The sequence below is a fragment of the Pseudomonas sp. DE0157 genome, assembly GCF_007678615.1.
Taxonomy (GTDB): Bacteria; Pseudomonadota; Gammaproteobacteria; order Pseudomonadales; family Pseudomonadaceae; genus Aquipseudomonas; species Aquipseudomonas parafulva_B.
Genome location: NZ_VEJN01000016.1, coordinates 1 through 107,204, shown reverse-complemented (window position 1 = coordinate 107,204; position 107,204 = coordinate 1). Strand labels below are relative to the sequence as shown.

83 protein-coding genes, 1 other RNA gene and 4 pseudogenes are annotated in these 107,204 nt (G+C 62.7%); 32 read left to right on the top strand and 56 right to left on the bottom strand.

From position 1 onward, the window contains the following. Positions 1-391 precede the first annotated feature (391 nt). From FS777_RS17925 to FS777_RS17905, 5 genes are all read left to right on the top strand, one after another. Positions 392-1,330, top strand: coding sequence for a 2-hydroxyacid dehydrogenase (locus FS777_RS17925; protein WP_145256758.1), 939 nt, complete (start codon positions 392-394; stop codon positions 1,328-1,330). A 51-nt stretch (positions 1,331-1,381) separates the two neighbouring features. Next, positions 1,382-2,170 carry a PhzF family phenazine biosynthesis protein gene (locus FS777_RS17920; protein ID WP_145256756.1) on the top strand — a complete coding sequence of 263 codons (789 nt, stop codon included), beginning with the start codon at positions 1,382-1,384 and terminating at the stop codon, positions 2,168-2,170. Between the two features lie 105 nt (positions 2,171-2,275). Then, positions 2,276-2,614, top strand: a complete 339-nt coding sequence (locus FS777_RS17915) for an FKBP-type peptidyl-prolyl cis-trans isomerase (protein ID WP_027915980.1) — start codon at positions 2,276-2,278, stop codon at positions 2,612-2,614. A 176-nt stretch (positions 2,615-2,790) separates the two neighbouring features. Then, the gene (locus FS777_RS17910) at positions 2,791-3,453 is read left to right on the top strand and encodes a histidine phosphatase family protein (RefSeq protein ID WP_078478871.1); all 663 of its coding nucleotides are present in this window, start codon (positions 2,791-2,793) and stop codon (positions 3,451-3,453) included. 43 nt (positions 3,454-3,496) lie between these two features. Continuing rightward, positions 3,497-4,690 carry a D-amino acid dehydrogenase gene (locus FS777_RS17905; protein WP_145256753.1) on the top strand — a complete coding sequence of 398 codons (1,194 nt, stop codon included), beginning with the start codon at positions 3,497-3,499 and terminating at the stop codon, positions 4,688-4,690. A 54-nt stretch (positions 4,691-4,744) separates the two neighbouring features. Here FS777_RS17905 and FS777_RS17900 read toward each other — a convergent pair whose 3' ends face one another. After that, positions 4,745-5,473, bottom strand: coding sequence for an aspartate/glutamate racemase family protein (locus FS777_RS17900; protein WP_058605966.1), 729 nt, complete (start codon positions 5,471-5,473; stop codon positions 4,745-4,747). A gap of 16 nt (positions 5,474-5,489) precedes the next feature. Further along, positions 5,490-7,022: an NCS1 family nucleobase:cation symporter-1 gene (locus FS777_RS17895; protein WP_058639838.1), complete on the bottom strand. Its 1,533-nt coding sequence runs from the start codon at positions 7,020-7,022 to the stop codon at positions 5,490-5,492. Positions 7,023-7,522: 500 nt separating this feature from the next. Between FS777_RS17895 and FS777_RS17890 the strand changes: the two genes are divergently transcribed. Then, entirely contained in the window at positions 7,523-8,449 is a 927-nt protein-coding gene (locus FS777_RS17890) for a class I SAM-dependent methyltransferase (protein WP_145256751.1), read from the top strand. A 68-nt stretch (positions 8,450-8,517) separates the two neighbouring features. On the opposite strand, the gene FS777_RS17885 is transcribed toward FS777_RS17890, so the two are convergent. From FS777_RS17885 to gcl, 8 genes are all read right to left on the bottom strand, one after another. Beyond that, a complete protein-coding gene (locus FS777_RS17885; protein ID WP_058605969.1) occupies positions 8,518-9,516 on the bottom strand; it encodes a sulfate ABC transporter substrate-binding protein in 999 nt (332 codons plus the stop codon). Between the two features lie 205 nt (positions 9,517-9,721). Then, positions 9,722-10,546, bottom strand: a complete 825-nt coding sequence (locus FS777_RS17880; protein ID WP_058605970.1) for an ion transporter — start codon at positions 10,544-10,546, stop codon at positions 9,722-9,724. 44 nt (positions 10,547-10,590) lie between these two features. Next, on the bottom strand, positions 10,591-11,466 hold the full coding sequence (locus FS777_RS17875; RefSeq protein ID WP_078478868.1) for an urea transporter: 876 nt from the start codon (positions 11,464-11,466) through the stop codon (positions 10,591-10,593). A gap of 210 nt (positions 11,467-11,676) precedes the next feature. Continuing rightward, a complete protein-coding gene (pyk, locus tag FS777_RS17870) occupies positions 11,677-13,092 on the bottom strand; it encodes a pyruvate kinase (protein ID WP_058639841.1) in 1,416 nt (471 codons plus the stop codon). Continuing rightward, positions 13,089-14,363 (bottom strand): glycerate kinase, encoded by a 1,275-nt coding sequence (locus tag FS777_RS17865; RefSeq protein WP_145256748.1) that lies wholly within the window; start codon positions 14,361-14,363, stop codon positions 13,089-13,091. The genes pyk and FS777_RS17865 overlap by 4 nt, the downstream gene beginning before the upstream one ends. 177 nt (positions 14,364-14,540) lie before the next feature. Continuing rightward, entirely contained in the window at positions 14,541-15,434 is an 894-nt protein-coding gene (locus tag FS777_RS17860; protein ID WP_058639843.1) for a 2-hydroxy-3-oxopropionate reductase, read from the bottom strand. 43 nt (positions 15,435-15,477) lie between these two features. Continuing rightward, on the bottom strand, positions 15,478-16,260 hold the full coding sequence (gene hyi / locus FS777_RS17855) for a hydroxypyruvate isomerase (RefSeq protein WP_058639844.1): 783 nt from the start codon (positions 16,258-16,260) through the stop codon (positions 15,478-15,480). 49 nt (positions 16,261-16,309) lie between these two features. Then, complete coding sequence (gcl, locus tag FS777_RS17850) at positions 16,310-18,085, bottom strand: glyoxylate carboligase (protein ID WP_078478867.1); 1,776 nt, start codon at positions 18,083-18,085, stop codon at positions 16,310-16,312. Positions 18,086-18,331: 246 nt separating this feature from the next. On the opposite strand from gcl, the gene FS777_RS17845 reads away from it, so the two are divergent. Next, a complete protein-coding gene (locus FS777_RS17845) occupies positions 18,332-18,772 on the top strand; it encodes a heme-binding protein (protein ID WP_078478866.1) in 441 nt (146 codons plus the stop codon). Between the two features lie 81 nt (positions 18,773-18,853). Here the strand turns inward: FS777_RS17845 and FS777_RS17840 are convergent, their stop codons facing one another. Continuing rightward, complete coding sequence (locus FS777_RS17840) at positions 18,854-19,465, bottom strand: TetR/AcrR family transcriptional regulator (protein WP_078478865.1); 612 nt, start codon at positions 19,463-19,465, stop codon at positions 18,854-18,856. Between the two features lie 268 nt (positions 19,466-19,733). Next, entirely contained in the window at positions 19,734-21,458 is a 1,725-nt protein-coding gene (gene poxB, locus FS777_RS17835) for a ubiquinone-dependent pyruvate dehydrogenase (protein WP_145256745.1), read from the bottom strand. 283 nt (positions 21,459-21,741) lie between these two features. Here poxB and FS777_RS17830 point away from each other — a divergent pair, with 283 nt between their 5' ends. After that, positions 21,742-22,662, top strand: coding sequence for a DUF808 domain-containing protein (locus FS777_RS17830; RefSeq protein ID WP_145256742.1), 921 nt, complete (start codon positions 21,742-21,744; stop codon positions 22,660-22,662). Positions 22,663-22,715: 53 nt separating this feature from the next. Here the strand turns inward: FS777_RS17830 and FS777_RS17825 are convergent, their stop codons facing one another. The 7 genes from FS777_RS17825 to puuE all read right to left on the bottom strand — a co-directional run bounded on the left by FS777_RS17825 (position 22,716) and on the right by puuE (position 29,654). Beyond that, positions 22,716-23,498: an outer membrane protein OmpK gene (locus FS777_RS17825; RefSeq protein WP_023535873.1), complete on the bottom strand. Its 783-nt coding sequence runs from the start codon at positions 23,496-23,498 to the stop codon at positions 22,716-22,718. Between the two features lie 354 nt (positions 23,499-23,852). Beyond that, a complete protein-coding gene (locus tag FS777_RS17820) occupies positions 23,853-24,638 on the bottom strand; it encodes an outer membrane protein OmpK (protein ID WP_058638546.1) in 786 nt (261 codons plus the stop codon). 133 nt (positions 24,639-24,771) lie between these two features. Next, entirely contained in the window at positions 24,772-26,127 is a 1,356-nt protein-coding gene (locus tag FS777_RS17815) for a nucleobase:cation symporter-2 family protein (protein WP_145256739.1), read from the bottom strand. A 159-nt stretch (positions 26,128-26,286) separates the two neighbouring features. After that, a complete protein-coding gene (locus FS777_RS17810; protein WP_145256736.1) occupies positions 26,287-27,600 on the bottom strand; it encodes a urate hydroxylase PuuD in 1,314 nt (437 codons plus the stop codon). A 59-nt stretch (positions 27,601-27,659) separates the two neighbouring features. Then, positions 27,660-28,163: an ureidoglycolate lyase gene (locus tag FS777_RS17805; RefSeq protein ID WP_023535901.1), complete on the bottom strand. Its 504-nt coding sequence runs from the start codon at positions 28,161-28,163 to the stop codon at positions 27,660-27,662. A 49-nt stretch (positions 28,164-28,212) separates the two neighbouring features. Further along, positions 28,213-28,728, bottom strand: coding sequence for a 2-oxo-4-hydroxy-4-carboxy-5-ureidoimidazoline decarboxylase (uraD, locus tag FS777_RS17800; protein WP_058638547.1), 516 nt, complete (start codon positions 28,726-28,728; stop codon positions 28,213-28,215). Then, a complete protein-coding gene (gene puuE / locus FS777_RS17795; RefSeq protein WP_058638548.1) occupies positions 28,728-29,654 on the bottom strand; it encodes an allantoinase PuuE in 927 nt (308 codons plus the stop codon). Before puuE ends, uraD begins: the two co-directional genes overlap by 1 nt. Before the next feature lie 371 nt (positions 29,655-30,025). Here puuE and uraH point away from each other — a divergent pair, with 371 nt between their 5' ends. Further along, positions 30,026-30,379 carry a hydroxyisourate hydrolase gene (gene uraH / locus FS777_RS17790; RefSeq protein ID WP_058604793.1) on the top strand — a complete coding sequence of 118 codons (354 nt, stop codon included), beginning with the start codon at positions 30,026-30,028 and terminating at the stop codon, positions 30,377-30,379. A 71-nt stretch (positions 30,380-30,450) separates the two neighbouring features. Here uraH and FS777_RS21750 read toward each other — a convergent pair whose 3' ends face one another. From FS777_RS21750 to FS777_RS17780, 3 genes and pseudogenes are all read right to left on the bottom strand, one after another. After that, positions 30,451-30,798, bottom strand: coding sequence for a hypothetical protein (locus tag FS777_RS21750; protein WP_196127058.1), 348 nt, complete (start codon positions 30,796-30,798; stop codon positions 30,451-30,453). 150 nt (positions 30,799-30,948) lie between these two features. Next, a pseudogene (locus FS777_RS21745) lies at positions 30,949-31,194 on the bottom strand (RHS repeat-associated core domain-containing protein); the annotation flags it as partial. 145 nt (positions 31,195-31,339) lie between these two features. Then, the gene (locus FS777_RS17780) at positions 31,340-32,689 is read right to left on the bottom strand and encodes an NCS2 family permease (protein ID WP_145256733.1); all 1,350 of its coding nucleotides are present in this window, start codon (positions 32,687-32,689) and stop codon (positions 31,340-31,342) included. 299 nt (positions 32,690-32,988) lie between these two features. Here FS777_RS17780 and FS777_RS17775 point away from each other — a divergent pair, with 299 nt between their 5' ends. Continuing rightward, a complete protein-coding gene (locus tag FS777_RS17775) occupies positions 32,989-33,744 on the top strand; it encodes a GntR family transcriptional regulator (RefSeq protein WP_058638551.1) in 756 nt (251 codons plus the stop codon). Between the two features lie 31 nt (positions 33,745-33,775). On the opposite strand, the gene guaD is transcribed toward FS777_RS17775, so the two are convergent. The 4 genes from guaD to xdhA form a co-directional block, all read right to left on the bottom strand. Then, complete coding sequence (gene guaD / locus FS777_RS17770; RefSeq protein WP_058638552.1) at positions 33,776-35,086, bottom strand: guanine deaminase; 1,311 nt, start codon at positions 35,084-35,086, stop codon at positions 33,776-33,778. A gap of 10 nt (positions 35,087-35,096) precedes the next feature. Continuing rightward, entirely contained in the window at positions 35,097-35,942 is an 846-nt protein-coding gene (xdhC, locus tag FS777_RS17765; protein WP_058638553.1) for a xanthine dehydrogenase accessory protein XdhC, read from the bottom strand. 82 nt (positions 35,943-36,024) lie between these two features. Then, positions 36,025-38,421: a xanthine dehydrogenase molybdopterin binding subunit gene (gene xdhB, locus FS777_RS17760; RefSeq protein WP_145256729.1), complete on the bottom strand. Its 2,397-nt coding sequence runs from the start codon at positions 38,419-38,421 to the stop codon at positions 36,025-36,027. Beyond that, the gene (xdhA, locus tag FS777_RS17755) at positions 38,414-39,868 is read right to left on the bottom strand and encodes a xanthine dehydrogenase small subunit (protein WP_078478858.1); all 1,455 of its coding nucleotides are present in this window, start codon (positions 39,866-39,868) and stop codon (positions 38,414-38,416) included. The genes xdhB and xdhA overlap by 8 nt, the downstream gene beginning before the upstream one ends. A gap of 268 nt (positions 39,869-40,136) precedes the next feature. On the opposite strand from xdhA, the gene FS777_RS17750 reads away from it, so the two are divergent. The 5 genes from FS777_RS17750 (at position 40,137) to ffs (ending at position 48,252) form a co-directional block, all read left to right on the top strand. Next, positions 40,137-40,796 (top strand): GntR family transcriptional regulator, encoded by a 660-nt coding sequence (locus FS777_RS17750; protein ID WP_058638556.1) that lies wholly within the window; start codon positions 40,137-40,139, stop codon positions 40,794-40,796. A 3-nt stretch (positions 40,797-40,799) separates the two neighbouring features. Continuing rightward, positions 40,800-44,291 (top strand): chromosome segregation protein SMC, encoded by a 3,492-nt coding sequence (gene smc / locus FS777_RS17745; protein WP_145256726.1) that lies wholly within the window; start codon positions 40,800-40,802, stop codon positions 44,289-44,291. Between the two features lie 204 nt (positions 44,292-44,495). Continuing rightward, positions 44,496-45,386, top strand: coding sequence for a cell division protein ZipA (gene zipA / locus FS777_RS17740; protein WP_145256723.1), 891 nt, complete (start codon positions 44,496-44,498; stop codon positions 45,384-45,386). Between the two features lie 224 nt (positions 45,387-45,610). Then, complete coding sequence (ligA, locus tag FS777_RS17735) at positions 45,611-47,941, top strand: NAD-dependent DNA ligase LigA (RefSeq protein ID WP_145256720.1); 2,331 nt, start codon at positions 45,611-45,613, stop codon at positions 47,939-47,941. 214 nt (positions 47,942-48,155) lie between these two features. Beyond that, positions 48,156-48,252: signal recognition particle sRNA small type (gene ffs / locus FS777_RS17730), an RNA gene on the top strand. Positions 48,253-48,429: 177 nt separating this feature from the next. On the opposite strand, the gene FS777_RS17725 is transcribed toward ffs, so the two are convergent. Continuing rightward, entirely contained in the window at positions 48,430-48,846 is a 417-nt protein-coding gene (locus FS777_RS17725; RefSeq protein ID WP_058638560.1) for a helix-turn-helix domain-containing protein, read from the bottom strand. Positions 48,847-48,926: 80 nt separating this feature from the next. Here FS777_RS17725 and FS777_RS17720 point away from each other — a divergent pair, with 80 nt between their 5' ends. Then, positions 48,927-49,406 carry a DUF2938 domain-containing protein gene (locus FS777_RS17720; RefSeq protein WP_058638561.1) on the top strand — a complete coding sequence of 160 codons (480 nt, stop codon included), beginning with the start codon at positions 48,927-48,929 and terminating at the stop codon, positions 49,404-49,406. A gap of 3 nt (positions 49,407-49,409) precedes the next feature. On the opposite strand, the gene FS777_RS17715 is transcribed toward FS777_RS17720, so the two are convergent. Then, positions 49,410-50,168 carry an ABC transporter substrate-binding protein gene (locus FS777_RS17715; RefSeq protein ID WP_078478854.1) on the bottom strand — a complete coding sequence of 253 codons (759 nt, stop codon included), beginning with the start codon at positions 50,166-50,168 and terminating at the stop codon, positions 49,410-49,412. A 119-nt stretch (positions 50,169-50,287) separates the two neighbouring features. Here FS777_RS17715 and dnaX point away from each other — a divergent pair, with 119 nt between their 5' ends. The 3 genes from dnaX (at position 50,288) to recR (ending at position 53,463) form a co-directional block, all read left to right on the top strand. Further along, positions 50,288-52,336, top strand: coding sequence for a DNA polymerase III subunit gamma/tau (gene dnaX, locus FS777_RS17710; RefSeq protein WP_078478853.1), 2,049 nt, complete (start codon positions 50,288-50,290; stop codon positions 52,334-52,336). 63 nt (positions 52,337-52,399) lie between these two features. Further along, a complete protein-coding gene (locus tag FS777_RS17705; RefSeq protein ID WP_023535908.1) occupies positions 52,400-52,735 on the top strand; it encodes a YbaB/EbfC family nucleoid-associated protein in 336 nt (111 codons plus the stop codon). Between the two features lie 125 nt (positions 52,736-52,860). Beyond that, positions 52,861-53,463, top strand: a complete 603-nt coding sequence (gene recR / locus FS777_RS17700; RefSeq protein ID WP_058638564.1) for a recombination mediator RecR — start codon at positions 52,861-52,863, stop codon at positions 53,461-53,463. A 92-nt stretch (positions 53,464-53,555) separates the two neighbouring features. On the opposite strand, the gene FS777_RS17695 is transcribed toward recR, so the two are convergent. The 16 genes from FS777_RS17695 to ccoN (FS777_RS17615) form a co-directional block, all read right to left on the bottom strand. Then, positions 53,556-54,104: an adenine phosphoribosyltransferase gene (locus tag FS777_RS17695; RefSeq protein WP_023535921.1), complete on the bottom strand. Its 549-nt coding sequence runs from the start codon at positions 54,102-54,104 to the stop codon at positions 53,556-53,558. Positions 54,105-54,158: 54 nt separating this feature from the next. After that, on the bottom strand, positions 54,159-54,893 hold the full coding sequence (fnrA, locus tag FS777_RS17690; protein WP_058604807.1) for a Crp/Fnr family transcriptional regulator FnrA: 735 nt from the start codon (positions 54,891-54,893) through the stop codon (positions 54,159-54,161). Positions 54,894-55,071: 178 nt separating this feature from the next. Beyond that, positions 55,072-56,454 (bottom strand): oxygen-independent coproporphyrinogen III oxidase, encoded by a 1,383-nt coding sequence (gene hemN / locus FS777_RS17685; protein WP_058604808.1) that lies wholly within the window; start codon positions 56,452-56,454, stop codon positions 55,072-55,074. Between the two features lie 175 nt (positions 56,455-56,629). Continuing rightward, positions 56,630-57,313 (bottom strand): sulfite exporter TauE/SafE family protein, encoded by a 684-nt coding sequence (locus tag FS777_RS17680; RefSeq protein ID WP_145256717.1) that lies wholly within the window; start codon positions 57,311-57,313, stop codon positions 56,630-56,632. Next, positions 57,306-57,518, bottom strand: a complete 213-nt coding sequence (ccoS, locus tag FS777_RS17675; RefSeq protein WP_145256714.1) for a cbb3-type cytochrome oxidase assembly protein CcoS — start codon at positions 57,516-57,518, stop codon at positions 57,306-57,308. The genes FS777_RS17680 and ccoS overlap by 8 nt, the downstream gene beginning before the upstream one ends. Next, positions 57,500-59,971 (bottom strand): heavy metal translocating P-type ATPase, encoded by a 2,472-nt coding sequence (locus tag FS777_RS17670; protein WP_058638566.1) that lies wholly within the window; start codon positions 59,969-59,971, stop codon positions 57,500-57,502. The genes ccoS and FS777_RS17670 overlap by 19 nt, the downstream gene beginning before the upstream one ends. 37 nt (positions 59,972-60,008) lie before the next feature. Continuing rightward, positions 60,009-60,533 (bottom strand): FixH family protein, encoded by a 525-nt coding sequence (locus FS777_RS17665; RefSeq protein WP_058604812.1) that lies wholly within the window; start codon positions 60,531-60,533, stop codon positions 60,009-60,011. A 14-nt stretch (positions 60,534-60,547) separates the two neighbouring features. Next, entirely contained in the window at positions 60,548-61,963 is a 1,416-nt protein-coding gene (gene ccoG / locus FS777_RS17660; protein ID WP_058638576.1) for a cytochrome c oxidase accessory protein CcoG, read from the bottom strand. Positions 61,964-62,420: 457 nt separating this feature from the next. Beyond that, positions 62,421-63,401, bottom strand: a complete 981-nt coding sequence (ccoP, locus tag FS777_RS17655) for a cytochrome-c oxidase, cbb3-type subunit III (RefSeq protein WP_078478851.1) — start codon at positions 63,399-63,401, stop codon at positions 62,421-62,423. Next, a complete protein-coding gene (locus FS777_RS17650; protein WP_058604841.1) occupies positions 63,398-63,595 on the bottom strand; it encodes a CcoQ/FixQ family Cbb3-type cytochrome c oxidase assembly chaperone in 198 nt (65 codons plus the stop codon). The genes ccoP (FS777_RS17655) and FS777_RS17650 overlap by 4 nt, the downstream gene beginning before the upstream one ends. Positions 63,596-63,600: 5 nt before the next feature. Then, entirely contained in the window at positions 63,601-64,209 is a 609-nt protein-coding gene (gene ccoO / locus FS777_RS17645) for a cytochrome-c oxidase, cbb3-type subunit II (protein ID WP_023535925.1), read from the bottom strand. After that, a complete protein-coding gene (ccoN, locus tag FS777_RS17640) occupies positions 64,209-65,651 on the bottom strand; it encodes a cytochrome-c oxidase, cbb3-type subunit I (RefSeq protein ID WP_145256711.1) in 1,443 nt (480 codons plus the stop codon). Before ccoN (FS777_RS17640) ends, ccoO (FS777_RS17645) begins: the two co-directional genes overlap by 1 nt. Positions 65,652-66,019: 368 nt before the next feature. After that, on the bottom strand, positions 66,020-66,961 hold the full coding sequence (gene ccoP, locus FS777_RS17630; protein WP_058638570.1) for a cytochrome-c oxidase, cbb3-type subunit III: 942 nt from the start codon (positions 66,959-66,961) through the stop codon (positions 66,020-66,022). Beyond that, positions 66,958-67,161, bottom strand: a complete 204-nt coding sequence (locus tag FS777_RS17625) for a cbb3-type cytochrome c oxidase subunit 3 (RefSeq protein WP_058638571.1) — start codon at positions 67,159-67,161, stop codon at positions 66,958-66,960. Before FS777_RS17625 ends, ccoP (FS777_RS17630) begins: the two co-directional genes overlap by 4 nt. A 5-nt stretch (positions 67,162-67,166) precedes the next feature. Next, entirely contained in the window at positions 67,167-67,775 is a 609-nt protein-coding gene (ccoO, locus tag FS777_RS17620; protein ID WP_058604818.1) for a cytochrome-c oxidase, cbb3-type subunit II, read from the bottom strand. 13 nt (positions 67,776-67,788) lie between these two features. Next, a complete protein-coding gene (ccoN, locus tag FS777_RS17615; RefSeq protein ID WP_058604819.1) occupies positions 67,789-69,213 on the bottom strand; it encodes a cytochrome-c oxidase, cbb3-type subunit I in 1,425 nt (474 codons plus the stop codon). A 49-nt stretch (positions 69,214-69,262) separates the two neighbouring features. On the opposite strand from ccoN (FS777_RS17615), the gene FS777_RS17610 reads away from it, so the two are divergent. Continuing rightward, a complete protein-coding gene (locus tag FS777_RS17610) occupies positions 69,263-69,958 on the top strand; it encodes an alpha/beta fold hydrolase (protein WP_145256708.1) in 696 nt (231 codons plus the stop codon). Positions 69,959-70,029: 71 nt separating this feature from the next. On the opposite strand, the gene FS777_RS17605 is transcribed toward FS777_RS17610, so the two are convergent. Together FS777_RS17605 and FS777_RS17600 are read right to left on the bottom strand one after the other, a co-directional pair. Continuing rightward, positions 70,030-70,314 carry a pyrimidine/purine nucleoside phosphorylase gene (locus tag FS777_RS17605; RefSeq protein ID WP_058604821.1) on the bottom strand — a complete coding sequence of 95 codons (285 nt, stop codon included), beginning with the start codon at positions 70,312-70,314 and terminating at the stop codon, positions 70,030-70,032. A 90-nt stretch (positions 70,315-70,404) separates the two neighbouring features. Next, complete coding sequence (locus tag FS777_RS17600; protein ID WP_058638573.1) at positions 70,405-70,950, bottom strand: exonuclease domain-containing protein; 546 nt, start codon at positions 70,948-70,950, stop codon at positions 70,405-70,407. Positions 70,951-71,120: 170 nt separating this feature from the next. Here FS777_RS17600 and FS777_RS17595 point away from each other — a divergent pair, with 170 nt between their 5' ends. Continuing rightward, positions 71,121-71,921: an ABC transporter substrate-binding protein gene (locus FS777_RS17595; RefSeq protein WP_058638574.1), complete on the top strand. Its 801-nt coding sequence runs from the start codon at positions 71,121-71,123 to the stop codon at positions 71,919-71,921. A gap of 85 nt (positions 71,922-72,006) precedes the next feature. Then, positions 72,007-73,020, top strand: coding sequence for a GNAT family N-acetyltransferase (locus FS777_RS17590; protein WP_145256705.1), 1,014 nt, complete (start codon positions 72,007-72,009; stop codon positions 73,018-73,020). A 406-nt stretch (positions 73,021-73,426) separates the two neighbouring features. Here FS777_RS17590 and FS777_RS17585 read toward each other — a convergent pair whose 3' ends face one another. Then, positions 73,427-73,948 (bottom strand): RNA polymerase factor sigma-70, encoded by a 522-nt coding sequence (locus tag FS777_RS17585; RefSeq protein WP_145256702.1) that lies wholly within the window; start codon positions 73,946-73,948, stop codon positions 73,427-73,429. Positions 73,949-74,300: 352 nt separating this feature from the next. On the opposite strand from FS777_RS17585, the gene FS777_RS17575 reads away from it, so the two are divergent. Next, positions 74,301-87,251, top strand: coding sequence for a non-ribosomal peptide synthetase (locus FS777_RS17575; protein WP_145256696.1), 12,951 nt, complete (start codon positions 74,301-74,303; stop codon positions 87,249-87,251). Between the two features lie 208 nt (positions 87,252-87,459). Here the strand turns inward: FS777_RS17575 and FS777_RS17570 are convergent, their stop codons facing one another. From FS777_RS17570 to FS777_RS21455, 3 genes are all read right to left on the bottom strand, one after another. Beyond that, positions 87,460-88,164 carry an ATP-binding cassette domain-containing protein gene (locus FS777_RS17570; protein ID WP_145256693.1) on the bottom strand — a complete coding sequence of 235 codons (705 nt, stop codon included), beginning with the start codon at positions 88,162-88,164 and terminating at the stop codon, positions 87,460-87,462. Positions 88,165-88,899: 735 nt separating this feature from the next. Beyond that, positions 88,900-90,105 carry a YcaO-like family protein gene (locus tag FS777_RS17560; protein ID WP_145256690.1) on the bottom strand — a complete coding sequence of 402 codons (1,206 nt, stop codon included), beginning with the start codon at positions 90,103-90,105 and terminating at the stop codon, positions 88,900-88,902. A 65-nt stretch (positions 90,106-90,170) separates the two neighbouring features. Further along, positions 90,171-90,320, bottom strand: coding sequence for a hypothetical protein (locus FS777_RS21455; RefSeq protein WP_178091283.1), 150 nt, complete (start codon positions 90,318-90,320; stop codon positions 90,171-90,173). Between the two features lie 505 nt (positions 90,321-90,825). On the opposite strand from FS777_RS21455, the pseudogene tnpB reads away from it, so the two are divergent. Continuing rightward, positions 90,826-91,185, top strand: a pseudogene (gene tnpB, locus FS777_RS21740) (IS66 family insertion sequence element accessory protein TnpB). 18 nt (positions 91,186-91,203) lie between these two features. Beyond that, positions 91,204-92,735 (top strand): annotated as a pseudogene (locus FS777_RS17545) (IS66 family transposase). Positions 92,736-92,904: 169 nt separating this feature from the next. On the opposite strand, the pseudogene FS777_RS21735 reads toward FS777_RS17545, so the two are convergent. The 6 genes and pseudogenes from FS777_RS21735 to dsbD form a co-directional block, all read right to left on the bottom strand. After that, positions 92,905-93,156, bottom strand: a pseudogene (locus FS777_RS21735) (transposase); the annotation flags it as partial. Positions 93,157-93,189: 33 nt separating this feature from the next. Continuing rightward, the gene (locus FS777_RS21730) at positions 93,190-93,459 is read right to left on the bottom strand and encodes an IS66 family transposase zinc-finger binding domain-containing protein (RefSeq protein ID WP_256675192.1); all 270 of its coding nucleotides are present in this window, start codon (positions 93,457-93,459) and stop codon (positions 93,190-93,192) included. 15 nt (positions 93,460-93,474) lie between these two features. Then, positions 93,475-94,419 carry an RHS repeat-associated core domain-containing protein gene (locus tag FS777_RS17535; protein WP_256675193.1) on the bottom strand — a complete coding sequence of 315 codons (945 nt, stop codon included), beginning with the start codon at positions 94,417-94,419 and terminating at the stop codon, positions 93,475-93,477. 423 nt (positions 94,420-94,842) lie between these two features. Next, on the bottom strand, positions 94,843-95,601 hold the full coding sequence (gene dsbG / locus FS777_RS17530) for a thiol:disulfide interchange protein DsbG (protein ID WP_145256684.1): 759 nt from the start codon (positions 95,599-95,601) through the stop codon (positions 94,843-94,845). Positions 95,602-95,603: 2 nt separating this feature from the next. Beyond that, positions 95,604-96,440: a TlpA disulfide reductase family protein gene (locus FS777_RS17525; RefSeq protein WP_058638438.1), complete on the bottom strand. Its 837-nt coding sequence runs from the start codon at positions 96,438-96,440 to the stop codon at positions 95,604-95,606. Next, positions 96,440-98,161 carry a protein-disulfide reductase DsbD gene (dsbD, locus tag FS777_RS17520; RefSeq protein WP_145256681.1) on the bottom strand — a complete coding sequence of 574 codons (1,722 nt, stop codon included), beginning with the start codon at positions 98,159-98,161 and terminating at the stop codon, positions 96,440-96,442. Before dsbD ends, FS777_RS17525 begins: the two co-directional genes overlap by 1 nt. A 281-nt stretch (positions 98,162-98,442) precedes the next feature. On the opposite strand from dsbD, the gene FS777_RS17515 reads away from it, so the two are divergent. The 7 genes from FS777_RS17515 to FS777_RS17485 all read left to right on the top strand — a co-directional run bounded on the left by FS777_RS17515 (position 98,443) and on the right by FS777_RS17485 (position 106,956). Continuing rightward, the gene (locus tag FS777_RS17515) at positions 98,443-101,274 is read left to right on the top strand and encodes a xanthine dehydrogenase family protein molybdopterin-binding subunit (RefSeq protein ID WP_145256678.1); all 2,832 of its coding nucleotides are present in this window, start codon (positions 98,443-98,445) and stop codon (positions 101,272-101,274) included. Continuing rightward, a complete protein-coding gene (locus FS777_RS17510; protein WP_023535868.1) occupies positions 101,267-101,803 on the top strand; it encodes a (2Fe-2S)-binding protein in 537 nt (178 codons plus the stop codon). The genes FS777_RS17515 and FS777_RS17510 overlap by 8 nt, the downstream gene beginning before the upstream one ends. 2 nt (positions 101,804-101,805) lie before the next feature. Continuing rightward, complete coding sequence (locus FS777_RS17505; protein WP_078478839.1) at positions 101,806-103,017, top strand: cytochrome c; 1,212 nt, start codon at positions 101,806-101,808, stop codon at positions 103,015-103,017. A 3-nt stretch (positions 103,018-103,020) separates the two neighbouring features. Continuing rightward, on the top strand, positions 103,021-103,992 hold the full coding sequence (locus FS777_RS17500; protein ID WP_145256674.1) for an XdhC family protein: 972 nt from the start codon (positions 103,021-103,023) through the stop codon (positions 103,990-103,992). Then, positions 103,989-104,564: an NTP transferase domain-containing protein gene (locus FS777_RS17495; RefSeq protein WP_058638444.1), complete on the top strand. Its 576-nt coding sequence runs from the start codon at positions 103,989-103,991 to the stop codon at positions 104,562-104,564. The genes FS777_RS17500 and FS777_RS17495 overlap by 4 nt, the downstream gene beginning before the upstream one ends. A gap of 389 nt (positions 104,565-104,953) precedes the next feature. Then, positions 104,954-105,637, top strand: coding sequence for a response regulator transcription factor (locus FS777_RS17490; protein ID WP_058604839.1), 684 nt, complete (start codon positions 104,954-104,956; stop codon positions 105,635-105,637). Continuing rightward, complete coding sequence (locus FS777_RS17485; RefSeq protein ID WP_145256671.1) at positions 105,634-106,956, top strand: ATP-binding protein; 1,323 nt, start codon at positions 105,634-105,636, stop codon at positions 106,954-106,956. The genes FS777_RS17490 and FS777_RS17485 overlap by 4 nt, the downstream gene beginning before the upstream one ends. Positions 106,957-107,204: the final 248 nt, after the last annotated feature.

Genomic DNA, 107,204 nt, shown 5'->3' with positions numbered 1-107,204 from the left:
CGGATGATAGGAGCAGGCGGTTTTTGCTCACTTTTTGACAAGACAAAAAGTGAGCCGCCGTAAGGGCGGAAAGGTGATCATGCGCCACCCTAACTATTGAATACCAACTCAATATAAATGCCCACACTGATACTCAGAACTCAGAACTCAGAACTCAGAACTCAGAACTCAGAACTCAGAACTCAGAACTCAGAACTCAGAACTCAGAACTCAAAGTTCAAAGTTCAAAGTTCAAAGTTCAAATCCCGCCGAGTTTGATTCAAAATCCGGGTAACTACTAAGCGCCCGCCCACAAACCCCACCCCCACCTCCCATAAAGTCCCCACCGACAATACCCATTGACTGTACCACCCACCCCCTCCGCATAATCCCCAACCCACCCGGAGGCCCCATGCACAAGACAATCCTGGTCCTGGTCGAAACCGTGGACACCTACCTACCCCTGTTGACCAACGCTGGCTACCACCTGATCCTCGCCCAAACCCCCGACCTGCGCGCCCAAGCCATCGAGCACAACGGCCCCCGCATCGACGCCGTCCTCACCCGCGGCCCCCTCGGCCTGACCGCCCAGGAAATCGACGCACTGCCCAACCTGCAGATCATCTGCGTCATCGGTGCCGGCTATGAGCAGGTCGACCTGCAAGCCGCCCATGCCCGCCACATCACCGTCACCAACGGCGCCGGCGCCAACGCTGACGCTGTGGCCGATCACGCCATGGCTATGCTCCTGGCCCTGCTGCGCAACATCCCACAAGCCGACGCCAGTACCCGGCGCGGCCAATGGCAGCGCGTGATCAGCCCATCGGTCACTGGCAAACGCCTGGGCATTCTGGGCATGGGCGCCGTTGGCCGAGCCAACGCCAAGCGCGCGCATCAAGGGTTCGACATGCCCGTAAGCTACTACAACCGTACACCACGTCCGGCATTGCCCTACACCGGCTACGACAGCGTCCTGGCCCTGGCCGGGGCAGTCGATATTCTCGTGGTCGCCACACCCGGCGGCGCCGATACACGCCACCTGGTGGATGCACAGGTGCTGCACGCACTCGGCCCCCAGGGCTACCTGGTCAACATCGCGCGGGCCAGCGTCGTCGATACCCAGGCGCTGACCCAGGCACTGCAGGGCGGGCAATTGGCCGGTGCGGCCCTGGACGTGTTCGATGAGGAACCTGACGTTCCCGACACCCTCAAGTCGCTGCCGAACACGGTATTGACGCCCCATGTCGCCGGACAATCGCCAGAAGCGGCAGAAGCCACGGTGACGTTGGTCCTGCGTAACCTCGATGCTTTTTTCGCCGGCAAGCCAGTGCTGACACCTGTGCTTCATTAAGCCCCATACTGCCAAATGCCTGCACAAGGGCAGGCAACAAGGAGCGTATCCATGCAACTTGAAATCTTCCAGGTCGACGCCTTCAGTGCCGAACCCTTCGGCGGCAACCCGGCTGCGGTCATCCCGCTCGATCACTGGCTACCCGATGCCGTGCTGCAGCGCATCGCCGAGGAAAATAACCTTTCCGAAACGGCGTATTTCGTACGCAACGGCGAGGCGTTCGACCTGCGCTGGTTCACGCCCACCGTGGAAGTGGACTTGTGCGGCCACGCCACGCTGGCCTCGGCCTACGTGTTGTTCGAACACCTCAATGAACCGGCGCAGGTGCTGCGCTTCAATACCCGCAGCGGTGAACTGCGGGTAACTCGTCAAGCGGACGGCCTGCTGGCCATGGATTTCCCCGCTCGCCAACCAGAGGTCCAGCCCGTGCCAGCCGGTCTGTTGCAGGCGTTGGGCCTGCAACAGGCGCTGGCGGTATATCGCAGCGACGACTACGTGGTGGTGGTCGATGACCCTGGGTTGCTCGACACCCTCACGCCAGATTTTGTCGCGCTGGCCGGCTTTGACGTGCGCGGCATCGCCGTGACGGCGGCGGGGCGTGGGTTCGATTTCGTGACGCGCTGGTTCGGGCCACGCGTGGGGGTCAATGAAGACCCGGTGACCGGTTCGGCCCATACCTCGCTCGCACCGATCTGGGCACAACGGCTGGGCAAGCAGTCGCTTGAGTGCGAGCAGGGCGGTGCGCGCAAGGGCCAGCTGCGCTGCGTGCTGCCGGGCAATGGCCGGGTGATCATCAGTGGGCGGGCGGCGTTGTTCATGCGCGGTACCGTCTACCTATAGGACGGCCCTGTCGTCACGGACAATGCGCGAGCCGACACCAAGGCTTGCCAAATCCGGGCAATGCTGCGAAAAGGACGGCATTTTCGTAGCGGCTGGAGCCTGCGCATGAACCAAGAACTGCAGATCATCGACCTGGTCGAGGGCGACGGCAAAGCGGCCGTCAAAGGTGCCCTGATCACTACCCAATACACCGGATGGCTGGCCGATGGCACCGAGTTCGACTCCTCCTGGTCACGCGGCAAGCCGTTTCAATGCGTGATCGGTACCGGGCGCGTTATCAAGGGGTGGGACCAGGGCATCATGGGCATGCGCGTTGGCGGCAAGCGCAAGCTGTTGGTGCCGGCGCACCTGGGCTACGGGGCGCGTAGCGTCGGATCTATTCCACCTGATTCGGACCTTGCGTTCGAAATCGAGCTGCTTGAAGTGCTGACGCGCGACGACTGACAGGATGGCCCCGTAATGCCCGTGCCAGACGCCTGGAACCCGGGCAGCGGGGAACAAATCGGGTTTTTGGCACTCTGAACCGAACCCGTCGTCAAGGAAGGCACTCACTGCAAAAGGCGCCCTGTGCCCGTCCGGGCGATGCGCGGGTGACCCGTTTGTCACACGAGCCTGCATTGATGAAGTTGATTCCACACCTGCATCGTCGCCGTCATTGGTTGCTGGGCCTGACCCTGACCGCCGTAGGCGTACCGCTGGCGCTGGACGCCGTCGAGAGCCGCGCGCAACCGGTCGATGGCACCCAGACCCTGGTGTTTCTGCGCCATGCCGAAAAACCCGGTGAAGGCTTAGGCCAATTGAACTGCCAGGGCCTGAACCGTGCACTGGACCTGGCCACGGTTTTACCCGAACGTTTCGGCAAGGCCGATTACGTGTTTGCCGCCAACCCGTCCCGGCACGTGGAGGAGGGCGCCGATGATCAAAGCTACAGCTACCTGCGTCCGCTCATGACCATCAGCCCCAGTGCCATTCGCCTTGGCCTGCCGGTCAACATCGACTACAGCGCCAACGACACCGATGACCTGGCCGATGAGCTGCTCAGCAACAAGTACCGTAACGCGACCATCTATACCGCGTGGTCACACGGCTACCTGCCGGACCTGATCAATACCGTCGCGGAAAAAGCTGTCGGCAAGGAGCACGTCATCACCGAGGATTGGCAGGATGGTGATTTCGACACCCTCTATGTTCTGACCCTGAACTGGCACGATGGCAAGGCCAGCCTGCGCAGCCGTAACGTGCGTCAGGGGCTCGATGACGGTAAGCATAGCTGCCCGACCTGATCCGCTGGTACTGTTGAGCCAGGATGCTGAACAGGGATGAACGATGAAGCGGCAGGTGACGGTGATAGGGGGCGGCGTGGTCGGGCTGGCGACGGCCTATGCGCTGGTGCAGGAAGGCCATTGCGTAGAATTGATCGAGGCCCACGACACCTTGGGGGCAGCCACCAGCTTTGCCAATGGCGGTCAATTGTCCTACCGCTACGTCGCGCCACTGGCTGATGCGGGCGTGCCGTGGCAGGCGCTGGGATGGTTGCTGCAGGGCGATTCCCCGCTGCGTCTGCGCCTGCGTCTGGACCCGGCGCAGTGGCGCTGGCTGTTGGCCTTTACCCTGGCATGTCGACGCAGCGTCAACCGGCGCAACGCCGCCGTCTTGCTTGACCTTGCCCTGCACAGCCAGGCGGTGTTGGCCCAGTGGCGCCAAGCCCAGGACCTCGGCGACTTTGCCTGGCGCCGCAATGGCAAGCTTGTAGCGTTTCGCAGCGAGTCCCAGTTCAAGCGCAGCCGTCTGCAACTGACCGATCCTGATCACCAGCAGGTACTGGGCGCTGCTGAGCTGCGGACACTGGAACCTGCGCTGCAAGAGTCGTCCTTCGTGGGTGGCATATTCACCCCGGACGAAGAGGTAGGCGACTGCCATGCCTTCTGCCTGGGCCTGGCCGCCGCGCTGCAAGCCTCTGGCCAATGCCGGTTCCGGCTCGGTCAGCCGGTGACCCAGCTGCTTCACCGTGGGCATCAGGTGGTAGCGCTGCGCCTTGGCCACGAAGAACTGGCAGTCGATCAGTTGGTGCTGTGCGCCGGTTACCGCAGCGCTGCGCTGAAGTTGCCAGGGGTGAACATTCCGATCTATCCACTCAAAGGGTACAGCCTGACTGCGCCGCTAGCATCAGGGCAGCGTGCGCCTGAAATCAGCCTGACGGACTACGAGCGCAAGATCGTCTATGCCCGGCTGGATCGGCAACTGCGCGTTGCGGCCATGGTGGACATCGTGGGGCAGGACGAGGCGCTGGACAAACGCCGGTTGCAGGGCATGCGACGCCTGGCGCTGGAGACACTGCCCCACGCCGCCGATTACGCCCACGCGGTGGAGTGGGCCGGCATGCGACCGGCGACGCCCACCGGTGTGCCGATCATCGGCGCAACGCCTTATCGCAACCTTTGGCTCAACCTTGGCCATGGCGCGCTGGGCTTCACCCTGGCCTGCGGCAGTGGCCAGCGGCTGGCCAGAATGATCGGTTAAGCAGGCCCTGCGCAGGGTCGGTTGCCGATCCCGCGCAGGTTGCGCCGTGGTGCCCTAGCGGCCGAGCCGCATCGGCCAGCCTATGACCTTCTTTACCCGAGGGGTCGCGTAGGTGCGGACCTTGGACGTACTCAGACCCAGGCGCACCAGCGACTCGGCGATGGTCACCGCCGCGCTGACCCCATCGACCACCGGTACCCCGGTGCGTTGGCGGATCTGCTCGTCCAGCCCGGCCATGCCTCCGCATCCCAGGCAGATGACCTCGGCCTTGTCATCGCGTACGGCCCGTTCGGCCTGCTCGACGATGGCCTCGACGGCGCGCTGCGGATCGGCCTCGAGCTCCAGCACCGCCAGGCCGCTGGCGCGGACCGAGGCGCACCGATCGTAGAGCCCGGAAAGTTTGAGGCGGTCTTCGATCAAGGGCACGGTACGGTCCAGGGTGGTGACCACCGAGTAAGCGTGGCCCAGGTACATGGCGGTACTGGCGGCGGCATCGGTGATGTCCACCACTGGCACGTTCAGCAGCTCCTGCAAGCCTTCACGGCCGTGCTCGCCATAGCCGGCCTGGATCACGGCATCATAGGGGCCCTCATAGGCCAGTACCCGATCCATCACGGCGATGGCGGCCAGGTAACTCTCGAAGTTGCCCTCCACCGATTCTGCGCCGAACCACGGCGTCAGGCCGATGATCTCGGTGCCCGGCGCCGCCACGGCGCGGGCCTGCTCGGCGATGGCCTCGGTGATGGCTTCGGTGGTGTTGACGTTGGCAATCAGGATTCGCATGCGCAGTCCTCCTTGTTCAGTGGCTGCTGTGGTCGACGGCGATGCATTCGCCGCTGACGTCGTGGTAATGACGGTTGCGCGGCGCGATCAACAGGTACAGGGCGGCGGCGATGCCAGCCCCGATCAGCCACGAGAACGGCGCGACGCTGTGGAAGTTGGGGACCAGGGCCAGCACGATGGCCAGCAGGGCCGCCGGCACGAACGCCGCGACCGCGCGCAGGTTGATGCCCTTGGTGTAGTGATAAGCGCCGGCCGGGTCTTCGCTGTAGAGCTGCGGGACGTTGATGCAGCCTTTGCGCAGCAGCCAGTAGTCGGACATGATCACCCCGTACAACGGGCCCAGCAATGCACCCAGGCCGGAGAGGAAGTAGACGATCACCAAGGGGCTGTTGTACAGGTTCCACGGCAGGATCAGCACCGCCAGCGTGGCGCTGATCAGCCCCGCGCGGCGGAAGTTGAGGTGACGCGGTGCCAGGTTGCTGAGCACGAAGGCCGGCGCCACGAAGTTGGCCATGATATTGACCGCGACCGTGACGATCAGGAACGACAGACAGCCCAGCACCAGGAAGGTGGTGTTTGGAATGGCTGCCACGATCTGGGTGGGGCTATCGATGATCTGGCCGTTGATCTTGAATTGAGCGCCGCACAGCACGACGGTGATCACGGCAAACACCAGGATGTTCACCGGCAGGCCCCAGAAATTGCCGACGCGAATGGTCTTGCGGCACGGCGAGGAGCGGGCGAAGTCGCAGAAGTTGAGCACCAGCGTGCCGTAGATGGCCAGCCACAAGGCACCGCCGGCAAAAATGTTGCGCCACATCTCGTAACCACTCAGGGGCTCTGCCACCGACCATGCGATGCGGGTGTCGGCCTTGAAGTACATGAATACCGCCAGCGCCGCGACCGTTACCAGGATGACAGGGCCTGCGAAGGCTTCGTAGCGACGCACCATCTCCATGCCGTAGGCGAGGATCACCAGTTGCACCAGCCAGATGGCCACGAAACAGGCCCAGCCCAGGCTGGAAAGGCCAAGGATGCTGTCGTGGTCATAGGCTGCCATTTGCGGCCAGATGGCGCTGAGCAGCACGCGCAGGACCACCGAGGCCAGGTAGGTCTGGATGCCAAACCAGGCGATGGCGATGACCGCACGTATCAGCGCCGGGATCTGCGCGCCGTGAATGCCGAAGGCGATGCGGCTGATGACCGGGAAGGGTACGCCGGTTTTCTGCCCCATGTAGCCCGACAGGTTCATGAAGAAGTACACCAGGGCCGCGCCAATGGCCAACGACAGAAGTATCTGCCAGCCGCCCAGGCCCAAGGCGAACAGGCCCATGGCAAATGAATAGTTGGCGATGTTGTGCACATCGTTGGTCCACAGCGCGAAGATGCTGTAACGGCCCCAGCGGCGTCCGGCGATGCGCGTGGGGGCCAGGTCTCGGTTGTGCAGGCGAGGGCTCAGTGCCATGTCCGGCATTGTGTCGGCCGGGGTTGGGTGGGTCTGGGTGCTGGCGACGGATAGTTCAGGGGCAAGGTTGAGGCTGCTACTCATTCCGGCGGGCTCCTGATGCACGTTGACTGCGATGAGCGGGCAGCGCACGGGCTCGCCATCTCGTCGGTGCAGCGTTGGCATCTCGGGTTCTGGGCGCGGCGGCCGACGGTCAATCGGCGTCGCGGGTTCTTGTGTATTTATGTTCGTTGAAACTTGTATACAAAACACAAGCACAGTAAAGCCATTTCCATGCCAGCTTGAGTAATCGATCACCAAGGTGTTCATTCGGAAAGCGGGTATATTGCGGTAACAAGCTGAAAAATCAGGTTTTTAAACTGACCATACAGTCAATAATTGTTTGAATTCATGGGCTTAGTTGATCAGTTAGTCAGCATTCAATGAGCGCTTCATGTAACACATCGGGGCTTAATCGGTGCAAGTGCACACAAAAATGGCACTTAAGGTGACATTAGTGTGTACAAAAAATAGACAATCCGAGATGGCGCCCCTTCGTGGCCTTGCCATGTAAAATACGACTCCGCTTACCGATGTGACCTGACATGACCTCTCCGATTGCCGCCCTCGAGCAGCATCTGCTTGCCGCCCTGAACCCCGCCCCTGAAGAAACCCGTCGTCTTTTCCACGGTCGTGGCCGTTGCTGGCCTGGTCTTGAGCAAATCACGGTGGACTGGCTTCAAGGCGTGTTGTCGGTCGCCTTGTTCCGTGAGCCCCCGGAAGGACAATTGGCAGAGCTTGAGGCCATGCTGTTGCGGCTGTCGCGCCTTGAGCAGTGGACAGGCCAGGCGATCCTGCTGCAACACCGTTACCTGCCCGACAGCCCGGGTCAATGGCTGGTGGGCGAGCCGTGTCAGCAACGTGAAGTGATCGAGGACGGTCTGACCTACCTGCTGGACCTGGGGGTACGCCAGAACAATGGCCTGTTCCTGGACATGCGCCTTGGTCGCCAGTGGGTGCGTGCCCAGGCCAAGGGGCAGCGCGTGCTGAACCTGTTTGCCTACACCTGTGGTTTTTCGGTGGCGGCGATTGCAGGTGGCGCCGAGCAGGTGGTGAACCTGGACATGGCCAAATCGGCACTGTCCCGAGGGCGCGATAACCACCGCCTTAACCAGCACGACCCGTCCCGGGTGGCCTACCTGGGCCATGAGCTGTTCAAGTCGTGGGGCAAGGTGCGCAAATACGGGCCTTACGATCTGATCATCATCGATCCGCCTACCTTCCAACGCGGTAGCTTCGTGCTGACCCAGGACTACGCGAAGATCCTGCGGCGCTTGCCTGAGCTGTTGAATGAAGGTGGGACGGTGTTGGCCTGTGTGAACGACCCGGGCATCGGGCCTGAGTTCTTGATCGAGGGCATGGCCGAGCACGCGCCCGGCCTTGCCTTCGTCGAACGCCTGCAGAACCCGCCCGAGTTTCCGGATGTGGATCCGGCTGGGGGATTGAAGGCGTTGGTGTTTCGGTTGGGTTGATGGGGCGGGCCCACGCGGCGAAGCTCAAGCCCCCAGGCGCGTGCGCGGCTGACCCAGCTCAGCCCGCTTCACTGACCGGTATAAATCTGATCGAACACGCCCCCATCGTTGAAATGCGTTTTCTGCACGGTGCGCCAGTCACCAAAGGTCTTCTCGACCGAGAGGAATTCAACCTTGGGGAAACGGTCGGTGTACTTGGCCAACACAGTCGCATCGCGTGGGCGCAGGTAGTTCTGGGCGGCGAGTTCCTGGGCGGCCGGGGACCACAGGTATTTCAGGTATTCCTCGGCCACCGCCTGAGTGCCTTTGCGGGCGACGACTTTATCGACCACGCTCACCGGCGGCTCGGCTTCGGCCGACACGCTTGGGTAAACCACCTCGAACTGATCGCGACCGAATTCGCGGGCGATCATTTCGGCTTCGTTCTCGAACGTCACCAGCACATCGCCAATCTGGTTGGTCATGAACGTGGTGGTGGCGGCGCGACCACCGGTGTCGAGCACCGGCGCCTGCTTGAACAGCTTGCCGACGAACGCGCGCGCCTTGTTCTCGTCACCGCCTTGCTTGAGCACATAGCCCCACGCCGACAGGTAGGTGTAGCGGCCGTTACCCGAGGTCTTGGGGTTGGGTACGATGACCTGTACGCCATCCTTGAGCAGGTCGGGCCAGTCTTTCAATGCCTTGGGGTTGCCTTTACGGACGATGAACACCGTGGCAGAGGTGAACGGTGCACTGTTGTTCGGCAGGCGCGTGACCCAGTTGTCAGGGATCAATTTGCCGTTGTCGACCAAGGCATTGATGTCGGTGGCCATGTTCATGGTGATCACGTCGGCCGGCAGGCCATCGATCACCGCGCGCGCCTGTTTGCTCGAGCCACCGAAGGACATCTGCACATTGACCTTCTCGTTATGCTCGGCCTCCCAGTGCTTCTGGAAGGCGGGGTTGTAATCCTTGTAGAAGTCACGCATCACGTCGTAGGAAACGTTCAGCAAGGTCGGGGCAGCGTGGGCCAGGGTGCCGAAGGCCAGGCTGGCGGCGGCCAGCGAGACGGTGAAGAACTTTTTCACGACGCATTCCTTATGGGTATGAATGTTGGGCAATGTGCCAGCGACTATAGCGTCTTGTTCTTCAGGTATTAAAGAATCAATGCGTCTTTGCTTATATGCGCTGGCCGATTGGCAGTTCTGGCAGTTGTCCAGGGGCTTTGCCCACTTAATGACTCGCTCAGCCGTCAAGGTGAGCGAGCCCTTCAGATCGTCAGGGGCGCCTTAGTCAACCGGATTTCGGGAACAACGCATTGCCACACCGGGCACAAAACGCCGCGCCACTTTCATGGGATTTCTTGCTGCAGGTCGGGCAGGCGTGCTGCAGTTGTTCTCCACGCATGGCATTGGCGAGCTCGGCCGTAAAGATCCCGGTCGGCACCGCGATGATCGAGTAGCCGATGATCATCACCAGTGAAGAGAGCACCTGGCCCAATGGCGTTCTGGGCACGATATCGCCGAACCCGACCGTGGTCAGCGTGACGATGGCCCAGTAGATCCCCTTGGGAATGCTCGTGAAGCCATGTTCCGGGCCTTCGATCACATACATGAGGGTGCCGAACACGGTAACCAGCGTCGAGACGCTGACCAGAAACACGATGATCTTCTGCTTGCTGCCGCGCAGGGCATCGAGCAGGTAATTGGCCTGCTTGAGGTACGGGCTGAGCTTGAGCACACGGAAGATCCGCAACATGCGGATGACCCTCACGATCAGCAGGTACTGCGCGTCGCTGTAGTACAGCGCGATGATGCCCGGCACGATCGCCAGCAGATCCACCAGGCCGTAGAAGCTGAATGCGTAGCGCAAGGGCCGGGGCGAGCAGTACAACCGTGTCAGGTATTCGCACAGGAAAATGGCGGTAAAGCCCCATTCGATCGCGGCCAGCAGGCCCCCGTACCCGCGATGCACCTCGTCGATGCTGTCCAGGATGACCGTGACCAGGCTGGCCAGGATGATCAGCAACAGGGTCTTGTCGAAGCGTCTTCCGGCCACGGTATCGCTCTGGAAGACGATCACGTAAAGCCGCTCGCGCAGGCTTGCAGGTTTGTTCATTGGCTCTGTCCATCGTGAAGTCGGCTGAGCCTATGGGGTGCCTTTCAGCTATGCAAGCGCCCCGGGGTCTGGCGTTTGCCAAGCTTCAGGTGACGACCGAAGTGGATGAGCCAGCAGGCGGCGACGAAGGGTGCCGTGAGCGCCGGGACCGGCAGCCTGCTCAAAAGCGGCTGCAACGCCAGCGCCAGGCCAATGGCCAACAGCGTGACCCAGGGTTTTTCCCCTTGTCGGCTGAAGGCCAGGGCTGCCAGGGCCGCGTTGAATCCATACAGCCCCATCCATGCTGACTGCGCATCACCCACGAGCAGTGCCAGGCCTGCACCCGCGGCAGAGCCTATGACCGCCCAGAGACAGGCATACGGGTTGGCGATCAATAGGCCGACGATGATCAGCAGCCCGGCCAGGGGTTGATCGAGCAGGAAAATCTGCCCGACCCCTCTTGCCAGGGCACTCGCCAGGTCGGCCTCGACCACCACGGGTGCGCTAGCCGTCTGCACGAATAGCAACGTGCCCCAGCCCAGCAGTACGAAGGGCGCCGTGTAGGCGACCAGCAGCTTGCCCCCCCGCTTGCGCCATTGGTGGGTGATGATGCTGGACAGGCCGGCGGCAGCGATTACCAGCGGTGGCTGGATGATCGACCAAGGCAGCACAGCGCTGATCAACAAACCGATGAGCACGCCGTTGTAGCTGTACAGCCCAGCCTGTCGATCGGCGCGGTCGTAGCCGCGGGCCTGTGCCGTCAGCAGGCCTGCCAGCGCGCCAAGCAGCGCGCCGCCCAGCAGCGCCGGTGCGGTCAACAAGATCGCCAGCAGGCAGCATAGCCCGCACAAGGGGTTACGCAGCAACAGCACCTGGCTGAAGCCGTTTAGCAGCGCCGTGGCCCAGTCGGGGCACGGGTTTACGAAATTTTTGGTGTACATGGGGCAGTCAGTGAGGTGGATGGGAGGGCGGTGGGCCTCTTTGGGCCTCGATTGACCGCAGGTCTGGTACATCGGTGTTCGGGGAGGGCTCCGCCCTCCATTCCCGGTGCAAGCCCGTTCCCACAAGGTCTGCGCTGTGCCATGGAGCGGCGCGCATCCTGTGGGAGTGGGCTTGGCCCGCGACTGGGGCGCAGGGCGCCCCCGGGGATCTCAGTTCAACGTCTCGATGCGCAGCGTGTTGGTCGAGCCTGGCTTGCCGAAAGGCACACCGGCAGTGATCAGAAGCGTGTCGCCACGGTTAGCCATGCCTTGGGCCTGGGCAATTTCCAGCGCAGTGGAAACCACTTCGTCCACCTGGCGCAGGCGGTCATTCACTACCGAATGCACGCCCCAGGCCACGCTAAGGCGGCGAGCGGTGTTCAGGTTCGGCGTCAGGTTGAGGATCGGTGCCCGTGGGCGCTCGCGCGCAGTACGCAGGGTCGAGGCGCCCGACTCGCTGTAGTTGACCAGCACCGCCACCGGCAGGATGCCGCTGATGCGACGGATGGCGCAGCTGATGGCGTCCGATACGGTGGCCTCGGCCTTCGGCCGGCCAACGTCGAGCTGGGCCTGGTAGTCCGGGCCGTTCTCCACCTGGCGGATAATCTTGCTCATCATCTGCACGGCTTCGAGCGGGTAGTCACCCGAGGCCGTCTCCGCCGACAACATCACAGCGTCCGCACCTTCGGCCACGGCGTTGGCCACGTCGGTGACTTCGGCACGAGTCGGTGCTGGCGAGAAACGCATCGATTCGAGCATCTGCGTAGCCACTACCACCGGTTTACCCAGCTGCCGGCAGGTGCCGATGATGCGCTTCTGAATCTGCGGCACGCTCTCGGCCGGCACTTCCACGCCCAGGTCGCCACGGGCCACCATGATCGCGTCCGCCAGTTCGGCAATGGCTGGCAGTTGTTCGACCGCCGAAGGTTTCTCGATCTTGGCCATCAGGAAGGCGCGGTCACCAATCAGCTGGCGCGCTTCAAGGATGTCCTCGGGGCGCTGTACAAACGACAGGGCCACCCAGTCCACACCCAGCTCCAGGCCGAAAGCCAGGTCGCGGCGGTCTTTTTCGGTGAGCGGGGAGAGGTCGAGCACCGCTTGCGGCACGTTGACGCCCTTGCGGTCGGACAGCTCGCCACCGTTCAGCACTTCGGTGTCGATCGCATCGCTGTGTTTGGCGGTCACCTGCAGGCGCAGCTTGCCGTCGTCCAGCAGCAGGTCCATGCCGGGCTCAAGGGCTGCGATGATTTCAGGGTGTGGCAGGTTGACCCGGCGGCTGTCGCCAGGGGCCTCGTCCAGGTCCAGGCGCAGGGCCTGACCGCGTTGCAACTGCACCTTGCCTTCAGCGAAACGGCCCACACGCAGCTTCGGCCCTTGCAGGTCCATGAGGATGCCTAGCGGGTAGTGCAGCTGCTGCTCCACCTCGCGGATCCACTGATAGCGCAGCGCATGGTCGGCATGCTCGCCATGGCTGAAGTTGAGGCGAAAAATGTTCACGCCTGCTTCCACCAGTTGCCGCACATCGTCGATGCCACCCGTAGCCGGGCCCAGGGTGGCGAGGATTTTCACTTTCTTGTCAGGCGTCATGAGGGGTCGGTCTCGAGAATCAGGATGGCGCGAAAGTCATTGACGTTGGTGCGCGTGGGTTCGGTGACGATCAGCGCATCGAGTGCGGCGAAGTAGCCGTAGCCGTTGTTGTCGTCCAGCTCGTCGCTGGCCGACAGGCCCAACGCTTGGGCGCGTGCGTAGCTGTTAGGCGTCATGACAGCGCCGGCGTTTTCTTCCGAGCCGTCGATGCCGTCGGTGTCGCCTGCCAGTGCGTAGACGCCCGGCAGGCCCTTGAGACTTTCGGTGAGGCTGAGCAGAAATTCCGCATTGCGCCCGCCGCGGCCATTACCGCGCACGGTGACAGTGGTCTCGCCGCCGGACAGAATCACGCAAGGGGCCTTGAGCGGCTGGCCATGCTGAACGATCTGTCGGGCAATGCCTGCATGCACCTTGGCCACTTCCCGTGACTCACCTTCCAGGTCGCCCAATATCAACGGGCTGAAACCTGCCTGGCGCGCCTTGACCGCCGCAGCTTCGAGCGACTGTTGAGGCTTGGCGATCAGCTGGAAATGGCTGCGGGCCAGGGCTGGGTCGCCAGCCTTGAGGGTTTCCGAGGCCGGGTCGTTGAGCCAGTCGATGACGGCCTGTGGAGCGTCAATGGCGTAGCGCTTGAGGATCGCCAGTGCCTCGGCCGAGGTGCTCGGGTCGGCCACGGTGGGGCCTGAAGCGATGACCGTGGCCAGGTCGCCCGGCACGTCCGAGATCGCGTAGGTGTAGACCGTGGCCGGCCAGCAGGCCTTGGCCAGGCGCCCACCCTTGATCGCCGAGAGGTGCTTGCGCACGCAGTTCATCTCGCCGATGGTGGCGCCGGATTTGAGCAGGGCCTTGTTGATGTGCTGTTTGTCCGCCAGGGTCAGGTTGGCGGCGGGCAGCGCCAGCAAGGCAGAGCCGCCGCCGGACAGCAGGAATATCACCCGATCCTGCTCGCTGAGGTTGCCGATCAGTTCCAGCACGCGCCTGGCAACCGCCAGGCCGGCCGCATCAGGCACCGGGTGGGCGGCTTCGACCACTTCGATGTGTTGGCAGTTGGCACCATGGCCGTAGCGGGTCACGACCAGGCCGCTGACCTCGCCTTGCCAGTGCTTCTCAACCACCTCGGCCATGGCGGCGGCCGCCTTGCCTGCGCCGATGACGATCACCCGACCGCTGCGGTCGGCGGGCAGGTAGGGTTCGAGCACTTGGCTGGGATGGGCCGCGGCGATGGCTGTGTCGAACAGCTCACGCAGCAGTTTGTGTGGATCGACCGACATGGCAGGCTCCCTTTATTGTTGTTCTGCACAATCGAGAACGCCCCTGGAACAGCCTCCGTGCAGGCCGAACCAGGGGCGGTGTTGCTCGGGTTCACCCCTGGCTGTGCTCAGCCAAGGGGCGTAACAGGTGTGCCGGGTTACCGGCAGCAGGGCTGCAAGGCAGGCCCTGCGCTCGGATCAGCGGTCGTCGCGGATCGAGAAATTGGCCATGTGCTCCAGGCCCTTGATCAGCGCCGAGTGGTCCCAGTTGCCGCCACCCAGGGCCTGGCAGGTGTTGAACACTTGCTGGGCATTGGAAGTGTTAGGCAGGTTGATGCCCAGTTCCTTGGCGCCTTGCAGGGCCAGGTTAAGGTCCTTCTGGTGCAGGTTGATGCGGAAGCCTGGGTCGAAGGTGCCTTTGATCATGCGCTCGGCGTGCACTTCCAGAATTTTCGACGATGCGAAGCCGCCCATCAGTGCCTCGCGCACCTTGGCCGGGTCGGCGCCGTTCTTCGCGGCAAACAGCAACGCCTCGCTGACGGCCTGGATGTTCAGGGCGACGATGATCTGGTTGGCCACCTTCGCGGTCTGACCGTCACCATTGCCGCCTACCAGGGTGATGTTCTTGCCCATGCTCTGGAACAGCGGCAGGGCGCGCTCGAAGGCTTTTGGGCAGCCGCCGACCATGATGCTCAGGGTCGCGGCCTTGGCGCCCACTTCACCCCCGGACACCGGGGCATCAAGGTAGGTAGCGCCGGTGGCGTTGATCTTCTCGGCAAAGGCTTTGGTGGCAGTAGGGGAAATCGAACTCATGTCGATCACCACCTTGTTCGGGCCCACGCCCTGGGCAACGCCGTTGTCCCCGAACAGTACGCTGTCGACCTGTGGGGTGTCCGGGACCATGACGATGATGAACTCGGCTTCCTGGGCCACCTCCTTGGGGTTGGCCAGGGCCACGGCGCCGTCGGCGATCAGGTCGGCTGGAGCTGCATCGTGGTGGGTGGAGACGAACAGGCTGTGCCCTGCTTTTTGCAGGTTCTGGGCCATGGGCTTGCCCATGATGCCGGTGCCGATGAAACCGATTTTAGCCATCAGAAATTACCTCTTTTATCGTTGTTCGCGTTCCCGGTGGGATTCAGATCGCGTTGTGCGTTTTCAGCCAGCCCAAGCCCGCTTCGGTGGTGGTCTTGGGCTTGTATTCCGCGCCCACCCAGCCCTGGTAGCCGATGCGGTCCAGGTGCTCGAACAGGAAGCGGTAGTTGATCTCGCCAGTACCCGGCTCGTGACGGCCCGGGTTGTCGGCCAGCTGGATGTGGTTGATCGACTGCAGATTGGTTTCCATGGTGCGCGCCAGGTCACCTTCCATGATCTGCATGTGGTAGATGTCGTATTGCAGGAACAGGTTGTCGCTGCCCACTTCGGCCTGAATGGCCAATGCCTGCTCGGTGGTGTTGAGGTAGAAGCCCGGAATGTCGCGGGTGTTGATCATTTCCATGACCAGGCGAATACCGGCGGCCTGGAGCTTGTCGGCGGCATAGCGCAGGTTTTCCACGAAGGTCTTGCGCACGGTGGCGCAGTCCGGGCCGTCTGGGCGAATCCCAGCCAGGGCGTTGACCTGGGTGTTGCCCAGCACCTTGGCGTACTCGATGGCCTTGTCGACACCTGCACGGAATTCTTCGACGCGATCGGGGTGGCAGGTGATGCCACGCTCACCCTTGGACCAATCCCCCGCGGGAAGATTGAACAGCACCTGGGTCAGGCTGTGAGCCTTGAGCTGCGCCTGGATTTCGGCAGCGCTGAAATCGTAGGGGAACAGGTATTCGACACCACTGAAACCGGCGTCGGCGGCGGCCTTGAAGCGGGCCAGGAAGTCCTGCTCGGTGAACAGCATGGACAGGTTGGCAGCGAAGCGAGGCATGGTTGTCTCCTTGCGTTGAGAGCCCCGGGCCAGCCGGGGCGTCAGGCGATCAGTCCAGCAGCGAGATGGCGGTCGGCGCATCGTTGCCGACCAGGGCGAGGTCTTCGAACTCGTTGACCGCGTTGATCTCGGTGCCCATGGAAATGTTGGTAACCCGTTCAAGAATGATCTCGACCACGACCGGCACGCGGAACTGCTCGGCCATTTGCCGTGCTTTTAGCAGGGCAGGGGCGATGTCGGCCGGCTCGAATACCCGCAGGGCCTTGCAGCCCAGGCCTTCGACCACGGCGACGTGATCGACGCCATAGCTGGCAGCGTCGGTGGCGTTGATGTTCTCGAACGCCAGTTGTACACAGTAGTCCATGTCGAAACCACGCTGGGCCTGGCGAATCAGCCCCAGATAGGCGTTGTTCACCAGCACGTGGACGTAGGGCAGGTTGAACTGCGCCCCGACGGCCAGTTCCTCGATCATGAACTGGAAGTCGTAGTCGCCCGACAAGGCCACGACCTGGCGCGTGGGGTCGGCCTTGACCACACCCAGTGCCGCAGGGATGGTCCAGCCCAGTGGGCCGGCCTGGCCGCAGTTGATCCAGTGCCGTGGCTTGTACACGTGCAGGAACTGCGCACCGGCGATCTGCGACAGACCAATGGTGCTGACATAGCAGGTGTCCTTGCCGAACACCTGGTTCATCTCCTGGTACACGCGCTGGGGCTTGACCGGCACGTTGTCGAAATGGGTCTTGCGCTGCAGGCTGGCCTTGCGCTGCTGGCAGTCTTCAAGCCAGGCCTGGCGGCACTTGAGTTTGCCAGCGGCCTGCCATTCCCTGGCGACTTCCAGGAACACCTCCAGGGCCTTGCCGGCATCGGAAACGATCCCCAGGTCTGGGGTGAACACGCGACCGATCTGGGTCGGCTCGATATCCACATGCACGAATTTACGGCCTTCGGTGTACACGTCCACGGAACCGGTGTGGCGGTTGGCCCAGCGGTTGCCGATGCCCAGTACCAGGTCGGACTTGAGCAGGGTGGCGTTGCCATAGCGGTGGGAGGTTTGCAGGCCGACCATCCCGACCATCAGCGGGTGGTCATCCGGGATGGTGCCCCAGCCCATGAGCGTCGGGATCACTGGCACACCGGTCAATTCGGCGAATTCGACCAGTTTGTCGCTGGCGTCGGCGTTGATGATGCCGCCGCCTGCCACCAGCAAGGGCCGTTCGGCCTCGTTGAGCATGGCAAGGGCCTTTTCCGCCTGGACGCGCGTGGCGGAAGGCTTGTGCACGGGCAGCGGTTCATAGGCGTCGATGTCGAACTCGATTTCAGCCATCTGCACGTCGAATGGCAGGTCGATCAGTACCGGGCCGGGCCGGCCGCTGCGCATTTCGAAGAACGCTTTCTGGAACGCATACGGCACCTGGCCAGGCTCCAGCACGGTGGTTGCCCACTTGGTGACGGGCTTGACAATGCTGGTGATGTCCACGGCCTGGAAGTCCTCCTTATGCAGGCGGGAGCGTGGCGCCTGGCCAGTGATGCACAGGATCGGAATGGAGTCGGCACTGGCGCTGTAAAGGCCGGTGACCATGTCCGTGCCCGCCGGGCCGGAGGTGCCGATGCACACACCGATGTTGCCGGGGTTGGCACGGGTGTAGCCCTCTGCCATGTGCGAGGCGCCTTCGACGTGGCGAGCGAGGACGTGATCGATGCCACCCACTTTCTTCAGGGCTGAATACAACGGGTTGATGGCAGCCCCTGGGATGCCGAACGCAGTCACCACGCCTTCACGGCGCATGACCAGTACGGCTGCATCGATTGCTCTCATTTTGCTCATGATTTGTGCCTCATCGATTTTGTAATTGTATACAACCTGCGTTGCGATTCAGTGTATTCATGCTCAGGTGATCCGGTCAATGGGTTTTGATCGGGCAAGTCGATGCGGCCGTGAAATAGGGTGCTTGCGCTATCGAATACGATTGAATCTAAATATTGTATACAAAAATATTTTCAGTTGTGTTCTATTGCGGTATCGGTTTTCAACTGCCCTCAGGGCTTCTCACAATAAAAAGAGGACCTTCCCATGAATGCTTTGAACCTGAACCTGGCGCTGAGCCTGGTAAACGCCGCATTGGCTGCCGGGCGTACCATCCAGGCGGCGCCGCTGACGGTGGCGGTGCTCGATGCCGGTGGGCACTTGCTTGCCTTGCAGCGTGAAGACGGGGCGAGCCTGATCCGACCCGAGGTCGCCACGGGCAAAGCCTGGGGTGCGATAGCACTGGGCAAGGGCTCGCGTCTGCTGGCGCTGGATGCGCAGCAACGGCCGGCCTTCTTCGCCGCGCTCAACGGGTTGGGCGAACGGGCGGTCGTGCCGGCGCCAGGCGGTGTGCTGGTGCGTGATCAGGATGGGCGGGTGCTGGGGGCGGTGGGGATCAGCGGGGACACATCGGATATCGACGAGCAGTGTGCGATCAGTGCCATCGAGGCGCTGGGGCTGCGCGCCGATGCGGGCGCGGTGGCCTGACCCGCATCAACTGCCGTTGCTCGATGCCCCAGCCCCCAGAGGACCTGGGACGGGGCAGGGCAAACGGCAAGGCGGTACTGCTCAGGCCGGCTCGGGTTCGCAGCCTTTGAGCACCATGCGGATGATGGTTTCGGCCGCCGCGTCGTAGTCGCTGTCGGCCAGCTTGGCCTTGCCGGTCACTGCCGAGATCTGCCAGTCGAAATCAGCGTACGTCTGGGTTGCCGCCCAGATGCTGAACATCAGGTGATGCGCATCGACGTGGGCGATCTGGCCGCGGTCTATCCAGTGCTGGATGCACTCGATGTTGTGCCGCGCCTGCTCGTTGAGCTGTTCGACCTGGCTGGGCGACAAATGCGGGGCGCCGTGCATGATTTCGCTGGCGAACACCTTCGACGCATGGGGCAGGTCGCGGGAGATGCGGATCTTGGAACGAATGTAGGCGCTCAGCACCTCGCGAGGATCGCCATCGGCGTTGAACGGGGTGGAGGCCTGCATGATCGGCGCGATGATGCTTTCCAGCACCTCGCGGTACAGGTTGTCTTTGGACTTGAAGTAGTAGTAGACGTTGGGTTTGGGCAGGCCAGCCTTGGCGGCAATATCGCTGGTTTTGGTGGCTGCGAAGCCCTTGTCGGCGAATTCCTCGCTGGCCGCGCGCAGGATCAATTCCTTGTTGCGCTCGCGAATGGTGCTCATGGTCAGGGATTTTCCTCGTGTCAGGCCACCTCTAGGCTCTGTGTGAAAAGCCTTGATACTCGGTGATGCTGCGTTGAAAACAGCCTCGGAATGCTCATTTACAACCCGTAAACTCCGCTTCCTCGGCTGTTTTCGCCTTGCCTGACCTTCGTCTCAAGACTTTTCACACAGAGCCTAGGAGGCAGCCGGCATGGTAGCACCGTGCCCAAGGGCGGCTCAAGGCAGCGGCTTTGGGCAGGGCCTTTGCATCTAGTCGCGCGCGTGGGCGCTAGCGCAGCAGGTTGGTCTTCGCCAGGTCCAGCACTTCGTCGCCGCGCCCGCTCATCACGGCCTTGAGCATGTACAGGCTAAAGCCCTTGGCCTGCTCCAGCTTGATCGCCGGCGGCATGACCAGCTCTTGCGTGGCGGTGACCACATCGACCAGTACGGGGCCGTCGTGGGCCAGGGCACGGCGCAGGGCCTGCTCCAGGTCTTCGGAGCGCTCGACGCGAATGCCCAGAATGCCCATGGCATTGGACATGGCGGCGAAGTCGGGGTTGTGCAGGTCGGTGCCGGTATCCAGGTAACCGGCAGCCTTCATTTCCATGGCGACGAAGCCCAGTGACGCGTTATTGAACACCACCACCTTCACGGGCAGCTTGAGCTGGGCGAGCGAGATGAAGTCACCCATCAGCATGCTGAACCCACCGTCGCCACTCATCGAGATCACCTGGCGCCCCGGGAAGGCCGCCTGTGCGCCCATGGCCTGTGGCATGGCGTTGGCCATCGAGCCGTGGTTGAACGAGCCGACCAGGCGACGCTGGCCATTCATCTTCAGGTAACGCGCCGCCCAGACCGTGGGCGAACCGACGTCGGCGGTGAAGATCGCGTCTTCGCTGGCCAGTTCGCTGAGCAGGCGCGTGACGTATTGTGGGTGAATCGGCCGGTCACCCTTGGAGGGTACCGCCAGATCGTCCAGCCCCTGCCGCGCCTTGCTGTAGGCGTTGAGTGCATCATCCAGGAAGCGCCGATCGGTCTTGCGCGTCAGGCGTGGCAGCAAGGCGTTGAGGGTTTCGCCGACATCGGCAGCGATGCCCAGCGATAACGTGGCGCGTCGTCCCAGCGCTTGCGGATCACGGTCGACCTGCACGATCTTGGCGTCGTTTGGGAAAAACTGCCGGTAGGGGAAGTCGGTGCCCAGCATCACCAGCGTGTCGCAGCCGAGCATCGCGTGGTAACCGGAACTGAAGCCGATCAAGCCCGTCATGCCGACATCGAAGGGGTTGTCCCATTCCACATGCTCCTTGCCGCGCAACGCATGGACCACCGGTGCGCCGAGTGCATCGGCCAGGGCCACGACTTGGTCATGCGCACCGGCGCAGCCGCTGCCGCACAGCAGGGTCACCTTGTGGCTGTCCTGCAACAACTCGGTCAGGCGCTGCAGATCGACTTCCGTAGGCAGGATGCGTGGCTGCTGCAGGGAAGGCCAGGCCGCCGGTTTCTGCTCGACCTCTAGCAGCGATACGTCACCGGGAATCACCACCACCGCCACACCGCGATTGAGAATGGCCGAGCGCATGGCCCGGTGCAGCACCTGCGGCATCTGCGCAGGGTTGCTGACCAGTTCGATGAAATGGCTGCATTCCTTGAACAGTTCTTGCGGATGGGTTTCCTGGAAGTAGTTCAGGCCAATCTCCGAGGAGGGGATCTGCGCGGCGATGGCCAGCACGGGCACCCGGTTGCGGTGGCAGTCGAACAGGCCATTGATCAAGTGCAGGTTGCCCGGCCCGCAACTGCCAGCGCACACCGTCAACTCACCGGTGACCGCCGCCTCGGCACCGGCGGCGAAGGCGGCGACTTCCTCATGGCGCACGTGCATCCATTCGATGCTGTCCATGCTGCGCAGGGCGTCGGTCAGGCCATTGAGGCTGTCGCCGGTCAGGCCCCAGATACGTTTGATACCGGCCTGTTCGAGGGTCGAGGCCAACTGCTGGGCCATGTTGAGCTTTGCCATGAATACTCCTGGTGCGAATGAAAGGGTGTGATCGATGGGATAGAGACAGGCGCTTGGCCATGACTGTTCGTTTGCGTCCATGAACGAATCGTCATGCGCGCTGCCCCGTGCCTGACGCTGCCCTGAACCCCCTCTGCTGCCGACAGGCCACGGCACACACGCCCGGCAGAACTGTTCAGCCACCGGCCGGTCTGTATGCCATCGTGATTGCCCTGGGAGCACGTCTGGCTATTCAGGCGTTTCAGGATGATGAAATCGCACGCGTCTACTAAGGGTGAATGGAATGGCTGGCAGCAGTTTTTTTGCGTTGTTGGATGACATCGCGGCCCTGTTGGATGACATCTCGTTGATGACCAAGGTCGCGGCCAAGAAGTCGGCCAGCGTGCTGAGCGATGACTTGGCCGTTAACGCCGAGCAAGTGACGGGCATGAAGGCCGATCGCGAACTGCCGGTGGTATGGGCGGTATTCAAGGGCTCTCTGAAGAACAAGGCCATCCTGGTGCCCTGCGCCCTGATCCTCAGTGCGGTCCTGCCGGCAGCGGTCAAATGGCTGCTCATGGCCGGCGGCCTGTATCTGTGCTACGAGGGCTTCGAGGCGATCAAGGACAAGTTTTCTCGCAGCGAGCATGGCGCCAAGGCGCAAGGAAAAAATGCGCTTCCCAAAACCCCCGAGGAACTGGCCGCGTATGAGCAACGCAAGATCAAAGGGGCGATCAAGACCGACTTCATTTTGAGCGCGGAGATCATCGTCATCACCCTCAACGTGGTGGCTGAGGCTGCGCTGTACCAGCAGATCCTGACCTTGGTTCTGATCGCCCTGGTCATGACGATGGGCGTCTATGGGCTGGTCGCTGGCATCGTGCGACTGGACGACGCAGGGTTCGCCTTGGCGAAATCCAAGGCCCAGGGTATGTGGGGCCGTGCGGTCAGAAAGTTGGGTGAAGTGCTGGTGTCGGCCGCGCCTTTCCTGATGAAGGCGCTGTCCTGGATCGGAACGGTCGCGATGTTCTTGGTCGGCGGAACATTCATTGCCGAAGGCATTGCACCCCTGGAGCATGTCATCGAAGGCTGGATTGCGCACAGCGGAAGCTGGGAAGCGGTTGCCAAGCACGTCGTGTTCGGGGTTGTCGGGGCTGTCGCCGGAGGCCTGGCGGCACTGGTGGTCGGCGGATTCTCTTGGGTTCGCGCACGCGCGACCGGTTGAGCGACGACGCCTCGGCAAAGGGGCCGGCTCGCGGCCCCGCGATCATGCCGTGATCAGAACAGCACCTTGACCAGGAAGCTCATGGTGTTCTGGTCGGTGGTGAAGGCGCCGGAGTCCTTGATGCCGTACTTGTTCTTCCAATAGTCGTACTCAACACCCACGTACAGCTGCTTCTCGCCCAGGTGCATGGCTTTGCCCAGGTCATACTTGATCTGCGGGTTGAAGTGCAGGTTGGCGTGGTAGGTGCCACGGCGGTTTTCATCGTTGTCCACCACCCAGTCCATGAAGCCATCGATCAACACGTCGGAGGAGCCGACCGGGATGGTGTAGGCCCACACCGGGGTGATCTGCCAGACATTGTCGCCAGGGCGGCTGCCATCGGTGGTGCGCTGGTAGAAGTTCAGCTGGAAGTAGTCAAAGCCTGGGATGTCCAGGTCGAAGCCGGGGCCGATCAGGTAGGCTTCCGTGTCGCCCTCGCCAAACTCATAGGTCATGGCCAGCAGCACGTCCTTGACCGGGCCGAAGGACAGCTTCTGGTCGAAGATCTTGTTGAAAGACAGGCGCGGGCTGATCTCGCCGTAGTAGGTGTTGGGACCGTTGCCGGCGTCCTTCTGGCCTTGGTAGAAGATCTTGTCGACGAACAGGAAGTTATCGCCGTACTTCCAGCCGTCGGCGTGCTCGAAGGTCAGGGTCTGTTGGGTCGACGGGTTGACCTTGAAGTTCTTGCCCCACAGGTAGGTCAGGCTGTTGCTCTGCCACTGCAGCAGGTCGCCGGCGAAGGTGGTGCCACAGGCCAGCAGGCCGCCGGCGAGGATCAGGCTGTTGATGGTACGCATTGCGGATGTCGCTCCCTTGGTTGATCTGTTGTCAGCGCTCGGTGTTGGCGCTTTTTCTGTCTTTTTAGTCAGCTTTTTTCGATGGGCCACAGCTGTCTGGCAAGGGTTGAGCCAACTTTCTCCCGGTTGGCGAAACCGTCCTGCTCGACGTCGTTCTGAACGGATGAAAAGGGTCTTTCAGGCTGGCAACACGTTGGCCAACCGCCCGAATTCATTGACTGAGCGGTCAGTAAACGCAGGCAGAATCCGTTCTGCCCTGATCGAGGGGGCGCGCAGATTACTGGCTTGCGCGCCTGGCCTCAAGTGCTCCGTCGTGGAGCATGGTGGAGCAAACCTGTGCATGTGGTCAGGTTGTCAGAAGTGTACCTTGATCAAGGCACTGGCCACGCTCTGATTGCTGTCCAGGGCGCCCCGGCTGTCGATGCCGTATTTGTCCTTCCAGTAGCTGTACTCCAAGCCCACGTACAGCTGCTTGTCACCCAGGCTAAGCGCCTTGCCCAGGTCGTATTTCACCTGCGGGTTGAAGTGCAGGTTGGCGTGGTAGGTGCCCCGTCGGTTCTGGTCGTTGTCAGTCACCCAGTCCATATAGCCGTCTATCAGAATGTCGGACTTGCCCAGTGGCACCGTGTAGGACCAAGCGGGTGTGATCTGCCATACGTTGTCGCCGGGGCGGCTGCCTTCGGTATTGCGCACGTAGAAATTGAGCACGAAATAGTTGAAGCCTGGCACGTCGAGGTCAAAGCCTGGGCCGATCAGGTAGGCTTGATTGTCACCTTCGCCACGCTCGTAGGTCATGGCCAGCAGCACGTCCTTGACCGGGCCGAACGCGAGCTTGCGGTCGAGGATCTTGCCCAGCGAGAAACGAGGGCTGAACTCGCCGTAGTAGGTGGTCACCCCTTTGCCGGGGTCGGCCTTGCCGTTGTAGAAAATCTTGTCGACGAACAGGAAGGTGTCGCCGTATTTCCACTTGTTGGCGTGCTCGAACGTGAGCGTCTGCTGGATGCCAGGGTTGATCTTGAAATCCTTGCCGTACAGGTAGGTCAGGCTCTCGCCGTGCCATTGCAGCCATTGGCCGGCCTGGCTCGGTACGCTGGCCAGCAGGCTGGTGCCCAGCAACAAGGCTGTGGGGATGTGGTTCATGTGACAGCTCCCGGATGTTGTTCTTGTGGGTTGTCAGGCGCGTGCGCGCCCCGGGCGGCCCACGCGGGGTGGGCCGACGGCACAGCAGTGATTCAGGCGTAAAGCACGGGCGGGCAGGGCGCCGCCCGTTGGCTCAGTGGGGGTGGCAGGGCGCGTTGTGCGCCGCGCGGTCCGCGCCGCCGAGAATGTTGAACAGCACGTTGAGCACCAGTGCACTGACCGTGGCCATGGCGATGCCGCTATGGGTGATGGGCTCCATCCACTGGGGCATCTGAGCGAAGAATTCCGGCCGTACCACCGGGATCAGGCCGAAACCGACGCTGACCGCCACCAGCAACTGGTTGCGCCGATCCCCGATGTCCGCTTCCTGAAGGATCTTGATGCCAGTGGCAGTGACCATGCCGAACATGGCAATGGACGCGCCGCCGAGCACCGCTGGCGGAATCGAGGCGATCAGGTAGGCCGCCTTGGGCAGCAAGCTGAGCACCACCAGCAAGCCGCCGGCCACCACCGTGACGAAACGGCAGCGTACGCCGGTCATCTGCACCAGGCCGATGTTCTGGGCGAACGAGGAATGGGTGAAGGTGTTGAAAAAACCTGCGATGAAGGAAGCGCCAGCGTCGCACAGCAGCCCGCGGCGCAGCATGCCTGGGGTGACTTCGCGGTCGGTGACCTTGCCCAAGGCCAGGAACATGCCGGTGGACTCGACGAAGATGATCACCACCACCAGGCACATCGACAGGATCGGGGCCAGGCTGAAGGTGGGCATGCCAAAGTGCAGCGGGGTGACCACCTGCAACCAGGGCGTGGCCCCCAGGCCCGAGAGGTCGACCATGCCGATCGATCCCGCCAGCAGGTAACCCAGGCCCATCCCCACCAGCACCGACACGTTGACCCAGAAGCCCCGCATGAAGCGGTTGATCAACAGAATCACTGCCAGCACCAGGCCGGCGACCAGCAGGTAGATCGGTGAGCCGAAGGTGGTCGCTTGCTGGCCGCCTCCGGCCCAGTTCACCGCCACGGGGAACAGCGACAGGCCGATGGACGTGATCACCGTGCCGGTCACCAGCGGCGGGAAAAACCTCACCACCTTGGACATGAAGGGCGCGACCAGCATGCCGAAGAAGCCTGCGGCAATGGTGGCCCCGAAGATACCCTGCAGGCCCACGCCGGGCATGCCGGCCATGGCCACCATGCTGCCAACGGCGGCAAAACTGGCCCCCATCATCACGGGCATGCGAATGCCCACCGGGCCGATGCCCAGCGATTGCACCAGGGTGGCGACCCCAGCGACCAGCAGGTCGGCGTTGATCAGAAAGGCGACTTCTTCGCGGGACAGGCCTGCGGCCTGGCCGATGATCAGCGGTACCGCGATGGCGCCACCGTACATCAGAAGCACATGTTGCAGGCCAACCAGAAAGAGCTGGAACAGGGGCAGGGGCTGTCGCGGCGGCGCTACCGGGATAGACGCCTTGAATGACTCGGACATGCAGCACCTCGAGTTTTGTTTTTATTCTCGGATCCAAGCGGCGGGCGAGCCCAAGGTTCAAGCGGCGATCTTCGATTTGAAGATCGCGTTGCTTTAAGCCTAGGCCAGCGCCTGCGCTCGATGCTTGCGTACGACGTTATGCGGTGTAGCCAATTGCGGTCAGTTGACAGGCGCGCCCTTGGCGATCCAGTCGCCTACCAGCTTGCGCTCTTCGGTGGTCATCTGGGTGATGTTGCCCAGCGGCATGATCTGGCTGGCAACCGCTTGCGCTTGGATGCGCGCGGCCTGGGCCTGGATCTGTTGCGGGGTGTCGAACATCACGCCACCTGGGGCGGCACTGAACAGTGGGCTGGTCGGCTTGGAGGAGTGGCACACGGTGCAGCGTTCCTGGATGACGTGGTGGATCTTCTCGAAGCTGTCACCGCCGGCCTGCGCCGTCGCCTCGCCCGGCACTGCCGGTTCGGCGGGCTTGGCCGCGTCTTCGGCGCGGCGTTCGGCCGCCGTCTTGCCGCCCACGGCCGTGGCTGGCAACGGCTGGTACTCGATCTTGGCAGCGGCCTGTTCCGGGCTGACCGGCATCGGCTTGGGACCTGTGACATAGGCCAGGCAGATCATGGCCAGGGCGCCGACCGGCAGCGTCCAGGCGTACTTGTTGCTGTCGTGGCGGGTGTTGAAGTAGTGACGGATCAACACCGCCGCCACTGCGATCCCCGCCAGGATCAGCCAGTTGTACTGGCTGCCGTAGGTGCTGGGGAAGTGGTTGCTGATCATGATGAACAGCACCGGCAGCGTGAAGTAGTTGTTGTGGCGTGAACGCAGCAGGCCCTTGGCCGGCAACACCGGGTCCGGGGTCTGGTTGTTCTCGATGGCAGCCACCAGCTGGCGCTGGGCCGGCATGATGATGCGGAACACGTTGCCGACCATGATGGTGCCGATGATCGCGCCCGTGTGCAGGTAGGCCCCACGGCCGCTGAACACCAGGCTGAAGCCCCAGCAGGCGGCAATGATCAGCACGAACAGCACCGCACCCAGCAGGGCAGGGCGCTTGCCCAGGGGCGAGTCGCAGAGGAAGTCGTAGACGAACCAGCCCACGACCAGCGACCCGATACCGATCGCCACGCCCTCGGCGCCGCTGAGGGTGCTGCCCGGTGCCAGCAGGTACAAGGTGGGGTTCCAGTAGAACACCACACACAGCAGGGCAATGCCGGACATCCAGGTGAAGTAGGCTTCCCATTTGAACCAGTGCAGGTTCTCGGGCATTTTCGGCGGGGCGAGCTTGTATTTTTCCAGGTGGTAAATACCACCGCCATGGATGGCCCAGAGGTCACCTGACAACCCATCGCGCGGGTTGCTTCGATTCAGGTGGTTCTCCAGCCAGACAAAGTAGAACGATGCACCGATCCAGGCCACGCCGGTGATCATGTGAACCCAGCGAATGCTCAGGTTCAGCCACTCGTGAAGGTGTGCTTCCACAGTATGTACCTCTTGCCGGTCACAGGCGCGGGCAGTGCCCTGGCATGACCGACCTTTTCTTATTGGTGGGGGTTGAGGATCAGCATCTGTTCCTCGCTGAAGTAATGCTCATCGCAGTTGTTGCCAGAACCACTGCGATCAACCACCAGGAAGTCATCCCGCTTTTCGATCGTCAGCACCGGATGGTGCCAGACGCCGCGATGGTAATTGACGCCCTGCCTGCCGTTGCTGCGGAAGGCGCGGACCAAGCCTGATACAGGTGCATCGCCAAGTGGCGCGACCACGATCAGAAAGGGGTTGCCGAGCAGCGGAATGAAAGCCTGGCTGCCCAGCGGATGGCGTTCGAGCATGCGCACGGTCAGCGGCATTTCCAACGCGTCGGCGCGGAAAATACTGATGATCGCCTTGTCTTCGGGCTCGGCGGTCTCGACCGTGGCGAGCTTGTGAAAGCGCATGGTCGAGCCGTTGTTGATCATGAAGTGGTCGCTGCCGTCGGTTTCGATCACGTCACCGAAAGGGGCGAAGGCTTCTTTGGTCAGGGGCTCGATCATCAGGGTGCGCATGCGGTTATCTCTTCTATTGTGCTTTGTTCTGTAAAGAATCGTCGGTCGCTTACAGCTGTTGCAGGCGGAACAGGGCGATCTGGTTGATCTGCTTGAGCGCCTCGGCGAATTCGGCCTTGGCATCGTTGTGGATGCGCTGTTCGAACGAGGCCAGGATCTGGTGCCGGTCGCTGCCCTTCACGGCCATGATGAACGGGAACTGGAACTTGGCCTTGTACGCCTCATTGAGCGAGGTGAAGCGCGCAAATTCCTCGGCGGTGCATTGGTGAATACCAGCTCCGGCCTGTTCGTTGGTGCTCGAGGCGGTCAGTTCACCCTGCACGGCAGCCTTGCCGGCCAGGTCCGGGTGGGCGTTGATCAAGGCCAGTTGGTCGGCTTGGGGTGCGCTCAGCAGGATGTCGCTCATACGCTGGTGCAGTGTTTGCACGTTGTCCAGTTCGTCCAGTTGACCGAGGTCGTAGGCCTTCTCGGCGACCCACGGCGAGTGCTCGTAGATGTCGGCGAAGGCGTGGACGAACGCGTCACGGTCAAGGGTGGACGGCTTGAGGGTCTTGAAGGTGGTCATCAGACGGTCTCTTTCTGGTACGGGTGGGTGGCTTGCCAGTGGCGGGCGATGTCGACGCGGCGGGCGAACCATACCTGCTCGTGGCTTTTGGCGTAGTCGACAAAACGCTTGAGCGCTGCCAGGCGTGCCGGCCGACCGACCAGGCGGCAGTGCAGGCCGATGGAGAGCATCTTCGGCGCCTCGGCGCCTTCGGCGTACAGCACGTCGAAAGCGTCCTTGAGGTACTGATAGAACTGCTCGCCACAGTTGAAGCCCTGCACTTGGGTGAAGCGCATGTCATTGGTGTCCAGGGTGTAGGGAATGACCAGGTGCGGCTTGCCGGTGGGGTTGTTCGGCTCCCAGTAGGGCAAGTCGTCGTCATAGGTGTCGCTGTCGTAGAGAAAGCCGCCTTCTTCCATGACCAGTCGGCGGGTGTTGGGGCCGGTGCGGCCGGTGTACCAGCCCAGCGGGCGTTCGCCGGTGATTTCGGTGAGGATGCGGATGGCTTCGAGCATGTGCTCGCGCTCCTGGGCCTCGTCCATGTACTGGTAGTCGATCCAGCGGTAGCCGTGGCTGCAGATTTCATGGCCGGCCTGGACCATGGCGCGGATCACGTCGGGGTGGCGCTGGGCGGCCATGGCCACGGCGAAGATGGTCAAGGGAATGCCGCTGTCCTTGAACAGTTTGAGCAGGCGCCACACGCCTGCGCGGCTGCCGTATTCGTAGAGCGACTCCATGCTCTGGTTGCGCACGCCCTGCAACGGCTGGGCAGCGACCATCTCGGAGAGAAAGGCTTCGGACTCCTTGTCGCCGTGCAGGATGTTGCGCTCGCCGCCTTCTTCGTAGTTGAGCACGAATGACAGGGCAATGCGGGCGTTGCCTGGCCATTGCGGGTGAGGAGGGTTATTGCCGTAACCGATCATGTCGCGAGGGTAGTCAGCGCTCACTGCAGTCTTCCTTCTTGTACGTGTGGGCAGGGTGGCGGGCCGCGTCGCTGTGTCGCACCACCGGATGCGATGATTGTATACAACTTATGAATTCTTTTGTAAGTCTGAATTTCCGTATTTCTGCCCAGGTGTCGTGTCTGGATACCTTGCAAGAAACCTGCCCACTTGGTCAGCTAAGCGCGATGAAGACGCTATGCCCTGCATTGTTGCCGCTGAAGCCATGGTCTGTTGGCTAATTGGCTGGGCAAGCAAAAAATTGTGTACAATTTTTTTTGAGAATGTCTTAATTATGCGAATTCAAGCCGCACGTTGCCCCGCTTCGGGTCACTGGCGTGCGTACTTGCCCCTGGCAAACAAGAGGCGACAAGCAGATGGGACGTTTGACCACTCACGTACTGGACGCAGCCCATGGCTGCCCAGGCAGCGCAATCAAGGTGGAGTTGTACCGTGTCGAAGGCAGCCAGTTGACGTTGGTCACCTCGGCGCTCACCAACAGCGATGGCCGCGTCGACGCGCCATTGTTGCAAGGCGATGACTACCGTTCGGGTGTTTACCAGCTGCAGTTCAATGCCGGTGACTACTACCGTGGGCGTGGCGTGGCGCTGCCTGAGCAGCCGTTTCTGGATGTGGTGGTATTGCGCTTTGGCATCGATGCGCAGCAGGAGCACTACCATGTGCCGCTGCTGATATCGCCGTACAGTTATTCGACCTACCGTGGAAGCTAGTTGGTCGCTAGAAGAATCTTCGTAGGTCCTTTCGCCCGCTCTCACACTGGCGGGCTTTTTTTCGCCTAAGCCTAGGTGGTTTCGGTACGAATGCTCTGTTGCATATATGCCAGCGACTTGCCGGTCCTGAACAATGCGTGGTCTTCTGCGCCTGCGGCCAACGCACCTAGCAGGTTGAAACTCGTGCCGACCAGGCGCGGTGCTCCCCGTTCCTTCATCCATTCCTGACTGGCCAGTAAATGCGCAGATGTGTTGGAAATGCTAGCGCGTCTAGTGCGATCGGCGATGTCTACATAGACTTGCGCGTGCTCGATGCTCAGGGAATTATCACCGTGGCTGGCCAGGTTGCTGTTGACCACGCCAAGCTTGTGGATGAAAGGCGTACTGGTTGAGAGTTTCCTCGTGTATTCATGGATCACGGCCCGTCCCCCATTAAAACTAGGTATGGACTGCGGGTTTGGCGATAGCGACTTTCGGGTAAGACCCAAGCTTTCGGCCGCGAGCTCATGATTTGACCTCCACCACTTCTTGATTGCGCTGAACGTCACGGGCGCTCGACCCGACGGGTCGGCCATGTTCACCGGATCGTTCTGGCAGTAGGCGTATGGATTGAGCCCACCCTGAGCAAATGGACTCCAGTGGTCAGGGCTCTGCAACCTCATCAGTGTCGGGTCGTAGAGCCGGTGGCCTTTGCCTAGAGGGTACAGGCGGGAAATCGGATCACTGAACTCGCCGTTGAAGCCCAATGAGCTCTTGCTCCATAGGCTATGACCATATGGGGTATAGGTGGATAAGGCAGAGGTAGGTATGTGCATCGGCAGGCCTCCGTAAAGGCTTTCACTTGTAACAAGCACCGATTCGGTTTGCACCTGGCAAAAATCCTAGTTTGATCGATTTGCACGCCAATCGCGCCGGTAATGACAAATGGGCGCCGAAGCGCCCTTGGCTGTTGCGAAAGTTTCAGAGGAAGATGAACTTGGCAATAAAGATCGCACACAGCACCCACAGGCTGGCAGAGATCTCCTTGTGTTTACCCGTACCGGCTTTAAGCGCCACGTAGCTGATGAAACCCAGCGCAATGCCATCGGCTACCGAGAACGTCAGTGGCATCATGATCACGGTGACGATTGCCGGAATGCTGTCGGTCGCCTCGTCCCAGTTGATGTGCGCCATGCTGCCCATCATCAGCATCGCGACGTAGATCAAGGCGCCAGCGGTTGCATAGGCGGGGATCATGCCAGCCAGCGGTGCAAAGAACATGGCAGCAATGAATAGGACGCCCACCACCACAGCCGTCAGGCCGGAGCGCCCCCCGGCGGCCACCCCCGCGGCACTTTCCACATAGCTGGTGACCGGCGGCACGCCGACTACGGCGCCGAACACGCTCGAAGCACTGTCGGCCTTGAGGGCTCTGGACAGGTTCTCGATACGGCCGTCGGGGGCCACCAGGTTCGCCCGCTGTGCCACGCCCATCAGCGTCCCGGCGGTGTCGAACATGTGCACGAACAGAAAGGCCAGGACCACGCTAATCATGCTCACGTTGAACACGCCCGCCACGTCCATGGCCATCCAGGTCGGCGCCAGGCTGGGCGGCATCGACACCACGCCGCCGAACTTCACCAGTCCCAGACCCCAGCCCGCCAGCGTTACGCCGATGATGCTGATCAGGATCGCCCCGAATACCCGCTTGTAGCTGAGGATGGCGATCATCAAAAAGCACATCGCCGCCAGCAGCGGGCCTGGCTCATGCAGCGAACCGAGTTTGATCAGGGTGGCGGGGCTGTCGACGATGATACCTGCGGTCTTCAGGCCGATCAGGCCGAGGAACAGGCCCACCCCGGCGCCCATGGCATGGCGCAGGCTGACGGGGATGCTGTTGAGCAGCCACTCGCGCACCTTGGACAGCGTCAGGAACATGAACAGCACGCCGGAGATGAAGACCGCGCCCAGTGCCGTTTCCCAGTTGTAGCCCATGGTGCCGACCACGGTGTAGGTAAAGAACGCATTGAGGCCCATGCCGGGTGCCAGGCCCACTGGCCAGTTGGCATACAGCCCCATGAGCAGGCAGCCGAGGGCGGCGGCGATGCAAGTCGCCACGAAGGCTGCGCCATGATCAATGCCGGCATCGGCCATGATGTTGGGGTTGACGAAAATGATGTAGGCCATGGTGATGAAGGTGGTCACCCCGGCGATCAGCTCGGTTTTAACGGTACTGCCGTGTTGCCTGAGTTTGAAAATGCGCTCCAGCCAACCCGTGGCGGGCGGTGAAGCGATGTCCAGCGTAGGGACTTCGGTTTTGCGGCTTTCCACAGCGAGTACTCCTCAAGTCTTTCTTGTTGTTATGGAGCCCGTGGTCCTGAGCAATGCACTTGGCGGCTCCGCGAGGGCGGCAACTGGCCAGCAGCATGCAGTGCCGTGGCGCATTGTTGACCGTAAGGTCAGGAAGTTGCCTGAGCGATTATGCTTTTGTGTACAAAGAAAGCAAATACTGTTTTATGTTTTGTATGCTAGGTGAGGTGAACAATCGCTATATGCGTTAAAGCACGCCTGCAGAAACGGCTCAGCCTGTGTACAATGACGCCATACTTTCCTTCGTGCCTCGAGAGCCCATGAACGAACAGCTGCAACCCCTGAAAAAACCCGCGCGTGCTGGCAAGGCCGGTCGCAGTGGTACCCAGGACGACATTGTCTATGCGCACATCTTCGAGGCCATCCTGGAGCAACGTCTGGCGCCGGGCACCAAGCTCAGCGAAGAGGCGCTGGGCGAGATTTTCGGCGTCAGCCGCACCATCATCCGCCGGGCCCTGTCACGGTTGGCCCACGAGAGCGTGGTGCTGCTGCGGCCCAATCGGGGCGCCGTGGTCGCCAGCCCAACCGTGGAGGAGGCGCGCCAGGTGTTCTTCTCGCGGCGCATGGTCGAGCGTGCCATCACCGAGCTTGCCGTGGAGCACGCCACCGCCGAGCAGCTGGCCGAGCTTCGGCAGATGGTCCGCGAAGAGCGCGACAGTTTTTCCCGAGGGGATCGCGGCGCCGGCATCCGGCTGTCCGGCGAGTTTCACCTCAAGCTTGCCGAAGCGGCGGGGAATGCGCCGCTGGTGAGCTTCCAGCGCAGCCTGGTATCGCAGACCTCGCTGATCATCGCCCAGTACGAGAGCGGCAATCGTTCCCACTGCTCGTACGACGAGCATCTGCAGCTGATCGATGCCATCGAGGCGCGTGACGCCGCCCAGGCAGTCAGCCTGATGATGCATCACATGGACCACATCGACAGCAAGCTGAACCTGGACGAGGAGAGCGCCTCGGACGATCTGCATGCGGTGTTCTCCCATCTGCTGAAAAAGCCCAAGCTCACGGTCAAGAACTGACCGTTCGCCTGGGCTCGCATCAGCGCGACCCTTACCTTTCGCGCTGATGCACGCAACGCCCGGCCGCATAGGTTTCACGAACCGTGCGGTCGTCGCCTAGGGTGGTCAGCACGAACAACGTCTCCTCGATGCTTCTGGACTGCTGCAGGCGATAGTCCAGCAGCGGCGTTGCCTTGTAGTCCAGCACCACAAAGTCCGCGTCATTGCCCGGGCGCAGGCTGCCGATCCGGTCATCCAGGCGCAGCGCGCGCGCACCGCCCAGGGTCGCCAGGTAGAGCGACTTGAAAGGGTGCAGGCGTGCGCCTTGCAGCTGCATCACCTTGTATGCCTCATTGAGCGTGTTGAGCAGCGAGAAGCTGGTACCGGCGCCTACGTCGGTGCCCAGGCCGACATTGACCTTGAAGCGCTCCGCCTGAGGCAGATTGAACAGCCCGCTGCCCAGGAACAGGTTGGAGGTGGGGCAGAACGCGACCGCCGAGCCCGTCTCGGCCAGGCGCTGGCATTCTTCGTCGCACAGGTGCACGCCATGGGCGAAGACCGAGCGCTCGCCCAGCAGTTCGAAATGGTCGTACACATCCAGGTAGCCCTTCTGTTCCGGGAACAGCGACTTGACCCAGTCGATTTCCTGAAGGTTCTCCGACAGGTGCGTGTGCAGGTAAACGCCTGGGTGTTCCTTGAGCAGTTGGCCCGCCCGTGCCAGCTGCTCAGGCGTGCTGGTCGGTGCGAAACGCGGGGTGACGGCATAGTGCAGGCGGCCTTTGCCATGCCAGCGCTCGATCAGCGCTTTGCTTTGGGCGTAACCGGACTCGGCGGTGTCGGTCAGGTAATCGGGGGCGTTGCGGTCCATCATCACCTTGCCAGCGATCAGACGCAGGTCCAGGCGCTCGGCTGCTTCGAACAAGGCGTTGACCGATTCGGAGTGCACACTGCCGAACACCAGGGCGGTGGTGGTGCCGTTACGCAGCAGCTCCTTGAGGAAGATCTGCGCCACCTGGTCGGCATGGTCCTTGTCGGCAAATTGCTTCTCGCAAGGGAAGGTGTAGGTGTTCAACCAGTCCAGCAACTGCTCCCCGTAGGAGCCGATCATGCCGGTCTGGGGGAAGTGGATGTGGGTGTCGATGAACCCTGGGGTGATCAATGCGTCCTGGTAGTGCTCTACCGGTATGTCGGCGTCCAGGGTCGGCAACAAGTCGCTGGCATGGCCCACGGCCTGGATGCGTCCGTCGTCGATCACAAGCACGCCGTCTTCGAAATACTCATGGGAAGCGTCCAGGCCTACCTCGGCCGGGTCGGCGATGCTGTGCAGGATGGCGGCTCGGTAGGCTTTGCGGGTAACGGTCATATCTCACTCGTCAAATGGCTTGGCTGCGCCGTGAAGGCGGCAGCAACTGGGCAATGGGGCCGGCGTTGGCGGCAGCGTCGTGCTGGCCGAAGCGGGCGTTGTAGGTGGCGATGATTTCGCCGGCGATGGACACGGCGATTTCGATGGGCAGCTTGCCCTTGACCTCGGTCAGGCCCATCGGGCACCGCATGCGCGCCACCAGGGCGGGGTCGAACCCGCGCTCGCGCAGGCGATGCTCGAACTTGACTCGCTTGGTCTTCGAGCCGATCAGGCCGAACCAGGTGAAATCGTTGCGCTTGAGGATGGCAGCGGTCAGCTCCAGGTCGAGCTGATGGTTATGGGTCATGACGATGCAGTAGCTGCCCGGCGGCAGGTCTGCCACTTCATCGACCGGTTCCTCGCTGACCACGCGCGTCACGCCGGCGGGAATCTGGGCAGGGAATTCCTGCTCGCGCGAATCGATCCAGCGCACCCGGCAGGGCAGCGCGGCGAGCAAGGGTACCAGAGCCCGGCCGACATGGCCCGCGCCGAACACGGCGATCTGCGCCTGCACGGCGGCCATGGGTTCGAACAACAACACCGTCATACCCCCGCAGCACTGGCCGAGGCTGGCGCCAAGACTGAAGCGTTCCAGGTGCGGGGTACCGCGGTGCTCGCCGAGCATCTGCCGGGCGATGTGCAGCGCCTTGTATTCCAGATGGCCGCCGCCGATGGTGTCGTATGATCCGCAGGCGCTGACCACCATTTTCGAACCGGCATTGCGCGGGGTGGAGCCGCGTTCTTCGATGATGGTCACCAGTACGCAGGCCTCGCCGCGGGCTTGGTGTTCGGCCAGGGCGTTGATCCATTGGTGCATGATGCAAGATCCTCATCTATGGGTGCCTGTTCGGGCCTTCTCGCCGACTTGCCGGCAATGGGCCCGAACAGGCAACGCACCTTCAATTGTTCACTGCGTCCAGTTCCTGCACCGCAGGTTGCAGGGTGGCCGCCTTGCGCATCTGCTCACAGCCCCACAACACCCGCTCCGGCGTGGCAGGGGCATCTATGTTCGGTTGCACGCGGTAGTCGGCAAGGCTGGCCACCGCATCCTTGATCGCGCACCAGGCGGCGATCCCGAGCATGAACGGCGGCTCGCCCACGGCCTTGGAATGGAACACCGTGTCCTCCGGGTTCTTGCGGTTCTCCACCAGCTTGACCCGCATGTCCAGCGGCATGTCGGCCACCGCTGGAATCTTGTAGCTGGCCGGGCCGTTGGTCACGAGTTTGCCCTTGGCGTTCCACACCAGCTCCTCGGTGGTGAGCCAGCCCATGCCTTGAATGAATCCTCCCTCGACCTGTCCGATGTCGATGGCCGGGTTCAGCGAGTCGCCCACATCGTGCAGGATGTCGGCGCGCAACATCTTGTATTCGCCGGTCAGGGTGTCGACGATCACTTCCACGCAGGCCGCGCCAAAGGCGTAGTAGTAGAAGGGGCGCCCCCGTGCCTGGCTGCGGTCATAGAAGATCTTTGGCGTGCGGTAGAACCCGGTGCTCGATAGCGACACCTGACCGAAATAAGCCTGCTGCACCAACTGCTCGAAGCTGACGATCTGGTCGCGCACACGCACGTGGCCATTACGGAACTCTACGTCCTCCTCGGTGACCTGGTAGTGCCTGGCAGCGAATTCGGTCAAACGTTTCTTGAGAATCTCGGCAGCATGCTGTGCGGCCTTGCCGTTCAAGTCAGCCCCACTGGAAGCAGCGGTAGGGGAGGTGTTGGGTACCTTGTCGGTGTTGGTGGCGGTGATCTGGATCCGGTCGATATCGACCTGGAAGACCTGGGCCACCACCTGCGCCACCTTGGTGTTCAGGCCCTGGCCCATTTCAGTGCCGCCGTGGTTCAGGTGGATGCTGCCATCGGTGTAGATATGGATCAGCGCCCCTGCCTGGTTGAGGAAGGTGGCGGTGAACGAGATGCCGAACTTGACCGGGGTCAGCGCCAGGCCTTTTTTCAGGATCGGGCTGCCGGCATTGAAGCGGCCGATGGCCGCCCGCCGTTCGGCGTAGTCACTGCTGGCTTCAAGCTCGGCGGTCATCTCCTCGAGCATGTTGTGCTCGATGGTCTGGTAATAATGGGTGACGTTGCGCTCTTCCTTGCCATAGTAGTTGGCCTTGCGCACGGCCAGCGGGTCGCGGCCAAGGTGCCTGGCGATGTGGTCCATCACCTGCTCGATGGCGACCATGCCTTGCGGCCCGCCAAAGCCCCGGTAGGCCGTGTTCGACGCGGTGTTGGTCTTGCAGCGGTGCCCGTGGACGGTGGCATCGCCCAGGTAGTAGGCGTTGTCGGAATGGAACATGGCGCGGTCGACGATCGAGCCGGACAGGTCCGGGGAGTAGCCACAGTTGCCGGCCAGGTCCAGGTTGATGCCGTGCAGGCGACCCTGGTCGTCGAAGCCCACGTCGTACTCGACGTAGAAGGGGTGTCGCTTGCCGGTCATGGTCATGTCCTCGACTCGTGGCAAGCGCATCTTCGTCGGTTGCCCGGTCAGGCGGGCGATGACGGCGCACAGGCAAGCCGGGCTCGCGGCCTGGGTTTCCTTGCCGCCAAATCCGCCGCCCATGCGGCGCATGTCCAGCACCACCTTGTTCATGGGCACATCGAGCACTTCGGCCACCAGTTTCTGCACCTCAGTGGGGTTCTGGGTCGAGCAGTAGACGATCATGCCGCCGTCTTCGGTGGGCATCACCGAGGAAATCTGGGTCTCCAGGTAGAAGTGTTCCTGGCCGCCGATGTGCAGGGTGCCTTGCAGGCGATGCGGGGCGCTGGCCAGGGCTGCAGCGCTGTCGCCGCGCTGATGGGTGTGGCTGTCGAGCACGAAGTGCCGCTTGCGCAGCGCCTCGACCACATCGAGCACCGGTTCGAGGTCTTCGTATTCGATGACGGCGGCCATGGCGGCGCGGCGTGCGGTGTCCAGGTCACGTGCGGCCACGGCCAGGACCGGCTGACCGAAGAACTCGACCTTGTCGATGGCCAGCAAGGGATCGCCTGCCACCACCGGGCCGATGTCCTTGAGCCCGGGAATGTCCTGATGGGTGATCGCGATGCGCACCCCTTCGAAGGCGTAGCAGGGCGTGGTGTCGATGCGCAGGATGCGCGCATGGGCACGGTCTGCGGTACGTGCGTAGACGTGCAGCTGGTTGGGGAATTCCAGTCGGTCGTCGATGTACAACGCTTCGCCGGACACGTGCTTGTCGGCGCTATCGTGCTTGACGCTGCGCCCGACCCCGGTGGTCAGGTCCTGGCGGAACAGGTCGGCCATTTCGGCCTGGCTTTTGGGCACATGATGGTTAGACATAAGCGGTCACCCGGGTTTCGATGTGCGGCGTTTGCAGTTCGATAAAGTACTTGCGCAGCAGGTTCTGCGCGGTCAGCAGGCGGTATTGCTGGCTGGCGCGGAAGTCGCTGAGCGGGGTGAAGTCTTCGGCCAGGGCCTGGCAGGCGCGCTCCACGCTGGCCTTGTTCCAGGGTTGGCCCAGCAACGCCGCCTCGCAGGCACGGGCGCGCTTGGGGATGGCCGCCATGCCGCCGAAGGCGATGCGTGCGCCGCTGACCACCCCGTGCTCGATGCTCAGGTTGAACGCTGCGCACACCGCCGAAATGTCATCGTCCAGGCGCTTGGAAACCTTGTAGGCGCGGAACGTCCAGTCGTGCCGGGCGAGGGGTACCAGGATCTTCTCGATGAACTCGCTGTCCTGCCGGGCGGTGATGCGGTAGTCGATGAAATAGGCTTCCAGCGGCATCGTGCGCTGGCGCTCGCCCTGGCGCAGGACCACCTGGGCGTCCAGCGCGATCAACAAGGGCGGTGAGTCGCCGATGGGCGAAGCGTTGCCGATGTTGCCGCCCAGGGTGCCCTGGTTGCGGATCTGCAGCGAAGCGAAGCGATGCAGCAGCGCGCCGAAGTCCGGGTATTGGGCGTTCAACGCCTGGTAGCAGTCAGTGAGCGGGGTAGCGGCACCGATTTCAAGATGGGTGGCGGTCTGCTCGATCCGCTTGAGCTCGGCTACATGCCCCACGTAGATCATCACTGGCAGGGTCTTGTGCATTTGCGTGACTTCCAGCGCCAGGTCGGTACCGCCTGCCAGCAACCGGGCTTCGGGGTGCGAACTGTACAGCTCGGCCAGGTCGGCGACGGTCAGCGGGACCAGGCAACGTTTGTCGCCACTGTTCAGCTCGCCGGTCTGCGACGGTGCAATGGCCTTGAGGCGGGCGATGGTCTGCGCTTGCTGGGCATCGAACTGGTCAGGGCAGGGCTGCCGGCAGCTCTGCTGGGCGGCGTCGAGGATGGGCCGGTAACCCGTGCAGCGGCACAGGTTGCCGGCCAGTGCTTCCTGGGCCTGATGCACGTCGGCACCTTGACTGTTCTTTTGCAGGGCGAACAACGACATCACAAAGCCTGGCGTACAGAAACCGCATTGCGATCCATGGCAGTCCGCCATGGCTTGTTGCACGCTGTGCAGCTGGCCTTGGTGCTTGAGGCCTTCGACGCTGATCAGTTGCTTGCCGTGCAGGCTGGACACGAACGTCAGGCATGAGTTGAGGCTGCGATAGCGCAAGGCATCGTTGCCGGCGTCGTCCTGGGTCAGTTCACCGATCACCACGGTGCAGGCGCCGCAGTCACCGCTGGCGCAGCCCTCTTTGGTGCCGGGTTTGCCCAACTGCTCGCGCAGGTATTGCAGCACGGTCATGTTCGGGTCCAGGGCGTGCTCGCTGCGCAGCTCCTGGTTGACGAGAAACTGGATCACGGGGATGGCCTCGCAATGGTTTTATTGTTGTTGGGCCGACTCTAAGCAACACCTGTCGCGCGGGTCAATGTTTTTCTGACTCAAAGGTCAGGAAATCGTCCGGCGGCCGGCCCACCCTGGTTGATGATGCTTACACCAAGCATAGATCGCGCCGGCCCGGCAGCTGTCCGGGTGGTCAAATAAACCCCGATAGCCCGCTGCGCTTCCCGGGGGCAAGTAGGCTACAATCCGCCCCCTTGTGTCCCGTTCAGTGATTTGAAGGAAAACCATGACGTTCAAGGCCCCGGACAGCCTCGCCGAGCAGATTGCCGATTACCTGGCCGAGCGCATCATCCGCGGCGAACTGGCGCCTGCAGAGCGTATCCAGGAACAGAAGGTGACCCAGGCGCTCAACGTCAGCCGGGGTTCGGTGCGCGAAGCGCTGCTGATCCTTGAACGTCGCCACCTGGTGGCGATATTGCCGCGCCGGGGCGCCCACGTCACCGAGCTGGATGAGCGCAGCGTGCGCAGCCTATGCACGCTCATGAGCGAGTTTTACATCCTGCTGGGCAACGCGGTTGCACAACGCTGGCGCAATGAAGACGAACTGCGCCCGTTTCTGGACATTCAGCAGCGTCTTCAGGTGGCGCATGCCGCACGTGACATTGAGGCGTTCGTGGCCGAGAGCTTCGAGGTGATGCGTGCTGCCTACCCCTTCGCCGACAACCCGTTCCTGCAGGAAACCGTCGAGAACCTGCAGCCAGCCATGAGCCGCGCCTATTACCTGTCCCTGGACCAGCGCCAGGCGAACATGGTCGATTACCTGGGCCTGTTCGGTCACTTGCTCGAGGCGGTGGTGCTGCGCGACTTGCCGCGCATTCGTGAAGTACTTACCGCCTATGGCCAGCGCAGTTGCGAACTGGTACTGGCGGCGCTGGCCCGGCCCTGACCGATGCGCCTCAAATGCATCCGCCTGGCGGGGTTCAAGTCCTTCGTCGACCCCACCACCGTCAACTTCCCAAGCAACATGGCGGCGGTCGTAGGCCCCAATGGCTGTGGCAAGTCCAACATCATCGACGCCGTACGCTGGGTGATGGGCGAAAGTTCGGCAAAGAACCTGCGCGGCGAGTCGATGACCGACGTCATCTTCAACGGCTCCAGCGGCCGCAAGCCGGTCAGCCAGGCCAGCATCGAACTGGTGTTCGACAACAGCGAGACTACCCTTGTGGGCGAGTATGCCGCCTACGCCGAGATCTCGATTCGGCGCAAGGTCACCCGCGACAGCCAGAACAGCTATTACCTCAACGGCACCAAGTGCAGGCGTCGGGACATCACCGATATCTTCCTGGGCACAGGCCTTGGGCCTCGCAGCTACTCGATCATCGAACAGGGCATGATCTCCAAGCTGATCGAAGCCAAGCCCGAGGAACTGCGCAATTTCATCGAGGAAGCGGCGGGTATCTCCAAGTACAAGGAGCGTCGCCGCGAAACTGAAAACCGCATCCGCCGAACCCAGGAGAACCTGGCGCGCCTGACCGACCTGCGCGAGGAGCTGGAACGCCAGCTTGAGCGCCTGCACCGCCAGGCCCAGGCGGCCGAGAAATACCGTGAATACAAGGCGCAGGAACGCCAGCTCAAGGCGCGCCTGGCGGCGTTGCGCTGGCGCGAGCTGGACGAACGGGTTCGTCAGCGTCAGTCGGTGATCGGTAACCAGGATGTGTCCTTCGAGGCGCTGGTGGCCGAGCAGCGCAATGCCGATGCCAGCATCGAGCGGCTGCGTGACGGTCATCATGAGCTGTCCGAGCGCTTCAACCAGGTGCAGGCCCGGTTCTACTCGGTGGCCGGCGACATCGCCCGGGTCGAGCAAAGCATCCAGCACGGCCAGCAACGTTTGCGCCAGTTGCAGGACGATTTCAAGGAAGCCGAACGCACGCGCCAGGAAACCGAATCGCACCTGGGGCATGACCGTACGCTGCTGGCAACTTTGGCAGAAGAACTGGCCATGCTCGAGCCCGAGCAGGCGCTGACCCTGGCGGCTGCCGAAGAAAGCGCTGCCGTGCTGGAAGAGGCCGAATCAGGCATGCACGGTTGGCAGGAGCAGTGGGACACCTTCAACAGTCGCTCGGCTGAACCGCGTCGCCAGGCCGAAGTGCAGCAGGCGCGCTTGCAGCAGTTGGAAAGCGGCTTGGAGCGCCTGGCCGAGCGTCAGCGCAAACTCACCGACGAACAGGTGCAGTTGGGCGAAGACCCGCAAGACGCGGCGATGCTGGAGCAGGTTGAGCAGTTGGCCAGCAGCGAGTTGTCGCTCGAAGCACTGCAACTGGAGGAAGAGGAGGTTATCGAGCGCCTGGAAACGGTGCGCCAGGCGCTGCAGGAGGCCGGGCTGGCTCAGCAACAGGCCCAGGGTGATGTGCAACGCCTGGGCGGGCGCCTGGCATCGCTGGAAGCCCTGCAGCAGGCAGCCCTGGACCCAGGTGCTGGTGTGGGCCAATGGTTGCAGGGGCAGGGGTTGGCAGACTGCCCTCGCCTGGCACAAGCGTTGCGCGTTGAGCCCGGGTGGGAGCTTGCGGTGGAAACCGTGTTGGGCGCCGACTTGCAAGCCGTGCTGGTGGACGACTTCGCACCGTTGGATCTGGCGGGCTTGCAGCAGGGCGATGTGAGCCTGCTGCTCGCGGCTTGCGCCAGCCAGGCGGTGCCTTCCGGCAGCCTGCTGGACAAGGTACAGGGCCCCGTCGACCTGGCGCCATGGCTGGGCCAGGTCAGGCCCGTGGAAGACCTGGCCGAGGCCTTGGCCTTGCGTGCTGCGTTGGGCGAAGGGCAGAGCCTGGTCAGCCGCGATGGCTACTGGGTCGCCCGCCACAGCCTTCGTGTGCGCCGCGGTGGCAGCGGTGAAGGCGGGGTGCTGGCGCGCGGTCAGGAGATCGAGCGGCTCGAGCACAGTCAGCGTGAGCAGCACATCGCCCTGCAGCAGCTTGACCAGCAGCTGCACACCCTGCGTGAACAGCAGCAGCACCTGGAAGCGCAGCGCGAGCAGGTACGCCGTCGCGCCCAGGAAGAAAGCCGCCTGCAAGCCGAACTCAAGGCCAGCTTGTCAGCCAACCGTGCCCGTGCCGAACAGGTCGCGCTGCGCCGCCGCCGTTTGGACGAAGAGCTGGCTGAGCTCGACGAGCAGCGCGCCCTCGAGCATGAGCAACTGGGCGAAGCCCGTTTGCTGTTGCAGGATGCCCTCGAACTCATGGCCCAGGACACCGATCGGCGCGAAGTGCTGCTGGCCCAGCGCGACCGGCTGCGTGAGGGCCTGGACCGCATTCGTCAGGAAGCCAGGCAGCACAAGGACCATGCCCACCAGCTGGCCGTGCGCCTGGGGTCGCTGCGCGCCCAGCATGACTCCACGCGTCAGGCCCTGGAACGCCTGGAACTGCAAGCGGCCCGTCTGAGCGAGCGACAGGAGCAGCTGAGTCTGAACCTGGAGGAAGGGGAGGCGCCGTTGGAGGAGCTGCGGCTCAAGCTCGAAGAGTTGCTGGAACGGCGCATGGGTGTCGACGAAGAAATGCGCCAGGCACGCCTGCAAATGGACGAGGCCGACCGCGAACTGCGCGATGCCGAAAAGCGCCGCACCCAGGCCGAGCAGCAGGCTCAGTTGCTGCGTGGTCAACTCGAACAACTGCGCCTGGAGTGTCAGGGCCTGGAAGTGCGGCGTACTACATTGCAGGAGCAGTTGCTCGCCGACGGTTACGACTTGCAGGGCGTTCTCGCCACGGTCGAGCCCGACGCTACCGAGGCCGGCACCGAGCAGGCCTTGGAGCAACTCGATGCCCGTATCCACCGGCTGGGCGCGATCAACCTGGCCGCCATCGAGGAGTACGAACAGCAGTCCGAGCGCAAGCGCTACCTCGATGCCCAGGATGCTGACCTGGTCGAAGCGCTGGACACGCTTGAAAATGTCATTCGCAAGATCGACAAGGAAACCCGCCACCGCTTCAAAGATACCTTTGATCAGATAAATGCCGGATTGCAGGCACTTTTCCCAAAAGTTTTCGGTGGCGGCAGCGCTTATCTGGAACTGACGGGCGAAGATCTACTCGATACAGGGGTGACGATCATGGCGCGACCACCGGGCAAGAAGAACAGCACCATTCATCTGCTGTCCGGTGGCGAAAAAGCACTGACCGCCTTGGCGTTGGTGTTTGCCATCTTCAAGTTGAACCCCGCACCGTTCTGCATGCTCGATGAAGTCGACGCACCGCTGGACGATGCCAACGTCGGGCGGTATGCCCGGCTGGTAAAGGAAATGAGTGAGAGCGTGCAGTTCATTTACATCACGCACAACAAGATCGCCATGGAAATGGCCGACCAGCTGATGGGGGTCACCATGCACGAGCCGGGCTGTTCGCGCCTGGTGGCCGTGGATGTGGAGGCGGCCATGGCGATGGTCGATGCGTGAAACCTGTGGTCGAACGGCACAATCTTCATTGAAATGCCCCTGTCATGTGAGACAGACGGTGTAAAGTTGTCTTTGGTCGTGCTAGCTTTATGTCACTCGTTTTCTGCGTGGGTAAAACGCCTGTCAGAACATAGGCTTGGCGCCACGTGTTAAAGGCCTTTGAAGCCTTTGTTTTCAGCATATTTATTAGAGGCACGGGATTACATGGAAATCGGTCTGCGCGAGTGGCTGATCCTTATCGGCATCATTGTCATTGCCGGCATTCTTTTCGATGGCTGGCGCCGTATGCGCGGCGGCAAGGGTAAGTTGAAATTCCGTCTGGACCGCAGTTATGCCAATGCGGCGGACGATGAAGGCGGTGGTGCCGAAGTGCTCGGCCCACCCCGCGTGCTCGACACCCACAGGGAGCCTGAGCTGGACGAAAGTGATCTTCCGTCGCTCAGTGCCTCGGACCGGGACCGTGAGCGCGAACCCAAACCTACCAAGGTCAGCAAGTGGCCAAAACGCCCGGCGGCTGCAGAAGCGCCGCGCGTTGACGCAGGCTTCAGCGCGCCCTCCCGTGAAGCGGATATCGTGATCGACGACGAGGACGACTTCGCGGCGGACAGGGGGCGTAGCTCATCCCCTGCAGCGGCCAACAACAGCGTCAAGGAGCTGCCGCCGGCTGAGGAAGTGCTGGTGATCAGCGTTATTTCCCGTGACGAGGGTGGGTTCAAGGGCCCGGCGTTGCTGCAGAACATTCTGGAAAGTGGCCTGCGGTTCGGCGAGATGGACATCTTCCACCGTCACGAGAGCATGGCCGGTCACGGCGAAGTGCTGTTCTCCATGGCCAATGCCGTCAAGCCTGGCATCTTCGACCTGGATGACATCGACCATTTCAGCACGCGTGCGGTGAGCTTCTTCCTCGGCCTGCCCGGCCCGCGCCATCCGAAGCAGGCCTTCGACGTCATGGTGGCGGCAGCGCGCAAGCTGGCCCATGAGCTCAACGGTGAACTCAAGGATGACCAGCGCAGCGTTTTAACGGCGCAGACCATCGAACACTACCGCCAGCGCATCGTGGAATTCGAGCGCCGTGCCCTGACCCAGAAGCGCTGATAAATCCAGACGAAGAGCAGCCTCGGGGCGTGCTGGTCGGTTCAGGCCTCTTGCTCATCGACTCGGCTTTCGGCAAGCGAGCCCGCTTCACGGTTTCACCGCAGCCTTTGAAGGCTGTGGCGAACCTGTGGAGCGGGCTCGCTGCCTAAGGCACAAGGCGATGACGAGACCTGGCTCTCCAGAGGCTGCCAGGCTGCTCTTTCGTTTTGCAAGAGAAGCTCAAAATGACCGCTGAAACCCGCATTCACGAACTGCGTGCCGAACTCGACCAGCACAACTACCGCTACTATGTGCTGGACGAACCCAGCGTGCCCGACGCCGAGTACGACCGGCTGTTCAACGAACTCAAGGCGCTGGAGGCCGAGCATCCCCACCTGGTCACGCCCGACTCGCCCACCCAGCGGGTAGGTGGGGCGGCCCTTGCCGCATTCAGCCAGGTTCGTCATGAGGTTCCCATGCTCAGCTTGGGTAATGCCTTCGAAGAGGCTGACCTGCGTGAGTTCGGTCGCCGTGTGACGGAAGGGCTGGACCAGCCAGGCGCGGTGGATTTCAGCTGCGAGCCCAAGCTCGATGGCCTGGCGGTCAGCCTGCTCTACCGTGACGGTCACCTGGTGCAGGGTGCCACGCGAGGCGACGGCACCACGGGTGAAGACATCAGCGCCAACGTGCGTACCGTGCGCAACATTCCCTTGAAGCTGCACGGGCAAGGCTGGCCTGCGGTGCTGGAAGTGCGGGGCGAGGTGTTCATGAGCAAGGCCGGCTTCGACCGGCTCAATGCGTCCCAGGCCGACCTCGGCGGCAAGACCTTCGCCAACCCGCGCAATGCCGCGGCAGGCAGCCTGCGTCAGCTGGACTCCAAGATCACTGCCAGTCGCCCGCTGGAATTCTGCTGCTACGGCGTCGGACAGGTGTCCGCACCTGTGGCCGACAGCCATATCGCCACGCTGGAGCAGCTCAAGACATGGGGGTTGCCGATCAGTCGCGAGCTCAAGCAAGCGGCCGGTATCGAGCAATGCCTGGACTATTACCGCGACATCGGCGAGCGGCGTAACAGCCTGCCTTACGAGATCGATGGCGTGGTGTTCAAGGTCAACAGCCTGGCCGCACAGCGGGAGCTGGGTTTCCGTGCCCGGGAGCCGCGCTGGGCCATCGCCCATAAATTCCCGGCGATGGAGGAGCTCACCGAGGTGCTGGACGTGGAGTTCCAGGTGGGGCGTACGGGCGCGGTCACCCCAGTCGCCCGCCTGAAGCCGGTCAAGGTCGCCGGTGTGACGGTGTCCAATGCCACCTTGCACAACATGGACGAGATCGCCCGCCTGGGCTTGCGCATTGGCGATACGGTCATCATCCGCCGCGCAGGCGACGTGATCCCGCAGGTGATGCAGGTGGTGCTGGAACGTCGCCCGGAAGGGGCCCGTGAAGTGCGGGTGCCCAGCCAGTGCCCGGTGTGCGGCTCGCATGTGGAGCGCACCCAGCTGGTCAAGCGCAGCAAGGGCAGGGAAGTGACCAGCGAGGGGGCCGTGTACCGCTGTGTCGGTCGCCTGGCCTGTGGGGCGCAGCTCAAGCAGGCGATCATCCACTACGTGTCGCGCCGGGCCATGGACATCGACGGGCTGGGTGAGAAAAGCGTGGAGCAGTTGGTGGACGAGGGCCTGATTGCCTCACCCGCCGACCTTTACACGCTCACGTTCGACCAAATCGTCGGCCTCGAAGGTTTTGCCGAAGTGTCCAGCCGCAAGCTGCTCGATGCCATCGCCGCCAGCAAGCAGCCGACCCTTGCCCGCTTCATCTATGCCTTGGGCATTCCCGATGTCGGTGAAGAAACCGCCAAGGTGCTGGCCCGCTCACTGGGCAGCCTGTCGCGCGTGCAACAGGCATTGCCGCAGGTGCTCACCTATCTGCCGGACATTGGCCTGGAAGTGGCCCATGAGATCCACAACTTCTTTGAAGACGAACACAACCAGAAGGTCATCCGCCAGTTGCTGGACAGCGGCATGCAGTTGCAGGACGAAGGCGAACTGGCCGCGGAGTTCGCCGCCAGTACCACCCTGGCTGACATGCTCGCCAAGCTCGACATCCCCTCGGTAGGGCCTACCGGCGCGCAAAAGCTGGTGGCGCGCCTGGACAGCCTGGACAAGATCATCGCCGCCGACGGCATTGACCTGCGCCAGGCGCTCAATACGCGCCAGGCAGAGGCTGTACGTGCGTTCTTCAGGGATGAAGCCAACCAGCGTCTGGCCCATGCCATCGAGGCGCAGCTGCTGGCCTTCGGCATGCACTGGCGCAGCGAGAAGAAGGTGGCCGAGGGGCTGCCTCTGGCGGGCCAGACGTGGGTGCTGACCGGCTCCCTGGAACGCATGAGCCGCGACATCGCCAAGGAGAAGCTCGAAGGCCTGGGGGCGAAAGTGGCGGGGTCCGTTTCTGGCAAGACCCACTGCGTGGTGGCAGGGCCGGGTGCCGGGTCGAAGCTGGCCAAGGCCAGCGAGCTGGGCGTGAAGGTGCTCGATGAAGAGACGTTCGTGGCGTTTCTTGCCCAGCAGGGCATCGAGGTCTGATAACCCTGGAGCCGTGTTGGCCCGGTGCGTGATTGTCGGCACTTGGCCATCTTGGCGTGCGGGGGTGGCTGGCGAGGTGTTTGACCGCGTGGCGCGCGCTAGCCAGACAAGCCATTGAGAAATGATGACTTTTTCTGCTGCAGAGGTTGTATCTGGGCTCAGGACCGGTACAATGGCGCCACTCGCTGTTCAGCGAGACATGTAGTGGTGGCCCTGTCGGTCCTCCCGCATTGATTACCCGTTAACCTGGTCAGGCCCGGAAGGGAGCAGCCATAGCGGGAACATCGAGTGCCGGGGTGTGGCTGGCGGGGCCGCCTCCATTTCAGGCCTTGAATTCTAAAAGGCCAAGCGCTTGGTCACTCAGACTGCACACGAAAATCTGTCGGCCTTTGCCACAATGCGCCAAGGCGTTTCGGTTTTTGTTGTAAGCGCAGCCCGTTCACGCCCCTGAGGCAATTGGCTATGGCGCTGCGCACACTACCGCGTTTCTACCCGGCCTTCACAGAGCGGCTCGATACTTTCATGCGTGCTGACCTCGCTGAGGCCACTGCCATCAACCGGCGAAACCTCGGGCAAGCCAGATGATCGTCGGCAGGGCACTCAGCCGCGTGGCGCAAGCCTTTGCTCATGGCCTGCAACGTCTTGATCCGGCTGTCGAGCTCATCGGCCTTCGCCAGCAGCTGCGCCCGGTCGACCTTCATGTCCACCAGCAGGGTGCTGATTTCGTCCAGCGAAAAACCGGCGGACTGGCCCAGCGCTATCAATGCGAGCCTTTGCGCCACGTCAGCCGAAAACTGCCGGCGTTGGCCGGGCTCGCCACGCGCCGTGAGCAGTCCCTTCTTCTGGTAATAACGCAGCGTCGAAGACGGCACGCCCGTGCGTCTCGCCACATCGGCAATGTCCATGTACAAGCCCTTGACTTGAAGTTGACTTCAACTTGCATGCTGACCGGCGAATCCGACAACGTCAAATCAGAGGGAGTGTCATGGGCATCAGCGAACAGTGGATTGCAGCAATAGGCATCGGCGTCGGGGCCACACTGGTCATGGACGGCTGGTCGGCGGTCTCCAGGCGCCTGGGCGTTAGCACGCTCGATTACGCCTTGGTGGGTCGCTGGGCGGGGCATGCACTGCGAGGGCGCTGGCGCCACCAGGCAATCCGTCAGGCCCCGCCCATCAAGCATGAGCGGATCTTGGGCTGGACGCTGCACTACGTCATTGGCGTGGCGTTCGCGATGTTGCTGGTCATCACGGCGGGCACCCCCTGGCTGAGCGCCCCGACCCTGTGGCCGGCATTGGCCGTGGGCGCAGGTACGGTACTGGCGCCCCTGTGCCTGATGCAGCCTGCCATGGGCATGGGCTTTTTTGCTTCACGCACGCCCAGCCCCTGGCGCGCGCGGTTCAAGAGCCTGGTGAATCACCTGGTATTCGGTATCGGGATGTACGTGACGGCCTTGGCGCTGTAGGCGTCAGGTGCCCGTCCCGGCGGGTTGGGGCTCTTCGGTGCTGCCGTAGCGTTGCAGCAAGCGCTCCATCTCCCCGCTCTGCTTGAGGCGCACCAATGCGCGCAGAAGCGCTTGGGCGGGTATGTCAGGGTCGTTGCGTACCAGGCAGCCCAGGTCCTGTTCGTCCAGCACCGCCAGTGGCTGCAGTTGCGCATGGCGCTGGTGATTGAACCACCGCAGTGACAGTTGGTTGCTGACGGCATAGCGGTACCGTCCCGCTTGCAGCTTCTGCAGGGCCAGCTCCTGGCTGCGGCTATCCTCCCGGTAAAGGCGGTGTGCCGCCAGCAGGGGTTCAAGCGTGGTGTAGGTGTAGCCCAGGACGGTGCCGATGGGCTGGGGTGACAACCGTTGCGGCGAAATCGGGCCGCCTTCGCCTATGCGGCCTACCAGCACATCGCGCTGGTGAATCAGCGGCACGCTCCAGATGAAGTCCTTCGGCCGCGCCATCAGCCACTGATCGCTGACATAGCAACGTACATCGATATCACCCTGGTTCATCGCCTCCTCGAGGCGCATTCGAGCCATCACATGATATTCGGCGCGTACACCGGCTTGCTCGGCGGCCGCCTGCATCACATCGAACAACAGGCCCTCGACCGGCTGGCCGTTCTCGATGCGAATCAGCGGCATGCTCCAGCTCTCGGCCACCGAAAAACGCAGTACCGGCTGTTCAGCCAGGCTGTGAGCCGACCAGAAAAGAAGCAAAGTCAGCAGGGTCCGCACCGCAGGTCCTCCATGATCCGCTGTCCATCGTCGCGCCCGGCCAGTCAGGCAGTGCAATTTTGCCCCCGCTCCGCTAGCATTAGCGCTCTTCCGCTCGATCAGGCTACGATGGTTTTTCGATGAGTTATCAGGTTCTTGCACGTAAATGGCGTCCGCGCTCGTTTCGCGAAATGGTCGGCCAGGCCCATGTGCTCAAGGCCTTGATCAACGCGCTGGACAACCAGCGCCTGCACCATGCCTACCTGTTCACCGGCACGCGCGGCGTAGGCAAGACTACCATCGCGCGCATCATCGCCAAATGCCTGAACTGCGAAACCGGCATTACCTCCACGCCCTGCGGTACCTGCTCGGTCTGCCGGGAAATCGATGAAGGACGTTTCGTCGACCTGATCGAGATCGACGCCGCCAGCCGTACCAAGGTCGAGGATACCCGCGAGCTGCTGGACAATGTCCAGTACGCGCCGAGCCGTGGTCGCTTCAAGGTCTACCTGATCGACGAAGTGCACATGCTCTCGACCCATTCCTTCAACGCGTTGCTCAAGACGCTGGAAGAACCACCGCCCTACGTCAAGTTCATCCTCGCCACCACCGACCCGCAGAAACTGCCGGCTACCATTCTTTCGCGCTGCCTTCAGTTCTCCTTGAAGAACATGAGCCCGGAGCGTGTGGTCGAGCACCTGAGCCACGTGCTCGAGGCCGAGAACGTGCCGTTCGAAGCCGATGCGCTGTGGTTGCTCGGCCGTGCGGCCGACGGCTCGATGCGCGATGCCATGAGCCTGACCGACCAGGCCATTGCCTTCGGTGAAGGCAAGGTGCTGGCTGCCGATGTGCGCGCCATGCTCGGCAGCCTGGACCACGGCCAGGTGTACGGGGTGCTGCAGGCATTGCTCGAAGGGGATGCACGCGCACTGCTCGAAGCCGTGCGCAACCTGGCCGAGCAGGGCCCGGACTGGGCCGGGGTGCTGGCCGAAATGCTCAACGTGCTGCACCGCGTGGCCATCGCCCAGGCCTTGCCCGAGGCGGTGGACAACGGCCAGGGTGACCGGGAGCGCGTGCTGGCCCTGGCTGCTGCCTTGCCGGCCGAAGACGTACAGTTCTATTACCAGATGGGCCTGATAGGGCGGCGTGACCTGCCCTTGGCGCCCGACCCGCGTGGTGGCTTCGAAATGGTACTGCTGCGCATGCTGGCGTTCCGCCCGGCCGATGCGGACGGGGCCCCGAGGCCGGTGCTAAAGCCAGTGGGGATCAGCCAGGCCACAGCTGATTCCGTCGAGCCGGTGGCGCCCCCGGCAGCGGTTGCCCAACCGGTAAGCGAACCGGTTGCGTCGGCGCCGTCAGCGCCCGTGATCGAGGTGCCTGCACCAGCAACGGCCGACCATGAACCCGAAGCTGAGCGTGACCGCGAACTCGAGGCGGAAATCTCCGCCATCTCGGTGCCTGAGCCCATTGCGCCGGTTGTCGATCTGCCATGGGAAGAGCCTGCCGCACCGGCCGTGCCGGAGCCCCAGCCGGCCCCAGCACCCGTTGCTGCAAAACCTGCGCCTGCCCAACAGGCGCCAGCCCACGATGACGTACCCCCGTTCGATCCAGGTGCGTACGCGTCGGTGGGCATGGACCGCGACGATGAGCCGCCGCTCGACGAAGACTACTATGCTGGCGAAAGCGATCCGGTGGGCTTCAGCTACCTCGATGAGCTGGCCGAGCACGTCCAGGAACAACCCCAGGCCGCCGCCGAGCCGCTGCCCGCTGCCAAGCCGGCGACCGGGCTAGCCTTGCAGTGGCTGGAATTGTTCCCGCAGTTGCCTGTCTCTGGTATGACAGGCAACATCGCGGCCAACTGCACGTTGATCGCCGCCGACGGTGATGACTGGCTCCTGCACCTGGACCCGGGGCAAGGCGCGTTGTTCAACGCCACCCAGCAAAGGCGCCTGAACGAGGCGCTCAACCAGCACCTGGGGCGTACGTTGAACCTGCGCATCGAGCTGATTCGGCCCGAACAGGAAACGCCAGCCCAGGCCGCGGCCCGCAAGCGCCTTGAACGCCAGCATGAAGCCGAGGCGTCAATCGAGCACGACCCGCTGATCCAGCAGATGATCAAGCTGTTTGGCGCCAAGGTGCGGCACGATACTATTGAGCCTGTAGAGGCCCTGGCCAGTCAGGGCCAGTAACGGATAACCATGCGGCCAGCCTAGCGCCAGGCCGCATCACATGACCCAATCGAGGTATTCCCCATGATGAAAGGTGGCATGGCCGGCCTGATGAAGCAGGCCCAGCAGATGCAGGAAAAGATGCAGAAAATGCAGGAAGAGCTGGCCAACGCAGAAGTCACCGGCCAGTCCGGCGGTGGTCTGGTCAGCGTGGTGATGACCGGCCGCCACGACGTCAAGCGCGTGAGCATCGACCAGAGCCTGATGTCGACCGAAGAAGACGACAAGGAAGTGCTCGAAGACCTGATCGCTGCAGCCCTGAACGATGCCGTGCGCAAGATCGAACAGAGCAGCCAGGAAAAGATGGGCGGCATGACCGCTGGCATGCAACTGCCGCCAGGCTTCAAGATGCCGTTCTGAGCATTTGCGTGCCGACGAACCGTCGCTGGTAACAGCGGCGGTTTTTTTATGGCCGCCGTGCCGATTTGACGCCACTCCCCATGGTGGGTATAAACCGCCTCTTAATGACTTGTCAGGCGTTTCCCATGAGCTTCAGTCCTCTCATCCGCCAGCTGATCGACGGCTTGCGCATTCTGCCCGGCGTTGGCCAGAAAACGGCACAGCGCATGGCCCTGCAATTGCTGGAGCGTGACCGCAGCGGGGGGCTGCGGCTCGCCCAGGCGCTGACCCAGGCCATGGAAGGGGTAGGACATTGCCGTCAATGCCGCACCCTGACCGAACAGGACCTCTGCCCCCAGTGTGCCGACCCACGGCGTGACGACACGCAACTGTGCGTGGTCGAAGGCCCGACGGATGTCTATGCCGTCGAGCAGGCTGGCTATCGCGGGCGTTATTTCGTGCTCAAGGGGCATCTGTCGCCGCTCGACGGACTGGGCCCGGAGGCGATCGGCATTCCCCAGTTGATAGCGCGCATCCAGGAGCAGGGCACCTTCACCGAAGTCATTCTTGCCACCAACCCCACGGTGGAAGGTGAAGCCACGGCGCACTACATTGCCCAGTTGCTGGCTGAAAAGGGTCTGGTCGCCTCGCGTATCGCCCATGGCGTGCCCTTGGGCGGCGAGCTGGAGCTGGTGGACGGCGGCACGCTGGCCCATGCCTTTGCAGGGCGTCGTCCTATTTCGCTCTGAGGCAGCGATCGGGTTCGACTGGCAGTGCCGTGACATAGGGGCTCCAGCGGCGAAGTTGATCCTGAACCCCATCGCCGCCCATCCGTCCCCCCTCAGCGCTCGCTGAGGGAAAACTCGGTCAGGCAGAAGGTCGGTACGCCCGCCGCCTGCAAGCGGCGCGAGCCGTCCAGTTCGGGGAGGTCGATGATGGCTGCCGCCTCGAACACCTGCGCACCCGTACGGCGCACCAGGTTGGCGGCGGCCAGGAGCGTACCGCCGGTGGCGATCAGGTCGTCGAAGATCAGAACCGAGTCGCCCTCGCACAGGCTGTCGGCGTGCACTTCCAGGAAGGCTTCGCCGTACTCGGTCTGGTACCCCTCGCTGAGCACGTCAGCGGGCAACTTGCCTTGCTTGCGGAACAGGATCAGGGGTTTGTTCAGCTGGTGGGCGATGATCGAACCGATCAGAAAACCACGCGCGTCCATGGCGCCGATGTGGCTGAACTCGGCCTCGACATAGCGCTCGATGAACTGATCGGCTACATAGCGCAGCCCGCGCGGCGACTGGAACAGTGGGGTGATGTCGCGGAAGATCACGCCCGGCTTGGGGAAGTCCACTACCGGACGGATCAGGGCTTTGAGGTCGAAGGCGTCGCTGTGCATTGTTGCAGGTATCCTGGGAAAACGAATGGCCCAGTATACCTGCTAATGCAGCCCTCAGGCCTCCATTGCCCCACCGGCCAGCGCGCAAAGCTGGATCGGGTCGAGGATATGCACTTCCTTGCCTTCGGCGCGCAGCAGGCCATTGTGCTGGAAGCGGGTGAACACGCGCGACACGGTTTCCACCGCCAGACCCAGGTAGTTGCCCATCTCGTTGCGCGACATGCTCAGGCGGAACTGGTTGGCCGAATAACCACGGGCGCGAAAGCGCGCCGACAGGTTGACCAGGAACGTCGCGATGCGCTCATCGGCGGTCTTCTTCGACAGCAGCAGCATCATCTGCTGATCGTCGCGAATTTCGCGGCTCATCACGCGCATCAGCTGGCGACGCAGCTGCGGCAACTGCACCGACAGCTCATCCAGGCGCTCGAACGGAATCTCGCAAACGGATGTGGTTTCCTGGGCCTGGGCCGACACCGGGTACGCCTCGGTGTCCATGCCGGACAGGCCCACCAGCTCGCTGGGCAGGTGGAAACCGGTGATCTGCTCTTCACCGCTGTCGCTCAGGCTGAACGTTTTCAGGGCGCCGGAGCGTACGGCATAGACCGAGCCAAAATTATCCCCCTGGCGGAACAGGAACTCGCCTTTCTTGAGAGGGCGACCTCGCTTGACGATTTCGTCCAGTGCGTCCATGTCTTCCAGGTTGAGTGAAAGGGGCAGGCACAGGGGGGCCAGGCTGCAATCCTTGCAATGGGCCTGGCTGTGTGGGCGCAGTTTGACTGGCTCGGACATTTGACTCGATCCTTGTGGGAAAGCACACATAAGTCGTAAGGGTAACCCACGACATAGGGTGTAGGCCAGTGGCCGCGACCAGCAGGATGACCTGTCAGACCGGCCAGCGCATTGCCCGATCGCCTGTGTGCCAAGGGCCACATGGCCGGAGCGTGGTGAGTGCGGCCAAATGTCTCGCTCAGATCACACGGGAGAACCGTTGGCGATTGTGCATGGCCAGGTAGGCATCGAAGACCATGCACACCGCGCGGGCCAGCAGTCGCCCAGCCGGCAGGATCCGAATGCCCTTGTCGTCCAGGCGAATCAGGCCGTCGCGCTGCAAGGTCAGAAGCTCCGGCCACAGGTCGTTGAAATAGCCACGAAAATCGACGGCGAATGCTTGTTCGATCGGCTCGAAGTCCAGCTCGAAGTGGCAGATCAGCTGCTGGATGACCGCCCGGCGCAGGCGGTCGTCGGGGGTGCACAGCAGGCCACGCTGGGTGGCGAGCTGGGCGTTGGACAGGCTGTCCTGGTAGGTGGCCAGGTCGCTGCTGTTCTGGCAGTACAAATCGCCGATCTGGCTGATCGCCGACACGCCCAGGCCGATCAGGTCGCAGTGCCCATGGGTGGTGTAGCCCTGGAAGTTACGCTGGAGCGTGCCTTCCTCCTGGGCGACGGCCAGTTCGTCATCGGGCAGGGCGAAGTGGTCCATGCCGATGTAGCGGTAGCCGGCAGCGGTCAGTTGCTCGATGGTGGCGTGCAGCATGTCCAGCTTGGCCGCTGCGCTGGGCAGCTCCCCGGCTTCGATGCGCCGTTGCGGCATGAACCGTTCAGGCAGGTGGGCGTAGTTGAAGACCGACAGGCGATCGGGCTGCAGGCGGATCACTTCCTCAACGGTGCGGGCGAACCCTTCGGGCGTCTGGCGCGGCAGTCCGTAGATCAGGTCCAGGTTCACCGAGCGGAACTGCAAGGTACGAGCCGCCTCGATCAAGGTCCGCGTCTGCTCCAGGCTCTGCAGGCGGTTGACGGCGCGTTGCACGGCCGGGTCCAGGTCCTGCACGCCGAGGCTGACGCGATTGAAGCCCAGCTCACGCAGCAGGCCCATGGTCGACCAGTCCGCCTCGCGCGGGTCGATTTCGATGCCATAGTCGCCGGAATCGTCATCGAGCAGGCTGAAGTGCTGGCGCAGCGTGGCCATCAGCTGACGCAGCTCTACGTGGCTCAGGAAGGTTGGGGTGCCGCCGCCAAAGTGCAGCTGCTCCACACGTTGCCTGCTGTCCATGTGGCAAGCCACCAGCTGGATCTCCTGTTCCAGGCGTTGCAGGTAGGGGGCAGCGCGTGCCCGGTCCTTGGTGATGACCTTGTTGCATGCGCAGTAGTAGCAGATGTTGGCGCAGAACGGCACATGCACGTACAGCGACAACGGGCGCACGGCCCGCCGGCTTTCGCGCAGGGCGTGCAGCAGGTCGAACGAGCCCACTTCGCTGTGCAGTTGCACGGCGGTTGGGTAGGAGGTGTAGCGTGGGCCGGCCAGATCGTAGCGGCGGATCAGGTCGGTGTCCCAACGTAGGTCGTCGAGCATGAGGGCGGTCCCCGGAAAGAGCAGCAATGTTCCGGAGTCTAGGGATGTCTGTAGGAATCTGTGTTGATTTGTATCAAGCGCTAAACGGCCTGAGGGCGCTGCGTCTAGCTCAGGCGATGCGCGGTCGTCACGGCTGGTTAGTGGCCATAAGCCATGTGCTGCGCCACCTGGCGCTTCAGTGGCCCATCAGCCAGTGTTGATGAGGCCCGGGCAGTGTCCACAGGCCGAATAGCACCACGAGCATGCCACCGGCCACCCGCACGCTGCGTCGTCTCAACACCCTGTTTACCCGCCCGGCCGCCAACCCGGTGACCAGCAGCACGGGCCAGGTCCCCAGCCCGAATGCCGCCATCAGGGCTGCGCTGTGCAAGGCGTTCCCCTGGCTCGCAGCCCACAACAAGGTGCTGTACACCAACCCGCACGGCAGCCACCCCCACAAGGCACCCAGCAGCAATGCACGAGACAGGCTAGAAACCGGAAGCAGGCGCGACGCCACCGGCTGGATGTGCCGCCACAGCCCGCGACCCATGGCCTCGATGCGGGTCAGTCCGCTCCACCAACCGGCCAGGTACAGGCCCATGGCGATCAGCAGCAAGGCGGCCATGGTGCGCAAAACCAGCACTGCAGGGCTGTTGGCCACCGCCCAGCCCGCCACACCGAGCATCAGGCCCGCGACGGTATAGCTGAGCACACGCCCGACGTTGTAAGCCACCAGCAGCCGCAGGCGACGGCCGCGCTGGGCTGGGGGAATGGCCAGGGTCAGGGCACCCATCAGGCCGCCGCACATGCCCAGGCAGTGACCCCCTCCGAGTAGGCCGAGAACCAGCGCCGAGCCCAGCAAGGGCAGCAGGTCAGCCACGCGTCGGGGGCCCGGGATGGGAATCAGGCGTTTGGTCGGGCGTGACGGCGGCCTGGTGACGGGGATCCTGATCGTCGAAGAGGATGCTGTGAGCGGGGCTTTCGAGGTCGTCGTACTGACCGCTGTCCACCGCCCAGAAGAAGATGTAGACGGCCACGCCGACCAGCAGCAGCGCTGCGGGGATCATCACATAGAGGGCGGGCATGGCAGGTTCCTCGCAGGGGTAGGTGCTGACGCGGCCAGGGCAGGCGCAGCAGCAGGCATACGGGTCAGGCGTAGGGCATTGAGCACCACCACCAGTGAACTGACCGACATGCCGACCGCTGCCCACACCGGGGTGATCCAGCCAAGGGCCGCGAACGGCAGCATGAGGCCATTGTACAGGCTGGCCCACAGCAGGTTCTCGATGATGATGCGCCGAGTGCGCCGCGCCAGCGAGACCGTCTGCACCAGCGCCTGGAGCCGGTTGGAAAGCAGCACCGCGTCGGCGCAGGTCTTGGCCAGGTCAGTGGCACTGCCCATGGCGATGCTGATGTCTGCCGCTGCCAGCACCGGCACGTCATTGACCCCGTCCCCCAGCATCAGCACCTTGTGCCCGGCCTGTTGCAGGGCCTTGAGCCGCGCCAGCTTGTCATCGGGCCTGAGGCCGCCAGCGGCCTCGTCGATGCCCAGTTGCGCGGCCACCTCGCCGACCATCGGCGAGCTGTCTCCGGACAACAGCACCGTACGCCAGCCAAACGCCTTGCAGGCGGCGAGCAGGGCAGGGGCATCCTCGCGCAGGCGATCGTCCAGCCCGAACCAGGCCAGCGGGCCGCGGCGGTCGCCCAGCAGCAGCCACTGCCCCCGTGGCTCGGGTATCGCCGGCGGCGGTGTGCCGCTCAAAGCGCAGACGAAGCTCGCCTGGCCTATGCGCAGGCGTTGGCATTCAACCTCGCCCTCAAGGCCCAGACCGGGCACGGCCAGCACACCATCGGCCGGCGTGGCCACCTGACCGAAGGCCCGTGCGATGGGATGCTCGGAGCGGTTTTCCAGGGCTGCGGCCCAGGCCAGGCAGGTGTCGGCCGTTGCACGGCCCAGCGGCCTGATGCTGCGCAAGGTCAGGCGCCCCTCGGTCAATGTGCCGGTCTTGTCGAAAATCACCGTGTCGATCTGGTTCAGGCCCTCCAGCACATGACCGCGTGTGACCAGCAGGCCCAGCTTGTGCAACGTGCCTGTCGCCGCCGTCAGCGCGGTCGGGGTGGCCAGCGACAGCGCGCAGGGGCAGGTCGCGACCAGCATGGCCAGGACGATCCAGAACGCCCGCTGCGGCTCCACTTGCCACCACCACACGCCAATCGCGACGGCCGCCAGCAGTGAACACAACAGGAACACCTGGGAGGCGCGGTCGGCGATCTGGGCCAGGCGCGGCTTTTCGGTCTGGGCGCGTTCCAGCAAGCGCACGATGGCGGACAACCGCGAATCCTGGCCCAGGGCTTGCACCTGCACATGCAGGGCACTTTCCACGTTCAGCGTCCCACCTGTGACCCGATCACCCACCTGGCGAGGTTGGGGCAGGTATTCGCCGGTCAGCAGCGATTCATCGACACTCGAGCGCCCTTGCACGATGCGCCCGTCAGCCGGGATCACCGACCCTGGCAACACCTGCACGCTGTCCCCGCAGCGCAGTTCACTGAGCAGGATGCGCTCGCTGCGGCCCTGTGCGTCGACACGCAGGCAGGATGCCGGCAACAGGTTGACCAGCTGCGCCGTCGCGGCGGCCGTACGTTCGCGGGCGCGCCGTTCCAGGTAGCGCCCGGTCAGGAGAAACAGGGCGAACATGCCGACCGTGTCGAAATACAGCTCGCCGCTGCCGGTCACCGCCGTCCAGATCCCGGCACCGAACGCCAGGGCAATAGCCAGCGAGACGGACAGGTCCATGGTCAGGTGGCGGGTGCGCAGATCACGCGCCGCGCCCTTGAAAAAGGGCGCGCAGCTGTAGAAAACGATGGGAATGGTGAGGAACAAGGCCACCCAGCGCAGGATGGTGTGCAGCTCGGCGGACAGGTCCATGTTGAATTCCGGCCACGTGGCCATGGTTGCCATCATCGCCTGGAACCACAGCAACCCGGCCACCCCCAGCCTGCGCAACGCGCTGCGGTTTTCCCGGCTCAATTGCTCGGCCGCCTGGTCCGGCTGATAGGGGTGGGCGACGTAGCCAATCCGGCGCAGCGCCGCCAGCACCTGCGACAGCGGCAATTGCCGATCGTCCCAGCTCAGCAGCAGCCGATGATTGGACAGGTTCAGGCGCGCTTCGGCCACCCCCGGCAGGTTGCGCAGGTGCTTGTCGATCAGCCAGCCGCAGGCCGCGCAACTGACGCCTTCGACCAACAGCGTGGCTTCGGCCAGCTCGCCCTCGTGCCGCACGAATCGCTGCTGCACATCGCTGCGGTCGTATAGCGCCAACTCGTCTTGCAACTGCCGAGGCAGGGCTTGCGGGTTGGCGCTGTTGTCGCTGCGGTGCTGGTAGTAGTGCTCAAGGCCCCCGGCCACGATCGACTCGGCCACCGCCTGGCAGCCGGGGCAGCAGAAGGCCCGGGGCTGCCCGAGAACCACGGCGGTGAACGCGCGACCGGCGGGGACGGGCAGTGCGCAGTGGTAGCAGGGGGTGGGTTGGGTCATCGCATCATTGCCTTGCACAGGTCGACCGCGAGCACGATCACAGGTGTTGAGCGCCTTGCAGCGCCTCGTCACCCAGCTCTAGGGTCACGCCATGCTCAACCTTCTCTTCTTCGAACAGGCGCCACACCTGATCGCCTTCGCTGCCCAGCAGCTCGACGAAGCGGCGGCCATCGACCTTGTCTTCCAGCTGGCCGACATAGCGCCCCTGTTCGACACGGCTGAGCAGCACCCGGCGGTCCATGGCCGGTTGGGTGGGGGAGATGAGGTTCAGCTCAAGCTTCTGCGGGTCGCTGCTGCCGGTCAGGCGCACGTCTACTTCACCGGTCAGGTCGTCCAGGTGAACGCTGGCCTTGAGCGCCAGTTGCTGGGCCAGCAGCTCCCTGTCCAGGGAGCGGTTGATGCCCTTGCCGGCCTCGTAGTAGTTGTCGTTCACCAGGTTGTCCGGGTTGCGCACGGCGATGCTGACCATGGTCAGGCTAAGGCACACCGAGGTGGTCAGGATGCCGATGATGATCCAGGGCCAGAGGTGCTTGTACCAGGGGCTGGCGGCGGTGGCAGGCATGGTGTTCATCCTTCTTAGCGAATCTGCGGGCCGATGAAACGGCTCTTGGCTTCAACCTGGGCGTCGCTGTCATCGGCGCTCTTGAGGATGAAGGTGATTTCGTTGGTGGTCGAGGGCAGTTTTTCCGGGGCCACCGACAGTTGCACGGGCAGGCTGACGATGTCGCCAGCGGCCACGCGGATTTCCCGTAAGCCATCAAGCATCAAGTCGGGCAGGCCGGTGGCATCGAGCACGTAGACGTGGTCGCGCTGGTCCTTGTTCATGACCTTGAGGCTATACACGTTTTCGATGCGCCCCTGCGCATTCTCCCGGTACAGGACGCGGTCCTTGCTCACGTCCAGGCCTACCAGCGAACGGGTGGCAAAGGCGCTGGCCAGGGCGATGATCATGACCAGCAGCACCACGGCATAGCCGATCAGGCGAGGGCGCAGCAGGTGGGTCTTCTGTCCGGACAGGTTGTGCTCGGTGGTATAGCTGATCAGCCCTTTGGGGTAGTGCATCTTGTCCATGATGCTGTCGCAGGCGTCGATGCACGCGGCGCAGCCGATGCACTCGATCTGCAGGCCATCGCGGATGTCGATGCCCGTGGGGCATACCTGCACGCACAGGGTGCAGTCGACGCAATCGCCCAGGCCCTTAGCCTTGTAGTCCACGTCTTTTTTGCGCGGCCCGCGGGTCTCGCCACGGCGCGGGTCGTAGGACACGATCAGCGTGTCCTTGTCGAACATCACGCTCTGGAAGCGCGCGTAGGGGCACATGTACACGCACACCTGCTCACGCAGCCAGCCGGCATTGCCATAGGTGGCCAGGGTGAAGAAACCGACCCAGAAGTAAGCCCAGCCGTCTGCCTGGCCCGTGAAGAACTCGACCACCAGTTCGCGGATGGGGGCGAAATAGCCGACGAAGGTCATGCCGGTGACGAAGCCGATCAGTAGCCACAGGCTGTGCTTGGCGAACTTGCGGGCGAACTTGTTGGCGCTCATGGGCGCTTTGTCCAGCTTCATTCGCTGGTTGCGATCACCTTCGGTGACCTTCTCGCACCACATGTAGATCCACGTCCACACGCTCTGCGGGCAGGTATAGCCGCACCAGACCCGGCCTGCGAACACGGTGATGAAGAACAGGCCGAAGGCCGCCACGATCAGAATGCCCGACAGCAGGATGAAGTCCTGGGGCCAGATGGTTGCGCCGAAAATGTAGAACTTGCGTTCCGGCAGGTTCCACCACACCGCCTGATGCCCGCCCCAGTTCAGCCAGACGGTACCGAAGTACAGCAAGAACAAGACCGCACCACCCACCATGCGCAGGCGTCTGAACAGGCCGGTGAAGGCACGGGTGTAGATTTTTTCGCGCGAGGCGTAGAGGTCAACGGAATCCTTTCCTGTGCTGGCAGGCGGGGTTACATCATGTACCGGAATATGCTTGCTCATCATCATGTCCCACGGCAGTGGAGAAATGCCGCGGCCAGTGCATGCCGGCCGCAGTCTCGCGCAATCTGCTAGGCCCTGTGTGAAAAGCCTTGATACTCGGTGATGCTGCGTTGAAAACAGCCTCGGAATGCTCATTTACAACCCGTAAACTCCGCTTCCTCGGCTGTTTTCGCCTTGCCTGACCTTCGTCTCAAGACTCTTCACACAGAGCCTAGCGCTGCGCGGCCATGATACGCCCCTGGCAGACGTTCAGACCGAGGTGCGACCTTTGGCCGCATTGGGTTGATCTTGTGAAACGTGATATGGGAAGTGTCAATTGATCCAGGTCAGGCGGTGACGCATTTGTTGCCCACCTGTTGAACAATCCGGTTGCGCAGAGGGTCAGCGCAACCGGGTCACGAACCCGGTTGCTGAGTTCACGCCTCGCCTGGCTGCCAGCTGCCCATCCAAAATCCCCTCACTCGCTTTTATCGCCTGCCTCTGGCGTGTGCGACAGGCTGTACACGTAAGCGGCCAGCAGATGCACCCGGTCGTTGCCCTGCAACTGCGCCTGCGCCGGCATCTGCCCCTGGCGGCCGTAGCGGATGGTCTGCTGCAACTGGGCAAAGCTCGACCCGTAGATGAACGCCTGCGGGTGCGTCAGGTTCGGTGCGCCCATGGCCGGGGTGCCCTTGCCCTCCGGCCCGTGGCAGGCCACGCAGCTGCTGGCGAAGATCGCCTTGCCCTTGGCTGGGTCGGCATTGATGCCCTCCGGCAGGCGGCGACCGTCCATGTTGGTGAGCACGAAGGCGGCCACATCGGCCACGCCCTGTTCGCCCAGCACCTCGGCCCACGCCGGCATGACCCCGTGGCGCCCGTTCATGATCGAGGCCTTGATGGTTTCCGGCTCGCCGCCCCAGCGCCAGTCATTGTCGGTCAGATTGGGAAAACCATAGGCACCCTTGGCATCGGAGCCGTGGCAGACCGAGCAGTTGGAGGCGAACAGGCGACCGCCCATCTTCAGGGCCTGCGGGTCCTTGGCCACCTCTTCGATGGGCATGGCTGCGAACTTGGCGAAGATCGGCCCGAACCGGGCGTCGGCCTTGGCCATTTCCTTCTCCCATTCGTGCACACCGCTCCAGCCGGCCTGACCGTCCGAGAACTCGGCCTGCTTGTCGTTATCCAGGTACGCATAGCCGGGCAGGATGCCTTTCCAGTTGCCCAGGCCCGGGTACAAGGCCAGGTAGCCCAGGGCGAAGAAGATAGTGCCGACGAACAGCCAGAACCACCACTTGGGCAGCGGGTTGTCGTACTCCTCGATGCCGTCGAACGCATGGCCTACGGTCTCGCTGGTGGTTTCCTCGCGCTGGCCCTTGCGGGTGGACAGCAGCAGCCAGGTCAGGGCGAAGATGGTGCCCAGGGTCAGAACGGTGACGTACACACTCCAGAACGTTGTCATGGTTTCTTGCTCCTGGATGCCTTTTCTTGTGCGTGCTCGACGTGTTGGCGGGCCTGGGGGTCATCGGCAAAGGGGAGTTGGGTCGCTTCGTCGAAATCTTTCTTGCGTCTCGGGCTGAACACCCACAGGGCCAGGCCGATGAAGGCCACCAGCACCACCACGGTGCCCAGGCCGCGAATCATTCCAATATCCATCGCCGTCACCGTTTGCTCTTGATGAGGGTGCCAAGGCCTTGCAGGTACGCCACCAGGGCGTCCATTTCGGTCTTGCCCTTGACCGCATCCCGGGCGCCGGCGATGTCGGCATCGGTGTAGGGCACCCCGAGCGTGCGCAGCACCTGGAGCTTGCGCGCCGTGTCCTTGCCATCGAGGGTGTTTTCCACCAGCCACGGGTAGGCCGGCATCTTCGACTCCGGCACCACGTTGCGCGGGTTGTACAGGTGGGCGCGGTGCCAGTCATCGGAGTAGCGCCCACCGACCCGGGCCAAGTCCGGGCCGGTGCGCTTCGAGCCCCACAGGAACGGGTGGTCCCAGACGCTTTCGCCGGCGACCGAGTAATGGCCGTAGCGCTCGGTTTCTGCCCGGAACGGGCGGATCATCTGTGAATGACAACCCACGCACCCTTCGCGGATGTAGATGTCCCGGCCTTCGAGCTCCAGTGCGGTGCGCGGCTTCATGCCTTCGACCGGCTGGTTGGTCACGTCCTGGAAGAACAAGGGGACGATCTGGGTGAGCCCGCCAATGCTGACGGCGATCACCATGAAGAAGGCCAGCAGGCCGATGTTCTTCTCTACGGCTTCGTGCTTCATCAGTGCGCTCCCACGACAGCGATCTTGGCGGCTTCTTCAGCCTGAATCGGGTTGGCCGCGCGCACGGTGCGCCACACGTTGTAGGCCATCAGCAGCATGCCGCTGGCGAAGAACGCGCCGCCCAGCGCGCGAACGATGTAGCCCGGATGGCTGGCCTGCAGGGCTTCGACGAACGAGTAGGTGAGGGTGCCGTCGTCGTTGATGGCGCGCCACATCAAGCCCTGGGTAATGCCATTGACCCACATCGAGGCGATGTACAACACGGTGCCGATGGTCGCCAGCCAGAAGTGAGCATTGATCAGGCCGATGCTGTGCATCTGCTCACGCCCGTACAGGCGCGGGATCATGTGGTACACGGCGCCGATGGAGATCATCGCTACCCAGCCCAAGGCCCCGGCATGCACATGGCCGATGGTCCAGTCGGTGTAGTGCGACAGCGAGTTCACGGTCTTGATGGCCATCATCGGGCCTTCGAAGGTGGACATGCCGTAGAAGGCCAGTGACACCACCAGAAAGCGCAGGATCGGGTCGGTGCGCAGTTTGTGCCAGGCTCCGGAGAGGGTCATCATGCCGTTGATCATGCCGCCCCAGCTTGGGGCCAGCAGGATAATCGACATCACCATGCCCAGCGACTGCGCCCAGTCCGGCAGGGCGGTGTAGTGCAAATGGTGCGGGCCTGCCCAGATGTACAGGGTGATCAGCGCCCAGAAATGCACGATGGACAGGCGGTACGAATAGATCGGCCGCTCGGCCTGCTTGGGTACGAAGTAGTACATCATGCCCAGAAAGCCCGTGGTCAGGAAGAAGCCGACGGCATTGTGGCCGTACCACCACTGGATCATGGCATCGGTCGCGCCCGAATAGGCCGAATACGACTTGAACAGGCTGACCGGCAACGAGATGTGGTTGACGATGTGCAGCATCGCGGTGACCACGATGAACGCCCCATAGAACCAGTTGCCGACATAGATGTGCTTGGTCTTGCGCTTGACGATGGTGCCGAAGAACACCGCGCCGTAGGCCACCCAGACAACGGTCAGCAGGATCGCCAGCGGCCATTCCAGTTCGGCGTATTCCTTGGTGGTGGTGTAGCCCATGGGCAGCGTGACCAAGGCCCCGGTGATCACGGCCTGCCAACCCCAGAAGGTGAAGGCCGCCAGGCGATCGGAGATCAGCCTGGCCTGGCAGGTGCGCTGCACCACGTAGTAGCTGGTGCCGAACAATGCACAACCGCCGAAGGCGAAGATCACCAGGTTGGTGTGCAGCGGGCGCAGGCGGCCGAAGCTGGTCCAGGGCAAGTCCAGGTTGAGCTGCGGCCACACGAGCTGCGAGGCGATGAAGACGCCCAGGCCCATGCCGATGATCCCCCACACCACCGTCATGATGGCGAACTGGCGGACGACCTTGTAGTTATAAGCAGTCGAACTGATTGCAGTGCTCATTCTAAGGTTCCACGGTTTTATGTTCTTGTTGGTCGAAATCGGCATCAGTATCGGAAACCCCCTGGGTTACCGCAACGCAACTTTGGTACGCCGACCCGTGTCCAGCCCTGTTCGACAGTGGCACGCAGTGAACGGGGGATGCCATGGATTGTACACAAATAAATATTTGTAATGTGTACCGTTTCTCGGTTTTTTCTGATCGAACGGTCAGGCTTTTTCGGGCGCCCCCAAAGTTGGCGACAGGGCACCGGGAGGGCGTGTCTTGAGTGAAGTGGGGTGTCGCAAACCGGCTGAGGTGCTAGAGGCGCACAAATGAAAAGCGCCGCTAAAGCGGCGCTGTAGGGCGGGGCTGGAAGACGAAGAGCGCGTTACTTGACCGTTACGCCTTGGGCTGCATCGCCCTGCGAGAGGCTGTAGACGTAGGCCGCCAGCAGGTGCACCTTGTCATTGCCCTGGATCTCGGCTTGCGCAGGCATCTGGCCCTGGCGACCATAACGAATGGTCTGTTGCAGCTGGGCGAAGCTCGATCCATAGATGAAGGCCTGCGGGTGGGTCAGGTCCGGCGCACCCATGGCAGGGGTGCCCTTGCCCTCAGGTCCGTGGCAGGCCACGCAGTTGCTCGCGAACAGCTCCTTGCCCTTGACCGGGTCGGCCTTGACGCCTTCGGGCAGCTTGCGCCCATCGAGGTTGGTCAGCACGAACGCTGCCACATCCGATACGCCCTGTTCACCGATCACCTCGGCCCAGGCCGGCATCACGCCGTGACGGCCGTTCATGATCGACGCCTTGATCGTTTCAGGCTCACCGCCCCAGCGCCAGTCGTTGTCGGTCAGGTTGGGAAAGCCATAGGCGCCCTTGGCATCGGACCCGTGGCAAACCGAGCAGTTGGAGGCGAACAGGCGGCTGCCCATCTTCAGTGCCTGCGGATCCTTGGCCACTTCTTCCACGGGCATGGCGGCGTACTTGGCGAAGATTGGGCCGAACTTGGCGTCAGCCTTGTCCATCTCCTTCTGCCATTCGTTGACACCGGTCCAGCCATCCTCGTAGCCCGGCAGGATGCCTTTCCAGTTGCCAAGGCCCGGATACAGCACAAGGTAGCCTGCGCTGAAGACCAGGGTGCCGACGAATAGCCAGAACCACCACTTGGGCAGCGGATTGTCGTATTCCTCGATGCCATCGAAGCTGTGCCCCATGGTCTGGTCGGTCGTGCTGTTGCTCTGGCCCTTGCGGGTGCCGAGCAACAGCCAGGTCAGGCCGATCAGGCTGCCGATGGTCAGTACGCTGATGTAGGTACTCCAGAAGGCGGTCATTGTGCTTTGCTCCTCGCAGCTGCACGGGTTTCAGGTGCCTGCTCGACAGAAGGCAGGCGGTCGTCGACGAAGGGCAGCAGGCGCGCTTCGGCGAAGTCCCGGTCGCGGCGCCGGTTGAATACCCACAGGCTCAAGCCGATGAAGGCGATCAACACCACCAGGGTGCCCAGGCCGCGGATCATGCCGATGTCCATTTCCATCGCATTCACCTCTTGTTCTTGATCGAGGTGCCCAGCACCTGCAGGTAGGCAACCAGGGCGTCCATCTCGGTCTTGTTCTTGACCGCCTCGCGCGCGCCGGCAATGTCTTCGTCGGTGTAGGGCACGCCCAGGGTGCGCAGCACGCGCATCTTGGTGTCGGTGTGGCTGTTGTCGACCTGGTCGGCCACCAGCCACGGATACGATGGCATCTTCGACTCCGGTACCACGTTGCGCGGGTTGTACAGGTGCGCCCGGTGCCAGTCGTCCGAATAGCGCCCGCCGACCCGCGCCAGGTCTGGCCCGGTGCGCTTGGAGCCCCACAGGAACGGGTGGTCCCATACGCTTTCACCGGCAACCGAATAATGACCGTAGCGCTCGGTCTCGGCGCGGAACGGGCGGATCATCTGCGAGTGGCAGCCCACGCAGCCTTCGCGAATGTAGATGTCACGGCCTTCGAGTTGCAGCGCGGTGTAGGGCTTCATCCCCTCGACCGGCGTATTGGCTACGTCCTGGAAGAACAACGGGACGATCTGGGTAAGGCCGCCGATGCTGACGGCGAAGACCATCAGCAAGGCCAGCAGGCCGACGTTTTTCTCGATGACTTCATGTTTCATCAGGCAGGTCTCCTCAAGCCAGCTGGGCGTTCGCAGGGACGGTATCCAGCGCTGGCGAACGCACCGTGCGCCAGGTGTTCCAGGCCATCAGGAACATGCCGCTGAGGAAGATCGCGCCACCGACGAAGCGCACGACGAAGCCTGGATGGCTGGCCACCAGGGTTTCGACGAACGAGTAGGTGAGCGTGCCGTCGCTGTTGACAGCGCGCCACATCAGGCCCTGGGCGATGCCGTTGACCCACATCGAAGCGATGTAGAGCACGGTGCCGATGGTGGCCAGCCAGAAGTGCGCGTTGATCAGCCCGATGCTGTACATGCGCTCTTTGCCGAAGACCTTGGGGATGGTGTGGTACAGGGCGCCGATGGAAATCATCGCTACCCAGCCCAGGGCGCCGGCATGCACGTGGCCGATGGTCCAGTCGGTATAGTGGGACAAGGCGTTGACAGTCTTGATGGCCATCATCGGGCCTTCGAAGGTGGACATGCCGTAGAAGGCCAGGGAAACCACCAGGAAGCGCAGGATGGGGTCGCTGCGCAGTTTGTGCCAGGCGCCGGACAGGGTCATCATGCCGTTGATCATGCCGCCCCAGCTTGGAGCCAGCAGCACCAGCGACATCACCATGCCCAGCGATTGAGCCCAATCAGGCAGGGCGGTGTAGTGCAGGTGGTGAGGGCCTGCCCAGATGTACAGGGTGATCAGCGCCCAGAAGTGCACGATCGACAGGCGATAGGAGTACACCGGGCGTTCGGCTTGTTTGGGCACGTAGTAGTACATCATGCCCAGGAAGCCTGCAGTCAGGAAGAAGCCCACGGCGTTGTGGCCGTACCACCACTGCACCATGGCATCGGTGGCCCCGGCGTAGACCGAGTAGGACTTGGTCAGGCTGACAGGCAGCTCCAGGTTGTTGACGATGTGCAGCATCGCCACGGTCAGGATGAAACCGCCGAAGAACCAGTTGCCCACATAGATGTGCTTGGTGTTGCGTTTCATCAGGGTGCCGAAGAACACCACGGCATACGCCACCCACACGATGGTGATCAGGATATCGATCGGCCATTCCAGTTCGGCGTATTCCTTGGAGCTGGTGTAACCCAGCGGCAGGCTGATGGCAGCCAGCAGAATCACCAGTTGCCAGCCCCAGAAGGTGAACGCGGCCAGGCGTGGCGCGAACAGGGTGGTCTGGCAGGTGCGTTGCACCGAATAATAGGAGGTGGCGAACAGCGCACAGCCGCCAAACGCGAAAATCACCGCATTGGTATGCAGTGGGCGCAGGCGGCCGAAGCTGGTCCAGGGGAGATCGAGGTTCAGGAAAGGCCAAGCAAGCTGGGCGGCGATGAAGACGCCGAGCCCCATCCCGACGATTCCCCACACCACCGTCATGATGGCGAATTGGCGGACCACCTTGTAGTTATAGGCGGTACTGCTGGTTGTGTTCATGTATGGGTTCCCATCCACGGTTATTGGCAGGCTATAGAGCGAGGCAAGCATGAGTAATGGGCAAAATGCCTGCATTGACGGGGATCAATGGGCCAAGGTCGGAAATGTCCCAGGCTTGCGCTGCACACCTGAACACGAGGTGTACGGTGAGCCGTATCGGACCTGCCTGATCCTGGCCCATGGCGCCGGAGCGCCGATGGACAGCGGGTTCATGGAGCAAATGGCGCAAAGGCTCGCGTCCCGTGGCGTAGCCGTGGTGCGCTTCGAGTTCCCGTACATGGCCCAGCGTCGGCAAGGCGGCAGCAAAAGGCCACCCAATCCGCAGCCTGCCTTGCTGCAATGCTGGCGCGAGGTGTACCAACAGGTGCGACCCTTGGTCGCGGGCAAATTGGCGATCGGCGGCAAGTCGATGGGCGGGCGCATGGCCAGCTTGGTGGCCGACGAGCTGGGAGCCGATGCACTGGTGTGCCTGGGCTATCCGTTCTATGCAGCAGGCAAGCCGGAAAAGCCACGGGTCGAACACCTGGCAGGGTTGCAGACCCCGACCTTGGTCGTACAGGGTGAGCGCGATGTCTTGGGCAATCGGGAGGCGGTCGAGCGGTACACCTTGTCACCTGCGATCGAGGTGCAGTGGCTGGCGACGGGCGATCATGACCTAAAGCCCCTGAAGGCTTCCGGGTTCAGTCATGAACAGCACCTGCAGGCAGCGGCCGACAAGGTGGCGCGATTTCTGAATGGGCAATGACGATGCGCGGTGAGCGGGCCCGCGTTCATCAAGGGTGGCGGCCGAGTGAAGGTACTCGGCCTGCGGCAGGCTTAGTCGCGGTACTCGCAGAGGTAGGCCGTTTCGACCTTGACTTGCAGCTGGAACTTACTGTCGGCCGGCACGTTGAACTGGGTACCAGCAGCGAAGGTTTCCCAGGCGTCGCTGCCTGGCAGCTTCACGATCAGCGCGCCCGAGACCACGTGCATGATTTCACGCTTGGCCGTGCCGAACTCGTATTCACCAGGGGCCATCACACCGACGGTGGCCGGGCCTTCTTCGCCAGTGAAAGCGATCGACTTGACGGTGCCGTTGAAGTACTCGTTGACCTTGAACATGGGCGACTCCAGTAACAGAAGAGGGCAAAAAGGCTGGCCAGTATGCCCAAGGCCACTAGCGCCGTCATCCGCTTTGAAAGGCGCCGCCCGTCAACCGTTAGGCAGGCTCAACGGCAGCAGGCGCGCAGTGTTGCGCGCGTCTTCCAAGGCCCGGTGCTGCTGGCCGCAAAAGTGCATGCCGGCCATGTGCAGGGCACTGTTGAGCCCGGTGGGACGCTGCAGGTGACGGGCCTTGGCAAAACGCTGCTTGAGGTTGATGTGCGGCAGAGCCCGCAGCGCGCTGTCCAGGCCATGTTGCCGCCATTCCTGGAGCAATTGCACACGGTCGTAGTCGCCCCAGCTCACCCAGGCCTGCAACTGCGCATGATGGTGCGCCAGCCACCGTTCGAAACTGGGCCAGACCTCGGTAAAAGGGGCGGCCGAGTCCACGTTCGCCTGGCTGATGTGGGTCAGCTCGCGGCAGAACGGCGTCAGCTGAGGCCGCCTGCGTGGCCGCACGAAACGCTGAAAATGGTCGACCTCGCGGCCTTCGCCAGTCACCAGGCTCGCGCCGATTTCAATCACTTCCATGTCTGCGACCGGCCATCCGCCGTCGTCTGTCGTCGCTTCCAGGTCGATCACCAACCAATGGCCCATGTCAGGCTCCCTTCCAAATCTTGCTTGAGCGTAGCCAAAGTCCTGCCACTCGACACCCCTGGCATTTTGCCGCCTGCTTTGGCATAAAGAGCGCGGCCCGGCGGTTGTGCCGGGTCCGGAAAGCGCCTAGCGTAAGCGGATTCCGTTCTTGCATGTGATGAGTGTTCGTTTTGACCCTAGCGCCCGGCCTCAAGGTCCTGTCCGCACTGTTTATTTCTGCCGCCTGCTGGCTGGCGCCGTCGGCACGGGCCGTGGAGCGGGTGGAGGTCAGGGTTGGGGCTGCTCATTTTCCGCCGTACACCGTGCGTCCCGAGCAAGGTGCGGGCACTGGCCTGCTGGCGCAGTTGATCGACGCGCTGAACCTGTCGCAACCCCGTTATCGCTTTGTGCTGGTGCCCACCTCGGTGCAACGACGCTTTGGCGACCTGCTGCAAGGCCGCACCGACATGGCGGTGTTCGAGAACCCGCAATGGGGTTGGGCGCAGGTGCCGCACGAGGCGGTGGACATGGGCCTTGAAGATGCCGAAGTGTTCGTGGGGCGTACCAGCAGCCTGGCCGACCCGCACTATGTGGATGACCTGCAGGGCAAGCGCCTGGCCATGTTCAACGGCTACCACTATGCCTTTGCAGGGTTCAATCCCGACCCCAGCTACCTGCGCAAAGCCTTCAACGCTACCTTGACCTACTCCCACGACAGCAACCTGCTGATGGTGCAGGCCGGTCGTGCCGACATCGCGCTGGTGACGCGCTCGTACCTCACCGACTTTCTGGCCCGTAACCCCTCCAGTCAGGGCCGGCTGGCGGCATCGGGGCGTATCGATCAGGTCTACCACCACTATGCCGTGCTGCGTGCAGGTGGGCCGTTGTCAGCCACTGCTTTCACCGGGTTGCTGCAGGCGCTGCGCGAGAAGGGCGAGCTGGCGCGCATTTTCGAACCCTATGGCATCACGGTCACTGCCGGGCGCCCGTAGCCCCGTCAACGGCAGCGGCTAAATCCGGGGGAGCTGGCATCGTCTTGCAGAGTGAGCCTTCCTTTCACGTCACCGAGTATCGCCCATGCCCTCAGATGCCGCCTTGCAGACAACCCACACGCCACGCTGGCGCAGCCTGAGCGCCGAGCAGCGCGACGGTTTGCTGTGCCTGTCGCTCGAAGCTCGACCCTTGATCACCTTGCGTGTGCACACCCACGGCACTCCAGTGGTGCAGGTGAAATACGTCTGCTCGCAGCGGCCCTACCAGGCGCTGTGGGCGGCGTGCTACTGGCTGTTGTCCCAGGACGCCACCTGCCAGACGTTGACCTGGCAGCTGCATGAAGTGCCCGCCCAGGCGTTGGCTTCTGGCTTGTTGGTGAGCAGCGAGCAACCGGGGCAGTACTTGTGCGAGCGGGCTTTATTCTGGCAGTTGCCTCAGCCGTGGCTGGGTGATGTGCAGGCCGCGGTGTACCCGCAACAGATGCGCATCACCGCTGGTAAACGACACCCGCTGCGAGCACCCAAGCCACGAGGCGAAGTGTACCGGCGCTTCGATACGCGGCTGGGCAGCTGGGTATCGCTGCGCACCCTGGACATCGAGCACGACCTTGAGCGCTTCAACCGCTGGCAGAACGAGCCGCGGGTAGAGGCGTTCTGGCAGGAAGGGGGGAGCCTGGCGCAGCACCGCGAGTACCTGGCCAAGCTCGAAGCGGACCCCCATACCCTCACGCTGATCGGCTGCTTCGATGATCAGCCGTTTGCCTACTTCGAGGCCTATTGGGCCAAGGAAGACCGCATCGCCCCGTTCTACCAGGCCGACGATTATGACCGAGGCATCCACATGCTGGTGGGCGAACAGCAGCACCGCGGCCCGCATAAGGTCGCCAGTTGGCTCTGCGCGCTGGTGCACTACCTGTTCCTGGACGACCCGCGCACCCAGCGCGTTGTCGCCGAGCCGCGTGCCGACAATGCGCGGATGATCGGCTACATGCAGGACCAGTGCTTTCACTGCGACAAGGAATTCGACTTCCCGCACAAGCGGGCTGCGCTGATGATTCTGGGGCGGGAGCGGTTTTTTGATCGTTGTGCTTTGATTTGAGTGTGGTACTGAAGGCGGTCAAACGACTACCTGGCCTCGCACTTGAAACCCGTGATTTTGCGGATGCGCCCCGGCAAGGCCGCTCCCTGGCATTTACCTATAATGCTCACATCTCTGGGGCTGCTGCGCAGCCCATCGCGGCACTAGGCCGCTCCTACCGTGATCGTGGTATGGCCGAAGTAGTGCGATTGCGGGAGCAACTGCCTTTGACCGCATCTGAGGGCCAGCGAACCCCCGTGTGGGAGCGGCCTAGCCGGAGCGCCGGACCGGCCGCGATGGGCCGCGCAGCGGCCCCGGCAATATCAGCCGCGGAGCTGAAATCCTGGGGCTGCTGCGCAGCTCATCGCGGCCGGTCCGGCGCCCCAGCAGTACCGCACCGAGTCATCCAATCACCTTCCCGCCGTTCCTACCGCGTCATCTTCCTGCAATGCACCATCGCATCGCGAATCATGAAGTTGACCAGGGTAGGGGAGACGCCCAGCTCCTTGGCGATGTCTTTCTGCGGTACCCCATGCAGGCGGTACATTTCGAACGCATAACGCGTGCGTGGCGGCAGCTCGTTCAGCGCGCGGGCGATGTCGTCCAGGGCCGCAAGGTTGATGTGGGTGGCTTCGGGCGAGGCGTTCTGCAGGACGACGTTCAGCCCTTCTTCCTCGCTGCCGGCGTATTTCAACTCCATCGCCTGCTTGCGGTAATGGTCGATGGCCAGATTGCGCACGATCTGGAACAGATAGCTCAGCTGCGCCTTGAACGAAGAGGTGATCTGCGGAGCGCTGCCGAGCCTGAAGAAGGCATCCTGCACCACATCTTCGGCCCGCGAGCGGCAGCCGGTGATGCGAGCGGCAATCTTGAGCAAGATGCTGCGGTTTTCTACGAAAGCTTGGAGCAGTGGTGAATCGCACTTACTTGTGGACAGTTGTTCCGCCATGGAAATCACCTGGATGCAAAGGGTAAAGAGCGCGTTGAGGTGTAGGACGCGTCCTAGGACGAGCGACAAGCTATTCAGAATGATAATGATTGTCAAATACGAAACTAAATTAGTATCTGTATCTTTCAGTTCTAAGTCTCGCCTCGACCCGCTTGCGTACCCGCAGGATGGCGCCACGGCTATAGCTGCGCCTGGCTAACTCGCCATGGCCGTCTTTTTCCACCTGACCCGCGCTTCGTTAATTTCTGCCCCCCGCCATCCGTTCCCCTCTGTACATCCCCGGCCGCTGATGCTGTCCGCCCCTGCAGGTGGCCACACCGGCCCGCCCAACCCGACACCGGCAGGAACACCCATGACGCATGCCTTCGAACTCCCGACTTCGCTGGTCCAGGCCCTGATGCAACGCGCCGTACAGAGCCCGGACAAGATCGCCTTGCGCTTTCTGGCCGATGCGCCCGGCGAACAGGCCGTGCTCACCTACCAGGCGCTTGACCAGCGCGCCCGCGCCATCGCCGCCGCGCTGCAGGCGCGGGCTACATTCGGGGACCGTGCCGTGCTGTTGTTTCCCAGCGGCCCGGACTACGTGGCGGCGTTCTTCGGCTGCCTGTATGCCGGCGTCATCGCGGTGCCGGCCTACCCTCCGGAGTCCGCGCGTCAGCACCATCAGGAGCGCCTGCTTTCGATCATCGACGATGCCGAGCCGCGCCTGCTGCTGACCAGCGCGCGATTGCAAGAAAGCCTTCAGGGCCTGGAGGCGCTGCAAGCCGCGCAGGCCCCGGAGCTGCTGGCCGTTGACCGGCTCGATCCCGCACGGGCGGCGGATTGGCGCGAGCCTGCATTGCAAGCCCATGACATCGCGTTCCTGCAGTACACGTCCGGCTCCACGGCCCTGCCAAAAGGAGTGCAGGTCAGCCACGGCAACCTGGTGGCGAACGAACAGCTGATCCGCCACGGCTTCGGTATCGACCTGAACCCTGACGACGTGATCGTCAGCTGGCTCCCGCTCTACCACGACATGGGCCTGATCGGCGGCCTGCTGCAGCCGATCTTCAGCGGCGTGCCCTGCGTGCTGATGTCGCCGGGTTATTTCCTGGCGCGGCCGCTGCGTTGGTTGCAGGCCATCAGTGAGTACGGCGGCACCATCAGCGGCGGCCCTGACTTTGCGTACCGCCTGTGCAGCGAGCGGATCAGCAAGGCTTCACTGGCCGGGCTCGACCTGAGCCGCTGGCGGGTGGCGTACTCGGGCTCCGAGCCGATTCGCCAGGACAGCCTGGCCACCTTCGCCGACACCTTCCAGGCCTGCGGCTTCAAGCCACACAGCTTCTTCGCCAGCTACGGGCTGGCTGAGGCGACGTTGTTCGTCAGCGGCAGCCGCCGCGGTGAGGGCATCGGCGCCTTGGCGCTCGATGCCCAGGCCTTTGCCGAAAACCGCGCCGAGCCGGGCGAGGGCAGCGTGGTGATGAGCTGCGGCTGGCCACAGCCAGGCCATGCGGTACGCATCGTCGAACCCGGGCAGTGCCAGGTGCTGGCGGACAACCAGGTGGGGGAAATCTGGGCCGCCGGGCCAAGCATCGCCCACGGGTACTGGCGCAACGCCCAGGCCAGCGCCCAGACGTTCGTCGAGGCGGATGGCCAGCGCTGGCTGCGCACAGGCGACCTGGGTTTCATGCGCGGCGGCGAGGTGTTCGTCACCGGTCGCCTGAAAGACATGCTCATCGTGCGCGGGCAGAACCTCTACCCGCAGGACCTGGAAAAAACCCTTGAGCGTGAGGTGCCTGCGCTGCGCAAGGGCAGGGTGGCCGTCTTCGCCGTCGAGCACGAGGGCGAGCAAGCCATTGGCGTGGCGGTGGAAATCAGCCGCAACGTGCAGAAGACGACAGCCCCCGAGGCACTGATCAAAACGCTTCGTCACGTCGTCGCCGATGCCTGCCGCCAGGCCCCGGCCGTGGTCCTGTTGCTCAACCCGGGTGCCTTGCCCAAGACCTCCAGCGGCAAACTCCAGCGCTCGGCCTGTCGCCTGCGCATGGACGATGGCACCCTCGATTGCTACGCGCGCTTTCCCCAGCCCGCTTTGCCGGCCACCCAGGCCATGACCGGCGACGGGTTGCAGGCGCAAATCGCCCGTCTTTGGTGCGACATTCTCAAGGTCGAGGCGGTGGCGGCGGACGATCATTTCATGCTGCTGGGCGGCAACTCCATTGCTGCCACCCAGGTCACGGCAGCGCTGGCCGACGCCTTGGGCATCGAGCTGAGCCTGCGCACCCTTTTCGAGGCCCCGGTGCTGGCCGACTATACCCAGGCGGTTGCCACAAGCCTTGCCCAAGGCCAGCAAACAGAGGCCATCGCGCTGTTGTCCCGCGACAGGCCACTGCCCCAGTCGCTGGCGCAGAACCGCCTGTGGCTGCTCTGGCAACTGCAGCCGCAGTCGGCTGCCTACAACATCCCTGCTGGCCTGCAACTGCGCGGGGCCCTGGATGAACCTGCTCTGGAAGCCGCCCTGCAAGCGCTGGTGGCCCGCCACGAAGCCTTGCGCACGGTGTTCAGCGACGTCGACGGCCAGGCAGTGCAACGCATCCTGGCTCACCTGCCGGTGAACCTTCAGCGGCTCGACCTGCAGGGGCAAGCGCCTGAGCAGGTCGACAGCCAGCGAGAGGCCGAGGCGTGCCTGCCATTCGATCTGCAGGAGGGTCCGCTGCTGCGCCTGACGCTGGTCCATCTGGACGAGGAGCATCACCAGCTTTGGGTCACCCTGCACCACATTGCCGCCGACGGCTGGTCGCTCACCCTGCTCATGGACGAGCTGGCGCGCCTCTATGCGGCGTATTGCCAGGGTCTTGAACCCAAGCTGGCTCCGCTCGGGCTGGGTTACGCCGACTACGGCAACTGGCAGCGCACGTGGTTGGCAGAGGGTGCAGCCGAGCGTCAGCTTGCCTACTGGCGCGATCAGCTGGGCGATGCAGTGCCGGTCCTGGACCTGTGCACCGACCATCCCCGCGCCAGCGACCGTGGCAACCACGCCGCACGCCTGAACGTGAAGGTGCCCGCGCACCTGTCCCAGGCCCTCAAGGCCCTGGCACATCAACACCACTGCAGCCTGTTCATGGTGCTGCTGGCGGGCTGGCAGGCGCTGCTGCACCGCTATACCGGCCAGGCCGACATCCGCGTCGGTGTGCCCAATGCCAACCGCTCGCGTCTGCAAAGCCAAGGGGTGGTCGGTTTCTTCATCAATACCCAGGTGCTGCGCGCTCAGGTCCATGGCCGGCTGCCGTTCGCCGAATTGCTCGGCCAGGTGCGCCAAGCCACCCTGGAGGCACAGGCCAACCAGGACCTGCCGTTCGAGCAGTTGGTCGAGGCGTTGCCCCAGGCCCGGGAGCAAGGCCTGTTCCAGGTCATGTTCAACCACCAGCAGCGCGACCTGTCGGCGTTGCGGCGCCTGCCAGGCCTGCTGGCCGAAGAACTGCCCTGGCACAGCCGGGAAGCCAAATTCGACCTGCAACTGCACAGCGAAGAAGACCATCAGGGCCGTGTGCGCCTGGCATTCGACTACGCCAGCGCGCTGTTCGAGCAGGACACGGTGGCGCGGCTTGCCCAGCAGCTGTTGAGCCTGTTCGAGCACGTCTGCGAAACGCCGCAACTGCCCATCGGCGAGGTACCTTTGCTGGATGAGGCGAGCCGTGCACGGTTGCTGGGCTGGGGGCAAGCGCCGGCTGCACAGCCGCCACAGCTGCTGGTCGAACAGCTCAACGAGCAGGCTCGCCTGCACCCGCAGCGCACCGCACTGGTGTGGGAGGGCGGCAGCCTCGGCTACGCCGAACTGCATCAGCAGGCCAATCGCCTGGCCCATTACCTGCGCGACAAGGGCATTGGCCCCGATACCTGCGTGGCCATCGCCATCGAGCGCTCGCCCCAGCTGCTGGTAGGCCTGCTGGCCATCCTCAAGGCCGGCGGCGCCTATGTGCCCCTGGACGTGGAGTACCCGGCCGAGCGTCTGGCCTACATGCTGGCCGACTGCAACGCCGGCCTGCTGCTCACCCACAGCAGCCAATTGGCTACTTTGCCGCACGTGCAGGGTGTTGGCGTGATCGCGCTGGACCAAGTGCACCTGGACAACTGGCCGAGCCAACCGCCCCGGCTGCACCTGGACGCCGACAACCTGGCGTACGTGATCTATACCTCCGGTTCTACCGGCCAGCCCAAGGGCGTGGGCAACACCCACGGGGCGCTCGCCGAGCGGCTGCAGTGGATGCAGGCGACTTACGCACTGGGCGCGGACGACGTGCTGATGCAGAAGGCACCGATCAGTTTCGATGTTTCGGTGTGGGAATGTTTCTGGCCGCTGATCATCGGCTGCAAGCTGCTGCTTGCCGGTGCCGGTGAGCACCGCGACCCGCAGCGCATCGCAGCGCTGGTGCAGGCCCATGGCGTGACGACCTTGCATTTCGTGCCGCCTCTGTTGCAAGTGTTCGTGCAGGAGCCCCTGGCCGCAGGCTGCAGCAGCCTGCGCCGCCTGTTCTCTGGCGGCGAGGCGTTGCCGGCCGCCCTGCGGGATCGGGTGTTGCAGGTGCTGCCACAGGTGCAGCTGCACAACCGTTACGGCCCGACCGAAACCGCCATCAACGTCACCCACTGGCATTGCACCGCCAGCGACGGTGGGCATTCGCCCATGGGTCGCCCGCTGGGCAATGTACTGTGCCAGGTGCTGGACGATGAGCTGCACTTGAGCGTACCTGGCGTACCCGGCGAGCTGTACTTGGGTGGCATGGGCCTGGCCCGTGGCTACCTGGGCCGCCCTGGCCTGACGGCCGAGCGCTTCGTGCCCCAGCCCGGCGGCAACGGCCAGCGCCTGTACCGAAGCGGCGACCGAGTGCGCTGGTTGGTGCAGTACCCGGCGCTCGAGTACCTGGGGCGCCTGGACCACCAGGTGAAAGTCCGCGGCTTCCGTGTGGAGCCCGAAGAAGTGCAGGCCTGCCTGCTGGCCCAGGCCGGCGTCGAGCAGGCGGTGGTGCAGGTTCGCCAGGACACCGTAGGTGCACAACTGGTGGGTTACTACAGTGGCACCGCCGAATCGAGCGCCCTGCTCGCGGCACTCGCCGGGCAGCTTCCGGCCTACATGGTGCCGGCACAGCTCATGTGGCTGGCGCAGATGCCGCTCGGCCCGAATGGCAAGGTCGATCGCAAGGCATTACCGGCGCCTGTGTGGCAGCAACGTGAACACATCGAGCCGCACAGCCCCTTGCAACGACAGGTCGCGGCCATCTGGTGCGAAGTGCTGGGCCTGCCCCAGGTCGGCTTGCAGGACGATTTCTTCGCCTTGGGCGGGCACTCCTTGTTGGCGACGCAAATCGTCTCGCGCACGCGCCAGGCCTGCGACGTCGAACTACCGTTGAAGGCCTTGTTCGACGCCAGCGAGCTGGGCGCTTTCTGTACCGAAGTTGCGCGCATCCAGGCAAGCGGTGAACGCAATGCGCAAGGTGACATCCCGCGCGTGGATCGCCGTCAGGCGGTGCCGCTTTCCTATTCGCAACAGCGCATGTGGTTCCTCTGGCAAATGGAGCCCAACAGCCCGGCCTACAACGTCGGTGGCATGGCGCGCCTGCGCGGCACCTTGCATGTGGATGCCTTCGAGCGGGCGTTGCACGCGCTAATCGTGCGTCACGAAACCCTGCGCACCACCTTCCCCAGCATCGAGGGCGTGCCTTACCAGTGCGTGACCAACGACAGCAACCTGCAGCTGGCTTGGCACGATTTCAGCGCACTGCCCGACGCTGTTCGCCAGCACAGCCTGCAACAGTTGGCCGACCAGCAGGCACATCAAGCCTTCGACCTGGAAAGTGGCCCCCTGCTGCGTGCCTGCCTGGCCAAGCTGCAAGAGCGCGAACACGTCTTCGTGCTCACCTTGCATCACATCGTCACCGAAGGCTGGGCCATGGACATTTTTGCCCGCGAACTGGGCGAGCTGTACGAAGCCTTCGTCGACGACCGTGAGTCGCCGCTGGCACCTTTGCCCGTCCAGTACCTGGACTACAGCGTATGGCAACGGCAATGGCTGGACAGCGGTGAGGGCGCTCGCCAGCTGGCCTACTGGAAACAGCGCCTCGGCCAGGAGCACCCGGTACTGGCGCTGCCCACCGACCGTCCTCGGCCTGCCGCGCAAAGCCATAAGGGCGAGCTCTACAGGTTCGAGCTTGACCCTGCGCTGGTTCAGCGCGTGCACGCCTTCAACAGCCAGCGTGGCCTGACCTTGTTCATGACCATGACCGCTACCCTGGCCGTGCTGCTGCATCGTTACAGCGGCCAGCGCGACCTGCGCATCGGCGCCCCGGTGGCCAACCGCATCCGCCCCGAGAGCGAAGGGCTGATCGGTGCTTTCCTCAATACCCAGGTGCTGCGCTGCGAGCTGGACGGCCAGATGACCGGTGCCCAGGTGCTCGAGCAGGTGCGCCAGGCAGCCATCGAGGGGCAGTCCCACCAGGACCTGCCGTTCGAACAACTGGTCGAAGCCTTGCACCCACCGCGCAGCAGCGCCTACAACCCGCTGTTCCAGGTGATGTGCAATGTGCAGCGCTGGGCCTTCCAGCAAAGCCGTACGCTGGCCGGCATGCAGGTGGACTACCTGGTCAACGACGCAGCCGCCACCAAGTTCGACCTCTACCTGGAGGTCACGGACCTCGATGGCCGCCTGGGCTGCTGCCTGACCTACAGCCAGGACCTGTTCGACGCACCACGCATCGCGCGCATGGCCGCGCACTGGCAGCAGTTGCTGGTCGGTCTGCTGGATCAGCCCCAGCAACGCCTGTGCGAGCTGCCGATGCTCAGCAGTGCCGAACAGCAGGGGCTGGTTGCGCAGCTGCGTGGTGAGCCGAGCAGTGCGGCGCGGCATACGCTGCATGGGCTGTTCGCGGCCCAGGCGACCCAAGACCCACACGCACGGGCCCTGACGTTCGCCGGCCAGCACCTGAGCTACGGCGAGCTTGATCAGCAGGCCAACCGCCTGGCCCGTGCCTTGCGCGAACGCGGTGTCGGCCCGCAGGTGCGGGTGGGCGTGGCGCTCGAACGTTCGCTGGACATGGTCGTCGGCCTGCTGGCTGTACTCAAGGCCGGCGGCGCCTACGTGCCGCTCGACCCGGAGTACCCGCTGGACCGCTTGCGCTACATGATCGAGGACAGCCAGGTCGGCGTGCTGCTGGGCCAACGCCGCTTGCTGCAGGACCTCGGGCCGTTGCCGGAGCGCCTGGCCTGCTGGAGCCTTGAAGACGATCAGCCGACGCTGGGCGCCTACAGCGAGGCGCCGCTGGACAATGTGAGCCTGGCGCAGCACCCGGCTTATCTGATCTACACCTCCGGCTCCACCGGCAAACCCAAGGGTGTGGTGGTCAGCCATGGCGAGTTCGCCATGCACTGCCAGGCGGTGATCGAGGCGTTCGGCATGCGCAGCGACGATTGCGAGCTGCATTTCTATTCCATCAATTTCGACGCGGCCAGCGAACGGCTATGGGTGCCGCTGCTGTGTGGCGCACGCGTGGTCATCCGTGCCCAAGGGCAATGGGGCGCCGACGAGATCTGCCAGCTGGTGCGAGAGCAGCACGTCAGCGTGCTGGGCTTCACGCCCAGCTACGGCAGTCAGTTGGCCCAGCATCTGGCCCTACAGGGCGAGTGCCTGCCGGTGCGCCTGGTGATCACCGGGGGCGAGGCATTGACCGGCGAGCACCTGCAGCGTATCCGCCAGGCTTTCATCCCTGATCAGCTGTTCAACGCCTATGGCCCCACCGAAACCGTGGTCATGCCGCTGGCCGCCCTGGCCCCGCAAACGCTGGCGGCCGACCTGGGCAGCGTGCCCATCGGGCGGGTGATCGGTCAACGCACGGCCTACATCCTCGATGACGACCTGGCCCTGTTGCCCCAGGGTGGCATCGGTGAGCTGTATGTGGGCGGCGCTGGCCTGGCCCAGGGCTACCACGACCGCCCCGGCCTCACCGCCGAACGCTTCGTCGCCGACCCCTTCAGCCACACAGGCGGGCGCCTGTACCGCACAGGCGACCTGGTGCGCCTGGGCCAGGATGGCCTGGTGGAGTACATCGGGCGCGCCGACCAGCAGGTGAAGATCCGCGGCTTCCGTATCGAGCTGGGTGAGATAGAGAGCCGTTTGCAGGCCCATGCCGATGTGGATGAAGCGGTGGTCATCGCCGTGGACATGCAGGGCGTACGGCAACTGGTCGGCTACCTTGTAAGCCCGTACGCAGCTGCCGACACCCATGCCCAGCAACAGCTGCGCGAGGCCGTCAAGGCCCATGCCCATCAGCATCTGCCGGACTACATGGTGCCGGCGCACCTGGTGCTGCTCGAGTCTCTGCCACTGATGGGCAACGGTAAGCTGGACCGCCGCGCTTTGCCGCTGCCCGACCTCGACCAGGCTCGCCAGCAGTACCAGGCGCCGGCCAATGAGGTGCAAGCGCAATTGGCGCAGGTCTGGGGCGAGGTGCTCAACGTCGATCAGGTCGGCGTTCAGGACAATTTCTTCGAGCTGGGCGGTGACTCGATCCTGTCGATCCAGGTGGTCAGCCGCGCGCGCCAGGCCGGCCTGCAATTTACCCCGCGCGACCTGTTCCAGCACCAGACCATCCAGGCCCTGGCGGCCATCGTGCAGCCGGTGCAGGCCACCGACAGCATCGAGCAAGGCCTGCGCCAAGGCATCGCCCAGCTGACCCCGATCCAGCACTGGTTCTTCGACAGCGCCTTGGCGCAGCCGCAGCACTGGAACCAGGCCGTGCTGTTGCAATGCCGCACGCCGCTGGACGAGACCCGGCTGCAAACCGCGCTGGCCGCCCTGGTCGAGCACCACGACAGCTTGCGCCTGCGTTTCAGCGATGCGGCTGGCCGTTGGCAGGGCGAGTACGCCCAGCCTGATGATCAACAGCTGCTGTGGTCGGCCACGGTCGCCGCCCTGGACGATTGCCAGGCGCTGTACACCGACCTGCAACGCAGCCTCGACCTGAAGCGCGGTCCTTTGCTCCGTGGCTTGCTGGTGAGTGACGGGGAGGGTGAGCAACGCCTGGCATTGGCCATCCATCACCTGGTGGTCGACGGCGTTTCCTGGCGCATCCTGCTCGAAGACCTGCAGGCGCTGTACCGAGGCCAGGCCCTGCCGGCCAAGACCCATGCCCCAGGTGATTGGGCGGCGCGGCTGGCCGCCTATGCCAGCAGCGATTCGCTGCGTGATGAGCTGGGCAGGTGGCAGGCGCAAGTGGGCGAGGTACGCCATGAGCTGCCCTGTGATCATCCACAAGGCGGCAACTTGCAGCGTCATGCCCGTACCGTGACCATCAGCCTGGATGCGCAGCAGACCCGCCAGTTGCTGCAGCAGGCGCCTGCGGCCTACCACACCCAGGTCAATGACCTGCTACTGACGGCACTTGCCCGCACCCTGTGCCAGTGGACGGGTCAGCCACAGGCGCTGGTGCAGTTGGAAGGCCATGGCCGCGACGGGTTGTTCGAGGACATGGACCTGACCCGCAGCGTCGGCTGGTTCACCAATGCCTACCCGTTGAGCCTGTCGCCCCTGGCAGGGGATGATGACCAAGCTCTGGCGGCGTCCATCAAGCACATCAAGGAGCAGTTGCGCCAGGTGCCGCACAAGGGCCTTGGCTACGGTGTGCTGCGCTACCTGGCGGACCCGGCAACGCGCGAGCACATGGCGGCCCTGGCGCAAGCGCGCATCACCTTCAACTACCTTGGGCAGTTCGACCAGCAGTTCGACGACGGCGCGCTGTTCACGCCGGTGGACGCGCCGGTGGGCCTGGCCCATGACCCGGATGCGCCGCTGCCCAACTGGCTGAGTGTCGATGGCCAGGTCTACGGCGGTGCGTTGCAACTGCGCTGGACATTCAGCAGTGAACGCTATGAACCGCACACCATCGCCACACTGGCAAACGCCTATCGCCAAGAACTGATAACGCTGATCGACCATTGCCTGGCAGACGGGCAGGGCAGCTACACCCCCTCGGACTTCCCCCTGGCGCACCTTACCCAGGCGCAGATCGACGCGCTGCCCGTGCCAGCCAACCTGATCGAGGACGTCTACCCGCTGACCCCCATGCAGGAAGGCATGCTGCTGCACACCCTGCTCGAACCCGGCACCGGCCTGTACTACATGCAGGATCGCTATCGCATCAACAGCGCACTCGACCCTCAGCACTTCGCCCTGGCCTGGCAACAGGTGGTGGCGCGCCACGAAGCCTTGCGCGCCTCGTTCAGCTGGAACAGTGGCGAGGCCATGCTGCAGATCATCCACAAGCCTGGGCAACTGGCCATGGATTACCAGGACTGGCGCGATCTGGACGCCGCCGACCAGGAGGCTCGCTTGCAAGCCCTGCACAAGCAGGAGCGCGAAGCCGGCTTCGACGTGTTGCATACGCCGCCGTTCCACCTGCGCCTGGTGCGTGTGGCCGATGCGCGCTACTGGTTCATGATGAGCAACCACCACATCCTCATTGATGCCTGGTGCCGCTCGCTGCTGATGAACGACTTCTTCGAAATCTACCAGGCGCTGGGCGAGGGCCGGCAGGCGCAACTACCGGTGCCGCCGCGCTACCGCGACTACATCGGCTGGCTGCAGCGCCAGGGGCTGGACGACGCGCGCGCCTGGTGGCAAGCCAACCTGGCCGGCTTCGAGCGCGCCACGGCACTGCCAAGCGACCGCCCGCTGCGCCATGAGCATGCGGGCAGCGGCATGATCGTCGGCGATTGCTACACACGCCTGGCGGTCAGTGAGGGCGCTCGCCTGCGCGAGCTGGCCCAGGCCCACCAGTTGACCGTCAACACCTTCGCCCAGGCAGCCTGGGCCCTGGTGCTGGCGCGCTACAGCGGCGAGCGCGACGTGGCCTTCGGCGTGACCGTGGCGGGTCGGCCGGTGAGCATGCCGCAGATGCAGCGCACCGTCGGCCTGTTCATCAACAGCGTGGTGCTGCGCGTACAGCTGCCAGCGGCCGGCCAGGGTTGCAGTGTGCGCCAGTGGTTGCAGGGTTTGCTGGAGCGCAACATGGAACTGCGCGAGTACGAATACCTGCCACTGGTGGACATTCAGGCGTGCAGCGAACTGCCCAAGGGCCAGCCCTTGTTCGACAGCCTGTTCGTGTTCGAGAACGCCCCGGTGGAAACCGCCGTGCTCGACCACGCCCAGCACCTGGATGCCACCTCCGACTCAGGCCGCACCCACACCAATTTCCCGCTCACCGCGGTCTGTTACCCAGGTGATGACCTGGGCCTGCACCTCTCGTTCGACCAGCGCTACTTCGACTACCCGACGGTCGAGCGCTTGCTGGCCGAATTCAAACGCCTGCTCCTGGCGCTGGTCCAGGGCTTCGACGGACAAGTGCAAGCGTTGCCGCTGGTGGGCGCCGAGGAACAGCGTTTCTTGCTCCAGACATGCAACAACACCCAGCGGGCCTACCCCCTGGAGCACAGCTATGTCGCGCAGTTCGAGGCGCGCGTGGCCGCCCATCCCCAGCGTACCGTGGCCCGGTGCCTGGACGCCGAGTACGACTATGCCGGCCTGAACCTGGCGGCCAACCGCCTGGGCCATGCGCTGATCGAGGCGGGTGTCCGGGTGGATCAACCGGTGGCCCTGCTGGCCGATCGTGGTTTGCCACTGCTGGGCATGATCGTGGGCAGCTTCAAGGCCTGTGCCGGTTACCTGCCGCTGGACCCAGGCCTGCCTACTGCGCGCCTGCAAAGCATTCTTGAGCTCAGCCGCGCGCCAGTGCTGGTGTGCAGCGCGGCCTGCGCCGAGCAGGGGCAGGCCTTGCTACAAGCCATGGACCCGGCCGTACGGCCCCAGTTGCTGGTGTGGGAAACCGTCCAGACCTGCACCACGGCCAGCCACAACCCTGAGGTCTACAGCGGCCCGGACAACCTCGCCTACGTGATCTACACCTCAGGCTCCACCGGCTTGCCCAAGGGCGTGATGGTGGAACAGCGCGGCATGCTCAACAACCAACTGAGCAAGGTGCCCTACCTGGCGCTGACCGAACACGATGTCATCGCGCAGACGGCATCGCAGAGCTTCGACATTTCGGTGTGGCAGTTCCTGGCCGCGCCGCTGTTCGGCGCCCGGGTCGAAATCGTGCCCAACGTCATTGCCCACGATCCCCAGGGCCTACTCACCCATGTTCAGGCCACCGGCATCACCGTCCTTGAGAGCGTGCCATCGCTGATCCAGGGTATGCTTGCCAACGAACACCAGACGCTGGACGGCCTGCGCTGGATGCTGCCAACCGGCGAAGCCATGCCACCGGAGTTGGCGGCGCAGTGGTTGCAGCGTTACCCACGGATCGGCCTGGTCAACGCCTACGGGCCAGCGGAATGCTCGGATGACGTGGCGTTCTTCCGTGTCGATGCCGCCTCCACCCAGGGCAGCTACTTGCCCATCGGCACCCCGACCGACAATAACCGGCTGTACCTGCTGGGCGATGAACAGCAACTGGTGCCGCTGGGCGCCGTGGGTGAGTTGTGCGTGGCGGGTACGGGCGTGGGGCGAGGCTATGTGGGCGACCCGGCACGCACGGCATTGGCGTTCATTCCCCACCCTTACGGTGCACCCGGCGAGCGTGTGTACCGCACCGGCGACCTGGCCCGCCAGCGACCTGACGGGGTGTTCGAGTACGTGGGCCGTGTCGATCACCAGGTGAAGATTCGCGGTTACCGTATCGAACTGGGTGAAATCGAAGCCCGGCTGCACGAGCAGCCGCAGGTCCGCGATGCAGCGGTGGCCGTGCAGGATGGTGTCAACGGCAAGCATCTGGTGGGTTATCTGGTGCCGCACCACGGGCTAAAGGGCGACGACACCGTGCTCGCTCAGCTCAAGGCACGCCTGCGCGCCGAGCTGCCCGAGTACATGGTGCCCCTGCATTGGGCCTGGCTCGAAGCCTTGCCTCACAACGCCAACGGCAAGCTCGACCGCAAGGCCCTGCCTGCCGTCGACATCGGCAACCAGCACAGCCAGGCCTATCAGGCACCGCGCAGCGAGCTCGAAGGCCTGCTGGCCGGTATCTGGGCCGAGGTGCTCAAGGCCGACCGGGTTGGCGTACACGACAACTTCTTCGAACTGGGCGGGCACTCGCTACTGGCCACCCAGATCGCCTCGCGGGTGCAGAAGCAACTTCAGCTGAACGTGCCATTGCGGGCGATGTTCGAGTGCAGCACGGTGGCGGAATTGGCCGTGTACGTGGAGGGACTGCAGGGCAGCGCCCTGGATGAAGACAAGGTGGACCGGTTGAGTGACTTGATGGCGGAGTTGGAAGGGTTGTGAGGGGCGGCGGGCGATGGGTAATCGCCCGTTCGTTCAAGGGCTGACGACGCCGGATAATTGGCGGGGCTGAAATCCTTGGGGCTGCTGCGCAGCCCTAAGGACATGAGCTGGCTCGCTCGGGTCGCGGCTCAAGGGGGCCTCGCAAGCTGCCGTCTTCACCTTTCTCGAGCGTGTTCACTGCGCCTGTGATAACGACTTGAGTGACCGATCATACAGCTAGCGCCTTTATAAACGCCTCATCCAGTGAGTTGGCTTGGTACCTAGCCAGCAATTGATCTGCGTTATCGAATGCCTGAAGTTGTTGATGGGCAAGCATGTAAAAGCGGGTGCAGTTATCTACGATTTCCTGTGTGTAATGGGACGATATCATGACGCTGGCGCCCTCACGGCAGGCGCTCTTGATGCCCAACCAAATATAATGCCGAAATTCAGGGTCTACCCCCGCGGTCGGCTCGTCGAGCATGATCAAGTCACTGCCCGTCAACAAGAGCGTCAAGCTGATGAAGCTGCGCACTTCCCCGTAACTGCATTTGGACGCCTTTTTTTGTGCAATCTCTGAAAAGCGCCGGCCCAATGCGGGAGACCACCCATCAAGGCGCACGATGGCCTGATCAATGCTTAGCAATGTTGGCATATTTAAAAGCGTAATGAGTTTGTAAACCTCCCCCATTCGAAGCTGTGGAAGCGGTGTAAGGATCTGAGTCAGGTAGGTGGGGTGACGAGCATTATTGCAAATCACGCCACCCGTCGGATACCGAAGTCCACTGATAATGTCGAACAGTGTGGTCTTTCCGGCACCGTTGCAGCCTAGAATGCCCACTGCTTCGCCGGGCGATAAGTCGATATTTATCTTGTGAAATAAAAGCCTTTTTTGGTGCGAGAAGGAAAGTTCGGTGAGGGTCAGTAGGCGCATCAGTAACGGCTCCAAACCGGTTGAATTCTAGAATGCTTGGCTGTCAGGTAGAGCGCTGTGATGGACAGCATGAATAAGGGTGGGAAGACCATTCCGAGAGCAAGGTCGCCGTGAAAAAGCTGGGTGCTCACAATTAGTGGGTTAAGGAGCATGACTAGAGGGTGCTGGGACTCAACGGTGGCAGCGCCGAGATAGCTCGAGACGAGCATGAGGAATGACAGAAGCGAGAAAAGGGTGCCGGCCGTGCTGAACGTGAGGGGGAGAGAGGCTATTATCAAGCCGATGAGTGTGAAGCCGAGATAACTTGTTGAAAAACATGCAAGGATGAACGTGTATTCTTGTAGTGAGTATGAGCCATGTAACGGTTTGGTGATTAAATAGAATAGCGATGCGTAAACTAAGCTCATCAGCGCATAGCTGATCATTTGAGCGGTAAGAAAATATAGCATCGGCTCCTTTCGATAAATAAATGAACGGATAAAGCCGCTCTCTCTCCTGCCGATTAAGTAAAAACTGAATCCAAAAAAGGCGACGTTGGCAGATATGTAGGCATAGAACCAACCCGCTTGTTTCAGATAGGGTAAGTTTGAGCTTCGGACCACAATGAAATAAAGTATGCAGGGTGCAGCTGAAGTCCATAAAAAGCTGGAAGTATCTCTGATATGCTCTTTTATGAGAAGCAGGGAGATATGGAAAAGCCTGACCGATGTGTGTTTTGTTATGTTTTTTTTGCTGTCATGGGAAAGGTACCATGGTGTTGAGTTGTTCGACGATGAATTGGTCTTGGAAGTCCTGAGAGTATCTGTTGTGCAGGTTGAAGTGCGACGAATTGTTCATGTGTAGAAAGAGATTTGGAGATGTGTACTTGCAGAAATAAACAATGCTTTCTGCGCAGGCCGTGGTGCTCACATAAAGATAACCATCGAATTTAAGGGTTTTTAGCGTACGCATAAGCGTAGCAGTATCAAAATTTTGCTGAGCATGCTCATTATCGCACTTCGGAGATGTGGAAGTGACGGAAGTCATTGCGCTATAGGTTGAGTATCGATTGCATGATAAGAAGTGGCGCAAATATGAATCTTCAATTGCATTGATATCTTTAGCTGTGGAGGAGAATGAATGCATGTAGCGAAAGGTTTGCCAAAGCTCTATCAAAGATTTTTCCAGTGCGCTTTCAAGGTCAGAGGCGTAGGACATTCCGGCGCAGAATCTGACAGGCTTAGGTTTAGCTGAGTCGTCGCCATAACACGCTAGAACACAGCGACCTGGAAATCTTTTGTCTGTAAGATCCAAGAACGCGATGTCGCCAGCGTTAGAAAGCGCTTTTAGGATCTTCTTGCTTGCACGACCGGATAGCGCCGAGGTTGCTTCGCTCAAGGAGATGACTCCAGAACAAGTTTTTGTCAGCCAGCATCTGAGGAGAAACTGTCTTTCAAGTGCCTCTTTGATAGCGCCCAGTATTGCTAATTCGAGATTTGAATGTGCGCTACATCCGCAGGTATCTCTATTAGGATAAAACCTGTTGTCATCAGTGTCTGAGCATGAGTTTAGTGTGATGAGGGCTGTAGGTATCGAGCAGCGAGAGAGGTCAACGATTCGATACACCTCTGTCCTGTCAAAACGATGCGAGGATATTTCGGTCTTTGAGTTTTCTTTTGCGGTTTGAGCTAATGCTGAAGTCAGCGCAGCGGTCTCATTTGGATACAGCCCTTGACTGATTGGATTTTTATCGCTGACCTCAATGTCCAGATAAAAGTGCTTACGCTCTAAATGCTCGCCATTTGCGGCTTTGACCACCTCGCTGTTCCAACCGGCGCTTGAGCCATTCGTACGCCAACGACTCCCGCATTCTACGCTGTGAGGAAGATGCTTAACCGCAGCAGGTCTATGAAATTCAAAATCGGGCAGTAACTGAAAATGTATTTCATTATAGTGATTCATGATTCACCCTATGAATTGTACGCACAGAGGTATAAACAGCCCATGATTGAGGTTTAAAGCCTGCGTCACTTGATAGTTGGTAAATCCTGACCAGGGTCTACACCGCTCCCGCCACAGCCACCCGCGCCGCCTGAATCACCGAACAACTCGGCTTCCATATCACAGCCTGTTTCACCCTTGAGGCTGACCAGAGAAAAACCAAATTGAATATCCATAATAACTCCTAAGAATGCCCCGGAAGTCGGGGTCAACTGGGTTTAGTCAGAATGGTCAGCAATGTCAAAATTTATATTTTATTATTCTCTCTTGTTCAGGCTGGATAGTGCTTTAAAAATTCTCGGGGAGTAGGATTCTTCTGAGAGGGTCTTCCTAGTGATGGGTCATGAAACACACAACTTGTGGGAAAAATCTTCGTTGGAAGTAGCTCATTGCCTTTTTCGTAGTCGGAACTATTGGTTTGCTACGTCTGATGTTCGGTTTTCAGATAAATAGAACTGGTACGAAGGGGGAGGGAAATTGCCTTTCAAATCGTTTCAAATTGTAAATATCTCTTGGTTCATTCCGCTCAATTGCGCCCGGCTACTCGACATCTGTTAGGTTAAATTCCTTGATTGTTCAACGGACGTCCGTGTTGAGTAAGCGCTCCACGAACCCCACATTCAAAGCGCTTAGCTGATCCCGGATGCTGTGCTCCCGATTTCTTTCTGGAGCCCGCGCGCCATGATGTGTCCCGACGCCAAAGTCGAAAAAGTCTTCCTCTATCCCAAGCCAGTCGACTTTCGAAAGTCCATTGACGGTCTGGCCGCACTAGTCGAACTGGACATCAAAGTGGCGTTGGTCGACCCCGTGCTCTTCGTGTTTCTCAACAAAACGCGAAACCGCGTGAAGATCTTATACTAGGAGCGAAACGGCTTCTGCCTTTGGCTCAAGCGCCTCGACTCGGAGCGCTTCAAAACATCGCCTGACCCCACCGACGAGGCCATTATCCCGACCGTCCAGGAACTCAACTGGCTACTCGACGGCTTCGACCTCTGGCGCAACCGCCCACATCAAGTTCTGATGCCTCGCTACGTCGCCTGATTCGGTATAATCCGCGGCATGATTTCCATGCCCGACACCCTCCCTGACGATCCGGTTTTGCTCAAGCAACTGCTTGAGCAAATGATCAATGAGCGCGCGTCTGATAAGGGCAAATCGTTCATCTGGAAGAAGAGGTGGCGCTGCTCCGCCAGCGGTTATTCGGCCGTAAGACAAAGCAGACCAACGATTCGGCTACGCCCCAATTCCCTTTCTTTGACGAAGCAGAAAGCCTGGCAGAGCCGGCTGACGAGGCTTCTGATGAAGAAGTTGTTGCACCGAGCAAGCGCCGCGGCAAACGCAAGCCACTGCCCAGTGATCTGCCGCGTGTCGAGGTCTTCCATGAACTGCCTGAGCACGAGCTGACGTGTGCGTGCGGCTGCCGCAAGCACGCCATTGGCGAAGAAGTCAGCGAGCAACTCGAAATTGTCCCAATGCAGATCCGGGTCATCAAGCACATCCGCAAGGTTTACGGCTGCCGCGACTGCGAGTCAGCGCCGGTGACTGCGGATAAACCCGCTCAGATGATCGAAAAAAGCATGGCCAGCCCCAGCGTGCTGGCGATGTTGTTGACCACCAAATACGTGGACGGCCTGCCACTTCATCGCTTCGAGAAAGTGCTCGGTCGTCACGGCATCGATATCTCGCGTCAAACCTTGGCACGTTGGGTCAGCCAGTGCGGCGAGCACTTTCAGCCGCTGCTGAATCTGATGCGCGACAGCTTGTTGAATAGCTGCATCATTCATTGCGATGAGACTCGGGTACAGGTATTGAAAGAGCTTGACCGCGAACCGGGTAGCCAATCCTGGATGTGGGTACAAATTGGCGGCCCGCCCGATAAGTCAGTCATCCTTTTCGACTACTCCACCATCCGAGCGCAGGAGGTACCGACTCGCCTGCTGGACGGGTATCGCGGCTATGTGATGACCGATGATTATGCTGGCTACAACGGTCTCGGAGCGCAGGATGGCGTTGAGCGCCTAGGCTGCTGGGCACATGCGCGGCGCAAGTTCGTTGAGGCACAAAAAGTACAGCCCAAGGGCAAGACCGGATGCGCTGACATCGCGTTGAACCTGATCAACAAGCTCTATGGCGTCGAGCGCGACTTGAAGGACAGCAGCGATGAAGTTCGTAAAGCTGCCCGCGTGGAGCGCAGTTTGCCATTGCTGACTCAGCTGAAAAGCTGGGTCGAGAAAACGCAACCTCAGGTGACATCGCAGAATGCCTTGGGCAAAGCTATCGGCTACTTGGCCAGCAATTGGAGCAAATTGGAACGCTACGTCGAACACGGATACTTGCCGATCGACAACAACGCTGCCGAGCGCGCCATTCGCCCGTTTGTCATCGGTAGAAAGAACTGGTTCTTGAGTGACACGCCCAAAGGTGCCTCTGCCAGCGCCCAGCTTTACAGCCTGGTCGAAACCGCCAAAGCCAACGGCCAAGAGCTTAATGCGTGGCTGCGCCACGCATTGGAACAGCTGCCGCAGGCGTCCTCGGTGGAGAATTACGAAGCCCTGCTGCCGTGGAATTGCGTGCGTCAAGGGCATCGCTGACGCACCGCCCCATCTTTGAGTAGGTGGGGTTTATGGAGCGCTTACCCGTCTTCACCTTTCTCAAGCGTGTTCACTGCGCCGGTCCATGAACCCCACCTGCCCGCAAGGTGAGGTTTCAGTAGATCGTGGCATTACGGACTCACAGTTCCACGGCAACAGCGATTCGTAGTCACCAACTGTCGACGCATGCGTTAGCTGTTCCAGTGCGTGGCGCAGCCAGGCCCCTGCCTGGCAGGCCACCCGTTTGTACCCACATCCAGTGTTGACTGCGTGGCTCACTGTCAGACTCTTCCGATACCTGAATACGGGTTTCGTCGCAGTAGATGACCTGGCTGGCCAGCAAACTGTCGCGCATCACGTTCAGCAGCGGCTGGAAGTGTTCCTGCACTGGATGACTCAACGCGCCAACGTGTGCCTTGGAATATCGATGCCCTGGCGGCCCAGTACCTTGTGGTCACAATGAAGGGGTAGACCATCGATGTACTTTAGTGGTCAGCAGCATGGCCAGTACGCTGAAGCTGGCCAAGCTCTTCTGGATCAATTGAGCTGGCTTGTCGACTGTCACTGGTGCGGCTTCGAAGTCACGGCAACCGTAAATCTTACGGATGTGCTTGATCACACAGATCTGCATCGGAACGATTTCGAGCTGTTCCCTGAACTCATCACGGATGGCATGCTTGCGGCACCCAAATCTGTTGCGGTTAGTACGGTTGGCAGCTCTCATGCAGTGGGTGTGTAGTTAATTAGATCGCACAGATGACAAGTGGCTCTCAAGATAAAATGTTTTCCACCGCCGAAATTTCAAGGCAATCGAAACTTGGACTAACTTTTGGTAAAGGGGATCTTGTGCGAACATTGTGTCTGTGTCGCGGCCGGGAAGGGGCAGGCCATGTGTGTCGATGCCGGCTGCAAACGAGGCCGCGGCCAGCGATTCCACTTGAGCTTCATATTCGATGTGACTAAGCGGTGATGTCGTATCTAGGTGTCTCAAGGTCAGGTCCAAAGTCCTCTGATCCGCGTAAGGTCTGGGCGTATACTGAGGAGGCCGCGAACCGTTAATAGGGTGATCTATTGGAATAGCTTTGCTTCTCTCTCTAGCGTCTTTTACTAATGAATTAAAGTGGTTAGTTATCGCGGTTGCTTTGGCTTGATCATAGGGTGGTGGTGCGCTGAAGTTAGGAGACACTATGGCCTTTGAAATTGATTGATGGGTTTTCGCAGCATCGACAAGAGCGGGAATAATATATCCGTTAGATTTATTTCTTCTCGCAAACCAAAACTTTATATGTCCGGAGCTGTCTGTGTAATTGACCGGATCGCCTGCGCAATACATATAGACATTAATTCCGCCTGCCCCAAAAGGGCTCCAACTATCAGGTGATATAAATCGCATTAGAGAGGGGCTGAAAGCGCGGTATCCATTGCCCAGTAAGTAACATTGCGTATGTAATTCTAAGTTTTCGCCGTTGAAGTTTGTCAGTGTTCGTGATGGTGGTGATGTGTGTCCGTAGGGGGAATGTGCATGAGATTCTGATTGTTGACTGCTCTTTGTTGTAAGTGCTGAACCCTTCCCATCCGTGAATAGCAGGAGTGGATGGCACTGAATGTCAGTGCTTGTCTCTGCCAAAGGTTGATGACCCGCACGGAAGGCGGTGCGTGTGCTTCGGCCTCCTCGCACTGTCATTAGCTTACCGTTCTGGTAAAACATCAACTTAGTGTCAGTACTTAGTATCATTTTAGAAACCCTGTGTGGGCAGATAGATAGGTCACCAGTTTCTCAACACGACTGCCGCACGACAACTGACATAAATACTAGGTGAAGCTGCAATCGGCCCAGCTTGCGCAGCGCTTAATGGCCTCGATAATCGGGCGGGTACAAATCTTCAAGTACCCAATCCAATTTCTCGTTTCTAGGCTCTGTACGAAATTCTTAGAAACCCGGTCATTGCGCTGCCGTCGAAAGGGTTTTTTTTAGATTCCTCAGCCCTCAACGGAAAGTAATCCTATGATAGCGAAGCGGTGCAAAATCTCGAACGAGGCTTGGGCTCTGGTCTGTGCCGATGAGGGATCGACTACCGCGCCAAGCCGGTCCCGCGCTCATGCCCCGTTACCGCTTACCCAAAATCGTCCCCAGCATTTCCGGCCGTGGCGCCCCTTGCTGGCTATGCACCTTGCCTTCCCTGCCCTGATAGAAGATCGCAGGTGTGGCCTGCAGGCCCATCTCCTGCATCAGGGCCATGTTGGCGGCGAGCTTTTGCTGCACCTCGACCGGCACCTTGTCCAAGGCCTTGAGGGTGCTGCCCTTGCCGGCTTTCTCATGCTGCTGCAGCGCTTTGGCGGGGTCCTTGGCGGCGAGCAGTGCTGCCGACTTGCCTGGGCTGTCCTCACGGATGATACCGACCATGATGTGGCGCAGCTGCACCTTGCCCGATTCCACCCATGGCCGGGCCTGTTCCCAGAACATGTTGCAATACGGGCAGTTGGGGTCGCTGAACAGGTAGACCTTGCGCGGTGCATCGGCCTTGCCGTCGGCGATCCAGGCAGACTTTTCCATCTTTTGCCAGAACGCCTGGGTCATGGGGCCGTAAACCAGCTTCTCCAGTGGAGCGGCGCTCAGGTCCTGGCCCTGTTCGTCGAACAGATTGCCCACCAGCACGTGCTTGCCGTCAGGAGTGAGGTACAGAGCCAGGGGGTTGTTCTGATACTCGGCGGCATAGCCGCGCAGGCCGTTGGGCGCATCGAAGCTGCCCTTGATCACGGCGCCCTTGCTTTGCAATTGCTGGACCGCCTTGGGCAGGTCTTCGGCATACAGGGCAGGGCTGGCAAGCAAGCAAACGGTGAGCGGGAGGAGTGCAGGCAGTCGCATGGTCAATGTCCTTGTGCGGCAGGTTCGGGCGTGGTGGCCCGTTCGTAGGATTCCAGGGCGTGACGGAGGCTGGCGCGCGACAGCTCGCCCAAGTGGCTGCCGAGCAGGCGGCCGCCCTCGTCGTAGAACAGGGTGGTAGGCAGGGCCATGGAGCCGACGCGCTGGGCCAGCAGGCCAGTGCCGTCGAACAGCACGTGGGTCAGGCTCAAGCCGGTGGTGGCCAGGAACGTGCTGACGTTTTCAGGTGTCTCGCCCTGGTTGACGAACAGGAACGTCACATGGGGATACTCGCCTTGCGCCTGTTGCAGCACAGGCATTTCCCGACGGCAGGGCGGGCACCAGGTTGCCCAGATATTGATCACCAGCGGCTTGCCCCGATAGCTTTGCAACGCCACCGACTCGCCTGCAGCGTCGCGTAGGGTGATCGCAGGCAGTTCGGTCCCCTTGCTGTACAGATGGCTACCAAAGCTGGCCAACCCCCAGAACAAGGCGCCGCTGAACAGCGCCCAGCCCAATGGCCTGCGCAGGCCAGGGCGCCGCCAGCCTTGCCACACAGCGGCCAGGCTGATGCCCACAAGCCCAGGCCAGAGCAGAAAACCGCCGTCGCGGATATCGATGACCTGGAGCAGATCGCCTCGGTACATCGACCAGTACGCCACGACAAAACCGATCCGCGCGCACAACAGGCCGATCAGAAACAGATTGAACAGCGCGGACTCGGGGCTCTCGCCGCCACGCCTTGCCACCCACCAGCCAACCACGCTGGCAATGCCCAGGGCACACAGCAGCACCAGATGGTTCAGGGCCATGGTCAGTGGTCCTAGGGTCACGGTCAGCATCAGCCCTGGCTCCGAGTAAGGGTCCACTGTTGCACGAAGGTGGCGGCATCCACTTCTCCGGTGATGCGCCTTGCCCGCCGCTCCTGGCCTTCTGGCCCAAGCCAGATCAGGGTAGGCGGACCAGGCACCTGGTAACGCTGCAACAGCGCCTTGCTGGCCGGCGTATCGGTGGTCACGTCCAGGCGCAGCAGGTGCACGCCGGCCAGTTCGGCCTGGACGTCGCTGCGGCTGAACACCTGCGTTTCCATGACCTTGCACGCCACGCACCAGTCGGCGTAGTAATCGAGCAGTACCCACTGGTTACGGCTTTTGGCCGCGTCCAGTTCCCGTTGCAACGCCTCGGGCGTGCTCACGGTGACGAAGGCATCGTGGGCAGGCGAGGCGGTGGCGACTGCCGTCCCACCCGCAAAGGGGCGCAGCGGTTGCCACAGGTCACTGCCGCCGGCAGCGGCCCCGATCAACAGCAGGCCGCCCCACAAGGTCGCCAGCAACGGCGCAATGCGCAGCGCCGGAAGGCGCTGCAACGCAGGCCAAGCGGTCCAGCCCAGTGCGATCAGCCAGGCCCCGCTCAGGGCCAACAGCAAGCTGGCTGGCAGCAGGCTGCGCACCGTGTACAGCGCCATGGCCAGGAACACGAAGCCGAAGATGCCTTTGACCAGGTTCATCCAGGCGCCAGGGCGTGGCAGGAAGCGATTGCCCAGGGTCACGATCAGCAGCAGCGGTACCCCCATGCCCAGCCCCAGGCTGAACAGCACCAGCGCCCCCTGGAGCACGTCGCCGCTCTGGGCGATATACAACAAAGCCCCGGCCAGCGGCGCGGTCATGCAGGGGCCCAGCAGCAGCCCGGACAACACGCCCAGCAACGCGGCGCCATACAGATTGCCACCGCGCGTGCCCTGGCCGGCGCGGTCCAGGCGGTCGCGCAGGGCAGCGGGCAATTGCAGTTCGAAGGCGCCGAACATGGGCAGGGCCAACAACACGAACAACGCGGCCAGGCTGCCCAGCAACCAGGGTTGTTGCAACCAGGCCTGCAAGCTGGCGCCCAGTAGCGCGGCCACCACACCCAAGGCGGCATACACCAGGGCCATGCTCAGCACGTAAGTGCCAGCCAGCAGCCAGCCGCGCCGTGCACTGGCACCATTGCCCAGCACCAGCCCGGCGAGAATTGGCAGCATCGGCAACGAACAGGGCGTAAAGGCCAGCAGCAGGCCCAGGCCGAAAAAGGCCAGCAGGCCCCAGGCCAGGTTGCCGTGCTGCAGGCCGCTGGCCAACGCCTGATCGCTGGCCTGTTCAGCTTCCAGGGCGGCGACCGAGGCTTCGCCGCCTAGGTCGATCAGCGTCGTCTGCGGGGGGTAGCACAGGCCCGCATCGGCGCAGCCTTGCCAGCCAAGACGCAACTGCCCCTGCGCGCCGGGCGGCACTGTCAGCTCAAGCTGTTCGCGGTAGACGGTACTGTCGCCGAAAAATTCGTCGTGGTGATTGATGCCCGCAGGCAGGGGTGGATGCTGGGCCTTGGGCAGCCCGTCGAACTTCAGGCGTTTCTGGTACAGGTAGTAGCCCGGCTGAATCAGGAAATACAGGCGGGTAGAGCCGTCGGCCTGACGGTCATGGGTCAGCACGAAAGCCTGTTCGACGGGCAGAAAGTCAGGCTTGGTGGCGAATGGGTTGGCCTGCGCTGGGCCAGCCAGCAGCACCATCAGTAACAGCAAAAGAACGCGCATGAGTTTGCCTTGGCAGATCGTGGAATGGGGCCATGCTGGCGAGGAGCGATTAACACACTGTTAACGCGGGATTAGGTTCACGCAAGACCGCTGACATCAGGGTTCGAAGAAATACCGCGACACAATGTCAGCTTGACTTTGCTTGTGGTGGTGTCAATGCGGTAAAGTTGACAATCAAGTCAGTTTTTCCTGACCTGCACGACAGGGTTTCGACCCCCTCGACCCCTGCACAAGAATTAAGAACACATGGGCAGCACCCCCTGCTGCCCAGAGGATCAAGCATGTCCAACCGTGATATTTCTCGGCGCGCCTTCCTGCAAGGCGGCCTGATCGCTGGCGTCGGCGTGACGATGGCGCCGCTTGGCAGCCAGGCGTTCGCCGCGCTGCTGGAGGACCGGGTTACCGCCTCGCCGCTCAAATGGATGAACCATGATGGCAAGGCGCGTTTTCGTAACGACGCGTTGTCGAAAGTCTGTGGCAACAAGGTCTTCGCCCGTGACATTCGTGCCAAGGACATGCCCGGCTGGCCTGCGCAGCAAGGCCATGCACTGTTGCTCAAGGCCACCAAGGCCGACCGCCTCTACGAAGGCCACGACCTCAGCGTGCTGGGTGCCGAGTTGCAGCCGGACCGCATCGTCACCGCTGCCGACCTGGAGCGCGACGGCATAGCCTGGCCCGAGGCGCATTCGCCAGACCCACTCTTGCCCCCTGGCAAGGTACCGATGTTCATCGGCCATCCGGTCGCGCTGCTGATCTGGCACGACTTCGAGCGCTTCCGTCAGGCCAAGCGCTTGCTGCAATTCAACGACCAGGTGATTCGCTACGGTGCCCAGGCGCCGTTGTACCAGCGTGACCCCTACGGCAGTTTCCGCTTCGTGCGGGTAGGCGGTGCCACCCCGTTCGACGAGGACGAATTCTCCAGCCTGAAGGATTCGCCGCTGTTTCCCACCATCCTCAACCGCAAGCCGGTGTGGTCCAAATCGCCCAACCAACACGGCGACCTGACCCAGCAGGGCCTGTTCTACGCCAACCGCATGGCCGAACAGCTGGCCAACCCGCCCGAGGACTGGCTGGTCTTCGACGAGCGCTTCAAGACCCCCTCCATCGAGCCGGCGGCCTTGGAGCCAGACAACGGCAACGGCTGGTTCGACGTGGCCAGCGGCACCCTGCATTTCGTCGTGGCGACCCAGTGCCCGTTCGAGGCCGCGCAGGAATGCGTGCACATGATCAAGCCGTCACGCTTTGGCCTCAAGCACTTGAACATGCACCCAGGCTACACCGTTGGCTACGGCTCCAAGGACAACAACATCTTCGTCTTCTACGCTGCCGTGGCGGCGCTGTACGGCGAGGGCGTGCCGGTGCGCCTGGCCAACGACCGCTACGAGCAATTCCAGAGCGGCATCAAGCGCCACGCCTTCGACATCCGCTACCAACTGGCGGTGGACAAGAAGGACAACAGCTTCAAGATCTTCCGTGCCGACATGAGCTGTGACGGCGGCGGTCGCATCAACTACAGCCCCTCCGTCGCCGCCGTGGGCGCGACCGCTGCCCAGTCGATCTACTACATGCCGCAGAACGATCTGGCAGTCACTGCCTATCATTCGCGGGCAGTGGAAGCCGGTTCCATGCGCGGTTACGGCACCCTGCAAAGCATGGCCGCCACCGAGATGATGGTCGACGAAGTGGCCGGCCGCCTGGGCGTCGATGCCATCGACCTGCGGCGCAACAATGCCCTGAAGTCGGGCATGAAGAACACCCAGGGTGCGGTGCCAGCCGGTGCATTGCGCCTGCACGAGATCCTCGACAAGGCGGCTCAGCACGAAGGCTGGCGTGAACGTGATGCCCGCAAGCAACGGCGCGAGGCCAGCGACCCGGATCACTGGTACGGCACCGGCTTTGCCATCTGCCAGAAAGACTTCGGCACCGGCGCCGAAGCGCCGATGGCCAGCATCGAGTTCAGCCGCGACGGGCGCATCAGCCTGCGCCACATCGGCACCGAGCTGGGCACCGGCATGTCCACCTCCCAGGCGCTGGTGGTCAGCGATTTCCTGGGCCGTTCGGCCGACGACGTGCTCACGGCCGTCACCGAGTGGCCCGAGCTGCAACTGTCCACCAGCGGCAACCCGTACCTGATCAGCCAGGCCGAACAGGATGCCGCCCTGCGTAACCCGCGCTGGGTTGGCAAACTGGCCTCACCCTCGTCGGCGACCAACTCGGCGTTCTACTTCAGCCATGCCACTCGCGAGGCAGCTCGCGCGTTGTTCAATCACGGCCTATGGCCTGCTGCCATGGCTATCTGGACCCAGGGCCCGCATGGCGGCCAGGCCAACCCGTTGGTGGTGCGTCGGGAAAACGCTGTGTGGGTCAACGGTGAGCTGACCGGCAACGGCCTGGCGCCTATTCCCTTTGCGCAGCTGGCCGAAAAGGCCCATGCCATGGGCCTGGTGACAGGCGTGAGCGTGCACGGCTTCAACCGCTGGAGCTGGGCTGAGTCCGACTTCGTCATCGACGGCGTGCGTGAACGTTTCCCGCTCGACGCGTTGGCTGTGAAGTACGGCGACGGCGCCGCTAATGCCAAGAAGGCGCAGATGACCAGCAGCGGCTACCACCTGCTCGACCGTCAGAACCCCGCCTACCCCGATACTCAGTTGAACAACGCCATGGTCACCTATTACAGCCCGGTCGCCACCTTGGTGGAGGTCAAGGTGAACAAGGGCACGCATCAGGTGCAGGTGCTCGATCACCACAGTTGGGTCGAATGCGGCCGCGTGTTGGTGCCTGAACTGGTCAAGGGCCAGCTCGAAGGCGGCATTGCCATGGGCATCGGCCATGCGCTGACCGAGGAAATGCCGTTGTACGAAGGCGGGCCGGGGGAGGGCGACTGGAACTTCAACCGCTACCGCCTGCCGCACGCGCGTGATGTGGCGGTATGGACGCAAAGCAGCGAGATCCTCCCGCCGCTTTCACCCACCGACCCGTCCAAAGGCATCGCCGAGGTGGTGATGATCCCGATCGTCGGTGCCATCGGCAATGCCGTGGCCCATGCCATCGGCAAGCGCGTACGCGATCTTCCCATTACCCCAGCCCGTATCCAGGAGGCCCTCAATGGCTAACCGTCCACTGCAACTGACCCTCAACGGTCAACCGGTCGGCCCGGTCCAGGTCCCTGACGACCTGGCAATGATCGACTACCTGCACGAGCACCAGAACCTCACCGGCTCGCGCCTGGGTTGCGGGCAGGGTATCTGCCACGCCTGCGTGGTGATCGTCGACAACCCCGACGGTACCAGCGAAGAAGTGCGCACCTGTATCACCGGCGCCCATTACTTCGAAGGCAAGAAGGTCCGTACCATCGAGGGCCACGCCCAGCAGGACGAGGCCGGCAACCTTACGTTGAACCCGATCCAGCAGAAGTTCGTCGACCTGTTCGCGTTCCAGTGCAGCTACTGCGCACCAGGCTTCGTCAACGCCGCCACGGTGCTGGTGGAAACCGCCCAGCGCCAACCGCTGAAAAAGAGCGAGGTGCAAGCACGTATCGAAGCCAGCCTTGGCCACCACATCTGCCGTTGCACCGGCTATGTGCGTTACTACCAGGCCACGCGCACGGTGCTCGATGACCTCGGCCTGGTGAAGGAGGGTTGAGCATGGGCTTTTTCCGTAGCGCCCTGGCGCTGGCGTTCGGCCTTGCCGCAACGTGCTCGGCGCTGGCCAGTGATGACGCCCAGCTCAAGCGCGGCCAGTACCTGGCCCGGGCTGCCGACTGCATGGCGTGCCACACGGCCGAGGGCGGGGCGCCGTTTGCCGGGGGCCTGCCGATTCATTCGCCGTTTGGCACCATCTACGGCACCAACATCACCCCCGACAAGCAGTACGGCATCGGCAACTACAGCGCCGAGGAGTTCTTCGCGGCCGTTACCCAAGGCAAGCGCAAGGACGGCGCCAACCTGTATCCGGCCATGCCCTATACCTCGTATCACCTGATGCGGCGTGAAGACTCCGATGCAATCTTCGCCTACCTCAAGACCATCGCCCCGGTCCATCGCCCGGCACCACAGACGGCCCTGCGCTTTCCGTTCAACGTGCGCCTGGGTCTGAGCGGCTGGAACATGCTGTACGGCAAGAGCGTGCAGGCCCAGCCTGTCGAAGGCAGCAGCCGCGCCTGGCAGCGTGGCCAGTACCTGGTCGAGGTCATGGGGCACTGCGGCGAGTGCCACACCCCGCGCAACGCGGTCGGCGCCTTGCAGCAGGACCTGCGCCTGAGTGGCGGTCTGCTCAACGGCTACCTCGCCCCAAGCCTGCTGGCCACCGACCTGGCCGAGCGCGGCTGGTCGCAACCGGACCTCACCACGTTCCTCAAGCACGGGATCAGCGCCCAGGGCAGCATGTTCAATGAGATGTTCCCGGTGGTGCACCTGAGCACTCAGCACCTGGAAGACGCCGACCTTGCCGCCATGGCCACTTACCTGCTGGGCGACAACCCCCCGGCGGCCAAGGTGATCGCGCCCGTGCCGCTGGCGCAGATGAGCGACAGTGCCCAGCGCGGCCGCCAGCAGTACCTGAACGTGTGCGCCGGTTGCCATGGCGTGGAAGGCCAGGGCAAGCCGCACATCGCCGTGGCGATGCAGGGCAATACGGTGCTGCGCCAGGCCGATTCGCGCAACCTGGTCAAGGTGATACTCGACGGAATCCGCGAACAGCAGTTCACCGGCTTCGAGCGCATGCAGCCGATGCCAGGGTTCGCTGATAAGCTCGATGAACGCCAGGTGACCGACATGGTCAACTACCTGCGTCAAGCATGGGGCGGGCTGCCCGGTGATCTCAGTGAACAACAGCTGGCCGAGCTGAAAGCGGAGTAAAGCGTGCAGCATCTCGATCTACAGGTGATTCGTCAGGCGTTGCAGTGGTCCAGCACAGGTCAGGCGGTGTGGTTGTGCACCGTGCTCGCCACTTACGGCTCGGCGCCCCGCGCGCCGGGCTCGTTGCTGGCAGTCAACGACCAGGGCCAGTGGCTGGGGTCGTTGTCCGGCGGCTGCGTTGAAGACGATTTTCTTGAACGCGTGGCCCTGGGCGAGTTCGTGCAACCGGCTGCCATCGTGCGCTACGGCGATGGCAGCGACCCGCGCTCGCGGGTCAGCTTGCCCTGTGGCGGCGTGCTGGACGTGCTGGTGGAAAGCCTGCCGTCCAGTTGCCAGGTGCAAGACCATCTGCGCCAGCTGGAAAGCGCGCTGCTGGGCCAGCGTCGGGTGCTGCGCCAGGTGAAGGTGCCCAGCGGCATCCAGGGGCTGGCGGACGCTGCCGGTCAAGGGCCGCGTGTGCACCGTGACGGCGACTGCGTGCACCTGCGCGTGGGTGCCGCCCAGCGGCTGCTGCTGGCGGGGTATTCCAGTGTTGCCCAGTACTGCGCCGAATTCGCCAAAGCCATGGGGTTTGAAGTGGTGCTGTGCGAGCCGCGTGAAGAGGTGCTCGACGGGGTGCAGATCGACGGTATCGAGATACGCCGCGAGCTGCCTTCGGAATTCATCTTCAATGGCGGTTGTCATGCCGACACCGCCGTGGTCGCGCTCACCCACGACCCCAAGATCGACGACCTGGCCATGCTCGAGGCCGTGCGCACCGCGGCGTTCTACATTGGCGTGATGGGTTCGCGTGCCACTTCCGATAAGCGCCGCGAGCGGCTGCAACGCATCGGCGGCCTGAATGCCGATGCGCTGGACCGTATCCATGCGCCCATTGGCCTCAACCTGGGCAGCAAGACACCGGCCGAGATCGCTTTGGCGGTGTTGGCAGATGTACTGCGGGTGCGCAACGGCCTCGACCGAGCCGCCTTGTGAAGGTGGCGGCGCTGGTGTTGGCCGCTGGGCGCAGCAGGCGCTTCGGTGCCGACAAGCGCCGGGCCTTGCTGCCCGACGGGCGCGGCCTGTTGGCCCAGTGTGTACAACGGGCCGAGGCAGTGTTCGAGGATGTGCGGGTCGTGGTGCGCGAGGACGAGGGCCGCGAGGACTTCGACCTGGGTACCGCCTGTGGTTGGGTGGTCAGTGCCCAGGCGGCTTCGGGCATGGGCCACAGCCTGGCGGCAGGCGTCGCCGCCCTGGCTGACAGCGATGCGCAGGCGGTGGCCATCCTGCTGGGGGACATGCCGTGGATTGAGGCCGCGACCCTCAGGCACTTGGCCGAGGCCGCCCAGGCTTCGACCATCGTGCTGGCGCGTCATGCAGGGCAGCAAGGTCACCCTGTGATCTTCGGGCGCGCGTTCTGGCCGGCGCTGTTAGGGCTGACCGGTGACGAAGGCGCCAGAGCAGTGGTGCATGCCAACCGCGCCAGTTGCACGGTGATCGAGGTGTCAGATGCCGGGGTGCTGATGGATGTGGATACGCCCCAGGCGCTGGGCTTTTCAGGGCGTTGAGCGGGGTGGGGCACGTTGTGCTGCGCTGTATCTGTAAGATAGCGATCTCTGTAAAAAGGGCCTGGCTGGATCGGTCATGGGGGGAGTGCGCTGTTTTAAGGTTTAAGCTTCGCAGCTTATAGTGCCGGGGCCGCCTTGCGGCCCATCGCGGCACAAGGGCCGCTCCCACACGGGAAGCCGCTAGGCTCCAGATGGGGTGCATGACAGTTGACCCCACAAAGTTAAGCACCGCATGGTCCGGCGCTCTTGCAAGACCGCTCGTTGACTGTCAGGCAATCTGCACGTATCCCCGCCCAATCCTTTTCCCCAAACCCTGTGCCTGCGTCCATAATTCCCCCTTAATCCATTCACGCTGCAATGTCGGTTACACCATTGCGGGAGCCCCATCCATGCACGTTCTGCTTTGCGAGGACGACGACCTCATCGCTGCCGGCATCTGTGCAGGCCTTGCCGCACAGGGCCTGACTGTTGACCGGGTGGGCAATGCCGCCGGCGCCCGGGCCATGCTTCAGGCCGCGCAATTCGATGTGATGATCCTCGACCTTGGCCTGCCCGACGAGGACGGCCTGAAGCTGCTGCGCCGCCTGCGTCAGCAAGGCGAGACCTTGCCAGTGCTGGTGCTCACCGCCCGTGATGCGGTCACTGACCGGGTCGACGGCCTGCAAGCGGGGGCCGACGACTATCTGCTCAAGCCGTTCGACCTGCGCGAACTGGCCGCGCGCCTGCACACCCTGCTGCGCCGTGTCGCCGGCCGTGCGGTGAACGTGATCGAGCATGGCCCGCTGCGTTACGACCCCAGCAGCTGCGAGGCGACCCTGGCCGGCAAACCCGTGGACCTGTCCCGTCGTGAGCAAGCCTTGCTCCAGGCCCTGTTGCAGAACGCCGGGCGCGTGCTGTCCAGCGAGCAGTTGAAGGACTGCGTGTACGGTTTCAACGACGAAGTGGAAAGCAATGCGCTGAACGTGCATATCCATCACCTGCGCCGCAAGCTGGGCAACGGCATCGTCGAGACCGTGCGCGGGCTAGGCTATCGCCTGGGCCCTGCCAATGCGCCAACCGAGACGCCAACATGAGCCTACGTGTGCGCTTGAGCCTGATCCTGGGCAGCGCTTTCGTGATCATCTGGGCGCTGGCTGCCGCCTGGATGCTGCGCGACCTGCGCCAGCAGATGATGTTCTCCCTCGACCAGCGCCTGGTGGCATCTGCACGCATGGTGGCCGGCCTGATCGACCAACTGCCCCAGCCGCTCAGCGTCAAGGGCGAAGGTACCCACTACGCGGCCGACCAGTTGAGCGTACCGGACGGCATGGCCTGCCAGGTCAGCTCGCTGCGCGGGGAAATCCTGGCCAGCAACCACAAGCACGATGGCGTCATGGATGACGGGCGCAGTGGTTTTCGTGACCAGACCATCGACGATGCTTCATGGCGCACCTTTACTTACAACCATGGCGATGTGCGCATCACCACGGCCGACCGGCGCATGGAGCGCGAAGCCCTGAATCAGTCCATCCTGCTCGCTGCCTCGGCGCCGGTGCTGATGGCCTTGCTGGGCAGCCTGGGCTTGCTCTGGATCGGGCTGGGCAAGGGCCTTGAACCGCTCAATCGCATGCGCGATGCCCTGCGCCGCAGGCGCCCCGACAGTGTCGAGCCGTTGCAGGTCACGGGCATGCCCAGTGAGCTCCAGCCGTTGCTGGAAACCCAGAACCAGCTGTTCGTGCGCATTGCCCAGACCATCGAGCGCGAGCGACGCCTGACCGACGATGCCGCCCATGAACTGCGCAGCCCGCTGACAGCCATCAAGACCCACCTGCAGGTCGCCCGCATGACCGAGGGCGCGGTGCGCGAACAAGCGCTCGAACATGCCGAACAGGGTGCCGATCGCATGCACCGGACCCTGGAGCAATTGCTCATGCTGGCACGGGTCGAGGGTAGCTTGTCGTTCGACGACGGTGTGCAGTGCAGTGCCGAGCAAGTCGCGCGTCAGGCGGTGCAGGACGCCGGGGGTGGTGACAACCGCAGGATCGTCCTGAACTTGCCGCCCGAGGCTGCCCTGGTCTACCTGAGCATGCCCGCACCGCTAGCGGTGGCGGCGCTGCGCAACCTGCTGGACAACGCCCTGCGCCATGGCGGTGACGAGGCGGTGGAGCTGGAGGTACAGGCAGCTGAAGGGCAGGTGGGCTTCATGGTGCGCGATCACGGGCCGGGCATCGCCGAGGCAGACCTCGGGCACCTGACCGAGCGCTTCTGGCGTCATGGTCAGAGCAGCGGCTGCGGGCTTGGCCTGGCCATTGTCCAGGCAATCGTGCAGCGCTGTGCAGGCAGCCTGAAGTTCGATAGCCGAAGTGATGGGTTGAGGGTGGTCTTGCAGGTGCCGGCGCGGCCTGCGGGGTGATCCTGGGTTTTGTATGAAGTTCTGGGGCCTAGAAGCACACCGGGCAAACCTGGTTGAGTAAACTAGCACTTTTATAGTCGGTAAAGATGTCGGCTGCTAAATATTTCGGTAGACTTCTCGCTCTATAAGTATTGCAGTTGCAGTTGCAGTTGCAGTTGCAGTTGCTCTTGCTTCTAAGCGCGCGGTAGTTCAGGCGCCGCAGATCGCGACTTCAGGAGGCCGAGCGCAGGGCTTGCGGAGGGAGGTGA

Bases quoted from the DNA above. Each gene is read 5' to 3' on its own strand.
- FS777_RS17910 (WP_078478871.1), top strand. From the start codon at position 2,791: ATGAAGTTGATTCCACACCTGCATCGTCGCCGTCATTGGTTGCTGGGC.
- FS777_RS17820 (WP_058638546.1), bottom strand. From the start codon at position 24,638: ATGAACCACATCCCCACAGCCTTGTTGCTGGGCACCAGCCTGCTGGCC.
- recR (WP_058638564.1), top strand. From the start codon at position 52,861: ATGAGCTTCAGTCCTCTCATCCGCCAGCTGATCGACGGCTTGCGCATT.
- FS777_RS17860 (WP_058639843.1), bottom strand. From the start codon at position 15,434: ATGGCTAAAATCGGTTTCATCGGCACCGGCATCATGGGCAAGCCCATG.
- FS777_RS17805 (WP_023535901.1), bottom strand. From the start codon at position 28,163: ATGCGCACCCTGATGATCGAGCCCCTGACCAAAGAAGCCTTCGCCCCT.
- dsbD (WP_145256681.1), bottom strand. From the start codon at position 98,161: ATGCGCGTTCTTTTGCTGTTACTGATGGTGCTGCTGGCTGGCCCAGCG.
- FS777_RS17505 (WP_078478839.1), top strand. From the start codon at position 101,806: ATGGGCTTTTTCCGTAGCGCCCTGGCGCTGGCGTTCGGCCTTGCCGCA.
- ligA (WP_145256720.1), top strand. From the start codon at position 45,611: ATGACCGCTGAAACCCGCATTCACGAACTGCGTGCCGAACTCGACCAG.
- poxB (WP_145256745.1), bottom strand. From the start codon at position 21,458: ATGGCAAAGCTCAACATGGCCCAGCAGTTGGCCTCGACCCTCGAACAG.
- dsbG (WP_145256684.1), bottom strand. From the start codon at position 95,601: ATGCGACTGCCTGCACTCCTCCCGCTCACCGTTTGCTTGCTTGCCAGC.
- FS777_RS17535 (WP_256675193.1), bottom strand. From the start codon at position 94,419: ATGACAGTGCGAGGAGGCCGAAGCACACGCACCGCCTTCCGTGCGGGT.
- FS777_RS21730 (WP_256675192.1), bottom strand. From the start codon at position 93,459: ATGAGAGCTGCCAACCGTACTAACCGCAACAGATTTGGGTGCCGCAAG.
- FS777_RS17920 (WP_145256756.1), top strand. From the start codon at position 1,382: ATGCAACTTGAAATCTTCCAGGTCGACGCCTTCAGTGCCGAACCCTTC.
- hyi (WP_058639844.1), bottom strand. From the start codon at position 16,260: ATGCCTCGCTTCGCTGCCAACCTGTCCATGCTGTTCACCGAGCAGGAC.
- FS777_RS17750 (WP_058638556.1), top strand. From the start codon at position 40,137: ATGACGTTCAAGGCCCCGGACAGCCTCGCCGAGCAGATTGCCGATTAC.
- smc (WP_145256726.1), top strand. From the start codon at position 40,800: ATGCGCCTCAAATGCATCCGCCTGGCGGGGTTCAAGTCCTTCGTCGAC.
- FS777_RS17890 (WP_145256751.1), top strand. From the start codon at position 7,523: ATGACCTCTCCGATTGCCGCCCTCGAGCAGCATCTGCTTGCCGCCCTG.
- guaD (WP_058638552.1), bottom strand. From the start codon at position 35,086: ATGACCGTTACCCGCAAAGCCTACCGAGCCGCCATCCTGCACAGCATC.
- FS777_RS17510 (WP_023535868.1), top strand. From the start codon at position 101,267: ATGGCTAACCGTCCACTGCAACTGACCCTCAACGGTCAACCGGTCGGC.
- pyk (WP_058639841.1), bottom strand. From the start codon at position 13,092: ATGACGCCTGACAAGAAAGTGAAAATCCTCGCCACCCTGGGCCCGGCT.
- FS777_RS17830 (WP_145256742.1), top strand. From the start codon at position 21,742: ATGGCTGGCAGCAGTTTTTTTGCGTTGTTGGATGACATCGCGGCCCTG.
- ccoP (WP_078478851.1), bottom strand. From the start codon at position 63,401: ATGACAACGTTCTGGAGTGTGTACGTCACCGTTCTGACCCTGGGCACC.
- xdhC (WP_058638553.1), bottom strand. From the start codon at position 35,942: ATGCACCAATGGATCAACGCCCTGGCCGAACACCAAGCCCGCGGCGAG.
- FS777_RS17775 (WP_058638551.1), top strand. From the start codon at position 32,989: ATGAACGAACAGCTGCAACCCCTGAAAAAACCCGCGCGTGCTGGCAAG.
- FS777_RS17570 (WP_145256693.1), bottom strand. From the start codon at position 88,164: ATGCGCCTACTGACCCTCACCGAACTTTCCTTCTCGCACCAAAAAAGG.
- FS777_RS17585 (WP_145256702.1), bottom strand. From the start codon at position 73,948: ATGGCGGAACAACTGTCCACAAGTAAGTGCGATTCACCACTGCTCCAA.
- FS777_RS17725 (WP_058638560.1), bottom strand. From the start codon at position 48,846: ATGGACATTGCCGATGTGGCGAGACGCACGGGCGTGCCGTCTTCGACG.
- FS777_RS17490 (WP_058604839.1), top strand. From the start codon at position 104,954: ATGCACGTTCTGCTTTGCGAGGACGACGACCTCATCGCTGCCGGCATC.
- FS777_RS17670 (WP_058638566.1), bottom strand. From the start codon at position 59,971: ATGACCCAACCCACCCCCTGCTACCACTGCGCACTGCCCGTCCCCGCC.
- FS777_RS17925 (WP_145256758.1), top strand. From the start codon at position 392: ATGCACAAGACAATCCTGGTCCTGGTCGAAACCGTGGACACCTACCTA.
- zipA (WP_145256723.1), top strand. From the start codon at position 44,496: ATGGAAATCGGTCTGCGCGAGTGGCTGATCCTTATCGGCATCATTGTC.
- FS777_RS17905 (WP_145256753.1), top strand. From the start codon at position 3,497: ATGAAGCGGCAGGTGACGGTGATAGGGGGCGGCGTGGTCGGGCTGGCG.
- uraD (WP_058638547.1), bottom strand. From the start codon at position 28,728: ATGACCACCTTCAAGACCCTCAAGCCGTCCACCCTTGACCGTGACGCG.
- FS777_RS17625 (WP_058638571.1), bottom strand. From the start codon at position 67,161: ATGGAAATGGACATCGGCATGATCCGCGGCCTGGGCACCCTGGTGGTG.
- ccoO (WP_023535925.1), bottom strand. From the start codon at position 64,209: ATGAAGCACGAAGCCGTAGAGAAGAACATCGGCCTGCTGGCCTTCTTC.
- FS777_RS17515 (WP_145256678.1), top strand. From the start codon at position 98,443: ATGTCCAACCGTGATATTTCTCGGCGCGCCTTCCTGCAAGGCGGCCTG.
- FS777_RS17575 (WP_145256696.1), top strand. From the start codon at position 74,301: ATGACGCATGCCTTCGAACTCCCGACTTCGCTGGTCCAGGCCCTGATG.
- FS777_RS17900 (WP_058605966.1), bottom strand. From the start codon at position 5,473: ATGCGAATCCTGATTGCCAACGTCAACACCACCGAAGCCATCACCGAG.
- FS777_RS17895 (WP_058639838.1), bottom strand. From the start codon at position 7,022: ATGAGTAGCAGCCTCAACCTTGCCCCTGAACTATCCGTCGCCAGCACC.
- FS777_RS17875 (WP_078478868.1), bottom strand. From the start codon at position 11,466: ATGTACACCAAAAATTTCGTAAACCCGTGCCCCGACTGGGCCACGGCG.
- FS777_RS17525 (WP_058638438.1), bottom strand. From the start codon at position 96,440: ATGCTGACCGTGACCCTAGGACCACTGACCATGGCCCTGAACCATCTG.
- FS777_RS17845 (WP_078478866.1), top strand. From the start codon at position 18,332: ATGAATGCTTTGAACCTGAACCTGGCGCTGAGCCTGGTAAACGCCGCA.
- FS777_RS17840 (WP_078478865.1), bottom strand. From the start codon at position 19,465: ATGAGCACCATTCGCGAGCGCAACAAGGAATTGATCCTGCGCGCGGCC.
- FS777_RS17605 (WP_058604821.1), bottom strand. From the start codon at position 70,314: ATGTTCAAGGTCAACGAGTACTTCAACGGCACCGTCAAGTCGATCGCT.
- ccoN (WP_058604819.1), bottom strand. From the start codon at position 69,213: ATGAACACAACCAGCAGTACCGCCTATAACTACAAGGTGGTCCGCCAA.
- FS777_RS17610 (WP_145256708.1), top strand. From the start codon at position 69,263: ATGAGTAATGGGCAAAATGCCTGCATTGACGGGGATCAATGGGCCAAG.
- FS777_RS21455 (WP_178091283.1), bottom strand. From the start codon at position 90,320: ATGGATATTCAATTTGGTTTTTCTCTGGTCAGCCTCAAGGGTGAAACA.
- FS777_RS17560 (WP_145256690.1), bottom strand. From the start codon at position 90,105: ATGAATCACTATAATGAAATACATTTTCAGTTACTGCCCGATTTTGAA.
- FS777_RS17825 (WP_023535873.1), bottom strand. From the start codon at position 23,498: ATGCGTACCATCAACAGCCTGATCCTCGCCGGCGGCCTGCTGGCCTGT.
- FS777_RS17705 (WP_023535908.1), top strand. From the start codon at position 52,400: ATGATGAAAGGTGGCATGGCCGGCCTGATGAAGCAGGCCCAGCAGATG.
- FS777_RS17485 (WP_145256671.1), top strand. From the start codon at position 105,634: ATGAGCCTACGTGTGCGCTTGAGCCTGATCCTGGGCAGCGCTTTCGTG.
- FS777_RS17815 (WP_145256739.1), bottom strand. From the start codon at position 26,127: ATGTCCGAGTCATTCAAGGCGTCTATCCCGGTAGCGCCGCCGCGACAG.
- hemN (WP_058604808.1), bottom strand. From the start codon at position 56,454: ATGCTCGACGACCTACGTTGGGACACCGACCTGATCCGCCGCTACGAT.
- ccoO (WP_058604818.1), bottom strand. From the start codon at position 67,775: ATGAAACATGAAGTCATCGAGAAAAACGTCGGCCTGCTGGCCTTGCTG.
- ccoN (WP_145256711.1), bottom strand. From the start codon at position 65,651: ATGAGCACTGCAATCAGTTCGACTGCTTATAACTACAAGGTCGTCCGC.
- FS777_RS17880 (WP_058605970.1), bottom strand. From the start codon at position 10,546: ATGAACAAACCTGCAAGCCTGCGCGAGCGGCTTTACGTGATCGTCTTC.
- ccoG (WP_058638576.1), bottom strand. From the start codon at position 61,963: ATGAGCAAGCATATTCCGGTACATGATGTAACCCCGCCTGCCAGCACA.
- FS777_RS17720 (WP_058638561.1), top strand. From the start codon at position 48,927: ATGGGCATCAGCGAACAGTGGATTGCAGCAATAGGCATCGGCGTCGGG.
- FS777_RS17915 (WP_027915980.1), top strand. From the start codon at position 2,276: ATGAACCAAGAACTGCAGATCATCGACCTGGTCGAGGGCGACGGCAAA.
- uraH (WP_058604793.1), top strand. From the start codon at position 30,026: ATGGGACGTTTGACCACTCACGTACTGGACGCAGCCCATGGCTGCCCA.
- dnaX (WP_078478853.1), top strand. From the start codon at position 50,288: ATGAGTTATCAGGTTCTTGCACGTAAATGGCGTCCGCGCTCGTTTCGC.
- FS777_RS17665 (WP_058604812.1), bottom strand. From the start codon at position 60,533: ATGCCTGCCACCGCCGCCAGCCCCTGGTACAAGCACCTCTGGCCCTGG.
- ccoP (WP_058638570.1), bottom strand. From the start codon at position 66,961: ATGACCGCCTTCTGGAGTACCTACATCAGCGTACTGACCATCGGCAGC.
- FS777_RS17650 (WP_058604841.1), bottom strand. From the start codon at position 63,595: ATGGATATTGGAATGATTCGCGGCCTGGGCACCGTGGTGGTGCTGGTG.
- xdhB (WP_145256729.1), bottom strand. From the start codon at position 38,421: ATGTCTAACCATCATGTGCCCAAAAGCCAGGCCGAAATGGCCGACCTG.
- FS777_RS17865 (WP_145256748.1), bottom strand. From the start codon at position 14,363: ATGTCGGTCGATCCACACAAACTGCTGCGTGAGCTGTTCGACACAGCC.
- FS777_RS17590 (WP_145256705.1), top strand. From the start codon at position 72,007: ATGCCCTCAGATGCCGCCTTGCAGACAACCCACACGCCACGCTGGCGC.
- ccoS (WP_145256714.1), bottom strand. From the start codon at position 57,518: ATGCCCGCCCTCTATGTGATGATCCCCGCAGCGCTGCTGCTGGTCGGC.
- FS777_RS17695 (WP_023535921.1), bottom strand. From the start codon at position 54,104: ATGCACAGCGACGCCTTCGACCTCAAAGCCCTGATCCGTCCGGTAGTG.
- FS777_RS17600 (WP_058638573.1), bottom strand. From the start codon at position 70,950: ATGGGCCATTGGTTGGTGATCGACCTGGAAGCGACGACAGACGACGGC.
- fnrA (WP_058604807.1), bottom strand. From the start codon at position 54,893: ATGTCCGAGCCAGTCAAACTGCGCCCACACAGCCAGGCCCATTGCAAG.
- gcl (WP_078478867.1), bottom strand. From the start codon at position 18,085: ATGAGCAAAATGAGAGCAATCGATGCAGCCGTACTGGTCATGCGCCGT.